Here is a 115,343-nt window from a genome sequence, read left to right as displayed (position 1 = left end):
CACAGCGCTTGCCTCTGACACCAATGTCAGGTTTTAGCGTAGCGCCGTGCCCGGCATCCGGGCCTGTGATGTACGCAGCGAGGAGCCCGACGTGACCACCTTGTTCAGCAGCTACCGACTCGGCGAACTGACCCTGCCCAACCGGATGGTGATGGCCCCGATGACCCGGGGCAGGGCCGCGGCCGGCGGCCTCGCCACCCCGTCCATGGCGACGTACTACGCGCAGCGCGCGACGGCCGGACTGATCGTGTCCGAGGGCGTGCAGCCCAGCGTCGTCGGGCAGTCCAACCCGGGCACGCCCGGACTGCACACCGGGGAGCAGGCCGCCTCCTGGCGCGCCGTGACCGACGCCGTGCACATCAACGGCGGACGGATCTTCGCCCAGCTCATGCACGGCGGCCGGGTCTCGCACCCCGACACGACCGGCCACCGGCCCGTCGGCCCGTCGGCGATCGCCGCGCAGGGCGACGTCTTCACCCCGACCGGCCCGCAGCCCGCGCCCGTGCCCCGCGCACTGGACACCGCCGAGGTGCCCGAGCACGCCCACGCCTACGCCGAGGCCGCCCGCCGCGCGCTCGACGCGGGCTTCGACGGAGTCGAACTCCACGGCGCCAACGGCTACTTGATCTCCCAGTTCCTCTCCTCCAACGCCAACCTGCGCACGGACCGCTACGGCGGCACGATCGAGGGCAGGATCCGGTTCGCCGTGGAGGCCGTGAGCGCGACGGTGGACGCGGTCGGGGCGGCCAGGACGGGCATCCGGCTCTCCCCGGGAGGCGGCTTCTGGGGTGTGGAGGAGACCGACGCGCTCGCCCTCAACACCGCGTTGCTGACCGAGCTGTCCCGTCTCGGACTCGCCTACGTCCATCTGGAGGCGACCGCGGACGACGAGGTGTTGCTCGGGCTGCGCCGCGCCTGGCCCGGGACCCTGGTCGTCAATCCGGTCCTCCCGATGGGCCCCAGGCAGACCGGCCGTGAGGAGGCCGACCACTGGCTGGGCCTGGGCGCCGACCTGATCAGCTTCGGCCGCGGCTTCCTGGCCAATCCCGACCTCGTCGAACGCCTCCGCACCGGCCTGCCGGTCGCCCCTGTCGACGAGTCCACGTACTACCAGGGCGGCGATGCCGGCTACCTCACCTACCCGGCCTACCCGTACACGGCCTGACGGCTTTTTTCCGCCTCGTGCCGGCCGGGGTGTATCAGGGCGTGCCCTCGTGGGTCTCCATGACAGAACCGGGGCAGCAACGGGGGATGCCACGGGGGAACGGGCCGGCCGGTCGCGGGTACGGGGGGCGACCGGCCGGCCCGGATCGGTCTCCTGCCGGGACCGGGTTCAGGCCCGCTTCAGCCGCAGGGTGAGGATCTGGAAGGGCCGCAGCGTGAGCGGGACGGTGCCGTCCGTGTCGCGCCGCGCCGCGTCCAGCGGACGTTCCAGCAGGTCGGTGATCTGGGCGCCGGCCGTGGGGAAGCCGGGGCGCAGCACGCCCTGGGCCCGGCCGCCCCGGGACTCGTACAGCCGTACCACCACGTCCCCGGAGCCGTCGTCGGCCAGCTTGACCGCCTCCACCGTCACGCCCTCGCCCGTCACGGAGACGACCGGCTCGGGCTCGCCCGCCGAATCCGCCACCCGCAGCGGGAGGTTGAGGGCATAGCCCTCGGCCACGGCGTCCTCGATGCGCGCGCCGGGCAGCAGGGCGTAGGTGAGGCGGTGCCGGCCCTGGTCGGCCTCGGGGTCGGGGACGCGCGGGGCGCGGACCAGGCTGAGCCGGACCGTGGTGGTCGTCCCCCCGTCGTCGCGGACGGTGCGGGTGACGTCGTGGCCGTAGCTGGAGTCGTTGATGACGGCGACGCCGTAGCCGGGTTCGGCGATATGCACCCAGCGGTGCCCGGAGACCTCGAAGCGGGCCGCCTCCCAGCTGGTGTTGGTGTGGGTGGGCCGCTGGACATGGCCGAACTGGATCTCCGCCGAGGAGTGCGGGGCGCGCAGATCGACCGGGAAGCCCGCCTTGAGGATCTTCTCCGTCTCGTGCCAGTCGAGGTCCGTCTCGAAGTCGATCCGGGCACTGCCGGCCCGTACGGTGATCGTCTGGGTGATCCGGGACCGCCGGCCGAAGGACCGGATCACCCGGATCGCGCCCACGAGCGGGCCCTCCTCCACCACGGTGACCGCGTCGGGTTCCAGCAGGTCGGTGTAGCGGTTGCGGTAGTGCTTGTCGATGTCCCAGGCGTCCCAGCAGTTGGGCAGATCCGTGTGGAGGCGGAGCAGATTGCCCTGGCCGGCGAGGACGTCGCGGCCGGCCCGCAGATCGCGGACGGACGACAGCGTGCCGTCGGCCGCCACCGTCACCCGGACGATCCCGTTGTCCAGGGTGTGCCCGTCGACCGTGACCGGGTGCGGGGGGTCGGCCGGGGCGAGGGGCGCGGAGCCGTTCGCGGGCACCGTCACATACACCGGTGCGCCCTCGGGGGTGCGGACCACCTCGGCGCGTTCCCGCGGGCTGGTGTTGAACACGCGGGGCCCGCCGGTGCCCAGCGCGGCGATCGCCTCGTGTGTGAGATCCCGCAGCTCCCCGGCCACCCGGGCGTACTCGGCCTCGGCCTCGCGGTGCACCCAGGCGATGGAGGAGCCGGGCAGGATGTCGTGGAACTGGTGCAGCAGGACCGTCTTCCACAGGCGGTCCAGCCTCTCGTACGGGTAGCTGTAGCCCGGTGCGTGCAGGGCGGCCGTGGTGGCCCACAGCTCGGCCTCGCGCAGCAGGTGTTCGGAGCGCCGGTTGCCCTGCTTGGTGCGGGCCTGGGTGGTGTAGGTGGCCCGGTGCAGCTCCAGGTACAGCTCGCCCACCCAGACCGGGGCGTCCGGGTACTCCGCGCGGGCCTTGGCGAAGAACGCGTCGGGGTGCTCGATCTCGACCTTCGCCGAGCCCTCCAGGTCCCGCAGCCGGCGGGCCCGCTCCATGATCTCGCGGGTGGGGCCGCCTCCGCCGTCGCCCCAGCCGAAGGGGGCGAGGGAGCGGGTGGCGCCGCCCTTCTCGGCGTAGTTGCGGACCGCCCGCGCCATCTCCGTGCCGCTGAAGCGGGCGTTGTAGGTGTCGATGGGCGGGAAGTGGGTGAAGACCCGGGTGCCGTCGATGCCCTCCCACCAGAAGGTGTGGTGGGGGAAGGTGTTGGTCTGGTTCCAGGAGATCTTCTGGGTGAGGAACCACTCGTTGCCGGCGAGCTTCGCCAGCTGCGGGTAGGCCGCGGTGTAGCCGAAGGAGTCCGGCACCCAGACGCCCTTGGTCTCGATGCCGAAGTGCTCCATGAAGAACCGCTTGCCGTGCACCAGTTGACGGGCGAGGGCCTCCCCGCCGGGCAGATTGCCGTCGGCCTCCACCCACATGCCGCCGACCGGCGCCCACTGCCCCTTCGCCACCGACTTCTTGATCCGCTCCCACACATGGGGGTGGTTGTCGCGGACCCACTCGTACTGCTGCGCCTGGGAGCAGGCGAAGACGAACTCCTCGTACTCGTCGGCGAGCGCGGTGGCGTTGGAGAAGGTCCGGGACGCCTTGCGCTTGGTCTCGCGGACCGGCCAGAGCCATGCGGTGTCGATGTGCGCGTGGCCGACGCCGGAGAGGATGTGCGCGCTGGCGTGGGCGGGCTTGGCGAGCACCGGGCGCAGGGCGTCGCGCACGGCGGGCGCCGAGCCGGGGACGTCGTCCAGGTCGAGCAGGTCCATGGCCCGGTCGAGGGCGTGCGCGATCTCGTGCCGGCGCGGCTCGTGCTCGCCGAGCTCCAGCATCAGTTCGCGCAGCACCTGCAGATCGAGGTCGAGATGCCAGACCTGCTCGTCGAGGACGGCGAGATCGGCCCGGCGGAAGGTGTACAGCGGGCGGTCGCCCGCGGTCCGCGGATCGCCGAGCGGGGTCGGTGCGGCGAAGCCGTTCGCGAGGATGTCCGGGTTGGAGGCGGCCTCGACCAGGTACTCGACCGCTTCGCCGCCGGCCGCCGGGTGGGCGACCGGCACATACTGGTTGAGCGGGTTGACCGCCTTGAGCGGGGTGCCGTCGGTGCGGTGCACGAGCGCCTCGGCCTGGTTGCCGGGCCAGTCGCCGACGAAGCCGAGGTCGATGACCGACTCCACCCGCCGGCCGGCCCACTCGGCGGGCACCCGGCCCCGCATCCGGAACCAGGTCGTGCCCCAGGGCGGCCCCCACGGGGTGTCCATGGCGAAGGGCGTGTAGGGGGCGGCCGCGGCCTGCGCGAACGGCACCGGCTCCCCCGGAGCCTGCCAGGCCGTCACCTCCAGGGGGACGGCGGCCGCGTAGGTCGCGGGTGTGATCCGCTGGGTGTGGAGGCGCGCGACGCGCTCCTCGATCCGTCGGCGTTCGTCGTGCATGGCGGTCTCCAGGAGGGAGAGGCGAGCAAGGGCGGAAAGCGCTTACCGAATGTGGCTCACTCAAGGTACGCCAGGCCAGGATGGACCTCGGTGTAGCCCTCCACCAGCCTGTGGGCCACGCTGACCGAATCCACCAGCGGATGCAGCGCGAAAGCCTTGACGGCCGTGCGCCGGGAGCCGGACTCGGCGGCGGCGAGCACCTCCCGTTCGACGGCCTTGACCGAGCAGACCAGCCCGGTGGCATGGCCGGGCAGCGGGGAGACGGCCAGCGGATGCGCGCCGCCCGCGTCGACCAGGCAGGGGACCTCGATCACCGCGTCGGCGTCGAGCGCGGAGAGCGTGCCGCCGCCCCGCACATTGAGGATGAGCGTGGTCCGCTCGTCGCGGGCGATGGCCCGCATCAGGGCGAGCGCGACCTTCTCGTAGCCGCCGGAGAGGTCGTCGGCCTCGCGCTCGCCCGCGCCGGCGCTCTCCCGGTTCTCGGCCATGTACGTGGCCTCGCGTTCGGCCCGGGTGCGGTCCCACGCCGTGAGCGCGGAGCGGTCGGTCCGCAGGGCCTCGGCGTAGAACCCGGCCTGCTGGTCGCGCAGAAAGGCGCCGCGGGTCCGCTCGGCCCGCCGGTAGGCGTCCACGGTTTCCCGGTTGAAGTAGTAGTAGTGCAGATACTCGTTGGGGATCGCGCCGAGCGACTGGAGCCAGTCGACGCCGAACAGCCTGCCCTCCTCGAAAGAGCCCAGCAGGGCGGGGTCGGCGAGCAGGCGCGGGAGTTCGTCGCGTCCGTCGACGTGCAGGCCGCGCACCCAGCCGAGGTGGTTGAGGCCGACGTAGTCGACGAAGGCCCGCGCCGGATCCGCGCCGAGGACGCGGGCGATACGGCGGCCGAGGCCGACGGGTGAGTCGCAGATGCCGATGACGCGGTCGCCGAGGTGCCGGGACATGGCCTCGGTGACCAGGCCGGCCGGGTTGGTGAAGTTGATGACCCAGGCGTCGGGGGCGAGGCGGGCCACGCGCCGGGCGATGTCGACGGCGACCGGGACGGTGCGCAGCCCGTAGGCGATGCCGCCCGCGCCGACGGTCTCCTGGCCGAGCACGCCCTCGGCGAGCGCGACCCGCTCGTCCTCCGCCCGGCCCGCGAGGCCGCCGACGCGGATCGCCGAGAAGACGAAGTCGGCGCCGGTGAGGGCCTGGTCGAGGTCGGTGGTGGTGCTCACGCGGGGCGCGTCGGGGATGCCGGCGGCCTGCTCGGCCAGGACCCGGCCCACCGCGTACAGCCGTCGGTCGTCCAGGTCGTGCAGGACGACCTCGGTGACCCGCCCTTCGGCGTGGTCCGTCAGCAGTGCGCCGTACACGAGCGGCACGCGGAATCCGCCGCCGCCCAGAATCGTCAGCTTCACGTCTGCACCCTTCCCGGAACTCCCGCCACGACCGCCTCGATACCGGCTCTCGTGCGGTTCTCTCGACTGCCGCCGATCTTCATGGTGCCGGAGCCGTCGACTGCCGTCCCGCCCGCCGCTCGGACCACTGGGCGGCCATCGACTGCACCCCGGACCTTCAGGGCGGCTTCATCCGGGAGTTCTGGGACCACGGAATCCTGCAGCGCGTGAGCGACGGGAGACGGGCCGGGCGCGTGGGTGCCGGGCGATACGACAACGGTGTCATCGCGTCCGGCTGCCGCCGGGGGTACGGCGGCGACGTCCGCGCTGCGGTGTACGACGGCCCGTTCACCACGGACGCGGCCCTCGTCCCGGACCGCACGCCGAGCCCGGACGGACATCGGCCGGACCGCCATGAGCAGGACGAGGCCCGGCGGAGCGGCCCGCAGGACGAGGGCCGGCGGAGCCATGAGCAGGACGAGGCCCGGCGGAGCTATGAGCAGGGTGAGCGCCGGGGGCGGGACGGGCATGGCGAGCGAGGAGAGTGTCCCGGGTACGGCGGGCGCGGGGAGTGTCCCGGGCATGGCGGGCGCGGGGAGTGCCCCGGGTACGGCGAGGTCGGGCAGGGCGGCGAGCAGGACGGGTGCCGCGGGTGCGACGGGCGCGGCGAGGTCCGGCAGAGCGGCGAACACGACAGGGGCCGGGACCGCGACCAGCGCGACGAGGCCCAGCAGAACGGCGACGAGCAGGACGGGTGCCCGGAGCGCGACGGACACAGCGAGACCCTGCAGAACGGCGAACACTACAGGGGCCGGGACCGCGACCAGCGCGACGAGGCCCAGCAGAACGGCGACGAGCAGGACGGGTGCCCGGAGCGCGACGGACACAGCGAGACCCTGCAGAACGGCGAACACGACAGGTGCGCGGAGCGCCAGGAGCACGGCGAGGTCAGGCAGAGCGGCCCGCAGGACGAGGGCCGGCGGAGCCATGAGTACGAAGAGGCCCGGTACAGCGACGCGCGGGGCGAGGTCCGGCAGAGCGAGGCGCAGAACGCGGAGTGGGCGAACAACGCCCAGGATGAGGGGCGGTCGAGCGTGGCGGCGGTCGGGATCCGGTGCTATCGGCACGAGGGCATCGTCCTCACCAATCAGCAGTGGTCCCGGGGGCTCGGCCGGCTCGCGGCGACCTGGGAGTTGACGTCGGCCGACGGCCGCACCCTGACCGCCCCGGCCGAACTGCCCCGGCTACGGCCGGGCGAGACGGCGGCCGTCCCGCTGCCGTTCGCGCTGCCGGCCGGCAGCGGTGAGATGTGGCTGACCCTGCGGGTGGTGACGGCCGTGGCGGAACCGCGGACGCCGCGCGGCACGCAGGTGTGCGCGGCACGGGTCCGGCTGCTCAGGACCGTCCCGGACCGGGGCGTCCCGCACCCGAGTGTCCCGGACCCCGCCGTGCCGGACCCCGCCGTGCCGGACCCGGCCGTGCCTCCGGTGGAGGTGGACGACGACATCGACGCGGGGCGTCGAGGGCCGGACACGGAAGCGGCCGATCCTCGCGCCCTCCCCGAGTACCGCGTCCCACCGGACGCCCGCCCCCGAAGCCGACCCCTGCGCTCCCTACAGCCTTCATAGCCCCGACAGTTCCCGCAGACCCCGCAGGCCTGGCAGACCTCCCAGGCCCGGCAGGTCCCCGTCCCCGCAGACCAAGCAGACCTCGCAGGTCCAGCCCCCCCCACATCCCCGCCCCCGCAGGCCCGGCAGGCTCAGCAGTCCTCATGGCCCGACACCCCCACAGTCCCCACAGCCCCAGTCCCCGTAGACCTGCCTCCCCGCAAGTCCAGCACCCCCCGCCCTCCCCGTCCCCGCAAACCCTGTAGTCCCGCAGTCCCCGCAACCCTCAGGGGTCCAGCAGCACTCGCGATCCCCGAAGCCCTGGTGATCCCCCCAGCCCTGGTGATCCCCGAAGCCCTCGTGACTCCCCAAGCCCTCACGGTCCCCCAGCCCTAGTGATCCCATCAGCCCTCCTGCCCCCAGCCCTCGCGGTCCCCGCAGCCCCCATGGCTCCGTAGGCCCTCCCCGCTCGATCGACGCCCCTCCCGTTCCCGTCAACGTCACCTTCACGGAGCACACGTGTGTACCTCGCATGACCACAGCCCCACCGAGGCCCCGCAGGCCGGTGCCGGGCGGCGCAGTTTTCTGAGGGCCACGGCGCTGTTGGGCGCCGCCGCCACGGCCGGTGTCGCGCTGCCGTCCGTCGCCGAGGCCGCCGAGCGGGGCGGCCGGCGGCCGGACACGGACAGCCGCCGGTTCACGCTCGCGGTGATGCCCGACACCCAGTACCTCTTCGACGGCCCCAGCATCTACCCGGCGCCGCTGGAGGCCTCGCTGCGCTATCTCCTGGAGCACGGCGAGGACGACAACATCGTCTTCCTGACCCACCTCGGCGATCTCACCCAGAACGGCGCCGCGGAGGAATGCGCGGCGATCGGCGAGGCGTTCGGGATCCTCGACCGGCGGGGTGTCGGCTACAGCGTGCTGGCCGGCAACCACGACATCGCGTCCTCGACGGACGACCAGCGCGGCTCCACGCCGTATCTGGACACCTTCGGCCCGCAGCGCTTCCGGGACAAGCGCACCTTCGGCGGCGCCTCGGCGGACGGCTACAACACCTACCACCTGTTCCGGGCCGGCGGCCGTACGTGGATGGTGCTCGCGCTGGACTGGCGGCTGTCGGCGCAGGGGTACGCCTGGGCGAAGGACGTCCTGGCCCGGCACCCGAGGACACCGGTCATCCTGACCACCCACGAACTGGTCGTCGACGACGACACGTTGTCGGACTACGGACAGCAGCTGTGGGACCGGCTGATCGCGGACCACGACCAGATCTTCCTGACGCTGAACGGCCACTACTGGCCGGCTCGCCGCGCGATACGCAAGAACGCGGCGGGCAACGACGTCCATCTGCATCTGACGAACTACCAGAACCGCTACTTCGGCGGCGCGGCCATGATCCGCCTCTACCACTTCGACCTGGACCGTGACGTCATCGACGTGGAGACGGTCTCGCCCTGGATCCTCGGCCGGGCCGAGAAGGGGCTCAACGCGCTGGAGCGGCAGGAGATGGAGCTGAGCGGCGACGAGGACCGCTTCTCCGTCGACATCGACTTCACCGCCCGTTTCTCGGGCTTCGCCCCGGTGCCGGCCCGACCGGCGCGACCCGTGTCGAAGATGCTGATTCCCGGCACGGCCGCCTACTGGCGCTTCGAGGCACCCGTCTCCGGCACGGTCCGTGACCTGTCCGGCCGGGGCAACGACCTCACCGTGGTCTCGGTGGGCGGCGGCTCGCTCGGCTGGTCGGCCGATCACCACCCCGACCAGCCCGGCCACGGCAGCCTGGAGTTCCAGGGCTACAAGTCGCCGCTGAAGGGCGCCTATCTGCGCACGATCGACAGCGCACCGCTCAACTCGGCCACTTTCAGGGATGGTTACACCATCGAGGCGTTCTACTGGCTGCCCGCCGACTGGGACGCCGCGCATCACGCCTGGTCCGGTCTGGTCGGCCGGACGGGCCGCAACGGCTCGGTCGGCACGGTCACCGACGACCCCGACGAGCCGCTCGCCACCCTGTCCCTCTCCGACGGTCCGGGCCCGCAGTGGGCGGTCCACCCGCTCAACCAGCGGCAGCTGGCCACCAACTGGGGCGACGAGACCGCCCGCGAGACCTGGTGGCACCTGGCCGTGGTCAACGACGGGCGGCACACGACGATGTATGTGCAGGGCTGCCCCGTGGCCCGCAATCCGCACGCCCCCGCGATCGGCATCGCCTCCTCCGGACGGCCCTGGCTGCTCGGCGGCTACGAGTACGCGGACAAGATCGACCAGATCCTGCACGGCCGTCTCGGCGATGTCCGGATCGTCGCCCGGGCGCTGCCCGTCTCCTCCTTCATGACCCACTGACGCTTCATGACCCGCTGACGCCCGCCCCGAGGACATACGAAAGACCATGACCCAGCAGCAGCTGCCCACCTGGGCCGACCCTTCCGTCTCCCCCGCCGCCCTCGACGCCCAGGGCGTGTCGAGACGCCGACTCCTGTGTCGCGCGGGCCTGTTCGGTGCCGCCTTCGCCCTCGGACCGGCGGCGGCCCCCGCGCTCGCCGCCCCGCGGCGCACCCTCGGCGGTGAGGATCCGCGGCTCGCCTACCTGGTCGGCGACCACCACGTCCACTCCGTCTACAGCCACGACGCCAAGTACACCTTCTCCCAGCAGGCCAGGGCCGCCGCCACGTACGGCCTGGACTGGATGGTCTTCAACGAGCACGCCAACTTCGGGCACGCCCGCCACGGCGCCGCGCTGGAGCACCAGGAGATCGTCAGGGCCCGCGCCGAGAATCCGCGCCAGCTGATCTTCCAGGGCCTGGAGTGGTACATCCCGGCCGCCGAGCACGCCACGGTGTTCGCCGCGCCCGGCCCGAACGAGGTCGACCTGCTCACCCGGTTCGAGCTGGCCTACGACGGCAAACTCCTCGGTTACGACAAGGGCGGCGCCGCCGACGCGGACACCGTACGCAACGAGGCCCACGCCGTGAAGGCCGTCCGGTGGCTGGCCGACCAGCGCCGCACCGGCTACGTCGACGACGTCCTCGTCCTCGCCAACCACCCCCTGCGCCTCGGTATCGACTCCCCGCACGAGATACGCGCCTGGCGGGACGCGGCCCCCGAGGTCGTGATCGGCATGGAGGGCGCGCCCGGCGCCCAGGGCGCGGCGATCCCCGGCTGGCGCGGCGCGACATCGATCCGCGGCGAGTACGAGAACAAGCCGTCGGCACAGTCCTTCGCGGGCTATCCGGCGGACGCGTATCTGACGTACGGCGGATTCGACTGGGCGACCGCGACCGTCGGCGGGCTGTGGGACGCGATGCTGGCCGAGGGCAGGCTGTTCACGATCACCTCCAACTCCGACAACCACCGCACGGTCTTCGACACCTGGAAGAACGGCGACTGGCCGGCCGGGCAGAACTTCGACAACACCGGCAAGCTGCCCGACCCGGTGAACACGGACACCCCGCAGCCCGGCAGCGACTTCTGGCCCGGCGCCTTCAGCCGCACCCACGTCGGCGTGACCCGATACGGCTACCGCGCCGTGATGGCGGGTCTGCGCGCGGGCCGCGTCTGGGTGGACCACGGGCATCTGATCGACGGGCTCGACGTGCGGCTGAAGCGGGACTGCGACCACGGGCGCGGTGTCACCCTGGGCGGCCGGCTGTGCGTCCGCAAGGGCGAGCGCATCACCCTGTACGTCACCGTGACGACCGCCTCCCGCGCCAACCCGCGGGGAATCGTCCCGCGGTTGGCGCAGGTGGACGTGATCCGGGGCGCGGTGCGCGGGCCGGTCGCCGACCGGGACGCGTGGCAGGCGCCCGACACCCGGGTGGCGCGCACACTGGACGTGTCCGGCCGCACGGGGACGTACACCCTGCGCATCCCGCTCACCGCCGGGGACGAGTCCTTCTACGTCCGGCTGCGCGGCAGCGACGGCGAGCGGCACGGCACGGGTTACCTGGGCGCGGCCGTCGACCCGAACGGCCCGGTCCCCCACGAGCCCGGCGACGGCGACCCATGGGCCGACACCTGGTTCTACTCCAACCCCGTCTTCGTCGACGTGACCGACGGCCGCTGAACCAAGAACGCCGCCTTGTCGATGCAACGACGGCTCGACGCTCGCGGGCACCTGTCGTGGGCGGACTGGAAGGCGGGCAGCGCGGTCGCTTTCACGGCGTGAACTCCCTTGAGAGCCAAGGAGATTCTTTGTTTTAACTCTTGACGGCCGCAGGCACGGAGAGCACATTGGGCGCACTTTGAGAGCGCTCTCAGACTGGTGTGGCGCTCTCGGAGGCGCACCCGCGCACCCCACCCCGTACCCGAGAGGCACCCCCATGAGCGAAACCTCCGGCATACCCCCCGTGGTTCACAGACGGCGGCGCTCCGTCCGCCGTGCCCTTGTCGCCGCACTCGCCACCATCGGCCTGGCGGCCGCGGTCGCGACGACCGCCACGCTCCCCGCCAGCGCCTCCGCGCCCGGCGTGCCCTCCGGCTGGACCCAGCTCTTCCTCGATGACTTCGACGGCGCGGCCGGCTCCGGTGTCAACACCTCCAACTGGCAGTACGACACCGGGACTTCCTATCCCGGCGGCGCCGCGAACTGGGGCACCGGCGAGGTCGAGACGATGACGTCGAGCACGAACAACGTCGCCCTCGACGGCAACGGCAACCTGCTCATCACCCCGCGCCGCGACGCCTCCGGCAACTGGACCTCCGGCCGGATCGAGACCACCCGCACCGACTTCCGTCCCCCGGCCGGCGGCAGGCTGCGCGTGGCGGCCAGGATCCAGATGCCGAATGTGACCGGCGACGCGGCCGCCGGCTACTGGCCCGCGTTCTGGATGCTGGGCGCGTCCTACCGCGGCAACTACCAGAACTGGCCGGGCGTCGGCGAGCTGGACGTCATGGAGAACGTCAACGGCCTGAACAAGACCTGGGCCACGATGCACTGCGGCACCGACCCCGGCGGCCCCTGCAACGAGACCACGGGTCTCGGCAATTCCACCGCCTGCCCCGACACCACCTGCCAGTCGGGCTTCCACACCTACACGATGGAGTGGGACCGCTCGGTGAGTCCCGAGGCGATCCGCTTCGCCGTCGACGGCGTCACCTACCAGACGGTCACCGCGAACCAGGTGGACGCGACGACCTGGGCCAACGCCACGAACCACGGCTTCTTCGTGATCCTGAACGTGGCGATGGGCGGTGGCTTCCCCGCGGCATTCGGTGGCGGCCCGACCGGCGCCACGGACCCCGGTCACCCGATGGCCGTCGACTACGTCCAGGTGCTGCAGTCCCCGGGCAGTGGCGGCACCACTCCCCCGCCGTCCGGCGGCCGCGACGCCTACAGCCCGGTCCAGGCCGAGTCCTACGACAGCCAGTCCGGCGTGAGCACCGAGACCACCGCGGACACCGGCGGCGGCCAGGACATGGGCTGGATCGCGAACGGCGACTGGGCGCTGTACAAGGGCGTGGACTTCGGCTCCACGGCGGCCACCCAGTTCCACGCCCGAGTGGCGAGCGGCGCGGCCGACGGCGTCAGCGGACTGGTCGAGGTGCGGCTGGACAGCCGTGGCAACGCGCCCATCGGCAGCTTCGCGGTCGGCAACACCGGCGGCTGGCAGTCCTGGCGTACGATCCCGGCCAACATCGGCTCGGTCACCGGCACGCACGACGTCTATCTGACCTTCAGCAGCGGCCAGCCGTCCGACTTCGTGAACGTGAACTGGTTCGACTTCGGTCACTGACGCCCCGGCGCCGGTGCGTCAGCGCAGCTCCGCCCGGAAGGCCACCGGGGTCTGTCCGGTGTGCAGATGGAAGAACTTGGTGAAGTTCGCCGCGTCGGGGAAGCCCACGGCCACCCCGACGCGGCCGATCGGCATGTCCGTGTGGGCGAGGAGGCGTTTGGCCTCCAGGACGACACGTTTGTCGATGAATCCCTTCGGGGTCTCACCGGTGGCGGCCCGGACGGCACGGACGAGGGTGCGGCGGGAGTAGCCGAGGGTGTCGGCGTAGGCGCTGACGCTGTGGTTGGTGGCGAAGCCGTGCTCGACGGCTTCCCGGTAGCGGGTGAAGGTGCTGTCCGCCTGCTGCCGGGTGGCCTCCACGGAGCTGGCCGCGAGATGGGCGAGGCGCAGCAGGAACGCCGTGAGGGTGTGCCGCAGGACCGCGGTGTGCAGGCTCAGCGGGAGCGTCGTGGTGTCCTCGTACTCGCGCCGCAGCTGGTCGAGGGAGGCCTGGAGGGCGGTGAGCCGGTCCGGGTCGGGGTGCAGCAGGGGCGGCAGGTCGTACCGGTACAGGCCGGTGGCCTCGACGGTGGCGCGGGGCAGAAAACCGGGCTGCATGGTCAGGACGGTGCCGCGGTACACGGTGTCGCGGGAGAAGCGGTGGACCTGTCCGGGGCGGATCCACAGCAGGTCGCCGGCGCCGGCCTCGTACTCGGCGAAGTCGATCATGTGGCGTACGGGACCGCCGGTGAAGAGCATGACGACATGGAAGTCGATGCGGTGGACACGGTGCAGCGGGGCGTCGGCGTGCCAGGTGCGGTCGGTGCCCATGGAGCCGATCTGCATGCCGACGCCGCCGACGGACAGTTCCGTCGGGAAGGGGAAGGTCCTGATCCCCTCCCCGCCCGCACCCGATCCCTCAGCTTGGGGCGTTGTGTCAGCCATGTCCTTTTCGTGCCGTCCCTGTCGCGCGATCACTGTCCCAGATTCACCACAGGCTGACACACCCCGACCTTCCCTCGAAAAAGTCAGACTTTTAAGTTTGAACGTGTCAGGTCAGCAATCGCACACCCAACGAGGACTTCTTGAAGATGACCACGCAGACATCCGATGGCTTCGAGTGGACCGACCTCGACCGGTGTGCCGTGGACACCGCCCGTCTGCTGGCGGCCGACGCGGTCCAGAAGGTGGGCAACGGCCACCCGGGCACGGCGATGAGCCTGGCGCCCGCCGCGTACACGATCTTTCAGAAAGTGATGCGTCATGACCCGGCCGACCCGGAGTGGACCGGCCGCGACCGCTTCGTCCTCTCCCCCGGGCACACCTCGCTGACCCTGTACACCCAGCTGTTCCTGGCGGGCTACGAGCTGGAGCTGGACGATCTGAAGGCGTTCCGCACCCAGGGTTCGAAGACCCCCGGCCACCCCGAGTACGGGCACACCGCCGGTGTCGAGACCACCACGGGCCCGCTGGGCCAGGGTGTCGCCAACGCGGTGGGCATGGCGATGGCGGCCCGCTACGAGCGCGGCCTGTTCGACCCGGACGCCCCCGAGGGCACCTCCCCCTTCGACCACACCATCTGGGCGATCGTCTCCGACGGCGACCTGGAGGAGGGCGTCTCCGCCGAGGCCTCCTCGCTGGCCGGCCACCAAAGGCTCGGCAACCTGGTCTTCCTCTACGACGACAACCACATCTCCATCGAGGGCGACACCGCGACCGCGTTCTCCGAGGACGTGCTGAAGCGGTACGAGGCCTACGGCTGGCACACCCAGCGCATCGCGCCCACCGCCGACGGCGATGTCGACACCGAGGCCCTGTACACGGCGCTGAAGGCCGCGCAGGCGGAGACCGGGCGGCCCTCGATCATCGCGATGCGCACGGTCATCGCCTGGCCGGCCCCGAACGCGCGCGACACCGAGGCCTCCCACGGCTCCGCGCTGGGCGAGGACGAGATCGCGGCCACCAAGCGGCTGCTCGGCTTCGACCCCGAGCGGACCTTCCAGGTCGAGGACGAGGTCCTCGCGCACTCCCGGCGGGCCCTGGACCGGGGCGCCGAGGCGCACGCGGCCTGGGACAAGCGGATCGCCGAGTGGCGCACCGCGCAGCCGGCGCGGGCCGAGCTGTTCGAGCGCGTCAGCAAGGGCGAGCTGCCGGCGGGCTGGCAGGACGCGCTGCCGGTGTTCGAGGTGGGCAAGCCGGTCGCGACCCGTGCCGCCTCCGGCAAGGTGCTGCAGGCCCTCGGCCCGGTGCTGCCCGAGCTGTGGGGCGGCTCCGCCGACCTCGCCGGCTCGAACAACACCACCATCGACAAGGCCAGCTCCTTCCTGCCGAAGGGCAACCCGCTGGCCGAGGCCGACCCCTACGGCCGTACCGTGCACTTCGGCATCCGCGAGTTCTCCATGGCCGCGGAGATGAACGGCATCGCCCTGCACGGCAACACCCGGATCTACGGCGGCACCTTCCTCGTCTTCTCCGACTACATGCGCAACGCCGTGCGGATGTCGGCACTGATGCAGCTGCCGGTGACGTACGTGTGGACGCACGACTCCGTCGGCCTCGGCGAGGACGGCCCCACCCACCAGCCGGTCGAGCACCTGGCCTCGCTGCGCGCGATCCCGGGCCTGAACGTCGTCCGCCCGGCGGACGCCAACGAGACCACGATCGCCTGGGCCGAGATCCTGAAGAGGCACGCCACGAACCCCGCCCCGCACGGGCTCGCGCTCACCCGCCAGGGCGTGCCGGTGTACGCGCCGAACGAGGACGCGGCCAAGGGCGGCTATGTGCTGCGCGAGTCCCACACCGAGGTCCCGGAGGTGATCATCATCGCGACGGGTTCCGAGGTGCAGCTGGCCGTGGCCGCGCGGGAGGCGCTCCAGGCGGAGGGGATCGGCACGCGCGTGGTGTCGATGCCGTCCGTGGAGTGGTTCGAGGAGCAGGACCAGGCGTACCAGGACGCGGTGCTGCCGCCGGCCGTGCGGGCCCGGGTCGCCGTGGAGGCCGGGATCGGGCTGACCTGGTACCGCTACGTCGGTGACGCCGGCCGGATCGTCTCCCTGGAGCACTTCGGCGCCTCCGCCGACGCCGGGACCCTCTTCGCCGAGTTCGGCTTCACCCCCGAGAACGTCGCCGCCGCGGCCCGCGAGTCGCTCGCCGCCTCGCGCGCCTGACCCGAACGCGACAACAATCCGCGATATACGTCCGCGAGAAGACAACGCGACGAGAAGACAAGAAAGATGAATGACGTGACCGAAGCACTCGCCACCGCCGGAGCCCTCAAGCGCCTCGCCGACGAAGGAGTCTCCATCTGGCTGGACGACCTGTCGCGGGGGCGGATCGCCTCGGGCAACCTGGCGGAACTGATCGAGAACAAGAACGTCGTCGGTGTCACCACCAACCCGTCGATCTTCCAGGCCGCCATCGGCTCCGGCGCGGGGTACGAGGAGCAGCTCACCGACCTCGCCGTACGGGGTGTCACCGTGGACGAGGCCGTGCGGATGATGACGACCGCCGATGTGCGCGCCGCCGCCGACATCCTGCGCCCCGTGTACGACACCACCGGCGGTCAGGACGGCCGGGTCTCCATCGAGGTCGACCCCCGGCTCGCCCACGACACGGCGGCCACCGTCGCCGAGGCCAAGCAGCTGGCCTGGCTGGTCGACCGCCCCAACGTGATGATCAAGATCCCGGCGACCGAGGCGGGCCTGCCGGCGATCACCGAGGTCATCGGCCTCGGCATCAGCGTCAACGTCACGCTGATCTTCTCCCTGGAGCGCTACCGCGAGGTCATGGCCGCCTACCTGGCCGGCCTGGAGAAGGCCAGGGAGCGCGGCATCGACCTCTCCACGATCCACTCGGTGGCGTCCTTCTTCGTCTCCCGCGTGGACAGCGAGATCGACAAGCGGCTCACCGCGATCGGCACCGACGAGGCCCTCGGCCTCAAGGGCCGCGCCGCCCTCGCCAACGCCCGTCTCGCCTACGAGGCGTACGAGGAGGTCTTCGCGTCCGGGCGCTGGCAGGCCCTCTCCGGCGAGCAGCCCAACAGGCAGCGTCCGCTGTGGGCGTCGACCGGTGTGAAGGACCCCGCGTACAAGGACACCCTGTACGTCGACGAGCTGGTCGCGCCGGGCACGGTCAACACCATGCCCGAGGCCACGCTGAACGCCGTCGCGGACCACGGCGAGATCACCGGCGACACGGTGAGCGGCGGCTACGCGCAGGCCCGTGCCGACCTGGCCGCCGTGGAGCGGCTCGGCATCTCCTACGACGAGGTCGTCCAGCAGCTGGAGGACGAGGGCGTCGCGAAGTTCGAGGCGGCCTGGCAGGAACTGCTGGACGCCGTAGCGAAGTCCCTGACGAGCAAGGGAGTTGACGCCCGATGACCGACAACGCACCCGCCGCCCCGGCACCCGATCCGGAGCCCGCGAAGGCGCCCGCGAAGGCACCGGCGAAGGTGACCGTGCCGGTGGCCCCGGCCGCCGACTGGGTGAACCCGCTGCGGGACACCCGCGACCGCCGGCTCCCCCGGATCGCGGGCCCGTCCGGGCTGGTCATCTTCGGTGTGACCGGTGATCTGTCCCGCAAGAAGCTGATGCCGGCGGTGTACGACCTCGCCAACCGCGGTCTGCTGCCGCCGGGCTTCTCCCTCGTCGGCTTCGCCCGCCGGGAGTGGGCGGACCAGGACTTCGCGCAGGTCGTGCACGACTCGGTGCGCGAGCACTCCCGCACCCCGTTCCGCGAGGAGGTGTGGCAGCAGCTCGCCGAGGGCATGCGGTTCATCCCCGGTGACTTCGACGACGACACCGCGTTCAAGCAGCTCAAGGACGCCGTCGAGGAGCTGGACGCCTCCCGCGGCACCGGCGGCAACTTCGCCTTCTACCTCTCCGTCCCGCCGAAGTTCTTCCCCAAGGTCGTGCAGCAGCTCAAGAAGCACGGCCTGGCCTCCCCGCCCGAGGGTTCCTGGCGGCGCGCGGTCATCGAGAAGCCGTTCGGCCATGACCTCGCCAGCGCCATCGAGCTGAACGGCATCGTGCACGATGTGTTCGAGCCGGACCAGGTGTTCCGCATCGACCACTACCTGGGCAAGGAGACCGTCCAGAACATCCTGGCGCTGCGCTTCGCCAACCAGATGTACGAGCCGATCTGGAACCGTTCGTACGTCGACCATGTGCAGATCACCATGGCCGAGGACATCGGTATCGGCGGCCGGGCCGGCTACTACGACGGCATCGGCGCCGCCCGTGACGTCATCCAGAACCACCTGCTGCAGCTCATGGCCCTCACGGCCATGGAGGAGCCGATCGCCTTCGACGCGGACGCGCTGCTCACCGAGAAGCTGAAGGTGCTGAAGTCGGTGCGGCTGCCGGAGGACCTGGGCAAGCACACCGTGCGCGGCCAGTACGCCCAGGACTGGCAGGGCGGCGAGAAGGTCGTCGGCTATCTGGAGGAGGACGGCATCGACCCCACGTCGAAGACCGACACCTTCGCCGCCGTCAAGCTGGGCATCGACAACCGTCGCTGGGCGGGCGTCCCCTTCTATCTGCGCACCGGCAAGCGGCTGGGCCGCCGGGTCACCGAGATCGCGGTGGTCTTCAAGCGGGCCCCGCACTCCCCGTTCGACTCCACCGCCACCGAGGAACTGGGCCAGAACGCGATCGTCGTCCGCGTCCAGCCCGACGAGGGCATGACCGTGCGGTTCGGCTCCAAGGTGCCGGGCACGTCGATGGAGATCCGGGACGTGTCGATGGACTTCGCCTACGGCGAGTCGTTCACGGAGTCGAGCCCCGAGGCGTATGAGCGGCTCATCCTGGACGTGCTGCTCGGCGACGCGAATTTGTTCCCCCGTCACCAGGAAGTGGAAGAGTCCTGGAAGATCCTCGACCCGATCGAGGAGTACTGGGCGGCGCACGGCAGGCCGGCGCAGTACGCGTCGGGCAGCTGGGGACCGAGGGAAGCGGACGAGATGCTCGCACGAGACGGACGGAGCTGGCGCAGGCCATGAAGATCGACCTGATCGACACCACGGCAAGCAAGATCAACAAGGCGTTGGTGCAGGGCCGCCGCGCCATCGGCACCCCGGCCGTGGGCATGGTCCTGACGATGGTCATCGTCACGGACGAGGAGAACGCCTACGACTCGATCAAGGCCGCCGAGGAGGCCTCGCACGAGCACCCCTCGCGGACCCTGGTCGTCATCAAGCGGCACGCCCGCACCCTGCGCGACCGCACCCACTCCCGGCTGGATGCCGAGGTCCGGGTCGGCTCCGAGGCCGGCACCGGCGAGACGGTCGTGCTGCGCACCTACGGCGAGGTGTCCGACCACGCCGACTCGGTCGTGCTGCCGCTGCTGCTGCCGGACGCGCCCGTCGTCGTGTGGTGGCCGGTGGACGCCCCCGACACCCCCTCGAAGGACCCGCTCGGCGCGCTGGCCCAGCGGCGGATCACCGACCTGTACGCGGTCGAGCGGCCGATGGAGGTCCTGGAGACCCGGGCCCGCAACTATGCCCCGGGCGACACCGACCTCGCCTGGACCCGGCTCACGCTGTGGCGTTCCATGCTGGCCGCCGCCCTGGACCAGGCCCGCACCGAGGTGACCTCGGCGGCCGTCGAGGCCGAGGCCGACAACCCCAGCGCCGAACTGCTCTCGCGCTGGCTGGAGGCCCGCCTCGGCGTCACGGTGGACCGCGTGATCACCGCGGGCCCGGTCGTGACGGCCGTACGCCTCGGCACCGCGAACGGCGAGATCGTCATCGACCGCCCCGAGGGCCCCCTCGCGACCCTGACCCTGCCGGGCCAGCCGCCGCGCACCCTGGCCCTGAAGGTCCGCTCCACCTCCGAACTCATCGCCGAGGAACTGCGCCGCCTCGACGCCGACGAGATGTACGCCATCGCCCTCAGGGGCGAGGCCGCCAAGGAGAACGCCTGAGATGGCAGAGTCCGAGTTTCCGAAGCTCGTCAACCGGCCGGAGTGGGCGGCGCTCGCCGACCACCGCGCCGAGGGGCGCCCGCATCTGCGCGAGCTGTTCGCCGCGGACCCCGGCCGCGCCGAGCGGTATGCCGTACGGGTCGGCGACCTGTACATCGACTACAGCAAGCACCTGATCACCGACGAGACCCTGGCCCTGCTCCAGGAACTCGCCGGCGCCACCGGCGTGTTCGCGCTGCGCGACGCCATGTTCCGCGGCGAGCGGATCAACGTCACCGAGAACCGCGCGGTCCTGCACACCGCGCTGCGCGCCGCGCGCGACGCGGTGATCGAGGTCGACGGCGAGAACGTCGTCCCGAACGTGCACGCGGTGCTGGACAAGATGGCCCGCTTCGCCGGCCGGATCCGCTCCGGTGAGTGGACCGGCCACACCGGCAAGCGCATCAAGAACGTCGTCAACATCGGTATCGGCGGCTCCGACCTCGGCCCGGCGATGGCCTACGAGGTGCTGCGCCCGTACACCGCACGGGAGTTGACGTTCCGCTTCGTGTCGAACGTGGACGGCGCCGACCTGCACGAGGCGACCCGTGACCTGGATCCGGCGGAGACCCTGTTCATCGTCGCGTCCAAGACGTTCACCACGATCGAGACGATCACCAACGCCACCTCGGCGCGCTCCTGGCTGCTGAAGGCCTTCGACGGCGAGGAGAAGGCGGTGGCCAAGCACTTCGTGGCGCTGTCGACGAACGCCGAGAAGGTCACCGAGTTCGGTATCGACCCGGACAACATGTTCGAGTTCTGGGACTGGGTCGGCGGCCGGTACTCGTACGACTCCGCGATCGGCCTGTCCCTGATGATCGCGATCGGACCCGACCGGTTCCGCGAGATGCTCGACGGCTTCCGGCTGATGGACGAGCACTTCCGCACCGCTCCCGCCGAGGCCAACGCGCCGTTGCTGCTCGGCCTGCTGGGCATCTGGTACGGCAATTTCTTCGACGCCCAGTCGCACGCGGTGCTGCCGTACAGCCACTATCTGTCGAAGTTCACCGCCTATCTCCAGCAGCTGGACATGGAGTCCAACGGCAAGTCGGTGCAGCGCGACGGCGAGCCGGTTCAGTGGCAGACCGGGCCGGTGGTGTGGGGCACGCCCGGCACCAATGGGCAGCACGCCTACTACCAGTTGATCCACCAGGGCACCAAGCTGATCCCGGCGGACTTCATCGGCTTCGCCCGGCCCGTCGACGAGCTGAGTGGTGAACTCAAGGCCCAGCACGATCTGTTGATGGCCAACTTCTTCGCCCAGACCCAGGCGCTGGCCTTCGGCAAGACCGCCGAGGAGGTCCGTGCGGAGAGTGTGGCCGAGGAGCAGGTGCCCCACCGCACCTTCCTCGGCGACCACCCCACCACCACGATCCTCGCCGGCGAGCTGACCCCGTCGGTGCTCGGCCAGCTGATCGCCCTCTATGAGCACAAGGTGTTCGTGCAGGGCGCGGTGTGGAACATCGACTCCTTCGACCAGTGGGGCGTGGAGCTGGGCAAGGTCCTCGCCAAGCGGGTCGAGCCCGCCCTCACCGAAGGTGCTGACGTCCCCGGTCTCGACCCCTCGTCCCAGGCCCTCGTCGGCGTCTACCGCACCCTCAAGAACGCATCGGAGAACTGATCATGCAACTGGGTCTCATCGGTCTCGGCAAGATGGGCGGCAACATGCGCGAGCGGATCCGCCGCGCCGGCCACACCGTCATCGGCTACGACCGCAACCCCGAGGTCTCCGACGTCAAGTCCTTGGCCGAACTGGTCGAGAAGCTCGACGCGCCCCGCAACATCTGGGTCATGGTCCCGGCGGGCACCGCCACCCAGACCGTCGTCGACGAGCTCGGCGATCTGCTGCAGCCCGGCGACACGGTGATCGACGGCGGCAACTCCCGCTGGACGGACGACGAGAAGCACGCCGCCGCCCTCGCCATCAAGGGCATCGGCTTCGTCGACGCCGGTGTCTCCGGCGGTGTGTGGGGTCTGCAGAACGGCTACGCGCTCATGGTCGGCGGCGACAAGGAGCATGTGGAGCGGCTGCACCCGATCTTCGAGGCGCTCAAGCCGGAGGGCCCGTACGGCTATGTCCACGCCGGCCGGGTCGGCGCCGGGCACTTCTCGAAGATGGTCCACAACGGCATCGAGTACGCCATGATGCAGGCGTACGCCGAGGGCTGGGAGCTGCTGGAGAAGGTCCACTCGGTGGAGAACGTCCGTGAGGTGTTCCGCTCCTGGCAGGAGGGCACCGTCATCCGCTCCTGGCTGCTCGACCTCGCGGTCAACGCCCTGGACGAGGACGAGCACCTGGAGAAGCTGCGCGGCTACGCGGAGGACTCCGGCGAAGGCCGCTGGACGGTGGAGGCGGCCATCGACAACGCCGTGCCGCTCCCGGCGATCACCGCGTCCCTGTTCGCCCGGTTCGCCTCCCGGCAGGACGACTCCCCGCAGATGAAGATGATCGCGGCGCTGCGCAACCAGTTCGGCGGCCACGCGGTCGAGACGAAGGACTGATCCGCCGTGGGGGACCTCCTGCTGGTCCGCCACGGTGAGACGGAGTGGAGCCGGTCGGGCCAGCACACCAGCTGGACCGACCTGCCCCTGACCCGGCACGGCGAGGAACAGGCCAAGTCCCTCGCCCCGCTGCTCACCGACCGGACCTACGCCCTCGCGCTGGCCAGCCCGCTGGGCCGCGCGATACGCACCGCCGAACTGGCGGGCCTGAGCGGGGTCGTGCCCGACCCCGATCTGCACGAGTGGGACTACGGCGGCTACGAAGGTGTCACCACGGTCGACATCCACCGGGCGCGCCCCGGCTGGGACCTGTGGACCGACGGCGTACCGCCCGGCCCCGAGGGGCATCCCGGCGAGTCACCGGAGCAGATCGGCGCCCGCGCCGACCGGGTGCTGGCCCGCCTGGAGCCGGCCCTGGCCGAGGGGGACGTGATCCTCGTGGCCCACGCCCACTTCCTGCGGGTGCTCACCGCCCGCAGGCTGGGCCTGCCGCCCGCCGAGGGCCGGCTGTTCCAGCTGGCCACGGCCACGGTCAGCCGGCTGTCCACCGAACACGACCGCCCCGTGATCGCGGAGTGGAACGGACGGCCCTGACGTCGCGTTCACGCGGCCCGGTTCACCTCTGGTGGGCCGGGCCGCAGTCGTACAGCAGCCGGCTGCGGTCGCGGGGGTCGTAGGCGTCGCGCGGGACGAGCGTGCAGTGGGCGGCGGTCCAGCGGACCAGTGCCCCGGCCGGGGTGTGCACCCGGAAGGCGGGCTCCGTCAGGACGACATAGCGCAACCGCCCGGTGTCGAGCAGGTGGTGGAAGGCGGCCGGTGCCGGATAGGGGACGTGGCCGGTGAAGCCGCCCATCGGCAGGACGGGAGCGTCGGCGGTGATGATGTACGGCGCGGCGTCCGACCAGTCGGGAAGGGCCGCCAGATAGCGGGCCCCGTCGCGGTGCGCGGTCAGATAGGCGAGCAGCCGCCGGTGCTGGGGCCCGAGGGGGGACGGCGGGAAGCCGGCGCGGGTGCTGGTGGGGCCGACCCGGCCGAAGGCGCCGGGCTGGTTGTAGCGCGGGGACAGTGCGCAGGACGTCCAGACGGCCGGTATCAGCAGGACCGAGGCGAGGGCTGCGGCGAGCGCGGCGGGCGGCCGGCGCAGCCCGGCGAGCAGCGCGGCGAACAGGCCGAGGGCGACCGCGCAGGGCGCCGCCCAGGGCTGGAAGCGCGGGTACCACAACGTCAGGGCCACGCACCAGGCGACGTCGACGGCGAGGACGGCGGCGAGCACCCGGGGGCGGCGGGCCCGGGCGACGCCGGCCCCGGCGAGCGCGGCGACGGCCACCGCGACGACACCCATGTAGTAGGTGTGGCCGGTGACGCTGCCGAAGCTGAAGATGGTGAAGAAGGTCGCGAGCCATCCGCCCCACAGCACATAGCCGGCGAGCAGCCGGTCGGTGCGCGGCGCCCGGCGCCGCCGCAGTGCCAGCAGCCCGCCGACGAGGCCGAGCGCGGCCAGCGGGTACAGCCAGCCGGTCTGGGTGGCCAGGCCCGGGCTGAACATCTTCCCCACGCCGTCGCCCATGCCCGGTCCCAGATGTGAGCCGGCGCGGGCCGCCCGGCTCGCCACGATGCTGCCGGTGCCCGCCGCGTCGATGCCGACGGACTGGAAACGGGTCAGGAAGTTGTAGCCGACGACGAGCGCGAACGGGGAGTCGTCGGTGGTGCCGTCGAGGTACGGGCGGGCGCCCGCCGGAGTGAGGGACACGGCCAGCATCCACGACAGCGACACCGCCACAGTCACGGCTCCCGCGAGAGCCACATGCGCGATACGGCGGCGCGGTGCGGCGGGCGCGGCGACGAGGTAGGTCACGGCCAGCGCGGGCAGCACCGCCCATGCCTCCAGCATCTTGCACTGGAAGGCGAGGCCCACCCACAGACCCGCGAGCAGCAGGGTGCGCGGGCGGGCCCGCTCACTGGCCCGCCAGGTGGCCTCGGCGGCCAGCAGCAGAAGCAGCACGAACGGGGCGTCCTCGGTGACCGAGCGGCCGAGGCCCACCGTGACCGGGGTGAAGGTGAAGAACGCGGCGGCCAGCAGCCCCGCGGGCACTCCGGCCCAGCGGCGCACCAGCAGATGCAGCAGCAGGACGCAGCCGACCATCTCCAGGGCCTGGGGCAGCACCAGCGCCCAGGGGTGGAAGCCGAAGACCAGCGCGGAGAGAGCCTGCGGCCACAGGAATCCGGGCAGCTTGTCCAGGGTGATGGAGCCCGCCGGATCGAAGGAGCCGTAGAAGAAGTCGGCCGGGCTGTCGGTCATGCTGCGTACCGCGCTCGCGTAGAACGCGTGGTAGGTGCTGTGGTCCAGGCCCCACAGGCACAGGACGGCGGCGAGCAGGGCGAGCAGGCCCAGCGCCGGCCGCTCGTAGCGGTCGGCGCGGGCGGATATTCGCGGGGCGGGTGCGGTCGGCGGCAGGTCGGCGCGCAGCAACGGCCCGCCGGCGGTGATCGGCATGGGACTTCCAGGGACCCGGACCAGGGGCTCTCGGGTCCGGGACACCGGGTACGCCCCGCACCGTGCGAGTATCGGCCGCCGGACCGGGGCGTGGCGCGCCCTGGGGTCGGGTCTCACCGAGGTCTCACCGCCGGCTCACCGGCTCCTTCACCGCCTCTTTCGCCCGGCACCGGGTCTTCCGTACGACCCGAGCTGACCCCGGCAGCCCTGGCGCCCTGCTTCTACAATCACCGGCACGCGCACGAGCGCGCCGACCGAGCGCGCCGACCCGGCGTCCTCCCGGCCCGAAGGAAACCGATGACCAGCGTCGCAGAACCGGTACGCCCTGAAGGACGGGGGCGCGACGCCGCCCGCACCAGGGCCGAGATCCTCGACGTGGCCACGCAGGAGTTCGCACGGGCCGGCTACGACGGCGCGCGGGTGGACGAGATAGCGGCCCGCACCCGCACCACCAAGCGGATGATCTATTACTACTTCGGCGGCAAGGAGCAGCTGTTCACGGCCGTTCTGGAGCGGGCGTACGGGGTGATCCGCGAGGCCGAGCAGCACCTGGACGTCGAGCATCTGGACCCGGTCGCCGCGATCCGCCGGCTGGCCGAGCTGACCTTCGACCACCACGAGCGGCACCCGGACTTCATCCGCCTGGTCAGCATCGAGAACATCCACGACGCCGAGCACATCGCGGCCTCCGGGAAACTCGGCAGGATCGGCTCCCCGGCCCTGGAGGTGATCCGCCGGATCCTCGCCACGGGGCAGGAGTCGGGGCTGTTCACGGCCGATGTGGACGCCGTCGACCTGCACGCGATGATCAGCTCGTTCTGCTTCTTCCGGGTCGCCAACCGGCACACCTTCGGCGCGCTGTTCGGCCGGGACCTGGTGGATCCCGCCCGGCGGGAGCACTACCGGACCATGCTCGGCGACATGGTGATCGCCTACCTGACGGCGGAGCGGACGGCCGGCTGACGCCCATGGCACCGCGGGCGCGCAGGCAGCGCGCCCATCCTCGGTCTATCAGGTTGGCCTGGTGGCAGCGGCGACCGCAGCGGGCGCGAGGCTCGTCGCGCCCGACCTCCTGACAGGGCGGCCGCTCACCTCTTCGTCGAGTCTCCGCCCTTCATTTACGGGGGCGTTGGGCCAGGGGCCCCGGCTCGGACCCAGGCGTACAGGACGTCGCCAGGGCACAAGGTTGGGTAGCCGTCGCGGTGACCCTTGATCTCAGTGCCCGCCGGGCCGTCGGCGCGGCAGTAGTCGATCGCATCCCGGAGCCCGCGTAACTGGACGTCGGTCGGATGGGTCGAGCCCGAGGCCCCCAGCAGGGCAGCGACGGCGTAGTGGGCTTCGTTGAGTGACACGTTGCCGTTGGCGCTGTTGCGGCGGACCAGACCGCGGCCCTCGAAGACGTAGCCGTGCTCACAGACCACGAACGAGTAGCCGATGTCCGACCATCCCTCGACGTCCATGTGGGATGCCTGCAGCTTCCGCACATAGACGGGACATGAGTTGTGCGGCCCGAACGTGTAGGCAGTTCCCAGGTAGTGGAGCTTCGTTCCCTTCCGTGGCCCGGCGTAGGGGATGGAGCCATTGGGCTCCCGCCATGGCCGGGCACCCCACTGGGCGCGAGAGACGAGTTTCACCGAACCTCCTCCATCGAGACGGTGGCGATCGGACGCCGGCTTCGGCGAACCGGCGAACGGCAGGGCCCACGTGCGCAGTTCTGCCCAGCTGAGTCCTGGTAAAGGCCGGTGGTGGCGATGCCCCGCCAGTAGTCGCTGTTGCAGTACATACCCACTGGGTTGTGCGGCAACGACTTCTCGTGCCGCGGCCCGGGCACTACGGCGCGCTGCGAGTACGGGACGATCTCGGGTACAGCACCTCGAAGCTGTCGGCCTTCGTCGTCATCGATCTCGCGTAAGCACCTTTGCTGCCGTATGGGCACTGGCGTACGCCATCGGTGACGCGGTCGGGATGTCGCGTTGTGGGCGGTCTCCGCCCATTCGCGGCCACTGACCCTGATCCTCGGGATCCGTGGCCTTCGGGGTCGTCCACAGCGCCGCGAACGGGGTGTGGCCGGCCTTCTACGGCGAGATGTTCGCGACCCGGGTCCGGCTGTCCGGCATGGCGATCGGCACGCAGACCGGCTTCGCGGTGGCCGGGTTCGCGGTCACCTTCGCCGCCCAGATCGCCGGTCGCGGCCGGAACCGGCGGAGCGGATCACGGCGTGAGACCGGCTCGGGTCCGCCGAAGAGGCCCTAGGGTTTCGGGTGGCGTGGCTCGTACAGGGCGAGTTCGCCGCCGCCGGGCAGCCGCAGGGCGGTCACCCGGCCCCAGCGGGCCTCCTCCACCGGCCGGGTGAACTCCACTCCCTGCTCGGCGAGTTGCCGCCGCGTCGCGTCGAGGTCATCGCACATCAGCATCAGTTCGTGCGTCGGCTCGCCGTCCGTCGGGTGGCAGGCCACCTCGGCGGGCGGCGCCTGGAAGATGAGCCAGCCATGGCCCGCGTCGACATGTGCCCACCCGAGGGTGTCACGCAGAAAGGCCCGGTCGGCCTCCGCGTCCTGGCTGTGGAGCACCACATGCGCACCGTTGATCACGCGCGGAGGCTAGTGCGGCGGGCCGCCCCGGACAAGCACCGCCGCGTCGAGCAGCGGGCCGAGTTCCTGTACGGCCGTGGTCAGGGGGCGTACGTCCTGTGCGGCGCGGGACATCAGGATCGCGCCCTCCAGGGTGCTGATCATCAGCGTGGCCAGCGAGTCGGCGCGGGCCATGGGGACGCCCAGGCCGGCCAGGGCCTCGGCGAGCGGGGTCCGCCAGGTCGTGAACGCGGCGGCCACGGCCTGCCGGGTCGAGCCGCCGGCGGCGGCGCACTCGACGGTGGCGGCGGCGAGGGGGCAGCCCGCCCCGAAGCCGTCCGCCGTGTACTCGTCGGTCCACTGCGCGGCCATCGCCGCGAACAGCCCGCTCGGGGTCGGCTCCGCCAGGCCCGCGAGAAAGCGGGCGATCCGCCGGCCGGCGTACCGGCCCGCCCAGCCGACCGCCTCGTCGACCAGCTGTTCCTTTCCGCCCGGGAAGTAGTGCTGGAGCGAGCCGCGCGGTGCGCCGGCGTGCGCGGCGACCTCGCGCATACCGGTCGCGGCGACGCCGCCCTGCCGGATGAGCTGGGCCGCGCTGAAGACCATCCGCTCCCGGGGACCCCGACGCTCCTCGCCCATCGCCGGCCTCCGCTCCTCGCCTTCGCGCTCCATGCCCCACACTCTATGACCGGCGTCATAACGGCGGCGGCCACCGGGGCGGCGCAGCGGGAGTCCGTCGCGGGTCAGCGCTTCGGGACGCCGTACGCCCGGTCGACGCGCAGGCGCACCACGAGCCGACGGTCGCGGACCATCGCCGCCCGGTAGTCGTCCCAGTCCGGGTGTTCGCCGACGGCGTCCCGGTAGAGGCGGATCAGCTCCTCGACGGTGTCGTCGTGCGGGTCCCGGGCGACCGGCGTCAGCTCGGCCGTTCCCTCGGCGACGGTGTACGCCCAGCGGTCGTCGCTGGTGACGTGGTACGAGGCGCGGGGGTCGCGGCGCAGATTGCGGGTCTTGGCGCGGTCGTCGGTGACGGAGATCCGGATGATCCGCTCGCCCGGGTCGTAGGCGTGGGAGACGTTGGACAGCTGGGGACGGCCGTCCTGCTTGAGGGTCACCAGGACGCCCGCGTGGCCCGCCGCGAGCAGTTCGAGCAGTGCGTCCTGCGCGGTGTCGTGAGTCATACCAGCGTCAACTCGCCGGAAAGGGCATCGCATTCCCCGCACCGGCCACGCGGTCATGCGGTCATGCGGTCATGCGGTCATGCGGTCAGCGGCCATGCTGTAGACACTGTCTACCTCGCCCTGGTAGACAGTGTCTATGCCTGAATCCGACATGGGGTTGCGTGAGCGTCTGGTCGACGTGGGTGTGGAGCTGCTGGCCGCCGAGGGGCTGCGGGCGCTGACCCTGCGGGAGATCGCCCGGCGCGCCGGCGTCTCGCACGGCGCGCCGCGCCGCCACTTCCCCACCCATCTGGAACTGCTGTCGGCCATCGCCCGCCAGGGCTTCGCCGACCTGGGCGTGCGCGCGCGGACGACGCTCGCGCACGCCCCGGCGGACCCCCGGGCACGGGTGGCGGCGCTGGCCCGGACGTATCTGGGGTTCGCGTCGGACAACCCCGGCATGTACGAGCTGATGTTCCGTCATGATCTGTTGGAGAGCGGACAGTTGGGGTTGCGGGAGACGAGCCTTCCGCTGTTCGGGGTGCTCACGGGACTGGTCGGTGCGGCCCGTCCGGAGGCAGACGCCCGCCGGGTGGCGGGCGCGTTGTGGGCGAATCTGCACGGCCTCGCCCAGCTGTGGCGCTGGCGCAGCCTCCAACTCGCCGTCGAGGACGATGACTTGGGTCCGCTGCTCGATGCGGTACTGGTGGCGCATCTGGGTGCGGAGGGCGGCCGGTGAACCCGCGCTGGACCATGGCGAGCAGCGTGGCGGGCGCGGTGGTCGTCGCACTGGACGGTACGGTCCTCACCGTCGCCCAGCCGCGCCTGCAGCAGGAACTGGGTGCCTCGCTCGCCGAGGTGCAGTGGACCAGTACGGCCTATCTCGTCGCGGTGGCGAGCCTGCTGGTGTTCGCGGGGCGGCTCGGCGACCGGTACGGACAGCATCGGGTGTTCGCGCTCGGCATGCTGGGGTTCGGGGCGGCGTCGGCGGGGATCGGGGTCGCGCCCGGGGTGGGGTGGGTGATCGGACTGCGGGCGCTCCAGGGGGTGTTCGGTGCGCTGTTGCAGCCGGCCACGCTGGGCATGCTGCGGGCCGCGTTCCCGGCGGACCGGCTGACCAGGCCGCTGGCCGTGCGGACCGCGGCGATCGGGCTGGCGGCGGCCGCGGGTCCGCTGGTGGGCGGGGCACTGGTGACGGCACTGGGCTGGCGGGCGGTGTTCTTCGTCAACGTCCTGCCCTCGCTCGTCTTCGGCCTGCCCGCCCTGCTGCGGAAGGGCCGGCCGCCCGCGGGCTCCCGGACACCTCTGGACGTGCCGGGTGCCGTGCTGGTCGCGGTGACCCTGGCCTGCCTGGTGCACTCCCTGACCACGCGGCCGTTCTCCGGGTCGGGGCTCGCCGTCGCCGCGGTCACCACCGCCGTCCTCGTGCGGCACGAACGCCGTACGGCCGGTCCGCTGCTGCCGCCCTCGGTCATCGGCTCCCGGGCGATCGCAGCGGCGCTCGGCGTCCTGCTCACCGTGTCCGCGGCCCTGTTCGGCGCCCTCTTCGTCGCCACCTATGTACTGCAACGGCGGCTCGGCCTCGACCCGTTGCACAGCGCGCTGCGCGGTCTGCCGCTGGCCGTGCTGATGGTGGCGTCCGCCGCGCTGTGCCCGGCGCTGCTGCGCCGCCTCGGGGTGCGCGCCGCGATCACGGCGGCGACGGCCCTGCTCGTCCTCGGTGTGCTCGTGCTGTCCGAGGCCGGCTCCGCGCCGGTGTTCGGCTGTGCGTTCGCGCTGCTGGGCGCGGGGTTCGGGACGGTGATGGTGGCGGCGACCCAGGTGATCGTACGCCGGGCGGAGGTGGCCGTGGCCGGAGTGGCGGGCGGACTGCAGCAGACGGCGTTGAACATCGGCCCGGCCGTGGGCGTGGCCACGGCGAGCGCGCTGATGGGCACCGGGACCGGGCCCGCGCTGCTCACCCTCGCGGCCGTCGCGGCCGTCGGCCTGCTCCTGGCGCGGGCACTGCCCGGGACCGACGCGCAGGAGGCGCCGTCCGGAGCCGGCGGCGTCGTGTCGATCACACCCACCGCTGATGAGCGGGTCCATGGGGGTGCTGCTGCGCGACGATGACGCACGGGTGCCTCCGTGACGGTCGGTCGGGGAGGCACCGCGGCCAGGCGACCGGAGGAGAGCGATGGCACCACTGCGGCAGGAAGTCGACCCGGACGAGGCGGGGCTGGACGTCAAGGCGCTGGACCGGCTGGACCGGCGGCTCGCCGGCCATGTCGACCAGGGGCGGCTGCCGGGCTTTCTCCTGGCCCTGTCCCGCGGCGGCCGGGTCGCCCGGCTCACCACCCACGGCCGGCGTGATGTGGCGGCCGGGCTGCCGGTCACGGCGGACACCCTGTGGCGGATCTACTCGATGACCAAGCCGGTCACCGCGGTCGCCGTGCTGATGCTGGTGGAGCAGGGCCGGCTGGCGCTGGACGACCCGCTCGGCCGCCATCTGCCGGCGTTCGCCGAGCCCAGGGTGTACGAAGGCGGTTCGGGACCGGACCTGCGCACCCGGCCCGCCGCCGGCCCGATCCTCATCCGGCATCTGCTCACCCACACCGCGGGCCTGACGTTCGGCTACTACCACCGGCACCCGGTCGACGCCCGCTACCGCGCCTCGGGGCTGGCGAACTCGTCCCCGCCCGGCGCCGATCTGGCCGAGGCGGCCGCGGTGTACGCGCGGATGCCGTTGCAGTTCGAACCCGGCACCCAGTGGAACTACTCGGTCGCCTCCAACGTGTTGGGCCGGGTGATCGAGGTCGTGTCCGGGCAGCCGCTGGACGCTTTCTTCGCCGAGCGGATCCTGCGTCCGCTCGGCATGACCGACACCGGCTTCCACCTCGGGCCCGGACAGGCGGGCCGGCTGGCCGAGTTGTACGGCGAGACCGACGACGGCGGGATCGAGCCGGTGCCGGGACTGCCGCTGCGCGGCCGGCCGCGCTTCCTCTCCGGCAGCGGCGGACTGGTCTCCTGCGCGTACGACTTCCACCGGTTCATGGAGATGCTGCGCCGGGGCGGCGAGCTGGACGGGGTCCGGCTGCTGACCACGGACACGGTCGCGTCGATGACCCGCAACCAGCTGCCGGGCGACGTGGACCTGCGCTCCTTCGGCGCCCCGGTCCACCGGGAGCCCGGCAACGACGGACTCGGCTTCGGCTTCAACGTGTCCGTGGTGACCGACCCGTCCCGCACGCTGTCCCCCTCCGTACTCGGCACCTACGGCTGGACCGGTGCGGCCATGACCGCGTTCTGGGTCGATCCGGCGCACGAGTTGACGGTGCAGTTCATGACGCAGGTCCGCCCGAAGACGCTCAAGCTCTTCCCCGAGCTGCGGCGGCTGGTGCACGCGACGCTGGTGGACTGACCGGTCGGTCGCCCGCCGCCCGTGGGGGGAGGCGGCGGGCGTCTGACCGGCCGTCCGGCTTCAGGAGCCGTGGGCGACGACGGCGTCCAGATGGGGCAGGATGTGGTCCATCCGCTCCCGCTTGGTGCGCAGATAGGTGATGTTGCTCTCGCACGGCTCGATCAGGAGCGGCACCCGCTCGGCGACCTGGATGCCGTGCCGTACCAGCGCCTCCCGCTTGCGCGGGTTGTTGGACATCAGGCGTACCGAGCGCACCCCGAGGTCGCGCAGGATCTCGGCCGCGATGCCGTAGTCGCGGGCGTCGACGGGCAGCCCGAGCGCGAGGTTCGCCTCCACCGTGTCCAGGCCCTCGGCCTGCAGGGCCATCGCACGCAGCTTGGCCAGCAGTCCGATGCCGCGGCCCTCGTGGCCCCTCAAGTAGACGACGATGCCACTGCCTTCGGCGACGACGGCGCGCAGCGCCGAGGCCAGCTGGTCACCGCACTCGCAGTGCCGGGAGCCGAACGCGTCCCCGGTCAGGCACTCCGAATGCAGCCGGGTCAGCACATTCTCGGTGCCGATCTCGCCGTACACCAGGGCCACTTGCTCGTCCCCGCGATCGTGGTCCAGGTAGCCGATCGCCTGGAATTTCCCGTACACGGTGGGCAGCGGTGCATTCACCACGCGTTCCGCGCACGACCGCCGCGGGGACTTCTTGCCGAGTACGCCGAGGTTGACGCCGGTGTTGTCTGTCATGATCTGATTCCTAAGCAGAGACGAAAGGCCGTGAAATGATGAGTGGTTCGGGCGCGCGGACGGCGGCGGACGGAGTGTCGTACGGCGTGTTGCCGGCGGACACCACCCAGGACGTGGCGGCGCGGGGGGCGGGCGTTTCAGCACAGGTCGCCGTCCTTCCCGTCGGCAGTTTCGAACAGCACGGTCCGTTCCTTCCGCTGGTGACCGACACGCTCGTCGCCTGCGCCGTGGCGCGGGAGATCGCCGCCGCGTACCCGGTGCACCTCCTTCCACCGGTGACGGTCTCCTGCTCGCACGAGCACGCCACCTGGCCGGGAACCGTCAGCATCTCCGCCGTGACCCTGCACGCGGTGGTCACGGACATCGCGGCGTCGCTGCGCCGCTCGGGCGTCGACGCACTCGTCGTGGTCAACGGCCACGGCGGCAACTACGTCCTGGGCAACGTCGTGCAGGAGGCCTTCGCGCGGGGGGAGCGGGCGGCGCTGTTCCCGGCCGCCGAGGACTGGGAGACGGCGCGGGAGCGGGCGGGGGTGCACACCTCGCTGCTCACCGACATGCACGCCGGGGAAATCGAGACCTCGATTCTGTTGCACGCTCACCCCGAATTCGTCCGCCCTGGTCACGAGTCCGCCGATTTCACCGCTGACGACCGTCGTCATCTGCTCACCGTGGGAATGTCCGCCTATACCGAATCGGGCGTCATCGGCCGTCCTTCCCTGGGTTCGGCGGAAAAGGGGAAGGCACTGCTGGCGAGCCTGGCGGAATCCTTCGAGCCGTATTTCGCGTTGCTCACCTCCGAGCGGGAGCGCTGACGGTCCCCCGCGGGCGAGGGGCGCGGCCCGTCCGGCGCCCCGCGCAGCCCGGCGTACCAGCGCACGGCGAGGACGGCGGCGCCGGGCAGGCTCGCCACGAAGCTGAGGACGCCGTACACGACGGCGACGGCGACACCCGTGCTCGCGCCGAGTCCGGCGGCGGCGAACGCCCAGGCGGTCACGCCCTCGCGCGGACCGAAACCGCCCACGTTCAGCGGCAGTCCCATGGCGACGAGGGCGAGGACGGCGAGCGGGACCAGCGCCGTGACCGGGGCGGTGCAGCCGGCGACCCGGGCGGCCAGGACGAACGTCGCCAGATGCCCGGCCAGGACGACGGCGGAGGACAGCGCGATCCCGGGTCCGCCTCGGCGGGACAGCAGACCCGCGCGGGCCTCGCCGAGCGCGGTGCCGAGCGCCCCGGCCCGGCGGGAGGGCGCGCGGTTCATGCGGACGGCGAGGCCCATGGCGAGCGCGCCGGTCACGGCGAGCGCCACCGGCGCGGCGAGGTCCCGGGCGTCGGCGCGGACCGGGGACGGCAGGGTCGGCAGCACCGCCAGCGCGAACACGGCGAGCGCGATCTGTCCCGCGACGCGTTCCAGCACCACCGCTTTGACCCCGCGCCGCAGGTCACCGGTGCTCTGCCCGTGCCGGACCGCGCGGTGCACATCGCCCAGGATCCCGCCGGGCAGCGCCGCGTTGAGGAACAGCGCCCGATAGTAGTCGGCGACGGCGGGGCCGAGCGGCAGCCGGATGCGCAGGCCGCGGGCCACCAACTGCCAGCGCCAGGCGCTCAGCACGGTGGTGACCCCGCCGATGGCCAGCGCGGCCAGCACCGTCGCGGTGTCGATCCGCCGCAGCCCGTCCAGGAGCACTCCGGTGCCGAGCCGCCACAGCAGGGCAGCGAGGATGACGGTGCCGGCGAAGGTGCCGATGTGTGTGCGCAGCGCCCGCGACCCGGGACGCCGGCGGGCGGGGGCCCGTTCGGCTGCGGGGGCGGACTCGGCGGCCGACGCTTTAGGGACCGACGCTTCCGGGACCGAGGCTGCCGGGGCCGGGGCTGCCGTTTCCCCGACCGCGATACCGCCCGAGTGCATCGCACGCCCGGTGCCCGTGTTCTGCACGCGCGCGCGGGCCGTGCCGGCGCCGTACACGCACACGCCCGCCGGTCCGCCGTCGGGGACGCGCGCGTGCAGCGTGCCCTTGAGCGTCACGCGCGCGTGGCCGCCCGTGCCGGTGGCCCGGTGCTCCTGGTCCGTCGCGGCCGACCGCGCCGTCATGACACCCCGCCCGTCGGCTGGGGCAGAGCCAGCAGGTCGCTGTGGTTGACGACGACCCGCAGTTCACCGGCCGCGCAGGCGGCGAGCCGGTCCTTCAGATAGCGCTCGGCACGGTCGCGCAGTTCGGGCCGCTGTTCCACGGCCGCGCCCACCCAGCCGCGCAGCCACTGCTCGGTCAGCGCCGCTTCCGCGGGACCGAGCCGCCATGGGCTCGGGTGCACCCGTACGGCGGCGCCGCGCGCGGCGAACGCCTCGCCGGCCACGGTGACCGCGTCCGGGCCGAGCAGCCCGGACCGCCGCTGATGGGCGTTGAACGCCTCGGCGATCTCCCCGTCGAGCGGGTCGCCCGGGGTGAGTTCGACACGTCCTGCGACGGACAGCGTGAGCAGCGCGGGGCAGCCCGCCCCGGCGCAGGCGTCGGCGAGGGCGACGACCTCCTCGCGGGTGAGGACGTCGAGCAGTGCGGAGGCGGTGACCAGTGCGGCGCCGGCCAGCGCCTCCGCGGTCAGCCGGGCCAGGTCGCCGCGCCGGGTCTCGACGGTGACGGCGCTGCCGTCGGCGGCGGCGCGCGGGGAGCCGACGGCGGCGAAGTGCAGCAGGTAGGGATCCCGGTCGTGCAGGACCCAGTGCTGGGTGCCGGCCAGCCGGGGCGCGAGCCAGCGGCCCATCGAGCCGGTGCCGCAGCCCAGGTCGTGCACGGCCAGTGGGCCGGTGCGGCCCGGCAGACCGGCCAGCCGGTCGCGCAAGGGATCCAGCAGATCCTGCGCGCGGGCCGCCGCGTCCGCCGTTTCCCGCAGACGCAGCCATTCGGGTGCGTAGCGGGGCGGTTCCTCGGGCTCTCCGTCGCGCAGCCGCAGGGTGGCCCGCTCGCCGGAGCGCCCGACGGGCCCAGCCCCGGCGACGACCGGGGAGTGCCCGCCGCGCACCGCGTCGTCGGCCGCGCCGCCGCCGTCCCCTGCGCCGTCCGGCCCGGCCGCGGCCTCGGCGCCGCGCTCCCGCGCGCCGGGCGCCTCCTCGCGCACCGTGGCGAGCTCCTCGTCCCGCACCGCAGCGGCCGGCGGACGTGCCTCACCGCGACCGGCCTCAGCCACCCGCTCCACCTCGCTCTCGGTCCGTCGTACCGACTGTCCTTCACCCTCGGCCCTGCGCGCCGGCTCCGCACCTCCCGGTCCGGACTGGACCGGGATCGACGCGATGCCGTTCGTCGTGCTCTTCGGCGTACTCATGCTGCCCTCCTCGGGGCTTCGGGGAGCCGGGCGAGGACGGCGGCCAGGCTGCGGGCGGTGGCGGCCCAGCCGTCGAGCCCGGCGCGGCGGCCACGGGCCGCGGCCTTGAGCCGGCGGCGTACATCGGGTTCACCGAACCAGCCGCGCAGTTCGGCGGCGAGCGCGGCGGGGTCCTCCGGCGGGACGAGGATGCCGGGCACCCCGCCGTCGGGCGCGCGGCCGACCGCCTCGGGGACTCCGCCCACGTCGGTGGCGAGGACCGGGATGCCGCGGGCCAGGGCTTCGGTGACCGCCATGCCGTAGGTCTCGGCGTAGGAGGTGAGGACCATCAGGTCGGCGGCGGCGTAGGCGGCGTCGAGGTCGGCCCCGCAGCGCGGTCCGCTCAGGTGCAGCCGGTCGGCGAGGCCGAGACGGTCGATGAGGGTGCGCAGCCCGCGGACATAGCCGGGGTCGTGGCCGAGGCCGCCGACCAGCTCGCAGGTCCACGGCAGGTCCCGGACGGCCGCGAGCGCCTCCACGAGGCGGTGCTGGCCCTTGCGCGGAGTGACCGCCGCCACGCACAGCAGCCGGGAGACCCCGTCCGTGCCGGGCGCGAGCGGCGCGATGTCGGCGCCGGGCGCGGCGACATGCACCCGTTCGGGGGCGAGCCCATGGTGGGAGACCAGCCGGCGCACCGCCCAGTCGCTGGTCGCGACGACGGCCGGCACGGCGCGCAGGACGGCGCGTTCACCGGCGTCGAGGCCGGCCGCGACGGCCGGGGGAAGGCCGGTCTCGTCGCCGAGCGGCAGATGGACGAGTACGGCCGGGCGCAGCCGGTCGGTGTGCGGGACGACCAGCTCCGGGACACCGCAGGCGACGATCCCGTCCAGCAGGACGACCGCGTCGTCCGGCAGGTCGACCAGGGTGCGGGCGAGCTGGTCGCGGGCGGCCTGGTCGGGCCGCGGCCAGGTGCCGGGCACGATGTGCCGGGTGACCTCCCAGCCGAAACCGGGCAGGTCCAGGCAGATCCGGCGGTCGTAGGCGTTTCCGCCGCTGGGCGTGGCCGGGTCGTCGACGCCGCCCGGGAGGACGAAGTGCACGGTGTGCAGGGACATGGGGGTGATCCCGGCCTTCTCGGCGGCGACGGCCTTCTTGGCGACAGTGGCCTTCTTGACGACGGTGGCCTTCTCAGCGGCAGCGGCCTTCTCGGCGGCGGGCGGCTGCTGGGCGGCGGCGGGCTGCTCCGGCACATAGGCCAGGCGCGCCCGGTGCGCGGTCGCCCCGGTCACAGGCCACGCTCGTAACTCGCCCAGGCGATGTGCGACTCGTGCAGGGTCACCGTGATGCCCGTGAGGCCCCGGGCGCCCTCGCCGAGGGCGCCCTTGTGGATGCGTTCGGCCAGCCGGTCGGCGATGACCTTGGCGAGGAACTCGGTGGAGGTGTTGATGCCGGCGAAGTCGGGCTCGTCGTCGAGGTTGCGGTAGTTCAGCTCGGCGGTGACGACCCGTAGTTCCTGCGTGGCCAGGCCCATGTCGACCACGATGTTGTCCTCGTCCAGCGCCTCGCGGCGGAAGGTGGCGTCCACGAGGAACGTGGCGCCGTGCGGGCGCTGGGCGGGCCCGAACACGTCGCCGTGGAAGCTGTGGGCGATCATGATGTGATCGCGGACGGTGATGCTGAGCAACGGACGACCCTCCAGGTACGACGCGTCTGGTCCCCCTGTTCCTTACCCGGCGGGGGATGCCGTGTAGTACGGCTCACCGCATTCCCGCGTTCAGCCCTGTCTCACTCTTTTCTCAGGTCAGGCCCGTCTCGGCGTACCGGATCCGGTGACACAGGGCGGGAATGTCACCCGAGGCGAGCTTCGGCATGAGGTCCGGGAGTTCCTCGAAAGCGCTCTCGCCGGTGATGAGGGCGTCCAGGGCCGGGTCGGCGAGCAGGTCGAGGGCGAGCGCCATCCGGTCGGCGTAGCCGCGGCCGGCGCGGGCGGCCGGGGAGACGGTGCCGACCTGGCTGCTGCGCAGGGTGAGCCGGCGGGAGTGGAAGGCCTCGCCGAGCGGCAGGGCGACGCGCCGGTCGCCGTACCAGCTCAGTTCCACCACGGTGCCCTCGGGGGCGAGGAGCCGCAGGGCGTGGGTGAGGCCGGCTTCGCTGGCGCTGGCGTGCACGACCAGGTCGCAGTCGCCGAGGGCGTCGTCGGGCGCCGCGAAGTCGACGCCGAGCGCCTCGGCGGTCTTGGCGCGGGCCGGGTCGGCGTCGACGAGCTGCAGCCGTACCCCGGGGAAGCGGGCGAGCAGGGCGGCCACCGAGCAACCGACCATGCCGCCGCCGACCACCGCGATCCGGTCGCCGATCAGCGGCGCCGCGTCCCACAGGGCGTTCACGGCGGTCTCCACGGTCCCGGCGAGCACGGCCCGCGCGGCGGGCACCCGCTCGGGTACGACGGTCACGGCGCTCACCGGAACGACGTAACGGCTCTGATGCGGATACAGACAGAAGACCGTACGCCCGATCAGCCCAGCCGGGCCTTCCTCCACCGTGCCGACGCTGAGGTAGCCGTACTTCACCGGGCCCGGGAAGTCGCCCTCCTGGAACGGCGCGCGCATCACGGCGTGTTGGCTGTCCGGCACCCCGCCGCGGAAGACGAGGGTCTCCGTGCCGCGGCTCACGCCGGAGTACCGGGCGCGCACCAGGACCTCGTCCTCGGCGGGCGCCGCCAGGGTGACTTCACGCAGCTCGCCATGGCCGGGTGAGCGCAGCCAGAACGCGCGGGCCGAGCGGTTCATCGGCATCCTCCTGAACAGTAGGCAAGTTGTTCACGTACCGAGAAGTGCACAGGCCGCGCACAGTACGCGGCGTGATCGACTCTGTCACTCGGCCGGAGGGTGTGCGGTGGCCCTGAACAACACATATGACGCGAGGCCCCAGCAGGAGACCGCGGTGGGAGCGGGCGTACAGATCCTGCTGCTCGCGTTGCTCGGCACGGCGATAGGCATGGGGCCGGCCGGCTGGCTGACGGGGCTTGCGTTCGCGTTCGCCACCTGGGCGGTGCTGGCGCGCGCCCTGCACCGCTCCTGCCTGCGCTCCTTCGGTCCCGCGAACCGGGTCACGCTCGGCCGGGCCACCCTGGTGGGCGGGGTGACCTCGCTGGTCGCGGACTCCTTCGAGAGCGCGCCGCCGGTGACCCTGCTGGTCGCGCTGACCGCGGTCGCCCTGCTCCTGGACGGTGTCGACGGCAAGGTGGCCCGCCGCACCGGTACGTCGAGCGCGCTCGGCGCCCGCTTCGACATGGAGGTCGACGCGTTTCTGATCCTGGTACTGAGCGTGTACGTGGCCACACAGCTCGGTCCATGGGTGCTGCTGATCGGCGCGATGCGCTACGCCTTCCTCGCCGCGGCCCGCCTCGCCCCCTGGCTGAACGCCCCGCTGCCGCCGTCCTTCGCCCGCAAGACCGTCGCCGCGGTCCAGGGCATCGCCCTGCTCGTCGCGGGCGCCGAACTCCTCCCCCACCTGGCCGATCTGGCGATCGTGGGGCTGGCCCTGGGGTCGCTGCTGTGGTCCTTCGGCCGGGACGTGCACTGGCTGTGGCGCACCTCGCGCGTGCCGGCCCGGGCGCCGGCCGGCGCGGAGCTGCTGGAACTGGCGGCGCGCTGAGTCCGCCCCGGCGTGCGCGAGGGCCCGGACCGGGGTGCCGGTCCGGGCCCTCGCGCCATGACGTCACGACCGTGCGGCCCAGCTCCTCACGATCGCGAACGCGGCGGCCGCGAGGCCGAGGACGCCGACGACCAGGCCGGCGATGCCGAGGCCCCGGGCGGTGGAGTCGCTGGAGTCGGCCGCCGCGGTGGAGGCGGCGGTGGCAGCGGCCTTGGCGGGCGCCGGTGCGGCACCGGCGTCACCGGCGGCGCCGGCCGTCAGCTTCAGCACGGGGGCCGGGTTCTCCGGCTCGCCGCCGCCGGCCGCCGGCTCCTCGATCCAGCGCGCGACCTTGCCGTCGGAGTAGGTCTGCAGGGTCTTGAACACCAACTGGCCGGTGTCGCCGGGGAGTTGACCGAAGGCGACGTCGAAGTCCTCGTACTGCCCGGCGCCGATCTTCCCGCCGCTGAAGGTGATCTCGGAGGCCGCCTCGGTGATGGTGCCGTCGTCGGTCTTGACCGGCGTCTTCAGCTTGGTCGTGGTGACCCTGGCGGTCCAGCCGTCCTGCGGGTGGACCAGGACGCCGAGGACGGGGTGGTCGGTGGGCAGGAAGACCTGCACCTTGGTGGTGGAGGCGGTGTCCTCCTCGTTGGGGACCCGGAAGGTGAGCACACCGTCGGTGGCTCCCTTGGCGTAGCTGTCGGGGTGGACGGTGACGTGCGCGGAGGCGGCACCGGCGGCGAGCACGACGGCGGCGGTGGCGAGCGCGGCGACGGTTCCGGCGCGGCGTGCGGTGAGACGTGATGCGGACATGGGTGAGTCGATCTCCGTACGAGTGACGAGTGACGTGGGGTCGGTCAGTGCGGGTACGGGATCGGGGCCGGGGGTCCGCGCCGGCTGACCGCGTGCCGCAGCCGGGTCAGCCGGGGCGGGGCCGGGGCGGCCGGGACGCGCGGGCCGGGATCGGCGGGCAGGGGCAGCGGGGTGTCGCGCCACCAGGCGGTGAGGCCGGGCACGAGCGTGGCGGCCCGGCGCAGCAGCGACCACAGCGCGGCCTCGCCGCGCCGCAGCCACCAGGCCGCGACCAGCGCGGCGAGGAGGTGGGCGGCGGCGGCGTGCGCGGTGCTGTGCGGATGGGCCGTCGCATGGGCGTGCATCGCGGCCATGGAGCGGGCCATGGAGGAGCCCGGCATGGCTGCCGTGCGCGTGGCGCGGTGCGCGGCGTCGAAGCCGGCGTGCAGCGCGGCCTGGGTGAGCAGCATGGCGGTGCCGATGCCGGCCAGCGACCGCTCCCGCTTCCCGAGGATCCAGCCGAGCGCCGACACGCCGAGGAACCCTGCCGTGTCGGCCCACAGCGGCGGCATGTCCCCCATGGCGAGGCCGTGCCCGGCGGCGGCGAGCAGCACGCACACCGCGGCGAACACCGCGGCCCGCAGACCTCTCACCCCCGGGCACGCACTCATGCTGAGGGATCCTGCCACGTCCGGTTGATACGTGTGCCGGGTACGTCGCGTTCAGCCTCCCGAGCACGACCGGGGCGGGGGCGGGGCGGGGCGGGAATGTGACGACAGGCCTGGCTAGTGCCCCGGCAGGCAACGTTTGCCCGTGAAGGAGCGGCGTCCGGTGCGTGCTCTGGGGGTCCCCCCGGCCGGAGGCTGGGGGGAGTGCCGGCCGGAAGTCCTCGTACTGGGCGTACGTGGGCTTTCGGCCGGTGCGGCGAGAGGGCGTGCCGGGCGTCGCGACGGGGCGAACGTTGCCTGTTGGGGCACTAGGTCGTGTCCGTGGCGTCGGTCTGTTCGTGGTGCGGCGTCGGGGCGGGGGACGGCGGTTCCGCGAGAGTGCGGACCTGGCGTCGGAGGTGGCTTGCGGGGCCCAGGCCGTCCAGTGCCTGGCCGACCTGCCTTCGGCCCCACCCGTCGGCTGTGGTGTCCAGCACCGTGATCGTGGCGGCGTCGGTGTCCTGTGGGCGCAGGCTGTGCAGTGCCGGGACATCCCGGACCGCCACCTCCGTCCGGGCGGCCAGCGTGGTCGCGGCCCTGGTGACGGGGCCCGCGTCCGGTCCCGCGATCAGCAGCAGTTCGGACTGGGCCAGGGCCGATCCGACGGCCGTGCGCAGATCGTCCAGGGTGGAGCACCACTCGCTCGGATGCTGGCCCCGGATTCTCGGATGGCGGCGGCGCAGCACCGTGAGGATGTGCACCGCTTCGGGTACGAGCGCACCGGGTGCGACGACGAACGCGAGGCGGTCGGGGTCCGCGGCGTCGAGGCTTTCGGCCTGCCGCGCGGTCTCCACCGCCCGGATACTCTTGCCGTACGTCTCATCCGGCCAGGTGCCGGAGCCGGAGGCCGGCGCTCCTACGACGACGACCTCGTCGCCCCGGTCCAGGAACCGGCGCAGGGAGCGTTCCGCGTCCCCCGCCGCGGGACATGCGACGCCGGCGGGGCATCCGCAGGTCCGCCAGGGGGTGCGCGAGCCGCCGGGAGTCTGGGCCGGGACCGGTGCGTTCGGGGACGGCCGGGGTGTGTCGTGCGCGACCACGTACAGCACGCGTCGCGTGCGGAGCACCGCCCGCCAGGACTCGCTCTGCCGGTGCGCGAGGCGGACCGCGGCGGTGTCGTCGCTGCGGGCCGCGAGGGCGAAGCCGCGGTATCCGCCCCCGGGCCGCTGGTAGGTGACGCAGAAGACCGTCGTCGGCGCCGACACGAGCCCGCTGCCCAGGCCCTCCTCCGGAAACGGGCGGGGGACGGCGGCAAAGCCGGACCGCCCGATGTGGGCGGCGAGCAGGTGATGCGCCGGACAGTCGACCGTGCCGCGCGTGGGGTGCCTGAAGGCTGTGGCCACCGCCAGTGTGCCGGGGGTGACATGGAAGGAGGCGGAGTGGAGTACTTCTGAGCGGGCGGTTCGATTCATCTTCCTGGCACGGGCTGGGTGGGCGGAGGGCGAGCGAGGGAGAGCATCGTCATCCAACAGGTTCCGCCGAACCCGCTGCCTCCCGCGGTCCGGTATCTCACCCCAATGGGCCATCATGTGGCCGGTGTTCGGGGCGGCCGGCTCCGTCTCGTGTCCCGCACGCCCGCCTCAGCAGCGCCGCGGCGGCGAAGGTCGAGGCATGGGGCCGCAGTGCGGCGGTCAGGGCGCGCAGGCGGTCGTCGGCACGGGCGCTGTGGAGGTGCGGATGGTCGTCGAGGAATGCGTGCCACGTCCGGCATGCCTGCTCCAGGTGGCCTGCCGTGAGCTGGGTCTCCGCCAGTTCGGCCAGGACGAGGGCGCGGGAGCGGCGTTCGTCGACGGGTCGGTGGCTCAGCGAGTGGGCCAGGGCCCGCGCGGCCGCGCGGTTGTCGCCCAGGCTCTTGGCCACGGCCGCGCGCTGGAGTGCGAGCGAGCCGGGGTGGAAGGCGCCGACGGGCGAGGTGTCGCTCGTCGACCTCTCCAGGAAACGCTCGGCGATGGTGAAGTGGCGGAGGTAGTGGCTGTCGCCCCGGGCGGCCTGGGTGACGCCCAGTTGTCCGTGCAGGAAGGCCCGTTGATGGGCCGGGGCATGGCGGGCGCCGGTCCGCACGGCGTGTTCGGCGAGGCGGTGGGCGTCGGTGAAGTGTCCCAGCGCGTGGGCCTGCACGCTCAGCGCACGCAGGCCGAGGGCGTGTCCGACGATGTCGCCCGCCTCACCGGCGAGTTCGATGCTCGTGACGTAGAGGCGCTGCGCCGCGGCCTGGTGGTTCATGTCGAAGTGGGTGAAGGCGCTGAGATAGGTCAGCTGGGCGGCCACCGTGAACAGTTCACGGCGGACGGAGGGCTTCATGTCGCGCCTGAGCCAGGGGATCACGGTGGTGGACAGGTACTGGCGCAGCGGCTCCAGTACCGCACCGGCTCCGAAGACCGTGTCACCGCGGGAGAACACGGTGAGCATTTCCCGGGCGGCGGCCACGTGCACCAAGCCGACGGACGACGGCCGGCCGGACGTCTCGAACCGGGTCTCTTCGGTGACCGACAGACTGGGCGGTATCACGAGCGTCGCCAGTGAATAGGCACCGAGGAGGGCGAGGCGACGGCGGTCGGTGTCGTGGAGCATCCGGTCGAGGCGTTCCACAGCGCTCCCCTCCGGCAGTGCCCTGGCACCGCGGTCCGGCGTCCTGGTGTCGAGCAGCCCAGTGTCCTGTATCGGGACTGTTCTGCCGAGACGCCGGGAGAGGGCCTCCGCGACGAGAGCGGGGACGGGCGGGCGCGGGCGGCTGCCGGCCAGCCAGTGGGAGATCGTGGTGCGGTCGTAGTGCAGCATGGTTCCCTGTGCCGCGCCCAGCGCGTTGACCGCACGCGCGAGTTGGGCGCCCTTCCAGTCGGCCTCGGCCAGCAGGACACGTAGAGCCTGGTTCGGAGTACGGGGCGACCTCACGCTCCTCTTCCTGTCCCGCTCGGGCATCCGCGAGTACGGACGCTCAACGTCTCCTTGAGTTCAACACGTCCGCCTCCCGCGTCGGCGGTGGAAGGGCTCTCCCCCGGGCACGCCAAGGGTGCGGCACTCCTCCGGGCCGCGCACAGTACGCACGGCAGGCGCACATGTGATGTCGCACCACCCCTTTGTGCGCCGCTGACCTGTCCGAACGGAAGAATGTGATGCATACGAACCCAGCGCGCGGGCCGGGCCGGCCGGCCCGCCGACGGCGTTCCGTCCACCTGTTCCCAGGGCAAGGGGACTTCTCGGTCAGCTCTCTGGTGCGCGCTCTGCGGCACAGCGGCGCCCTGCGCTCGGCCGCCCGGGAGGTCTTCGGGCAGATCGACGCCGTCGCGCTCGAACGCGGCCTGCCACCGCTGGGCCCCTGGCTGCTCGGCCCCCGGCCGCCCAGCGGCCGGGACCTGGCACACGCGGCCACGGGCGTCCAGCAACTCGCCCTGTTCGGCACCTCGATGACGGTACATCAGGCGTTGTGCGACTCCTGCGCGGCGCCCGTGGCCGTGGTCGCCGTGAGCTTCGGTGAGATCGCCGCGCTGACCGCCGCCGGATGCCTCACCGTCCGCGACGGGGCACGCGCGGCCCATGACCTCGCTCTGGTGCTGACCTCGTGCCCCGGCGGGCTGAGCGCGCTCTCCTGTACGGAGCGGTCCGCCCGTCGGCTGCTGGAACGCGCCGGGGCGGCGGAGGATGTGGTGGTGGCGGTGGTCGGCGACGACCGGTCCGTGGTGGTCGCCGGCCCCGTGACGGCCCTGGCCCGCGTCGAGAAGACGGCGGTGGACTCGGCCGTGACCGCCACCCGGCTGCGGCTGCCGTTCGCCGCCCACCATCCCGCGTTCGCCCGCCAGGCGGCGGAGTTCGCCGCGTCGGTGCGGGCCTACGCCCGTTCCGCGGCGCGCTGCCCCGTGTACTCCGCCGTGGCCGGACGTGCCTACCGCCCCGATGACGCCCTGGCGGACCGGCTGGCCGACTGCCTGGTGCTGCCGGCCGCGGTGCCGGACGTACTGCACCAGGCGGCGGCCCGGCACCGGCCGGACGTCCTCTTCGAAGCCGGCACCGGAGACGCCCTGGCCACCAGCGTCCGCAGAGTGCTCGCCACGGGCCTCGCGCCGCCCGTCCACGCCCCGCTCGCCGAACCCGACTTCCCCTGGTGACCCCCGCTCCCCTCCCGGAGAACCAACGATGCCCTCTGCGCCCCTGCCCACGGCCGCCCGTGACGAACTCGACCGGCTCGTCCACGGCCCCTGCGACACGTCCTTCCTCTCCGCGCTGCACAAGGCGCTCGCCGACGACACCCCGTCGGGCGGTCCGGGCCCCCAACTGCTCTGTCATTTACGCCTGTTGGGGGAGACACTGCCGTACGACCTCTTCGACGACCCGGCCCGGCTGGCCACCGCCCACGCCTGGGCCGCGGTGGCCGATCCCTCCCTCTGTCTGGCGGCGCTCGTCCATCATCTGCTGTGCCTGGGGTCCATGGCCCAGCTCGGCGACGGGTCCGGGCAGCTTGGACCGCGCGGGCAGGCACTGCGGTCCGGCCGCGCCAAGGGCGTTTATCTGATCACCGAGGCGGGACAGGCGAACAGCCACCTCGCCATCCGGACCCGCGCCGAGTTCGACCCGACAACGGGCGAGTTCGTCCTGCACACACCGGATCCCCGGGCCGCCAAGTTCGCCAGCGCCGGAACACTGGACGTCCCGCAGACCGCGGTGGTGCTCGCCCGACTCGTCGTCGGGGACACCTGTCGCGGTGTCTTCGCCTTCGTGGCCGGTCTGACCGACGGCACGAGGCCGCTGCCCGGCGTCGAGATCTCCTCGCCCCTGGCTCTGGGCGCGCTGTCCCTCGACTACGTCCTGGTGCGGTTCCACCGCGTCCGGCTGCCGCGGGCCCACTGGCTCGCCGACGGCGCGGGCATCGCACCCGACGGCACCTTCCACGACCCCGCCGGATCGAACGAGCGGCGCCTGCAGCGCACGCTGCGGGTGGGGCGGGGACTGTGGGCGACCTTGCCCGCCGTCGTGGCGGCCACCAGCCGGCAGGCCGCCGTACAGGCCGTCAACCACGCACGGCAGCGGCGCACTCAGGGGCGGCCGGCTCCCGGTGTCCCGCTGCTCGCGTACCGCACCCAGCAACGTGCCGTACTGGGAGCGCTGGCCGACGCGTTCGCCCTGACATGCGCCGCGCACGGGGCGCGCACGGTGTGGCAGGAGTCCCTCGCGACACCCGAGGACGGGGGCGGTACGGCGCTGGGGTTCACCCCGTGGGCCGCCGTCAGCCGGCCGCTGGCCGCGTACAAGGCCGCCACGGTCCGGCTCGCCGCCCACGTCACCGCGGACTGCCGGCGCCGCTGCGGCTTCTTGGGGTACCTGGACGTCAACCGGCTGTCCGCGTACCACGGTTTTCACCACGCCTTCGACACGGCCGGCGGGGACAGCCAGCTCATCTTCTACGACATCGGACGCGCCCTCGCCGAAGAAGCCGGGCGGGAGGCGGACCCCCCGCCGATGTCAGCCGGCCCTCCTCTCACCTCACCGCACTGGTGGCCCGCGGTCGTACGGCGGCATCAGCACGCCCTGGCCCAGGACCTCGCGCAGCGGTCGCGCACCACGGACGGCAGCGCCCCCTTCGACGTGTGGAACCCGCTGCTGGAGGACGCCGGTCTCCTCGGCGAGGTCTACGCGAACGCGCTCCTGGCCGAAGACGTCACGCGCGCCCTCGCTGCCCTGCAGGAACCCGAACTGGCCCGGACGCTGCGGCCGCTGGCGGCCCTGCACGGTGTCATGGCGGCCCGCCGCTGGTCCGGCTCCCTGCTCGCCCTGGGCACGTTGCGTCCGGCCGACGTGCGGGCGCTGTCCGGGGCCGCCGACCGGCTGTGCGACGAGATCCGGCCCCGGCTGCCACTGCTGACCGAGGCGTTCGCCCATCCCGACGGCGTCGCCGCGGCGGTGGACTGCGAGAGCGCGGTGCGCGCCACGCTCACCTGGACACGAGGAGGCACGGCATGACGCGCGGGCGCCGTATCGGAGTCCTGGGCATGGGCACCTATCTGCCGCCCGCCGTGCGCACCAACGCCGAGGTGGCGCGCGGTGCCGATGTGACGGCGGAGTGGATCAGCGAACGCACCGGCGTCCTCGAACGTCATGTGGCCGCTCCCGACGAGGCGGCCTCGGACCTGGCGGCGCACGCGGTCCGTGCGGCGGCCGACGCCGCCGGCATCGGCCTGTCCGAGATCGGACTGCTGGTCTGCGGCACCTCGACCCCCGACGAACTCGGCCCCTCGACCGCCTGCCGGATCCAGACCGCGGTGGGCGCCGCCGGTGCCGTCGCCCTCGACGTCAGCGCCGCCTGCTCCGGCTGGCTGTTCGCGGCCAAGGTGGCCCATGACTGGCTGCGCGGCAGCGAGGAGATCCGGTACGCGGCCGTCGTCGGCGTCGAGGCGTACTCGAAGTTCCTCGACCCGGCCGACCGGGGGACCGCGGTCCTGTTCGCCGACGGGGCCGCCGCCGCCGTTCTGGGGCCGGTGGCGGACGGCCAGGGGTTCACGCACTTCAGCCTCGGCTCCGACGGAACCCTCGCCGACCGCGTCCTGATCCCGGCCGGCGGCAGCCGCCGCCCGGCCAGCGCGGCCACCCTCGCCGACCACGGCCACTGCATCCGCATGGACGGCCGCACCATCGGCCGGTTCATCACCGAGGTCTTCCCCCGGCTGATCACGGACGCCCTCGACCGTGCCGGTCTGGACATCGGGGACATCGACTGCTTCATCGCCCACCAGCCCAACCCCGTCCTGCTGCGGCGCATCGGGGCCGACCTCGGCATCCCCGCCGGCCGCCTGGTGGTCGTCGGCGACGAGACCGGCAACATCGGCGCCGCCAGCGCACCGTTCGCACTCGCCCGCGCGGCGTCCGGGCAGGGTCTGCGAACCGGCGACCGCGTCCTGGTGGCCGTCTTCGGCGCCGGCATGACCTGGGGCAGCGCGCTCCTCACCTGGAGCGGGGCACCCGCCGTCACCTCCGTTCCCGTCCCGGCGACAACGCTTGCAGAAGGTCTCCTTCGATGAACGCCATGGATCTGTTCCGCCTGGACGGCGCACGCGTGCTGGTGACGGGCGCCTCCCGCGGCATCGGCGCGGCCGTCGCCAGAGGCCTCGCCGATGCGGGCTGCGACCTGGTGTTGACCGCCCGGACCCTGCCCGCCCTCGACGGCACCGTACGGGCGGTGGTGGACCGGGGCCGGCGGGCCGTGGCCCTCGACGGGGACCTCGCCGAGCCGGATGTCGCAGCCGACCTGGTGGACCGGGCCGCCACCGCGCTGGGCGGCCTCGACGTCGTCGTGCACAACGCGGGCATCGTGCCCACGGCCGAGGACGGAAGCCCTGTGCTGGCGCCGCTGCAGCACGCCCGCCAGCAGGACTGGGAGGCGGTCGTCACCGTCAACCTCAACGCCACGGCCGCCCTGTGCCGGGCCGCCCACCCGCGCCTGGCCCGCTCCGGCCGCGCGAGTCTCGTACTGATGTCGTCCGTCGCCGGACTCGTCGGAGCCCCCATGATGGAGGCGTACGCCGCCACCAAGGCCGCGCAGATCTCCCTCGTCCGCAGCCTCGGGGTCGGTTGGGCCCGGCAGGGAATCCGGGTCAACGCCCTGTGCCCCGGCTGGACTCGCACGGACATGACCGAGTTCGCCAGCGAGGCGGAGCCGGTGTCGGACTGGCTCACCAGCCATGTCCCGCTGGGGCGTTGGGCCACCGCGGACGAGGTCGTCGGTGCCGCGCTGTTCCTCGCCTCCCCCGCCTCCTCCTTCGTCACCGGACACGCCCTCGTCGTGGACGGCGGACTCGCCGTACCGGACAGCGGCCTGGCCGGCCACCCCAAGCCGGCCTCTCCCTTCACCGCGGCATGAACACCCCGCCGCTCCACAGCAGTTCCGGCCCCTGGCACTCCACCGCCGTCATCGCCGGGATCGGCGCCTGCCTCCCGCAGCGCGTCGTCGACAACGACACGGTCATCGGGCGGGGCGCCCTGCGCACCGATGACACCTGGATCCGCGAGCGCACCGGCATCGCCCGCCGTCGCCACGCCGAGCCCGGCACCAGCACCGGTGATCTGGCCGTGGGGGCCGGGCGGGCCGCGCTCGCGTCCGCCGGGGAGCACCGTCCCGACATGCTGCTGCTGGCCACCACCACCCCCGACCACCCCTGCCCCGCCACCGCACCCGCCGTCGCCCACCGGCTGGGCCTCGGCACCATCGCCGCCTTCGACCTCGCGGCCGTCTGCTCAGGCTTCCTGTACGCGCTGGTCACGGCCACGGCACTGGTCCGCGCCGACGTCTGCTCCACCGTCTTGGTGATCGGCGCCGACACCTACACGACCATCGTCGATCCCACCGACCGCGAGACCGCGCCGATCTTCGGTGACGGCGCCGGCGCGGTTGTGCTGCGCCCCGGCACCCGGGACGATCCCGGTGCCGTGATCGCCGCCGACCTCGGCGCCGACGGCAGCGGCAGCGAGCTGATCACCATCCCGCACGGCGGCTCCCGCCATCCACAGCACCTGCCGCCCGCCGTCCCCGACGCACACCACTTCCGGATGCAGGGCCGCGCGGTCTACGCGCACGCGGTACGCCGTATGACCCAGTCCGCCGACTCCGTGCTCCGGCAGGCCGGCTGGGCACCGGACACCGTCCGTGCCTTCGTCGGCCACCAGGCCAACCAGCGCATCCTGGACTCCGTCGCCGAGCGCCTGGGCATCGCGCCCGCCCGCCGCTTCGGCAACATCCGCGAACTCGGCAACACCGCGGCCGCGTCGATCCCGCTCGTCCTCGCCGACCCCACCGTGCACCGCAGGGTCGGGCCCGGCGCGCGCTCGCTGCTGACCGCCTTCGGCGGCGGGCTGACCTGGGCCTCCGTGGCCCTGAACTGGCCCGGCGCCGTCCCCCACAGGGCAACACCGGCCACCGGACATCTTTCAAGGAGCCAGCCGTGGACCGCGTCTACGACCACCTCGTGACCCTCCTCAGCGACAAGTTCGAAGTCGACCCCGCCCGCATCGGACCCGACGCCACCCTCGGCGACCTGGAGCTGGACTCCCTGGCCGTGGTCGAGCTCTACGTCACCCTCCAGGAGGAGTGGCAGGTCCCGCTCGACGACTCCGAAGCCTCCGCCGGCCTCACCGTCACCGACGTGGCCCGCTCGGTGACCGCGCTCCTCGGCGAACCGGCACCGGGACCCGAGGCCGCCCAGTGAACGACGAGGTCGCCGTCACCGGCATCGGCCTTGTGACACCCGGCGGCATCGGCACCCGGGCGACCTGGGAAGCGGTGTGCGCGGGTCGGCCGGCCGCGCGCACCGACCCCGCCCTGAGCGGCGGACCGGTCACCCTGTCCTGCCGCGTACCGCCGCTGCCGCCGGGGCCGGGCCGTCTGTGGCGCTTCGACCGCGGCACCCGTTTCCTGCTGACCGCGGCCCGGGAAGCCCTCGACTCGGCCCGGCTGGACCCGGCCGACTGGGATCCCACCCGTGTGGCCGTGGTCATCGGCACCGCGGCGGGCGGTATCGACACCCTGGAAACCCAGCACCGCAAACTCCTGACCACCGGTCACAGCGCCCTGTCCCCGCTCACCATGCCCGCCTTCCTGCCCAACATGACCGCCGGCCACCTCACCCTGGACCTCGGCGTCACCGGCCCCTCCCTCCAGACCTCCACCGCCTGCGCCTCCGGGGCCACGGCCCTGATCACCGCCTGCCTCCTCCTGACGGCCGGTGCCTGCGACATCGCCGTCGCGGGCGGCACCGACGCGATGGTCACCCCGCTGTGCGGCGCCGCCTTCGCCAAGATGGGCGCGCTCTCCCGGCGCGGCGACGAGCCCGCCCGCGCCTCACGCCCCTTCGACAAGGACCGCGACGGATTCGTCCTCGGCGAGGGGTGCGGCGTGCTCGTCCTGGAACGCAGGCACCACGCCGCCGCACGCGCCGCCCGGAGCCTGGCCCTCCTCGCCGGCCACGGCACCACCAGCGACGCCCACCACCCGACGGCCCCGCGCCCCGACGGCGAGGGGCTGCGCAGAGCGGCCCTGACGGCCCTGGCACAGGCAGGAGCCGACGTGGCCGACGTCGACCACGTCAACGCCCATGGCACCAGCACCCCGCTCAACGACACGGTGGAAGCCGCGGTGATCCGGAACCTCTATCCCCGGCTGCCGCCGTCCGTCACCTCGGCCAAAGGAGCCCTCGGCCACACCATGGGAGCCGCCGGCGCCATCGAGGCCGCGCTCACCGTGCTGACCATCGCGCACCGGACCCTGCCGCCCACGGCGAACTTCGCCGTGCCCGACGACACCACCGCCGGCATCGACGTCATCACCTCGGTCCCCCGCCACCAGCCCGTCCGACTCGCCCTCAGCCACTCCCTGGGGTTCGGCGGACACAACACCGTGCTGGCGTTCACCTCCGCCTGACGCCACGGCAGCCGGCCCGTCGGCAGGTCGGCCCGTCGGCGGACGGGTTCTAGGACAGGTCGTCGATCCTGCTGCGCACCTTGCTCACGATCGTGGCCGGGAGGGTCGCATAGCCCTCGAAGCTCAGATCCTGCTGGCCCGTCGTGCCGGCGATGTACGTCAGGAACGCCTTGGTGGCGGACCACGTCGCCGGCTTGTTGCCCTTGTCGCAGACGATCTCGTACGTGACCATGTCGATCGGGTAGGCGCCCGCGGCCTTCGTCGCGTAGTCCAGCTTCAGCACGAGGTCGCCGTCGCCCGTGACGGTGGAAGCGGCGATCGCCTTGGAAGCGGTGAGGACGTTGGCGTCGACGGGAGCGGTGGCCCCGCTGGCGATCGCGACCGTGGGCACGTCACGGGCGAGCGCGTACGTCAGCTCGACGTAGCCGATCGCCCCCTCGGTCTTCTTCACCTGGCCGACGATGCCCGAGGAGCCCTTGGCGGCCTGGCCGCCCTTGGCCTTCCAGACCTTGTCGTGCCCGTACGACCAGTCGCCCGGTGCGGCGGCGCTCAGGTAGGAGGTGAAGTTGTCGGTCGTACCGGAGGAGTCGGAGCGGTGCGCCGTCCGGATCGGTGTCGAGGGCAGCGTGGCACCGGGGTTGAGCTTCGCGATCGCCGGATCGTTCCACGTGGTGATCCGCGCGTCGAAGATCTTGGCCAGCGTGGGCGCGTCCAGGATCAGTCTGCTGACGCCCGGCAGGTTGAAGGCGAGGGCGATCGGGCCGCCGACCATCGGCAGATGGACGGCCCGGCCGCCGTCGGTGCAGACGCTCTTGGACTGGGTGATCTGGGCGGCGTTCAGTGCGGAGTCGGAACCCGCGAAGGACGTCCTGCCCTTCAGGAAGTCCTTCTGGCCGGCCCCGGAACCGTTGCCCTCGTAGCGGATCCGGACGCCGGGACAGGCCCGGGTGAAGTTCCTGATCCACACCTTCATCGCGAACTCCTGCGCGGTCGAACCGGAGGCCGCCACGCTGGCCGCCTTGCCGCAGGAGACAGCGGTGCCGGTGCCGGCGGGCGAGGCGGCCGGGGACGAGGGGCCGGCGGGCCGGGAGCTGCCGCCCGAGCCGCAGGCCGTCAGCAGGAGGGCGCCGGATACCAGCGCCGCACCGACCGCCGGGCCGCGCAGCCCGTTCTTCGGCTGAAGCATCACTCTTCGGCTCTCCTCACTGTCGGCCTCCCGGGACAGCCCCGCGGCTGCGCAGGGCAACCATAAGCAATCATTCGATCACATTCAGTGAAGACCTTGCCGTCGCGGTCGTCTTCGCCGCAGCGCCGCCGTCGTCACGGCGAGCGCGCCCAGCACCGCCAGTACGGCGGCGGGCGCGAGGACCGTCCACGGGGCGCGCTCGGCGTACGGCTGGTTCTCGGCGAGCAGGTGGCCCCATTCGGGGGACGGCGGCTGGGCGCCGAGGCCGAGGAAGCCGAGCGAGGCGAGGGCGAGGGCGGTGCCGGGCAGCCGCAGCAGGGCGTGCCGGGTGACGGCCGGGACGACGGCCGGCAGGAGTTCGCGGCGCAGCAGATACCAGCGGCCGGCGCCGAGGGCGCGGGTGGCGGTGAGGTGCAGGGCCGCGCGTTCCTGCCGGAGCAGCGCGGAGGTGTGGGTGGCCAGCGGCGCCCAGGCCACGGCCGCGACGGCGAGTGCGGGGGTGACCGGGCCGCCGCCCGCGACGGCGGTGACGATGAGCGCGGCGAGCACCGGTGGTACGGCGTTGACGGTGTCGGCGAGCGGCCCGGACAGCCGGGGCAGCAGGCCGAGCAGCAGCCCGGCGAGGAGCGTGGCGGCGCTGATGGCGAGGGCGAGCAGCAGGGTGTCGAGGGCGCCGTGGGCGACGCGGGCGAGCAGGTCGCGGCCGAGTGCGTCGGTGCCGAACGGATGGGTGAGGCCGGGGCGTCGGAGGCGGGCGCGGGTGTCCACGGCGAGCGGGTCGCGGGGCAGTCCGGCGCCGAGGACGGCCAGCAGGACGGCGGCGAGGACGAGGGGTGTCGTACGCCGTGCGGGCACGGCCGGCCGGTGCAGGGCGGGCAGGGCGCCGTCCCGCAGCGCGGGCCCGGTGAGCCGCCGTACACCGAGCCGGGCTGCGCCCGCGGCCAGGGCCGCGAGGAGCACCAGGGCGAGGGTGCCGGCCTGGAGGACGGGCAGGTCCTGGGCGAGGGCGGCCTGCAGGGTGGTGCGGCCGAGGCCGGGGATGTCGAAGATCTGCTCGACGGCGACGGCGCCGCCGGTCATGCCGACGACGAACAGCGCGGTGTTGGGCAGCAGTCCGGGCAGACAGCGCCGTACGGCCTGCCGGGCGATGGTCCGCGCGGGCAGTCCGCGGGCCGTGGCGGCCCGCACCCAGGGTTCGGCGAAGGCGCCGGGCAGCTGGTCGTCGAGGAGTCGGCCGAGGACGGCGCCGGCGGGCAGGCCGAGGGCGAGGGCGGGCAGCACGGTGTACTGCGGCCCGTACCAGCCGAGGGCGGGCAGCCAGCCGAGCTGGACGCCGATGACGGTGGCGAGGACGGAGGCGGTGAGGAACTCCGGGAGAGTCGCGAGCATCGCGGAGCCGGTGCCGCCGGGCCGGTCCCGGCCGCCGCGGCGCAGGGTGCGGCCGCACACCGCGGCGGCCGTGCAGCCCGCGAAGAACAGGGCGACCGCCATCAGCAGCAGGGAGGCGCCGAGCGCCTGGAGGACGACCGGCCCGACGTCGGCACCGGACATCCAGGACCGCCCGGCGTCCCCGCGGGCCAGCCCGCCGAGCCAGCGCCCGAGCAGCACCGATGGACCGTCGTCCAGGCCGAGTTGACTGCGGATGTCGGCGAGCACCTCGGGGTCCGGGTCGCGGTCCTGGGCGCGGGCCTTGAGGACGGTGAGCGCGGGATCGGTGTGCGCGAGCCAGGGCAGCAGTCCGATCCCGCACACCAGGGCACCGGCGAGCGAGCCTCGCCACAGCAGGGTGCGCATCGCTCAGCGCCGGGTGCCGGTGCCGATGAGGGTGCGCTCGTACGGGTCGAGGAGCACCCCCTTGACCGCGCTGCCGACGCCGGTGATGACGCGCTGGTGGACCAGCGGTACGACGGTGTCGGTGCCGAGGATCGCCGCTTCGGCGCGCAGTGCCGCGGTCCGCCGCTCGGCGGGGTCGGCGGTGCGCTCGGCGGCGGCCACGGCCCGGTCGACGCCGCGGTCGCACAGCAGGGCCAGGTTGTAGCCGCCCGCGCAGGTGTAGTCGCCGGCGAGGACGGCGACGGGATCGCCGGTGTCGACGAGGCTGTTGCGGGCGAGCACGAAGGCGTCGAACTTCCCGGCGAGGGCGTCGCTCTCCAGCCGCGAGTACTCGCGCACGACGAGCTTCACCCGGAAGCCGGCCTTCTCCAACTGCTGCTTCAACACCTGGGCGACTTCGGGGAGTTCGGGCCGGTTGTCGTACGTGGCGAGGGTGACGTCGGTCCCGTCGGCGCGCTTCGCCGCGGCCCTGCCCTCGGGCCGGCGGTGCCTGCCCTCGGCCCAGGTGACGGCGGGCCCGTAGATCCCGGCCCCGCGGTCCGCGTGCCCCTCGTAGACGCCCCGGGCGAGGCCGGAGGTGTCGACGGCGGCGCGGGCGGCGGAGCGCAGCCCGGCGTCGCGGAACGGCCCGGAGCGGGAGTTGAGCAGCAGACTGGTCGTGCGCGCGGTCGCGGTCTCGCGGCGCGTGCCCGCGTCCAGGGTGGCGGCCTGGGCGACCGGCACCGCCTCGGCGATGTCGGTGTCCCCGCCGCGCAGGGCGTTGGTGCGGGCGGTGCCGTCGGCGATGAAGCGGACGTCGATGCCGGCGGCCTCGGCGCGCCCGCCCCAGTAGGCGTCGTACCGGTCGAGGGTCGCGGACGAGGTCCCGTTCACCTGCTTCAGCACGAAGGGCCCGGTGCCGCTGCCGGCCGGGTCGGTGGCGCCCTGGCGGGCGTACGCCTTGGCGGAGAGCACGGCGAGGGCCGGGCTGGAGAGCCGGAGCGGCAGGATGGGGTCGGGCCGGCCGGTGGTGATCCGCACCCGGTGCCGGTCCACCGCCTTGGCGGTCAGCTCGACGCCGGACAGGGCGGCGGGGGCCGGCTTGGCCCGGGCGGCCCGCGCGAGCGAGGTGGCGACGGCCTGCGCGGTGACGTCGGTCCCGTCGTGGAAGCCGGCCTCGCGCAGCGTGAACAGCCAGCTGCGGGCGCCCTCCTTGCGCCAGGAGGAGGCGAGGGCGGGCGCCGCGGCGCCGTTGCCGTCGAGGGCCGTCAGCGACTCGGTGACGCCGAGCCGGCTGAGGATGGTGCCGTCGGCGCCGTACGGGGAGAGCCGCTCGGCGGGCGGGAAGGCGAGCGCGACCCGCAGCCGGGCGGCTCCGCCGGCGCCGGCTCCACGGTCGCGGTCCGCGCCGGAGGCGAAGCAGCCCGCCAGCACGGGGGTGAGCAGAAGGGCGGCGAGCAGCCGGGGGTGGCGCAGGGGGCGCGGGAGAGACATGGTCCTCGGTTCAGGTCGGGCCGACGAAGTCAGCCAAACATTACATGACAATCATTTTCATCTTCATCGACCGCCCCACCCCGCCCCCATGGGCAGCTCGAAGTGCACGATCCCCTGACCGGCACCCCGCCCCTCACGCTCATCGAGCACGACCTTCCCGAGCGACCGCCAGAACGCCTCGGCGCCGGGCACCGCCGGATCGGTGTGCAGATAGACGGCCCGGTACCCGCCGTCGGCGACGGCGAACTCCACGAGCCGCTCGACCAGTTCCCGCGCGATCCCCTGCCGTCGGCACTCGGGCCGCACATACACCCGGCGCACCTGCGCCGTCTCCCCCGACGGGTACCGCTCGGCCAGCTCGCGCGGATTCGGCGGCCACCGCGGCCCCCGCGCGTCGAGCGCCCCGGTCCCGACAACCTCCCCGGCCCCGTCGACGGCCACGAGCAACGTGTGCCGGGCGGGGTCGAGATAGGCCCGGCGCGGATCCACGATGTCCGCGTGCCAGCGGGGCACATATCCGATACCGAAGTCCCGGTAGACGATGTCGAGCATCACGGACCGAGCACCATCGAGGTCGGCAAGGGCCGCTGGCCTGATGCAGTGATTACGCACTTGCACATCATATGCATCAAGCGGAAAGAATGATCACCGCGCCCACTCACCGCACGCACGACAGAGCCGGGCGGCTTCTCGCCGCACACAGGTGGCGTAGAAACCCACGAAGCCCCACATCGCGCCGGTGACCGGGAAGTTGGCGAACAGGGCCGGGATGAAGAAGAAGCCGTGGGCGGCGATCGCGGCCATGGTGGTGAACGAGGTCGTGGTCGTACGACTGCGGCTGCCCGGCGACCTTGGTCGTCGCTTCCTTTCCGCCGACCTTGGGCCCGCCCGGTGGCCTGCCGTTCGTCCCGGGCCCGGTCCAGGTCAGGCGGCCCGGCGGGCCCGGCTGTGGTGGGCACGCACGAGGTCGGCGTAGCGGTGTCCGCTGCCCTTGATCGCGCGCATCTGGGTGCGGTAGTCGACGTGGACCAGGCCGAAGCGCTTGTCGTAGCCGTACGCCCACTCGAAGTTGTCCAGCAGGGACCAGGCGAAGTAGCCGGCCAGCGGGGCTCCCCTGCGGGCGGCCGAGGCGCAGGCGGCCAGGTGCGTCTCCAGGTACTCCTGGCGCTCGGGGTCGTCGATGCTGCCGTCGGGGCGGACCACGTCGGGGAAGGCGGAGCCGTTCTCGGTGACGTAGATCTTCCGGGCGCCGTACTCCTCGGTGAGCCGCAGCAGCAGGGTCTCGATGCCGTCGGCGTCGATCTCCCAGTCCGTGCCGGTACGCAAGACGTCCTCGCGGCGCACCGCGCGGACGTACGGGGCCGGGCCGCCCGGGGCGTCGGCGACGTGGGCCGGGAAGTAGTAGTTCAGGCCGAGCCAGTCCAGCGGGGTGGCGATCGTCGTCAAGTCCCCTGTCCTGAGCGGAAGTTCGACGCCGTAGGTCTCGACCATGTCGGCGGGGAAGCCGCGGCCGTGGACCGGGTCGAGCCACCAGCGGTTGACATGGCCGTCGTGGCGGCGGGCGGCCGCGACGTCCTCGGGACGGTCGGTGGCCGCGTGCACGGTGGAGAGGTTGTTGACGATGCCGACCCGGGCGGCGGGGGCGGCGGCGCGGATCGCCTGGGTGGCGAGGCCGTGGCCGAGCAGCAGATGGCAGGAGGCGCGCACGGCGCCGGTCAGGTCCGTCCGGCCGGGGGCCATCTTGCCCTCCAGATGGCCGATCCAGGCCGAGCAGCTGGGCTCGTTGAGGGTGGCCCAGAGCCGCACGCGGTCGCCGAGCCGGGCGGCGACCGCCGCGGCGTACTCGGCGAGCGCGAAGGCGGTGTCCCGCTCGGGCCAGCCACCGCGGTCCTGCAGCACCTGCGGCAGGTCCCAGTGGTAGAGGGTGACGGACGGGGCGATGCCCGCCGCCGGCAGGGCGTCCACCAACTCGTCGTAGAAGGCCAGGCCCTTGGCGTTGACCGGACCGGTGCCGCCGGGCAGTACCCGCGGCCAGGCGAGGGACATCCGGTAGGCGTTGACACCGAGTTGCCGCATGAGGGCGATGTCCTCGCGCCAGCGGTGGTAGTGGTCGCAGGCGACGTCGCCGGTGTCGCCGTTCGCGGTCTTCCCCGGGGTGTGCGAGAAGGTGTCCCAGATCGAGGGCGTACGGCCGTCCTCGGCGACGGCTCCCTCGACCTGGTACGCCGCGGTGGCCGTGCCCCACAGGAAGTCGTGCGGGAGGGCGGCGAGGTCGATGCGTTCGGACACGGAAGTCCCTTCGGAATGGGGGGTGTCGGTCACTTGACGGCACCCGCCGTCAGACCGGCGACGAGATAGCGCTGCAGCAGCAGGAAGCCGGCCACCACGGGCACGCTGACGACCAGCGAGGCGGCCATGATCTGGTTCCAGTAGACGTCGTAGAGGGTGGAGTAGCCCTGGAGGCCGACGGCGAGGGTGCGGGTGGTGTCGTTGGTCATGACGGATGCGAAGAGCACCTCTCCCCACGCGGTCATGAAGGCGTAGACGGCGACGGCGACGATGCCGGGGATCGCGGCCGGTACGACGATCCGCAGCAGCGCGCCGAGCGGGCCGCAGCCGTCCACCAGCGCGGCCTCGTCCAGGTCGCGCGGCACCGAGGCGAAGTGGCCGATCAGCATCCAGACGGAGAACGGGAGGGAGAAGGTGAGGTACGTCAGGATCAGGCCGCCGCGGGAGCCGAACAGGGCGATTCCGGTGGCGTTGCCGATGTTGACGTAGATCAGGAACAGGGGCAGCAGGAAGAGGATGCCCGGGAACATCTGGGTCGACAACACGGTCACCGTGAAGACACGCCTGCCGCGGAAGTCGTAGCGGCTGACGGCGTACGCCGCGAACACGGCGATCACCACCGAGAGAACCGTTGCCGCGCCCGCCACGATCACCGAGTTCAGGAAGTAGCGGGCGAGCGGCACGGTCGACCAGATGTCGATGTACGGGCGGATCGTCAGCCCGCTGGGCAGCCAGCGGAACGTGCCGGTGACGTCCGCGAGCGGCTTCAGCGAGCTGGAGACCATCAGATACACCGGGATCAGCACGAACCCGGTGAGCAGGGTGAGGAAGATCCGCCGGGACCACAGGAACGAACGCGACGGGACTTTCGCAACACGCCCTAGACATCGGCGGCCCTCCGTCCGCGCGAGGTGAACAGCAGATAGGCGCCCGTCACGACGAGCAGGATGAGCAGCAGCAGGACGGACATCGCGGAGCCGGTGCCGAAGTTCCAGGTGACGAAGGACGCCTGGTAGATGTGGACCGAGATGAGGTCGGCGGCCTCGGGCGCGGACTTGCCGAACAGCACGTACGGCGTGTTGAAGTCGTTGAACGTCCACAGGAAGAGGACCAGGACCAGCACCTGGTTGACCGGGCGCAGGGACGGCAGCGTGATGCGGCGGATCTGCTGCCGCATCCCTGCGCCGTCCAGCGCGGCGGCCTCATACAGCTCCTTCGGGATGTTCTGCAGTCCGGCCGTCACGATGAGGAAGGCGAACGGCCAGCCCTTCCACACCGACACGATCAGCAGGGCGTAGAAGCTGTTGTCGCCGATGAGCCAGAAGGAGGGCTTGCGGGTGAGGTGCAGCTGGTCGTGCAGGACGTGGTTCACCAGGCCGTTGTCGTGCTGGAACATGAACACCCAGGTGATGACGGCCGCGTAGACGGGCAGGGCGTACGGCACCAGGAACAGGGCGCGCAGCAGTCCGCGGCCGCGGAAGGTGTCCTGCATGAAGATCGCGGCGGCGGTGCCGATCAGCCAGCACAGGGCGACCGACAGCAGGGTGAAGCCGACGGGGGCGAGGAAGGAGTGCAGCAGGGCCTTGCCGACGGGGGCGTCGAAGTCCACCGACATCTTGTAGTTGCCGAGGCCGGGCCAGGGGGCGGTGCCCCAGTCGCGGATGTAGAACTGGGTGAGTTCCTTGAAGCTCATCACGATGCCGATGGCCATCGGCACGAGATGGACGAGGAGTTCGAGCAGCAGGGCGGGCAGGAGCAGCAGATACGGCAGCGAGGCGCGGCGGAGCCGTCCGGCGCGGCGGCGGGGTTCGCGCGCCGGCGTACCGGGGGACGCCTCGCGCACCGGCTCCTTGAAGGCGGTGGTCGTCATGTGCTCGCTCACGCCGCCGGCATCTGCTGCTGGGCCTTCTGCAGCTCGGCCCTGACCGAGTCGGTGGTCACCGCGCGTCCGGCGGCGGCGTCGGCGAACAGGTTCTTGACGGCCGTACCGACCGTCGTCTCGAACTGCGACTCGGACGCGACCTGCGGCAGGGCGGCCGCGCTGGCGGCGAGGGTGTTCTTCAGCACCGCGGTGGCGGGGGTGCCGAACGCGGGGTCGCTCTGTGCGGATGTGACCGGCGGGATGGAGCTGTAGGCCTTGTTGAGGATCTTCTGCTCGGCGTCGGAGGTCATGAACTTCACGAACTGCGTGGCGCCGTCGAGGTTGTGGGTGTTCTTGAAGACGGCCATGTTGATGCCCATGACCGCCGAGTCGACCTGGGTGCCGGGGCCGGGCTTTCCGGAGATCACCGGTACCGGTGCGATGCCGTAGGCGTCCGCGCTCATGCCCTGGGACGTGAGGTTGGCGCCGGCGGACTGCCACAGCAGCATCGCCTGCTTGCCCTTGACGAAGTCGCTGACGGACTGGTTCTGCGCGTACTCGGCGTCGCCGGCCGGGATGGTCTTGTCCTTCGCCATCAGGTCGACATAACTCCTGACCGCCTCGACCACCTTGGGGCCCGTGAAGTCGGGCTTGCCGTCGGTGGTGAAGAAGCCGGCGCCGTGCTGCTCGGCGAAGACGAAGACGTGGTGGATGTTCTCCGCGAGGTTCGAACCCTCGGCGCCGAGCGGGGACTTGCCCCCGGCCTCGATCTTCTTGCCGTCGGCGACCAGTTCGTCCCAGGTGGCCGGGGGCTTGGAGATGCCCGCGTCGGCGAAGACCTTCTTGTTGTAGTAGAGGGCGTACGCCATCGAGTACAGCGGGATCGCGGCCGTGTCCTTGCCCGCCGCGCCGGTTTCGGGCTGGAGGACCTGCTTGTCGACGGCGGCACTGGCGCCCTGGTTGGAGGCCCAGTACGTCAGCGTCTTCGGCGAGTCGTCGGACCCGCCGCCGCCGGACGAGCCGCCTCCGCAGGCCGTGGCGGCGAGGACGAGAGAGAGGGTGACGGCACCTGTGGCCGCGGCTCGGATGCTGCGCATGGCTCCTGGTGTCCCTTTCCGGGAGGCGAGAACCCTGAGGCTGCTCACGGGGGTTCACACCCGTTCGCCCCCAGAAGCCCCTCACCGCTTAATTTAGGGCGTGAGTTAAACCCCAAGAGAAACGCTCGTCAAGGGACCCGGCAGCGGCAAACGCTCCGGTTCTGCAACGGTTGTATGTCGACGGGTGTGTGTCGACGGATATATATCGACGGGCCGATGAGCCGGTACGCGCCGGGGCCGGCAGGTGTGTGGGCCCGCGCCGCACGCCGGGTCGGCGCGTGGTGCGGGCCCACGTCCTCGCTACCGGACCGGCGCCGGGCGCGGTGCCGGGGCGTAGCCCGCGGGCCGGGTCGTGAAGGAGCCCCGTCCCTGGGTGCGGCTGCGCAACCGGGTGGCGTAGCCGAACAGTTCGGCCAGCGGCACCGTCGCGGTCAGCACGGCCGCGCCGCCCCGGGTCCGGGAGCCGACGACCCGGCCGCGCCGGGCGGCCAGGTCACCGAGGACCGCGCCGACGGCCACCTCCGGCACGGTGACCGTGACCTCGGCGACCGGTTCCAGCAGGGCCGTCGCGCAGGCGCGCAGGGCCGCGCGGAGCCCGAGCCGGCCGGCGGTGCGGAAGGCCGTGTCGGAGGAGTCCTTCACATGGGTGGAGCCGTCGGTGAGCGTGACCCTCAGTCCGGTCACCGGGTGTCCGGCCAACGGACCCTCGGCGAGCGCGTCCCGGCACCCGGCCTCCACCGCACGCACATACTCCTGCGGCACCCGGCCGCCCACCACGGCGGAGCGGAACTCGAAGCCGGTGACGCCGAGTTCGGGCCCCAGTGGTGCCACGTCGAGCACGACATGGGCGAACTGGCCCGCCCCGCCGTCCTGTTTGACGTGCCGGAACACAAACCCGCTCACGCCCTCGACGACCGTCTCCCGGTGGGCGACCCGTGGCCGGCCCACGCCGACCTCAGGACCCCCGTCGCGGCGGATCTTCTCCACCGCGACCTCCAGATGGAGTTCGCCCATCCCGGACAGCACGGTCTGTCCCGTCTCGGGGTCGGTGCGTACCACCAGCGAGGGGTCCTCCTCGGCCAGCCGCGCCAGCGCCGTCGCCAGCCGGCCCGTATCCGTGGCGCGCCGGGCCTCGACGGCCACGGACACCACGGGCTCGGCGGCCCGCGGCGGCTCCAGGAGCAGTGGGGCGCCGGGGTCGCACAGCGTGGAGCCGGCCCGCGCCGACTTCACACCGGCGAGGGCGACGATGTCCCCGGCGACCGCCCGGTCGAGCTGGACATGCCGGTCCGCCATGACGCGCAGGATGCGCGCGACACGCTCGGTGCGCCCGGTGCCCGGGTCCCACACGGTGTCTCCCTTCTCTATGGTGCCGGCGTACACGCGCACATGGGCCAGCCGCCCGGTGGTGGTCGCGTGCACCTTGAACACCAGCCCCGCGAACGGCGCTTCGGGGTCGGCGGCCCGCTGCTGTCCGGAGCCGTCGTGGACGCCGCGCACGGCGGGCACGTCCAGCGGCGAGGGCAGATAGGCGACGACCGCGTCCAGCAGGGGCTCGATGCCGCGGTTGCGGTAGGCGGAGCCGGCGAGGACGACCACGCCGTCCCCGGTGCGGGTGAGGTCGCGCAGGGTGGCGGCGAGGGTGTCCGCGCAGAGCGTCTCGCGCTCGCAGAACTCCTCCAGGGCGGCCGGATGCAGCTCGGCCACCGTCTCCTCCAGCGCCCGGCGCCGCCGTACCGCCTCCTCCCGCAACTCCTCGGGTACCGGCCCCGCTACGGCCGTGTCCGCGCCGTCGGCCCAGACCAGCGCGCGCATCCGCACCAGGTCGACCACGCCGGTGAACGCGTCCTCGGCGCCGATCGGCAGCTGGACGACGAGCGGCGCCGGGTGCAGCCGCCGGCGGATGGAGTCGACGGCCCGGTCGAGGTCGGCGCCCGCGCGGTCCATCTTGTTGACGAACGCGATCCGCGGCACGCCGTGCCGGTCGGCCTGCCGCCACACCGACTCGCTCTGCGGCTCGACCCCGGCGACGGCGTCGAACACGGCGACCGCCCCGTCGAGGACGCGCAGCGAACGCTCGACCTCGTCGGCGAAGTCGACATGGCCGGGGGTGTCGATGAGGTTGATGCGGTGCTCGTCCCAGGAGCAGCTGACGGCGGCGGCGAAGATGGTGATGCCGCGGTCGCGTTCCTGCGGGTCGAAGTCGGTGACGGTGGTGCCGTCGTGCACCTCGCCCCGCTTGTGGGTGGTGCCCGTCGCATACAGGATCCGCTCGGTGAGGGTGGTCTTGCCCGCGTCGACGTGGGCGAGGATGCCGAGGTTGCGGACGGCGGCGAGGGTGGTGATGTGCGTGCGCACGGCCCAGGGCCTTTCTGGGGATCGGTCTGATGACCGGGGAAAGGGGCGGCGCGATGTCCCGTGCGTCCGTACAGAATGCCGCTCCCCTGCCTGTCGGCGCGGGCCGGTGCGGCAGGGGAGGTCAGCGGGTCGTCACGGGCGTCCGGTGCCGGCCGCGCAGCGGGCACCGGCGGCACCGGGACACGAGGATCACCTCGTACCGGGAACGGGGAGCGATGACAGCGGTGCGTGCGCGCACGGCCGGGCTCCCCTCTGTGATCGGACGACAGGCGCCGCCGTACGGTCGTGGCGGCGCTCGGTACGGCACGACGGTACGGGAGCGGCACGGCGCAGGGCACGTGGTTTTCCGCTGCGTCGGCGCGCGGGACGTGATGTGCGGGTACGTCGGCGAACGGTATGCGCCCACGGATCCCCTCCGGACAGAAGCGGTCACACAGCGCTACCGACCCCGTGAGTCTGCGCACACTCCGGATGTCCGTCACGTAAACGGCGATTAGGGTGACGGGAGTATCGAATGGGGACACAAGCGGCGGAGGCATGGCGGTGTCGGACGACAGGCGGCTCGTCGCCGGGCGCTACCGCCTCACCGAGCGGATCGGCCGTGGCGGCATGGGCACCGTGTGGCGCGCCGAGGACGAGGTGCTCGCCCGCGAGGTCGCTCTGAAGCAGCTGCACGCACAGCCCCACCTGTCCGACGACCAGCTGGCCACCCTCTATGAGCGCACCCGCCGCGAGGCGCGCAGCGCCGCCCGCGTCGTGCACCCCAACGTGGTGGTCGTCCACGACGTGGTGGACGACGCCGGCCGGCCCTGCATCGTCATGGAGTACGTCCCCGCACCCACCCTCGCCGACCTCTTGAAGGACGGCCGGATCCTTCCGCCCGAGGAGGCGGCCCGGATCGGCCTGGGCATGATCGCCGCCCTGCGCGCCGCGCATGCCGCAGGTGTCCTGCATCGCGACATCAAGCCCGGCAACGTGCTGCTGGGCACCGGGGGCAGGGTCGTCCTCACCGACTTCGGCATCGCCCTGACCGCCGGCACGTCGACGCTGACGCAGACGGGGGAGATGATCGGCTCCATCGACTACATGGCCCCCGAACGGGTCCGCGGGCGCACACCCGGACCCGCGTCGGACCTGTGGTCCCTGGGCGCGACGCTGTACCAGGCGGTGACGGGCCGCACACCGTTCCGCCGGGCCACCGCGATGGAGACCGCCTACGCCATCGCCGTCGACCCGCTGGAGTCGGCGCGGCAGGCCGGCCCGCTGTCCTCGCTGGTCGAGGCACTGCTGGCCAAGGAGCCGGAGGCGCGCCCCTCGGCGGAGGAGACGGAGTCGGCGCTGCGGACGGTGGCGGCGGGGGCGTCGACGGCGGCGGTGCCGCGCGCCGCCACAGGGACGAACAGCGACGTCGCACCGGCCGGCAGCGACACGGAGACATCCGCCCAGCCCACGCCCGGACGGCACAGAAACCGCAACCGCCGCCGCAAGTGGCCCGCCCTCGTGTCCGCCGGGGCCATCGCCGCTGCCGCCGCCACGGCCGGGGCGCTGTACACGGCGCAGCGGCACGGCGAGCCTCCCTCCGCCGCCCCGACCTCACCGGCCACTCCCGCGCCCTCGGCCGTCCCCGACGGCTACCACCTGGTCCACGACCAGCGGCTCGGCGTCTCGTTCCCGGTCCCGGACGACTGGAAGGCCGGCCGGCGCACCGGCGACGAGCTGACCTACACCGACCGGTCCGGACTGGCCGGCATCACCATCGGCACGGTGGCCCCGGCCGGGCCGAACCCCCTGGCCCACTTCCGGGACATCGAGGCGAACACCAAGGTCAACTACTCCACGTACCGAAAGCTCCGCATGCAGCAGACCACGTTCCGTGGGCAGCCGGCGGCCGTGTGGGAGTTCACCTTCAAGGGACGCGCCCGCGCCTTCCGGTCGATCGACCTCGGCTACGGCAAGGAGGGCGGCCGGGAGTACGACATCTACCTCTCCGCGCCGGAAGCCCAGTGGGACACCTACCGGCCCGTCTTCGACGCCGTCAGGGACGGATTCACCACCTCCGGCTGACCGCCGGGCCGATGACCGCCAGAACGATGGCCGCCGGACCGGTGACCGCCGGACCGGCGGTTCAGGCGGTCGCGTCGTCGTGTGTCACGGTGACGACGATCTTGCCGACCTGCCCGTTGGCCGCCATGTACCGGTGGGCCTCGACGATGTCGCCGAGGTCGAAGGTGCGGTCGACGACCGGGGTGAAGGAGCCCGAGGCCAGGCCCGCGCCCACGAACGCGACCGCGCGGCGCAGCCGCTCCGGGTCCTTGGTGATCTCGAAGAGCGTGTACGTCCTGCTGGTCAGCGCGGGGTAGGACCGCGCGTTGGGCAGCGGGGTGGGGCGCGGGTCGAGCGCGCCGTAGACGACCAGGGTGCCACCGGGGGCGATGCCGCGGGCGATGGTGTCGACACCGGGGCCGGCGATCGCGTCGAAGGCCAGTCGCACCCCCTCACCGCCGGTGATCTCCTGGACGCGGGCCGGAAGGTCCTCCTCGTCGGTGACGATGACATGGGCCGCGCCGGCGTCCAGCAGAGGCTGCTTCTTGCCGGGGCCGCGCGTGGTGGCGATCGGGATCGCGCCGATGTGGCGGGCCAGCTGGATGGCGGCCAGTCCGACGCTGCTGGAGGCCGCGGTGATCAGGACATGGTCGCCGGGACGCAACCCGCCCGGCTCGACGAGGGCGCCGTAAGCGGTGATGTAGGCCATCCAGACGGCGGCGGCCCGCACCGGGTCGACACCGGCCGGGCGCGGCACGACGGCGGCGGCCGGCACGATGACATGGTCGCCGTAGGTGCCGTACCGGCTCTGCAGGAACGCGGGCACGACCGCGACCGGGTCGCCCTCGGCGAGGCCGTCCACTCCCTCGCCGACGGCCTCGACCACGCCCGCGGCCTCGTAGCCGAGCGTGGAGGGGAAGACCGGCTGTTCGAAGTAGGCACCCTCGCGGTACATGATCTCGGCCCGGTTGAGGCCGATCGCGTCGACGCGGATCCGTACCTCCCCCGCTCCCGGGGCGCCCACCTCCACCTCGCGGAGGGTCAGGACCTCGGGTCCGCCGAGCCGGTCGAACTGTACAAGCCTTGCCATGAGTGGATCCGTCCTAGGAGCAGGGTCAGCCGAAACGCACCGCGTCAGCTCGGCACGCACCTCCACCCTGCCCCAAAGTTCGACACTCGTCAAACTTTGATGACCCTCGAACTATGCGTTCCCCTCCACCGCGGAAGCCGCCACCACGGACGACAACAGTCCGGGGAACCGCCCCTCCATCTCTTCCGCGCGCAGGGCGTTCATCTTGGTCGTCCCGACGTAGTACTGCCGGATCACTCCCGCTTCCCGCAGTACGTTGAAGTGGTGTGTCAAGGTCGATGTGGAGACCGGCGCGTCAAAGGTGCCGCAGCTCTTGTCCTCGTCCGCTCCGGCCAACTGGGTCACCACCATCCGCCGCACCGGATCGACCAGCGCCTCCAGCACCTGCTGCAGCGACACCTCCGACACATCGGGGTGTTCCACGGTCCGGGCAGCGGCACGAGCACGGGCCACGGCGACTCCTTGAGACGATCCGACACGGTCAGCCCATCGTACGACCGCCATCGAATCCCCCCGTCAGCTGCTCATCGGCGATCACCTGCACCACCGACGGCGCCATGAGCGCGACACTGGCCAGGGGCTCGGCCCAGCCCGTCATGCCGAGCACCCTCGCCAGCAGACGTCTCGTGTGCCGCTCCTCCACATGTTTCGCCAACTCCACGAAGGCGCGCACCCGGTGCTGGGGGTCCGGGATCCTCTGGGCCGTCTCTTCCGCACGATCAGGGAGCCCCAGCAGCGTGAGGATCCTCGCCAGCTCGGTCAGGACGCGGGTCTGCTGCTCCTGGAGACGCAGGACGCCGGACAGGTGGTCGATGTCCGCGATCACTTCGAGACAGCGGTCCTGCGCGCCGGCCTCGGCCCAGGAACGGGCGACTCGAAGGAGGGCACCGGCCCGCTGGTACGGTTCGTCGAGTTGCCGCGCGAGCGTGCCGGCCCAGTCGAGATCGCCGACCGCGATGGCCAAACCGAGCAACTCCACCTGGATCTGCGCCCGTTGGGACGCCCGCCCGATCCCGTCCGCCAGCGTCTCGACCTGGCGCCCCAGGCCCTTGGCCCGCTCGGTGTCCCCCATCGCCCTCATGGCGCGAGCGAGGTTGAGCAGAGCACGGCTCTGGTGGCAGACATTGCTGGTGCGGTCCCGCAGACGCGCTTCCGCCATCTCGGCCATGTGCCGGGCGCGATCGACCTGTCCCAGCAGGGCGTCGAGCTGTGCCGTGCCCACCATGGCTTCGATCTGCTCCTGCGGGTCGGCCAGCGTCCGGCTGATGTCGTCCGCCCGTGCCCTGAGTGTGTAGGCGCGGTCGTGTACGCCGTCCACGGCGTGCTTCCGGGCCAGTTCGAGGAGCATATGGAGCCGCCGGACGGGCGTACGGATCTTCCCGGCGACGGCCTCCGCAAGCTCGGGCTCGCCCATGTCCTCCGCCGCGACCCGCACGAGGGAGACGAGTTCCCCTTCCTTGACAGAGGAGTCCCCCACCCGGGACAACTCCTCGACACATTCCGGAACACTCATGACTCCACATCGGACGAGCCGCACCAGCGCCCACATACGCCGGTCCGGGACGGAAATGCCCTGCGCCAGGAGTCTGGCGAGTCCGTGATCCCCCGCAGCCGCCACCGCCGCGACGACCGAGGCCAGAGCCGACGCCCGTTCGGCGGAAGTCGCCAGCCCCTGCGCCAGTCTCGCGGCGCTCTGCGCCAGGTCCTTGGCGTGCTCCCGCTGCCCGGCGCGCGCCGCCGTACGCGCCAGGGCCGCCAACACCTTGGCGCGGGAGGCCGGTTGAGGCAGGACATGGGCGATGGCCTCGGCTTCGGCCAACAGCGCCGCTCCTTGAGCGCGATCTTCTTCGACTGTGGCAGCCAGTGCCAGATTGCTCAGCGTCCGTGCTCTCTGGAACGGGTCAGGGATCATGCGCACGAGGTTGAGGGCGCGGTCGTACTCGCCCAGGTACGCGAGGGATCCGGCCACGCTTCCGATCGCGGCCGCCCTGTGCATCGGTTTGGTGACCTTCAGTGCTCCCCGCTCGGCCCGCTCGACGAGCCGTCGGGCACGCGCCGGTTCGCCTGCGGCCACCGCTGCCCGCACCACATCCGACAGCGCGCTGACCTGCTGCCGCGGATCCTCCACAAGCAGGGCGACGTCCTCGGCCCCGGCCACGTCACCGGCCGCACACATCGCTTTGGCCACATCGGCCAGGGCACGGGCCCGTACGCCCGCTTGACCTGCCGTCTCCGCGAGGGCGCGGGCCCGGCCCAGGTCTCCGGCGACGAGGAGCGTCTCCAACAGCGCCAGGAGGGACCGGTTGTACCGGTCCGGCACGACGATGCCGTTCAGCACGGCTTCCGCCCGTTCCGGTGCGCCCAGGGCCGCCCACAGACCCGGCAGAGCGATCGGAATGTTGTCGTTCCTCGCCGTCAGCTCGTCGCGGTGCACGGCCAGCCGGGCCATGGCGAGCAGATCCGGGTCCTCCCGTCCGAGGATCAGCTCCTGCGCGGCCTTGACCTCGATGAAGGCGGCGCCGTCGCCGCCCGTCACCTGGAGCATCCGGTCGTGGCGCGTGGCGTCCGTGGCATTGGCGATCACCCGCGGCAGATCGTCCGCGACCCGCAGGGCACGGAAGTAACCGTGCAGCAGATACTCCGGAGTACCGGCCGGCCAGCCTTCGTCCCGGTAGCCCTGCGCCCACTGGTGGAGCCGCTCGCGATGGCCGGCCACGCCCTTGCCGCCCAGCATGTGCAGGGCCTTGCTGCGCAGTTCGTGGTGGCCGAGGACGTACACCTCTTCCTTGGTCCACGGGCTCAGCAGTGAGGCGAAGGTCCGGCCGGAGACCGTACGGATGTGACGCCCGACGGTGTAGGCGGACGCACCCGTGAGTTCGGCCAGGTCCCGTTCGCTCAGGCCGCCGTCCGCGGCGGCGATGAGGCCGAGAATCTCCCGTTCCAGACCGGGCGCGTCCGCCAGCCGCTGAAGTTCCCGTTCCGCGTCGGCCCTGACCGCCTCGGCATGGGGTGACACCGAGAGATCCCGTACGACACACGGATCGCGCAGCGGGTGGTCGTCCGGCACGTCGGTGGGAATCGGCGGGTGGGGCCGGCTGGCGACGATGACGCGGAGCCCTGCCTGGGGGTGTGCGGGGAGCAGGGCCGCGATGCTGTAGGACTCCGGTCCGGCGGTGACTCCCTGGTCCTCGTCCAGTCCGTCGACGACCAGCACGAGGCGCGCGGCGTTCTCCCGGCACACGTGAGCCGCCTCGTCGATCAGGCTGAGCAGATGTCCCTCGCGTGTGGCGTCGGTGACCTGGGTGGGCATGGGCTGGCCGAGGAAGGCCGCCAGCTGCTCCATCACCACGTCGCAGAAGCCGATGCGGTCATTCTGGCCGGCGAACCGGCCGGTGATGAAGAAGGGGACGAGATGCACGCCCTCCGGCGGGTGCAGGGCGAACCACGACAGCAGTGCCGACTTGCCCGCCCACACCGGTCCCCGGAGCCACAGATAGGGGCTCCCGTCCGGCTCGGTGCAGAAGGCGGCCAGCGCGGCCAGCTCCTCGGTTCGCTCCCGCAGGTGCGGCGGTGCGATACGCCGGATCTGTTCCCGGTACCCGGTCCGGGCCACGGCGGCGGGGGCGGTCACATGGACGCCGCCCTCCACCATCAGGGCGCCGGAGACCGCCACGCCACCGACGGCCCGGGCGTGCCCCGTCCCGGTCGCCCCCACATCCGTGCGCCGCCCCCACGTGGATCCCTTGCCGGCCAACAGCACCATCCTCGGCTTCACTTGCAGGACTCGGCCACCGACCGCCGCACCGCGGTGACCCTTTCATGAACGCTGGTGTTCAGAGTCGGCGGATGCCGCTGGTGGCTTCGCCGTCATCGCGGGCTTCGGCGGTACCGGAGCGTGACACCTCGATCGTCTCGGTGCCGTTCGCGACCGAGACGGCCGCTCCGGACACGGCCGACCCGGACCCCGCCGCCGTCGCCGCCCCCGTGCCGCTCACCCGGATGCTCCGCCTTCCGGACATCGCCGGCACGGCTGCCGCCCCGACTGCGACGCCGAGTCCCACGACGGCGACCAGAGCCGAGACCAGAGTCGCGATGTGGTCCGCTCGCCGCGAACCCACGACGGCGAAGGCGATCGCGAGGATGCCCGTCGCCGCACCGGTGACCAGGAGAACAGCACGCCGTGCGCTCATCGGAACAGTATCGAGCAGCCCCCCGCCCGCCCGGGGCCGAATCGGCGAATCGGGAAGGCCGGAAGACTCCCCTGCCTGGGGGATGCCGTACCGCCGATCGGCGGGGGCGCACCGGACACCAGCCGGATGGGCGAGCGAACACGGGCCGCCGATTCTGGAGACCTGACATGCTGCACTCGGCGCGGGATTTTCCGGTGAACCGGTACTGAAAGAAAGCTCAACGAATTTGCTGCCCACCATTCTTGCCGCCGCGGTGATGGCCCTCGTCCGTTCGCTTGCCGCGCTCCGGCTCCAGCGCTGGCACCTCGGCGCCCCTGCGGCCATGGTGCTGGCCGGAATCCTGGTCGGACTCGGTGTGGAGAATTCGGTCGTTGCCGTGCTGAACACGGAAGTGGCCCAGCACGCCGCCGAGATCATCCTCGCTTTCCTGTTGTTCGTCGATGCCACGGAGGTGCGCGGCGGCAGGCTGTGGGGCAATTCGCCCCGGCTCGTCACACGGATGCTGCTCGTCGCTCTCCCCTTGAGCCTCGGCACGGCGATGCTCGTGGGCAAGCTGGCCTTCCCGGGGCTGTCCTGGGCCATGATGCTGGTCCTCGCGTGCGTCGTCGTGCCGATCGACTTCGCACCCAGCGAGCAGGTCGTACGCGATCGCCGTCTGCCGGCCCGGGTGAGAAGCGTGCTGAACGTCGAGAGCGGCTACAACGACGGCATCGTCTCGCCCCTCTTCCTGTTCGCGCTTCTGCTGGCCGGCGGCAGTTCCACCGTCCATACGCCGCTGGACGCCCTTGCGACAGCCGCCGCCCAGGCCTCGAAGGCCGTACTCGCGGGGCTGGTGATCGGCAGCCTCGTCGGCTGGCTGCTGCACCAGGCCGGCAGAGCCGGATGGACGACCGAGCAGTCCCGCCGGATCTCGGTGGTGCTGACGCCCTTGATCGCCTACACGGCGGGGGTGGAGATCGGCGGCAACGGCTTCGTGACGTCCTTCGTGTGCGGAATCGCCTTCCGCTACGTCCACCGCGTCCTTGTCGCTCGCAGGATCCGCGGCGCGAACGCACCGCGGCCGGCCGGCGGTTCGAGCACGGTGTCCCGGGACTTCGGTCTGCTGGAGGACGCCACCGCCCTGATGACCATGTGGTTCGTGGTCGGCATCGCGGCCGTGGTGACCTTCTCGACCGGGGTGAGCCGACAGGCCGTGCTGTTCTGCCTCGCGGCCCTCACGGTCATCCGGATCGTTCCGGTTCTGGTGTCGCTCGTCGGTTCGCCGCTCGCCCGCCGGGACCGGCTGCTGCTCGGCCTGCTCGGCCCGCGGGGCACGACGACCATCGTGTTCGGCCTGATCGCCTTCAACGGCCTGCCGGACGGCGTTCCCGCCGACACGGTCCTGCTGGCCACCGTGCTCTGCGTACTGGGAAGTGTGCTGTTCCATGGCATGGGTTCGGATCTCATGATCAGGCGGCTCCTGCCCCCGCCGGTCGGCGGGGGTGAACCAGCCGACCAGGGGATGGACAAGGCGCAAGAGAATGCAAAATGATCCTTCAGGAAAATTGTCGACTCACCCACGTAACCGGTGTGCGCCCCCGGGAGTCGAATTTCGTCATTTTCGCGGACCCTGTGAACCGGCGAACCAGCAGGCCAGGGGCCTTGTTTAAATGTTCCGCACCCTACGGAAGCGGCAATTTATCGCCAACGGGTGAGCATCGTCACACCCCGCCGATAAACCGGCGCCGTATCCCCCTCGTCAGGCAGGTCAAGAACTTCTGATCATTGCTTCGCACACCGTCGGCGAAGCTCGGAAAGGATTCTTCTTGACCACCACTCAAGCCCCGATATCCAAGCGGCGCCCGGCTCGGCGTCGGGCGGACATGGCTGTGTTGGGAGGTGTGCGGCCGCCACTGACGGCCCTGCCGGTCCTGTTGGCGCTCGTCGCGGGCCTGACGCTGTTCGCCGTCGGGAGCGATGCCGAACGGGGCGTTCCCGAGGCCGTCCTCGGCTCCCAGCAGCACATCGCCGAGGACGGGGCGGTCGCGCTGCAGGCCGCCGTCGACGAGAGCGTCTCCGATCTGCGGGGCGCGGCCGCGGACTTCGCCGGCTCCACGTCCGTACCGGCGGACAGGATGCTGACCCTCCTCGACCGGTCCTACCGCAAGTGGCGCGGTACCGCCGTCGTCGACCTGTCCACCGGGCGACTGCTCGCCGCGCGGGGCGAGGACGTACCGCTCGGGCAGGTGGACCTTCGTGGACTGCCGGCGAACCCGCCGCCGAGGCTGGTGCGGGACGGCTCGGGCGTCACCCGGCTGCTGGTCTTCTCGACGCTGTCGCAAGGCGGCAGACAGGAGCTGCTCGTCGCTTCCCAGAGCCTGAAGGTGCCGGGCATCACCGTCGGTGGGAATCACACGCTCACCGTCGTGGACCGGGACGGGTCGACCCTCATCGCGGCTGGGCCGCGCTCCGGCACTGATCAAACAAGGGCGCTGGCCGGCGACGCCGTCCGCGAGGCGCAGGGCAAGGGACCGTCGGACACCGCCGCCGGCGGCTTCGACGGTCCGAGCGGCAGCCTCGTCGGGGCAGCGCAGGGCAACACCCGTACCGCCGTCGGGTACGCCGCGGTGGCCCGGGGGCTCGCCACGAAGGAGAGTCCGAGCAGCGCACTGGGCCTGACGGTCGTCACGACGGTGCTGACCGAGCGTCATGCGGCCGGGACCGGTGACCTTCGCCTCGCCCTCCTCGCCGCGGCCGTGCTGCTGGCCCTCGCGGCCGGGGTCACGCTCGTCCTCCATATGGTGGTGCAGCGGCCTCTGCTGCGGTTGCGTCGCGAAACGCAAAGGCTCGGCCGGGGCGACCTCACGGCGCCCGTCCGCGTGGCCCGCTTCGGGGAACCCGCTCGGGCCGGTGCCGCGCTGGAGGCACTGCGCCGCCAACTCCTGGGGAGTGGTGGGCAGTCGAAGGAAACGGTCGAGCAGCCACCGGCCGGGAGCCGCGGTCTGCCCGGGACCCGTAAGAGCCGGCGCCGGCTCGGACTGCGCACCGTCCTGGTGGTCTGCGCGTTCGCCCTGCTGGCCTGGCCCGTGTCGATGCTGCTGGCGCTCGGCAGCACCTGGCCGCACACCGCCACGGTCGTACCGCGACTGATCTCCGACGACCAGCGCCGGCGCACCGAGACGACGGCGGACCGCGTGCGCAGGGGGATCAACGACGGATACGCGGATCTCACCCATCTCGCCACCGTGCTCGACGCTTCCCGGCCGAAGGAGACACGCAAGGCTCTGAGCAGTTCCCTTGAGCAGCACGGCCGCTATCGGTCCCTGTACGTCGTCGACGGCGCCGGCGAGGTCCTCGTCGGCGCCGGGGACGAGCCCCGTACCCCGAAGAAGGTCCGTATCAAGCCGGGGGTCATGCAGACGAACACCTCCGGCAAGGAACCGGTGATCGCCGCCGTGGCCGCTCAGCCGGCCAGGGGCGCGCCGGCGAGGTCCGGACGCCGCTATGTCGTGGGCGAGCTGAAGGTGCAGTACCTGGTCGGCATCCTCACCCGGCCCGGTCTCGGCTCGGTGTGGCTGGTGGACTCCGCGCAGCGGGTCATCGCGTCCAACAAGGGGTTCGTCGCCTTCGGGCGGGTCCCGGACGGCCGGCTGCGGGCACACATGGAGGCCGCGCGCACGGCCAAGGGCTCCGCCGAGCTGCTGCTCGGCTGGCGGAATCCGGCGGTCGCCGCCGTGGCGCCGTTCAACGAGAACCTGGGTGTCGCGAGCGCACTCGGCTGGCGGGTCGCCTCGATCAGACCGGTGTTCTGGATCGGGCTGCCCGAGTACGAGGCACAGCGGCGGATCATGCTCGTGGGTCTGCTGGGGCTGACGACGGGCGCCCTCTGCCTCGGCTGGCTGCACCTGGTCGTCGTACGTCCGCTGCGTGACGTCACCCAGCGCGCCGAGGAGTTGGCGGCCGGGGACCGCAGAACGGTGCTCTACCCGCGCTACCACGACGAGGTGGGATCCGTCGCCCGCGGCCTCGAACTGATCAGACAGCGGCTCCCCCGCGCCGCCGCACCGCCCGCGCCCGGTTCCCCGGACCGGCCGCCCGCCTCCTCCACACCCCCCTCCGGCCCCGGTCCCAGGAGCTGACCCGCCGTGCTCTTCCTGTACTGCGTCCTTGTGACGTGCTGCGCCGGCCTGCTCGTCGCAGGCGTCGTCGAACAGCGCCGCCATGACGCGAATCTCGCCGACATACCCACCCGGGTGCTGGTCAACGGCATTCGTGGCAAGTCCTCCATCACCCGGCTGTGCGCGGGCGCGCTGCGCGGCAGCGGCCTGGTCACCGTCGCCAAGACCACGGGCACCGCGGCCCGGTTCATCCACCCCGATGCCACCGAGGAGCCCGTCTACCGCAAGTTCGGCATCGCCAACGTCGTCGAGCAGATCGGCATCGTCCGGCGGGCCGCCGCCTACCGGCCCGATGTCCTGGTCATGGAGTGCATGGCCGTCATGCCCGCGCTCCAGGAGATCAACCAGTCCAAACTGATCCGCTCCACCATCGGCGTGCTCTGCAACGTCCGCGAGGACCATCTCGCCGAAATGGGGCCGACGTTGGACGATGTGGCACGCTCGCTGTGCCGGTCCCTGCCGGAGGGCGGCGTCTGTGTCACCGCGGAGAAGGAGCGTTTCCCCATCCTCCAGGAGGAGGCCGCGGCCCGGAACTGCGAGCTGGTCTACGCCGATCCTGAGACCGTCACCGACGAGGAGCTGCGCGGCTTCAGCTGGTTCACCTTCAAGGAGAACGTCGCCATCGCGCTCGCGGTCGCCGAACTGCTCGGCATCGACCGCGAGACCGCGCTGAAGGGGATGTACGAGGCGCCACCGGACCCGGGTGTGCTCTCCGTCGAGCGGTACCGCACCCCTGACGGCAAGCGGCTGCGGTTCGCGAACGTCTTCGCCGCCAATGACCCCGAGTCGACGCTGATGAACATCAGGCAGCTGCTCGAACTGGGCGCCGTCCACCGTCCGTTGCACGTCGTCATCAACTGCCGTCCGGACCGTGTGGAGCGCAACGGGCAGATGGGCGCGCTCATCCCCGAGCTCGACCCGGAGACGGTGTTCCTCATCGGCCATCCCACCAGGTCGGCCGCCGACGCCATACCCGCCCACTGGACCGGGAACGTCGTCGATCTGGGCGGCGACCGCCGCGACCCCGACCGGCTCACCGCGGATCTGCTGGCCCACCTGGGGCCGGACTCCTCGCTCGTCGCCGTCGGCAACATCCATGGGCAGGGCGAACTCTTCCTGGAGCGGCTCACCGCACTCGCGCCCGAACACCCCGACGACACCGACGGCACCGACGGCACCGAAGACACCGAAGACACCGACGCCCCCCACGTCCCGAGCGACGCCCCCACAGCGTCCGGCGCCCACCACAACTCCCCCCACGGAGAATCCCGTTGATCCCCGCAGTCGTCACCCCCCAGATCGCCGCCATCGGCATCGCACTCGGTCTGGTGTTCTCCCTCATGTGCTACCTGACCACGAACCTCTCGCCGGGCGGCATGATCACCCCCGGCTGGCTCGCCCTCACCCTCGTCGACGATCTGCGGCGCGCCGCCATGGTCGCGGGCATGGCAGGCCTGACCTACCTGCTGACCAAGCTGCTGCAGCGCTTCATCATCCTCTACGGCAAGCGGCTGTTCGCCGCCGTCGTGCTCACCGGTGTCCTGCTCCAGGCCGGGCTCTCCCTGCTGCTCCAGCGGGAGTTCCCCCTGCTGTTCGCCCATCAGGCCCTCGGGTTCATCGTCCCCGGGCTCATCGCCTACCAGCTGGAGCGACAGCCCAAGACGGCGACGGTCCTCTCCACCGGCACGGTCACCTTCGCGACGTACGTGATCCTGGTGTCGGGGCTGCTGCTGGGCGCCCTGCCCACGACATGAGCCGCACCCTTCCCCGCACCCCTCCCCGGCCTGCGGACGCACATCTCCCTTTTCCTCCACCGGAGTTGACCCGTGAAACGCCTCCTGCCCGGAATCCGGCAGTTCTCCCTGACCAGGAACGCGGCCCTGTTCCTGGTGACCGCCGTCCTGTTCACGGCGAGTTGCGTGCTGACCCTGCAGTACAGGCACCGCACCGGCCATCCGCCCGCATCACCGGGTGCCGAGCTCCGGGCCAGGAGCGGCACGGCGGCCTTCGAGCGGATCGGCAACCCCGCCCGCACCGTCGCCCGCGACCGGCACGGCGCCGTCATCGCCACGTTCACCGACGGCGCCCGTACGGCCGTGCTGACCGGGCCCAGCAGGACCTTCGCGGAGCCGCGCACGACGGATGCCAAGGTCGTCAGCACCAGCTGGGTGCGGCTGCTGCCCCAGCCATGGGCTCCTGGAGCGGAGCGGAGCGACTGGTTCAAGGCCTGGCTGAAGACCCGGCTCGGCAGCCGTGACCCCGACATCCTCGCCACGGCCTTCGCCTACACCGCCGGTGCCGCCCGCTACGGACCCAGCAGCACCAGCGACTCGGACCGTGCCCGGCAAGGGAAGCGACGCATGGGTTCGGACTTCTACGACTACCTGGGCGCCCCCTGGACCTTCCCCGACGGAGTCACCCGCCGCCCCGAGAAGGACCGCCGGCGCTCCGTCGACTGCTCGGGCTATGTCCGGCTGGTGTACGGATACCGCTCGGGACTCTCGCTGAACAGTCGGGACAGCCCGGCGGGCGGCGGGCTGCAGCGGACCGCCGACGCGATCGCCCACGGGCCGCTCGGCGTACCGGTGATCCCCCTCGCCGACCGCAGCCCCGACGTCATCCAGGGGCTCCAGCCCGGCGACCTGGTCTTCTTCAGGACACGGGAGCTGCCCGGCGGACGGATCGGCCACATCGGTATCTACCTCGGCCTCGACACCGCCGACCACCCCCGCTTCATCTCCAGCCGGAAGGAGGCCGACGGCCCCACCATGGGTGACAAGGGCGGCGCCTCACGGCTCGACGGTGACGGCTACTACGCGCAAGGGCTCCGCGGGGCCCGACGCCTGTGACGACGCTCCGGCCGGGCCGACGCGTGAGCCGGCCCATGGCTGCGTCGGTCAGTGCTCCGGGGCCGCCGCAAGAGGGTGAGCGGGGCCCTGGGCCCGGAGGAGGACCTGGCTGCCGACCGCCGGCGGTGGGGCGTCCGTGTAGATGACGAGGCGCCCTGGCAGGTCCAGGCCGGCGTCCGGGGCGAACTCGACGCGATGGTCGTGGCCCCGGAAGAGACAGGCGGTGACCCGGGCCCGGACCGTGTGCGGACTGGGTTCGGAGGTCATCCGGAGCTGGTGGGGGCGGAGCATGACGACGCTGTCCGGCACGGCCTCGGTGGTGAGCGGCAGGGGTCCGAAGGCGGTGCCGGCGTACCCGTCGGCGGCTTTGGCGGGCAGCAGGTTGGCCTCGCCGAGGGCTCTGGCTATGCCCTCGTCGGCCGGTCGGTGGTAGAGGGCGTGGGGGGTGTCGGTCTGCACGATGCGTCCGTCACGCATCAGGGCGATGGTGTCGGCGAAGGCGAGTGCCTCGTCCACGTCGTGGGTGACCAGGATCGCGGTGGCGCCGGCGCGCCGCAGGGTGGCGGCGACCTCCGTGCGCAGTTCGGTGCGCAGCGCGGCGTCCAGGGCGGCGAACGGCTCGTCGAGCAGGAGCAGTTGAGGCCTGGGGGCCAGGGCCCGGGCGAGGGCGACGCGTTGCTGCTGACCGCCGGAGAGCTGGTGCGGGTGGCGGTCGGCGAGGCCGTCGAGTCCGACGAGGTCGAGCATCTCCGCCACCCGTTCGCGGCGGGCGGCGCGGGCGAGCCCGAAGCCGATGTTGGCGGCGACGGTCAGGTGCGGGAAGAGCGCCCCGTCCTGCGGTACGTACCCGATGTGCCGGCGCTCGGCGGGGATCCTGGTGCGGCCGTCGTCGAGGATGCGGCCGTGCAGGGTGACGCTTCCCCGGGTGGCGGAGTGGAAGCCGGCGACGATGCGGAGCAGGGTGCTCTTGCCGCAGCCGGAGGGGCCCAGGACACAGGCGAGCGCCCCGTCCTCGACGGTGAGATCGAGTCCGGTGAGCACCGGGCTGCGGCCGTGCGCCGCCTCCAGTCGGTTGATCAGCAGGCCCGGTCGACCGGTCATCTCAGTTCTCCCTTGGGGCGGTTGCGCGGGTGCCGAGGGTGCGGCGGGTGAGGATGAGGACGGCGGGCACGGACAGGGCGACCATCACGGCGGCGTACGGTGCCGCCGCTCCGTAGGAGAGTCCGGTGGTGTAGACCCAGAACTGGGTGGCGAGGGTCTCGGTGCCGGTCGGGCGCAGCAGCAGCGTGGCGGTGAGTTCGGTGCTGGCGGTGAGGGTGACCATCGCGAAGGCCGCGCCGAGTCCCGGCAGGATCAGCGGCAGGGTGACCCGGCCCAGGACCATGGTCCTGCGCACGCCCAGCGAGCGCGCCACCTCCTCGACGCCATGCGGCACCTGGGCGAGGGAGGCCCGTACGGAGGTCAGGGCCAGCGGGAAGAACAGCACCACGTACCCGGCCACCAGCAACGACGGCTGCTGGTAGAGGGGCTGGGCGTAGCGGATCGCGAAGAACACCACCGACAGGGCGACGGCGATACCGGGCAGTGCCCTGGTCAGGTAGGCGGCGCGTTCCACGGTCCGGGCCAACGGGGTGGGGCGGCGCCAGGAGTAGAGGGCCACCGGCACCGCGGCGGCGGTGGCGACGGCCGCCGCGGTGAGCGCGTACCCCAGGGTTGTCGCCGTCTCGGCGAGGATGGAGGCGGACGGCAGGGTGGTGGAGCTGCCGCGCACCAGCCAGTGGACGAGTGCGTAGACAGGTACCCCGAGCGTCACCCCCACCACCGCCGCCAGAACGCCGGCGGCGACCGGCTTCCAGTGGCCCAGGGCCACCGGTGCGCCGCCCCGCCCGGTGGCGCCCTCGCGCACGACCCGGCCGCGCCGGGCGGCACGCGCGTCGAGGGTCACGAGGAGGAGGGCGAGGCCGACCAGGACGAGCGTGAGCAGGCTGGCGGAGGCCATGTCGAAGCTGGTCTGGTACGCGTTGAAGATCGCGATGGCGAACGTGGTGTAGCGCAGCATCGCGAACGCCCCGTATTCGCCGAGGAGATAGAGCGAGACGAGCAGCGCGCCGCCGGCCAGGGCGGGACGGGTGAGCGGCAGGGTGACCCGCCACAGCGTCCTGAGCCGGCCGTGGCCCAGGCTGCGTGCGACCTCCTCGGCCGAGGTGTCGGCGTGCCGCAGCGTGGCGGCCACCGGCAGGAACACCAGAGGGTAGAGCGAGGACGTCATCACCAGCACCGCGCCCCAGTAGCCCTGGACCTCGGGGAAGAGCGAGACCCAGGAGTAGCCGTGGACGAACTCCGGTACCGCGAGCGGCATCGCCAGTGCCACGGTCCACGCCCGGCGAGCGGGCAGGTCGGTGCGTTCCACCAGGTAGGCGGCGGTGAAGCCGAGCGCGAGCGTACCGGCGGTGACGACCGTGGTGAGGGCGACGGTGTGCCACAGCAGGGTTGCGACCACGGGCCGGGCCAGCAGGCGGTGCGCGGTGTCCCCGCCCGCCTGCGCGGCCTGCAGCCCGACGAACACCAGCGGCGAGGCCACCAGCAGCGCGACCAGGCCCGCCACCAGCGGCAGCGGGCCCGGCGCCGTACGAAGGGACCTCACAGCAGGCCGACGGACTGCAGGAGTTGCAGGGCGTCCTTGCCGTCGCCGAGGTCGGCGGCCCGGGTGACCGGCCCGGAGGCCGTCAGCGCCCGGCTGACCTTGGTGTTCTTCACCCCGGCGGCGAGCGGGTACTCGTAGCTCTCGGAGTCGGCGATGATCTGCTGGGCGGGCTTGCCGGTCAGATAGGCGAGGAACGCCTGGGCGGCGGCCTGGTGCTTGCCATGGGAGAGGACTGCGGCGCCGGAGACGTCGACCAGCGCGCCGGGGTCGCCCTGCTTGAAGTAGCCGAGCGCACTGTGGATATGGGCGGCGCCCTGTTCGTCGCGCAGCCGGTACCAGTAGTAGTGGTCGATGACGCCGCCCTCGACCTCGCCCCGGTTCACCGCGGCGACCAGGTCCTCGTTGCTGCCGTAGACCTTGCTGTTGGCTTTCAGCCCCTCCAGCCAGCTCTTGGCGCCGGCCTGCCCCACCGTCTTGATCATCCTGGTGACGATCGGCGTGAAGTCCGTCTCGCTCGGCGCGATACCCAGCTTCCCCTGCCACGCCGCACCGGCCAGGTCCTTGATGCCGGCGGGCACCTGGGCCGCCTTGAGCTTGCCGGTGTTGTAGACGAACGCGGCCTCGCGGGCGGAGACGCCCGTCCAGTCGCCCCGGGGCGAACTGTCGGCCGACGGGACGGCCGCCAGAGTGGCGGCGTCCACCTTCGCCAACAGGCCCTTCTCCGCAAGGGTGGTGAGTGCGGGCGGGTTCTCCGCGAAGAACACATCCGCCGGGGAAGCCGTGCCCTCGGTGAGGATCTGGTTGGCCAACTCCGCCTCGTCACCGGAGCGGACGCCCACCTTGATGCCGGTCCGCGCCTCGAAATCCTTCACCAGCGCGCTGACGGTCTGTTGGTGCTGCCCGCTGTAGACGGTGATCGTCTGCCCCTTCAGCGAGCCACCGGACGCCTTGTCCGACGACGCGCCGCCGGCGTCGTTCGAACCGCCGCACCCCGCCAGCGCCAGGGCCGACAGCGACACCGCCGTCGCCAGCACGGCGGATCGGCGCGCGGACCGCAGGACGACAGGAGACATGGGACCTCCACAGTGAGACACACACGGGCCGCCGGCGCCGCCCCCACGGCGCACACCCGAGACCAATAGAGCAGGCAAACCTTATTTAGGTGAGCCTTACCTGAAAACACCACCACGGAACCCTGGAAGGTCACCATCCAGCCAGCCATCAGCCCGAAAAGTTACTGTCTGTACGACTTTGACGGCGCCTTCTTGGCCATCTCATGGCGTGCTCATAGCGCCCTCATGGCGGACTCATCACCACTGGCCGCACCAACGGTTACCGAAGCGTGACAGCCCGTTCGGCGAGTACGCCGGGGCCCGTATCCGACCCCGCTCCGTCCACCACACGTCCATCCGCCCGGGAAAAGGGCCGTGTTGCGATGCAACCTGCCTCCGAGCCCGTGCGTATGAGAGGCGATACCGCACCTCACCCGGGGGATTACATGTACGTGGACCGTTCGGCCAGGCGGACCGCCGGCCGCCTCAGCGCTGTTGTCGTGGCCTGCGCGGCTCTGTTCTCGGCCGCCGGCTGTTCAGCGGACGCGGGTTCCGGCATCAGGGTGGCCACTGACGCGCCGGATGCCGGGGCCTCCACCGCGGCGGCCGACAAGGGCGCGGGCGGGCAAGGCGGCGGCGCGGGCAAGGCGTCCGACGCACGCCCGGCTCCGTCGATGCCGGAGCCCGCCCAGCTCGCACAGGCGCAGGTGAACATATCCGACGGCGAGACGGTCGGTGTGGGCATGCCGATATCCGTCACCTTTCCCCAGCCGGTCCCCGCGGCCGAACGCAAGGGCGTGGAGAGCTGGCTGCGGGTACAGACCTCGTCCGGCACGCGGGGCGCGTGGAGTTGGGTGAAGGGCCACAGCCTCCTGGACGGGCAGCGCGTCGACTTCCGCCCCAGCACCACCTACTGGCAGTCCGGCACCAAGGTCGCCCTCCGTATCGGCTCGCACGGCGCCCGGCGCTTCACCATCGGCCCGTCGCTGGTCGCCACGGTCGACGCGAGGACACACATGATGACCGTCCGCACCGACGGTACGGCACAGCGCATCCCGGTCACCACGGGGGCGCCGGGGACGGACACCTGGAACGGGACGATGGTCGTCATGGACAAACAGCCCAAGGTGTTCATGGACTCCCGCACCGTGGGCCTCGGCAACACGTACCACGGCTACTACTACTGGGCCGTACACCTGACGACGTCGGGCACATATGTGCACCAGAACCCGCGGGCCGACACCGAGGCCGGACACCGCAATGTCACCCACGGCTGTGTCGGCCTCGCCTCCAACGGCACCGCCCAGCGCTTCTATGACCGGATACGGGTCGGCGACGTCGTCACGGTCACCGGGGCGGACAAGGACACCGTCGCCGCCGGCAACGGCTACGGCGACTGGAACCTGACCTGGAAGCAGTGGCTCGCGCACAGCGCGGCCGGCGCCACCACGACCGCATGACCACCGTCGCACCGGCCCCGCGCCGCACGCGCCCCGCGCCGTGAGAAGAGAGCACGACAAGGTGACAGAGGACGAGTTCGACCTCTTCTACATGGCTGCCTGCCCACGTCTGGTGGGCCAGCTGTACGCAATGACCGGCGACTACGCCGAAGCCCAGGACGTGGTGCAGGAGGCGTTCGCACGCGCCTGGGAGCGGCGTTCGTCCGTGCTGAACGGCGACCGGGATCCGGAGGCGTGGATCCGCACGGTGGCACACCGTCTCGCGATGAGCCACTGGCGGCGGTCGCGCCGCTGGTGGGAGCTGGTGCGGGGCCAGTCCGCGCCGCGACAGGCGCCCGAACCGAGCCCGGACCATGTGGCGTTGGTCGCCGCTCTGCGGCGCCTGCCGGAGGTCCAGCGGACCGCGATCGTGCTGCATCACCTGTGCGATCTGAGCGTGGAGCAGATAGCCGCCGAGACCGGTGCGGCCGTCGGCACCGTCAAGGCACGTCTGTCACGCGGTCGTACGGCGCTCGCCGCTCACCTGGTGAGCGAGGAAACCCATTCCCCGGAGGAAGCCTGTGTCTGACCAGCCACCACCGCGTCCGCTGACCGAGGCGGAGCTGTCGGCCCGGCTCCGTGGCCTGGCCGCGCACGGCGTGGCACCGGCCACCGGGGCACAGGCGAGGAGACGGGCGCAACGCCGCCGCACCGGCCAGCGCGTCATGCTCTCCACCACCGCGCTGGCGGCAGCCGCCCTCACCGCCGTCGTCTCCGGCGCCCTCGGCTCCGCCACCGAGGCGACCGCGCCCCCCACGGCGTCCGTGTCCCACACCCCCGCACCCGTCCCGTCCCCGGGGCCCGTTCAGCGGGTGACGATCGATCTGGACGCCCACACACTGACCATCAAGGGCAGGAGGTTCCCGATCAGCGGGGTGCAGGACAACTGCCCGATCGGCGAGCGGGCTGTCACGGTCACCGCCAAGTACCCGAGCCTGACACTGCCCCCCAACAAGTACACCAAGCTGAGCAGGTATGTGGATGTCCGGCGGTGGACCGTCACCTTCACCGACCGGCATCACAACGAGCGGCTGCTGATGTGGGCACTGGACCCCGCCGCCGGTCTCAACAGCATCGGCGACAACGCCGGCACCGGTGCCATCGCTCTCTCGCCCCAGGACGGGAAGTGGGTGTACGAGGCCATCAAGCCCGGCGCGCGCGTGGAGATCAAGGGCCGGCAGGCCGCGAGCGCGGACCCGGACTCCGTGTGCTTCGAGCGCCGGCCGATCACCGGCGGCCACTGATGCAGCACATGTGGCTTTCCTTTCCCCAAGGCCCCCACTCCTGAAAGCTTCGCACCCCGATGACCGAAACTTCTGCCAGAGCGCCCGGAGACACCTTCCTTCCGGGCGGCCGGCGCCGGCACCGCAAGCCCGCACAGCACGGCACGGGAACCGGCCTGCGCCGGGCCCTCGTCCTCGCCATGGCCGTGCCCGTGGCGTCCGCCGCCCTGGCGGGTCCGTCCGCCTTCGCCGCCCGAAAAGGCGCCGGCGCGACGGCCGACACCCACGGCCTGGACACCGACGACCAGCAGATGGCCAAGAACCTGAAGACCCGGGTACTCGATCAACGACTGGGCTCGAACGTGAGCGGCGTGGTCCTCGACGCGGACTCGGCCACCACCGTCTGGGGCCAGCACGCCTCCACCGCGCTGATGCCGGCGTCCAACGCCAAGCTCGCCACGTCGACCGCCGCCCTGACCGTGCTCGGCCCGCAGCACCGGTTCACCACGAAGGTCGTCTACGGCAACGGCACCCTGACCCTCGTCGGCGGCGGGGACCGCACCCTGACCACCGCCGACCTCGCAGAGTTGGCGAAGACCGCGAGCGCCGGACTCAAGTCCGCGGGCCGGACCGCCGTGAAGGTCACCGTCGACGACAGCCTGTTCCCCGCGCCGACCCTCGCCGAGGGCTGGAACGACGGCTACTACCCCGGCACCGTCGCCCCGGTCCGCGCGCTGGTCGTCGACGGACACGGCGTCCAGGACACCTCCGTCGACGCCGGGCAGGTCTTCGCCAGGCAACTCGCCGCGCACGGCGTCACGGTCACCGGCGACGTCACCCGCGCCACCGCACGCCCGACGGACGTCCCGGTCGCCCGGCACACATCGGCACCACTGTCGGACATCGTCCACGCGATGCTCAAACACAGCGACAACGACGTCGCCGAGACCCTGCTGCGGATGACCGCCCTGGGCGCCGGCCGCCCGGCCACCTTCGAGGGCGGCACCGAGGTCGTACGCCGGGTGCTGAGCCGGGTGTACGGCGTTTCCCTCGACAACTTCGAGCTCCACGACGGCAGCGGCCTGTCCCGGGCCGACCGCATCCCGGCCGCCACCCTCGCGCAGATCCTCGAACTGCTGACGCGGCCCCGCCATACCCACACCCTCGGCTCCGTCCGCGACGGCCTGCCCGTCTCCGGCGAGGCCGGCAGCACACTCGGCCCGGAGTACGGCCGCTTCGACGACGCCCATTCCACGTGCGCCGTGGGCAAGGTGCACGCGAAGACCGGCACCCTCACCGGCGCCAACGCACTGAGCGGTCTGACCCGGGGCAAGGACGGCAGGTGGAAGGTGTTCTCCTTCGTCGAGAACGGCGCCACGGCCACCCCGAACGCCACCAAGAACGCCATGGACGACCTCGCGGCAACCGTCAACGGCTGCTCCGCGTAACGCAACAAGGGCCGCGACCATCAGGTCGGGGCCCTTGTTGCCTAACAATACCGCGAGTGTCCGAGGGGGGACTTGAACCCCCACGCCCGATAAAGGGCACTAGCACCTCAAGCTAGCGCGTCTGCCATTCCGCCACCCGGACCAGGTGTCTGTCGCCTTGCCGGGAGTGTTCCCCGCGGCGACATGGACAACAATACCAAGGTTTCGGAGTGCGTTTCACCTGCGTATCTACCCCTGGGCGGCGGCCCGGGGGAAGCCGGGCCGCCGGGATCGGGGGTGCTCCACGGAATGTGAGCGTTTGCGTGCGCATCGTGAGAATTCAGGGCATGAGCTGGTACTCCGGGAAGTTACCGGGCAGTCGTTCCGCCGCCGGCCCCTGGGTCACGGAGCGCACCAGAAGGTCGCCGCCGACGAAGGCACCACGCCAGGACGCGCCGAATCCGCCGAACAGCTCGTCGCGGTCGCCGCGGGAGCGGGGGACGCCGTGCCCGGTCTTGAAGGCGCGGATCTGCGGGGCGAGCCGGTCATAGGTGGCCCGGTCGTCCGTGGCGAGCGTGGCGACCAGCGCGCCGTTGGACGCGTTCATGGCGGCCAGCAGCTCGGCCTCGGTGTCGACCAGGACGATCGTGTCGACCGGGCCGAAGGGTTCCGCGTGGTGCAGGGGGGAGGAGGGCGGTGGATTGAGGAGCGTGACCGGGTGGACGTAGGCGGAGGCGTCCTGGCCCGGCAGGAAACGTGTGTCGTCGCGGCGGCCGCGGTACAGCGGTACGGCGCCCCGTTCGACGGCCTCGGTCACCTGGTCGGTGAGTTCCTTGGCCTTGGCCGCGTTGATCAGGGGCCCGAAGTCCAGCTCGGGGAGCGGGTCGGCGGGGTCCGCGACCGCGAGCGGGTGGCCGACGCGTACGGAGCCGACCGCCGGCAGGTAGGCGTCGAGGAACGCGTCGAACAGGGACCGTTGGACGACGAAGCGCGGGTAGGCGGTGCAACGCTGTTTGCCGTAGTCGAAGAGCTTGGGGATCACCGCGGTGAGCCGGTCCCAGGCGGAGAAGTCCCAGATGCCCCAGGTGTTGAGCCCCTCCTGTTCCAGGATGTGCCGTTTGCCGAGGCCGGCCACGGCGGTGGCGACGTCGGCACCGGTGGCGCGGCCGCCGACGAAGGACACACAGCCGATCTCCGGCGCCCGCACCAGCGGCTGGTTCAGTTCCCGGCCACTGCCGCCGACCAGGGTGACGGGCACTCTCTCGCGCGCGGCCAGCGCCATGGCCAGGGTCAGGCAGGCCACACCGCCGTCGGTCGGGGTCTTGGCGATCACCGCGTCGCCCGCCAGGGCCTGCACGAGGGCGGCGTGCACCAGCACGCTCATCGGGTAGTTCCAGCTGGCGATGTTGGAGACGGGGCCGTCCAGCGGGGTCCGGCCGGCGAGCATGGGCTCGATGCCGTCGACGTACCAGCGCACACCGTCGATCGCCCGGTCCACGTCGGCCAGGGCGAGCCGCCAGGGCTTGCCTATCTCCCAGACCAGCAGCAGGGCGAGCAGTTCGCGGTGCGCGGTGAGCGCGTCCAGGGTGGCGGAGATCCGCGCCCGCCGCTCGGGCAGCGGGACGTGCCGCCAGGCGCGGTGCTGGTCGAGCGCGGCGTGTACGGCCTGTTGGGCGGTGGCGCCGTCCAGGCGTGGGGCGCCGGCGATCGGGGTGCCGTCGACCGGGGTGGTCGCGGGGAGGGTACGTCCGTCGGAGTGCCAGGCGGCACCCCACAGGTTGAGGACACGCTCGTCCCGGAAAGCCTCGGGCGCGGCGTCGAGACAGCGCCGCCAGGCGTCGGCGTAGGCCGTCCCCGGTTTGAGGAGCGCGGGAGTCTCGGGGTGCGCGGGCGGCGGGTTCGGGGTGCGGGTGGGTCGCATACGTCAGCTCCGCTCTCGGTGCACGGTCGGGGCGGGGTGCGGTGGGCTGCAGTGGGGCGGGGGGAGTGCGGTGGGGCGGGGTGGGGGGTTGGGTGAAGGAAGGGAATTCAGGCGGGGGGGAAGTGGGTCGTGGGCTTGGCGGCGGAGCCGTCAGGGCTGGCCGGGTCAGCCCGGTCGCAGCGTCTCCTCGACCAGGCGGGCCGTCTCCGTCGGGGTGCGGCCGACTCGGACTCCGGACGTCTCCAGTGCCTCCTGTTTGGCTCGGGCGGTGCCGGCCGAGCCGGAGACGATCGCGCCGGCGTGGCCCATGGTGCGGCCCTCGGGTGCGGTGAACCCGGCGATGTAGCCGACGACCGGCTTGGTGACGTGGTCGTGGATGTAGGCGGCGGCTCGTTCCTCCGCGTCGCCGCCGATCTCTCCGATGAGGACGATGAGTTCGGTGTCGGGGTCGTCCTGGAAGGCGGCCAGACAGTCGATGTGACTGGTGCCGACCACCGGGTCGCCGCCGATGCCGACGCATGTGGAGAAACCTATGTCCCGCAGCTCGTACATGAGTTGATACGTCAGCGTGCCCGACTTGGAGACCAGGCCGATGGGGCCGGGCCTGGTGATGTCGGCGGGGATGATGCCCGCGTTGGACTGGCCCGGGGTGATCAGGCCGGGGCAGTTGGGGCCGATGACCCGGGAGCCGGTGCGCCGGGCGTGCGCGGTGAAGGCGACCGTGTCGTGGACCGGGATGCCCTCGGTGATGACGACGGCGAGCGGGATGCCGGCGTCGGCGGCCTCGACGACGGCGCCCTTGGCGAAGGCGGGCGGGACGAAGACGACGGTGGCGTCGGCTCCGGTCGCGCGCATGCCGTCGGCGACCGATCCGAAGACGGGTACGTCCTGCCCGGTGAAGTCGACGCTCTGCCCGGCCTTGCGCGGGTTGACCCCGCCGACGATGTTCGTGCCGGCCGCGAGCATGCGCCGGGTGTGCCGCAGGCCCTGGTCCCCGGTCATGCCCTGGACGAGGACCTTGCTCTCCTTGGTGAGGTGGATGGCCATGTCCCGGCTCCTCAGGCGGTGTGGGCGAGTTCGGCGGCGCGGCAGGCGGCACCGTCCATGGTGGTGGCCTGTTCGACGAGCGGATGGGCGCGTTCGCCGAGGATCGCGCGGCCGCGCTCGGCGTTGTTGCCGTCGAGGCGGACGACGAGCGGTTTGGTGAGCCGGACGGTGTCCACGGCCGCCACGATTCCCTCGGCGACCGCGTCGCAGGCGGTGATGCCGCCGAAGACGTTGACGAAGACGGATCGCACGGCCGGGTCGGAGAGGATCACCGTCAGTCCGTCGGCCATGACCTGGGCGGAGGCGCCGCCGCCGATGTCGAGGAAGTTCGCGGGCCGGGCACCGCAGCCGGCGACGACGTCCAGGGTCGACATGACCAGTCCCGCGCCGTTGCGGATGATCCCGACCTCGCCGTCGAGCCGGACGTGGGTGAGGCCGCGTTCGGCGGCGGCCGCCTCCAGCGGATCCTGGTACGGTTCGTCCCGTTCGCCCCAACGGGCCTGCCGGAAACGGGCGTTGTCATCCAGGGTCACCTTGCCGTCCAGGGCGAGGATCCGTCCCTGTGCGGTGCGCACCAGCGGATTGCCCTCGACCAGCAGGGCGTCCTCGCGGACCATGACCTGCCAGAGTCGCAGCAGGACGTCGACGCTCTGCGGCGGCAGGCCGGCCGCGCTCGCGATCTCCCCGGCCTTGGCGGAGGAGACGCCTTCGGCGCGGTCGACGGGGATCCTCGCCACCGCCTCCGGCCGGGTCGCGGCCACCTCCTCGATCTCCATGTCGCCCTGTGCGGAGGCGATGACGAGGAAGCCGCCCGCTCCGCGGTCGAGGACGTAGGAGACGTAGAACTCCTCGGCCACGTCGACCGGTTCGGCGAGCATCACGCTACCCACCTGGTGGCCCTTGATGTCCATGCCCAGGATCTGCCGTGCCGTCAGTTCGGCGGCGGCCGGGTCGGCGGCGAGCCTGACACCGCCCGCCTTGCCGCGCCCGCCCGTCTTCACCTGGGCCTTGACCATGGCCCGGCCGCCGAGCCGGCGGGCGATGTCGCGGGCCTCCTTGGCCGAGTCGGTGACCTCGGCCCGCGGCACGGGGATGCCGTGCTCCTCGAACAGCTGTCGTGCCTGGTGTTCGTACAGGTCCATGTGCGGCTCCTGTCTGCCGGATCGCCTCGATGGCGCGACGCCTGCGCAGGTGGCGGTGGGTTCACCGCAGAGTCAGCCCCAGTGACGGAGAGCGGCCGGAATTCGATGACCGAAAAGCATGTACGCCCCCTGGACACCAGCCACCGGGATGCGGGACAACAGGCTTCATACAGTATTCGTCGACTGTATGCAATCTGCGGCACACGGCGTACCGTAGGTCACATACAGGACAAAAGCGAGCCGCCCAAACTCCTACGAAGGGGACAGGACTTCGCCATGCCCGACGACACCCAGGACGTGATCTCCGGTGGTCATCTCGTTGCCAAGGCACTGAAGGCCGAGGGGGTCGACCGCATCTACACGTTGTGCGGTGGCCACATCATCGACATCTACGACGGTTGCGTCGACGAGGGCATAGAAGTCGTCGACGTCCGCCACGAGCAGGTGGCCGCCCACGCCGCCGACGGCTACGCGCGCATCACCGGCAAGCCGGGCTGCGCGGTCGTCACCGCGGGTCCGGGCACGACCGACGCCGTCACCGGGGTCGCCAACGCCTTCCGCGCGGAGTCCCCGATGCTGCTGATCGGCGGCCAAGGGGCGCTCGCCCAGCACAAGATGGGGTCCCTGCAGGACCTGCCGCACGTCGACATGATGACGCCGATCACCAAGTTCGCGGCGACGGTGCCGGACACCGCCCGGACGGCGGACATGGTGTCGATGGCGTTCCGCGAGTGCTACCACGGCGCGCCCGGCCCCTCCTTCCTGGAGATCCCCCGGGACGTCCTGGACGCCAAGGTCCCGGCGGAGCAGGCGCGAGTACCCAGGCCCGGCGCCTACCGGGCCTCGACCCGCTCGGCCGGCGACCCCGAGGCGATCGAGAAGCTCGCCGATCTGCTGGTCCACGCCGAGAAGCCGGCGATCCTGCTGGGCAGCCAGGTGTGGACGACCCGGGGCACCGAGGCCGCCGTCGAACTGGTCCGCGCCCTCGACGTCCCGGCCTATATGAACGGCGCGGGACGCGGCACCCTCCCGCCCGGCGACCCGCATCACTTCCAGCTCTCCCGCCGCTACGCCTTCTCGAACGCCGACGTGATCGTGATCGTCGGCACACCGTTCGACTTCCGCATGGGCTACGGCAAGCGGCTGTCCCCGAACGCGACGGTCGTCCAGATCGACCTGGACTACCGCACCGTGGGCAAGAACCGGGACATCGACCTCGGCATCGTCGGGGACGCCGGCCTCGTGCTGAAGTCCGTCACCGAGGCGGCCTCGGGACGGGTCGACGGCGGGGCGTCCCGGCGCAAGGAGTGGCTGGACGAACTGCGCGCCGCCGAACAGACCGCGATCGAGAAGCGCCTGCCGAGCCTGAGGTCCGACGCCTCGCCCATCCATCCTTACCGGCTGGTCAGCGAGATCAACGACTTCCTCACCGAGGACTCGGTCTACATCGGCGACGGCGGCGACATCGTCACCTTCTCCGGGCAGGTCGTCCAGCCCAAGTCGCCCGGCCACTGGATGGATCCCGGCCCGCTCGGCACCCTCGGCGTCGGCGTCCCCTTCGTGCTGGCGGCCAAGCAGGCCCGCCCGGACAAGGAGGTCGTCGCCCTCTTCGGCGACGGCGCGTTCTCCCTGACCGGCTGGGACTTCGAGACCCTCGTCCGCTACGACCTGCCCTTCGTCGGGATCGTCGGCAACAACTCCTCGATGAACCAGATCCGTTACGGCCAGGCAGTCAAGTACGGCAAGGACCGCGAGCGGGTCGGCAACACCCTCGGAAACGTCCACTACGACAAGTTCGCCCAGATGCTGGGCGGTCACGGCGAGGAGGTCCGCGATCCCGCGGACATCGGCCCCGCGCTGCGCCGGGCCCGCGAGTCGGGCAAGCCCTCGCTGATCAACGTCTGGGTCGACCCGGACGCGTACGCCCCCGGAACCATGAACCAGACCATGTACAAGTGAGGAGCGCCAGTCATGACCAAGGCTCTTGACGGCATCCGCGTCCTGGACATGACGCACGTCCAGTCCGGGCCCTCCGCCACCCAGCTGCTGGCCTGGCTCGGCGCCGACGTCGTCAAACTCGAGGCACCGACCGGCGACATCACCCGCAGGCAGCTGCGCGACCTCCCGGACGTGGACTCGTTGTATTTCACGATGCTGAACTGCAACAAGCGCAGCATCACCCTGAACACCAAGACCGAGCGCGGCAAGGAGATCCTGGCCGAGCTGATCCGGCGCTCGGACGTCATGGTCGAGAACTTCGGGCCGGGCGCGGTGGACCGGATGGGGTTCACCTGGGAGCGCATCGAGGAGATCAACCCCCGGATCGTCTACGCCTCCATCAAGGGCTTCGGCGAGGGCCCGTACACCGCCTTCAAGGCGTACGAGGTCGTCGCGCAGGCCATGGGCGGCTCGATGGCCACCACCGGCTTCGAGGGCGGTCCCCCGCTGGCCACCGGCGCGCAGATCGGCGACTCCGGCACCGGGGTGCACGTCGTGGCGGGGATTCTGGCGGCGCTCTTCCAGCGCGAGCGCACCGGGCGCGGCCAGCGCGTCAATGTGGCCATGCAGCACGCGGTGCTCAACCTGTGCCGGGTCAAGCTGCGCGACCAGCAGCGCCTCGCGCACGGGCCGCTCGCCGAGTACCCCAACGAGGACTTCGGCGACGAGGTGCCCCGCTCCGGCAACGCCTCCGGCGGCGGCCAGCCCGGCTGGGCGGTCAAGTGCGCGCCGGGCGGCCCCAACGACTATGTCTACGTGATCGTCCAGCCGGTCGGCTGGCAGCCGCTCACCGAGCTGATCGGCCGGCCCGAGCTGGCCGACGATCCCGAGTGGGCCACCCCCGAGGCCCGGCTGCCGAAGCTGAGCAAGATGTTCCAGCTGATCGAGGAGTGGTCCGCCACCCTCCCGAAGTGGGAGGTGCTGGAGAAGCTGAACGCCCACAACATCCCGTGCGGGCCGATCCTGTCCACCAAGGAGATCATCGAGGACGAGTCGCTGGCCGCCAACGAGATGGTGGTGCGCGTCCCGCACCCCGAGCGCGGCGAGTTCGTCACCGTCGGCAGCCCGCTCAAGCTGTCCGACTCCCCCGTCGAGGTGAGCGGTTCACCGCTGCTCGGCGAGCACAACGAAGAGGTCTACGTCGGCGAACTGGGCCTCGGTGACGAGGAGTTGCGCCTGCTGAAGTCGAACGGAGTGATCTGACGTGATGGCCGAAGACCGGGCGCCGAAGGTACGCGCCCTGCTCGACGCGGTGCGCGCCGAGGGCCGTACCGCGCTGACCGCGCCCGAGGGAAAGGTGATCGCCGACGCGTACGGGATCGCCGTACCGGGCGAGGAACTGGCGACGGACGTGGACGAGGCGGTGGCCGCCGCGGCACGTTTCGGCAAGCCGGTCGTCATGAAGATCGTCTCCCCCGACATCCTGCACAAGACCGACGCCGGCGGGGTCGTGGTGGGCGTCGAGGGCGCGGCGGACGTACGGGCCGCGTTCTGCCGGATCATCGAGAACGCCCGCGCCTACGACGCGGCGGCCCGGATCGAGGGCGTGCAGGTGCAGGAGCTGCTGCCCCAGGGGCAGGAGGTCATCGTCGGCGCGGTCACCGACCCGACGTTCGGGAAGGTGGTGGCGTTCGGCCTCGGCGGTGTGCTGGTCGAGGTGCTGAAGGAGGTGACGTTCCGGCTGGCGCCGGTCACCGGCGGCGAGGCGATGTCGATGCTGGACTCCATCCGCTCGGCGGAGATCCTGCGCGGGGTGCGCGGGCAGGCCGGTGTGCACCGGTGGGCGGTCGCCGAGCAGATCCGGCGGGTCTCCCAACTGGTCGCGGACTTCCCGGAGATCGCCGAGGTGGACCTCAACCCGGTGATCGCGACGCCCACGGGGGCGACGGCCGCCGACATCCGGGTGATCCTCGCCGAGCGGCAGGCGGTGCCCCGGAGGACGTACACCCGCGACGCGATCCTGTCGACGATGCGCCGGCTGATGCAGCCGTCCTCCGTCGCGGTCATCGGCGCGTCCAACGAACCGGGCAAGATCGGCAATTCGGTGATGCGCAACCTCATCGACGGCGGCTTCTCCGGAGAGATCCATCCGGTGAACCCCAGGGCCGATGACATTCTGGGCCGCAAGGCGTACAAGAGTGTGACGGACGTTCCCGGTGAGGTGGATGTGGCGGTCTTCGCCATCCCCGCCGCGTTCGTGGCCGCGGCCCTGGAGGAAGTGGGACGCAAGAACATCCCCAACGCCGTCCTGATCCCGTCGGGCTTCGCCGAGACCGGCGAGCACGAACTGCAGGCGCGGATCGTGGAGATCGCCGAGCGGCACCACATCCGCCTGCTCGGCCCGAACATCTACGGCTACTACTCCACCTGGCAGGACCTGTGCGCCACGTTCTGCACACCGTACGACGTCAAGGGCGGGGTGGCGCTGACCTCGCAGTCCGGCGGCATCGGCATGGCCATCCTCGGCTTCGCCCGCGCCACGAAGACGGGCGTGTCGGCGATCGTCGGCCTCGGCAACAAGGCGGACCTGGACGAGGACGACCTGTTGACCTGGTTCGGCGAGGACCCGCACACCGAGTGCATCGCCATGCATCTCGAAGACCTCAAGGACGGCCGGGCGTTCGTCGAGGCGGCCCGTGCGACCGTGCCGAAGAAGCCGGTCGTGGTGCTGAAGGCGGGCCGTACGGCGGCGGGCGCGAAGGCGGCCGGTTCGCACACCGGGGCGCTGGCGGGCGACGACGCCGTGTACGACGACATCCTGCGGCAGGCGGGGGTGATCCGGGCGCCGGGTCTGAACGACATGCTGGAGTACGCCCGTGCCCTGCCCGTCCTGCCCGCTCCCCAGGGCGACAACGTCGTGATCATCACGGGCGCGGGCGGCAGCGGTGTGCTGCTCTCGGACGCCGTGACCGACAACGGGCTGTCCCTGATGGAGATCCCGCCCGACCTGGACGAGGCGTTCCGCCGGTTCATCCCGCCGTTCGGGGTGGCCGGCAACCCGGTCGACATCACCGGGGGCGAGCCGCCCTCGACGTACGAGGCGACGATCCGGCTCGGCCTGGAGGACCCGCGGATCCACGCGCTCGTCCTCGGCTACTGGCACACCATCGTCACCCCGCCGATGGTGTTCGCCGAGCTGACGGCGCGCGTGGTCGCGGAGTTCCGTGAGCGGGGCATCGAGAAGCCGGTCGTGGCCTCGCTCGCGGGGGACGTCGAGGTCGAGGAGGCCTGTCAGTACCTGTTCGAGCTGGGGGTCGTGGCGTACCCGTACACGACGGAGAAGCCGGTGGCCGCGCTGGGCGCGAAGTACCGCTGGGCGCGGGCGGCCGGACTGCTGGGAGGCGGCTCATGAGGTGAGCGAGGCGGGGGCCGGCAGGCGGTGCGCGTCGGCCGGCCCCGGGACCCGGGCGCGCACGAAAGGCATGGGACAGGGGGCGCTGGCCAGAACTTTCGACGCAAGGGGTGCAAGTCGCGAGATGGAAACGATCGATCCTCCCGCCTCCGTGCTGTGCAGGGAGGTGAGGGACCGCAGGGGCCGCGTGTACCGGGTCGGCGAGAGCGATGTCGATCTGCTGGGGCGTGGCCGGATCTGGATGGTCGTCCTGCCCTGGGTGGGTATGGCGGGCATCAGTGGTGCCGCGTACGCGTTCGTCGCCGCGCAGGCCGGTCTCCGTGACGCTCACAGGTGGGGCGGGGACCTGTACTGGCCGGCGGGCCTGTGGGCATTGTCCCAGGCGGCCGTCGCCCTCCCGGCCGGGCGGCTGCGGGAGAGCGGCCGGCTCTCCGCCCGCGCGGCCCTGACCGGCGGAGCGCTCGGCACCCTCGCCGGGTGTCTGGCGCTCGCCGCCGCGCCCGGCCTCACCGCCGCCCGGCTCGCGTGCGCGGTGTGCGCCGGGGCCGGCGCGGGACTGGTGCACACGACCTGTCTGACGCTGCCCGGCCGTTGGTGGCCGGAGCGCCGGGGCGGCCCCACGGGGCTCGTGGCGAGCGGGCTCGCCGTGGGGGCCGTGCCGTTCCTGCCGGCTCCGGTGCGCGGCGCCGATCCGCGACTCCTGCTCGCGGTCGCGGGGGCCGGGGCTGCCCTGGCGGTGGCGGGGACGGGCCTGCCGCTGCGGGACCCGCCGCGGAACTGGTGGCCGCCGGGTCCCGATCCCCGGTCCGTGCCGGCGGATCCCGGCGCTCGGCGCGCCCGGGAGAAGAACCCGCCCGCCGTGCGCCACCACACCCTGCGCGAGGCGGCACGCAGTCCCGTGCTGTGGCTGATGTGGCTGTGTCTGCTGGGCGCGGCCGGTGTCACGGTGCTGGGTGTCTGGCTGCTCCCGGCGTACGGCCGGCAGTTCGGGCTCGGCGGGCGGACGGTGTGGTCAATGACGGTCGTGGGCGGCGGCGCGGCGGCCGTGGCCGGTGTGCTGTCGGACCGCTCGGGACGGCGCACCGCCCTGGTCACGGCCTGTCTGGTGCTGGCGGGGGCGCAGTTCGGGGTGCCGGTCGCGGCCCGGACGGGCAGCGGCCCGCTCCTCCTCGGCTGTGCCGCGGCCACGGCGGCCGCCGGCGCGGCGGCGCTGGTGCTGGTCACCGCGCTGGCCGCGGACCACTTCGGTGAGAACCACCACGCGAGCGTCCAGGGACTGCTCACCGGTGCCTGGCTGCTGCCGGTCGCCGTCGCCACCGGCGCCCGGGCCGCCGGGTACACCGCCCGCGCCCCCCACTCCACGTTCCTCCTGGCGGGCTGCACCGGGCTGGTCTGCGCCGCGGTGGCGCTGTTTCTCAGAGCGCCGGGCAGGCTCAGCGTCCGGCGCATCGTCCCCAATCCCCACCCTCTCGGCGAGGAGATGGCCTGATATGACGGCTGATCCCGAAACACGGAAGACGCCGGCCGACCCCGGTTCGGCGAACCGCTCGCACCGCGAGGTCACCGACTCCCGGGGCCGGGTCTACCGCGTCGGCGAGACGGACCGTGACATCCTCGGCCACTCCCGCAAGCTGATGGTGTACCTGCCGTGGGTGGCGATGATGGCCATCAGCGTCTCGGAGTACGCCTACGGCTCCGCCGAGGACACCCTGTCCGACGCGCACGGCTGGACCCGGAGCAACACCTTCTGGATCCTCAGCGTCTGGGTGTTCTTCCAGGCCGGCATCGCCTTCCCCGCGGGCTGGCTGCGCGAGAAGGGCGTTCTCACCGCGCGCCGTGCGATGTACATAGGCGCCGTGATGTGTCTGTTCGGCTTTCTGGCCCTGTCCCACCTCGACCATGTGATGCCGGCCATCGTCGGCTTCGGCGTCGTGGGCGGGGTGGGCTCCGGGCTGATCTACGCGACCTGCATCAACATGGTCGGCAAGTGGTTCCCGGAGCGGCGCGGCGCGAAGACCGGCTTCGTCAACGGCGGCTTCGCCTATGGCTCGCTGCCCTTCATCTTCATCTTCAACTACGCCTTCGACACCGGCGATTACGACGAGGTGCTGGACCTGATCGGTGTGTATGTGCTGATCGTGGTCGCCGTCTGCGCCTGGTTCTTCAAGGACCCGCCGAAGAACTGGTGGCCGGCCGACGTCGACCCGCTGTCGCACTCCGGCTCCGGCAGGAACGCGGCGAGCCTGGCCAGGAACCCGCCCGCGGTACGGCAGTACACCCCGAAGGAGGCCATCAGGACGGGCATGCTGCCGCTGATGTGGATCAGCATCGTCATGACCGCCGGTGTGTCGATCTTCGGGATCTCCTTCCAGGTCGACTACGCCAAGGAGATCGGCTTCGGCCCGCTGGTCGCGGCGTCGTCGATGGGGGTCATGGCGGTCGTCAACGGCGTCGGGCGGGCGGTCGTGGGCCGGCTGTCGGACCTGTGGGGCCGTAAGACGTCGCTGGTGTTCGTCATCGTGGTGCTGGGGCTCGCCCAGTTCGGCGTCATCTGGGCCGGTGACATCAAGAGCGAGTGGCTGTTCCTGTTCTTCGCCTTCCTCTCCGGCTTCGGCGGCGGCGCGTTCTACCCGATGTTCGCCACGCTGACCCCGGACTACTTCGGCGAGAACTACAACGCCACCAACTACGGCCTCGTCTACAGCGGCAAGCTGGTCAGCGGCCTGTTCGGCGGCGGTCTCGGCTCGATGGTGGTGGACGCCTGGGGCTACGACGGCGCCTACGCGCTGGCCGGCGGGGTGTCGATGGCCGCGGCGGCGATCGCGCTGCTGCTGCGCCAGCCGGGCCGGGACGGCCGGCAGCCGGCCGTCCCGGTTCCCCGGACCCAGCCGGCCTCCTGAGCACATCCCCGCTGTTCCCCCTCTGCGATCCGCTCGCCGCAGGAGGAACACGCACATGCGCGGTGAAGCGGCCCCTGGGTGAGTCCGTGGGTGAGCCCGTGGGTGAGCCCGTGGGGTCAGGTGCCGTTGCGCTCGTGGTAGGAGCGGCGGGTGTGTTCGGTGTGGGCGCGCATCAGATGGGCGGCCCGCTGTTCGTCGCGGCCGGCGATCGCGGTGATCAGTTCCCGGTGCTCGATCCACGACTGGCGCCCGCGCTGCCGGGCCACCGGGGTGTAGTACCAGCGGACCCGGCGGTCGACCTGGGCGGCGAGTTCGGCGAGGACCGCGTTGCCCGCCAGTTCCATGACCTTGGCGTGGAAGGCCGCGTTGAGGGCGACGGCCCGGTCCACCTGGTCGGCGGCGACGGCCTTCTCGCCCTCGGCGCACAGCTCCTCAAGGGCCTGGACCCCGGGGGAGCCGGCGTGGACGGCGGCGAGCCGGGCGGCCTCCGCCTCCAGCAGGGTGCGCACCGTGAGCAGCTGGTCGGCCTCCTCCTCGGTCGGCTCGTGCACGAACGCGCCCTGCGCGGGGCGCAGATCGACCCAGCCCTCGGTGTTGAGCCGCTGCAGCGCCTCCCGCACCGGCTGCCGGGAGACACCGAGGTGCCCGGCCAGCTCGCTCTCGACCAGGTGCTGGCCGGGCTGCAGGGCGCGGGTGGTGATGAGTTCGAGCAGTGCCTCGTAGACACGCTCGCGCAGCGGGCCGGGACGTTCGAGCTTGGGCACCGCCCCTTGCGGCAGTCCGGTCGACAACATCGCGGTCCCCTCCTGGACAGATCTGACGCGTGGACGCTGGACGCTCAGTATCGGCTCAGTATCAATTGTCTTTTGTCTACAGTCTACGGTGCACAAAAGCCAGGCCGGTCGGCCCCCGGTTCGTCCACACCTGCGGCCGTCCGTTCACGGGCAGCGTACGACCTGGCCCGCGTACGACAGATTGCCGCCGAAGCCGAACAGCAGCACGGGGTCGCCGGAGCCGAGCGCACCCTGCTCGACCAGCTTGGAGAAGGCCAGCGGGACACTGGCCGCCGAGGTGTTGCCGGATTCGGTGACGTCGCGGGCGACCACGGCGTTGACCGCGCCGAGCTTCTCGGCCAGCGGCTCGATGATGCGCAGATTGGCCTGATGCAGGACGACCCCGGCGAGGTCCTCGGGTGTCACCCCGGCCCGTTCGCAGGCGGCGCGGGCGATGGCCGGCAGCCGGGTGGTGGCCCAGCGGTAGACGGACTGTCCCTCCTGCGCGAACCGCGGCGGGGTGCCCTCGATCCGCACGGCGTGCCCCATCTCGGGCACCGAGCCCCACAGCACCGGCCCGATCCCCGGCTCCTCCCCCGGCGGACATGCCTCGACGACGGCGGCCCCGGCTCCGTCGCCGACGAGGACACAGGTGCTGCGGTCGCTCCAGTCCGTGACGTCGGACATCTTGTCGGCGCCGATGACCAGCGCCCGGGTGGCGGCGCCGGCCCGGACGGTGTGGTCGGCGGTGGCCAGCGCGTGGGTGAAACCGGCGCACACCACGTTGACGTCCATCGCGGCGGGCTGCGGGATGCCGAGCCGGGCCGCGACGCGGGCGGCGGTGTTCGGGGAACGGTCGATCGCCGTGGACGTGGCGACCAGGACCAGGTCGATGTCGCCGGGGCTCAGGCCGGCGCCGGCGAGGGCCTTGGCGGCGGCGTGCGCGGCCAGTTCGTCGACCGGCTCGTCGGGGCCGGCGATGTGCCGGGTCCGGATGCCGACCCTGCTGCTGATCCACTCGTCGCTCGTGTCGACCAGGGCGGCCAGGTCCTTGTTGGTGAGCACCCGGGCGGGCTGGTAGTGGCCGATGGCCGTGATGCGCGAGCCGTTCATGGCGGGGTCCCCCTCGTTGCCGTGGGTAGCGGGATCCACCAGTCTGTTCAGTGACTCACGGGTACGACGGCACGTGAGGCGACAGGAAACGGGCGTCCGAGTTGTCGGCTTCTTGCAGACCTTCGGACGCCCGGCCTTTCTCAGGTGTCACCCGTGGAACAGTCGGCTCGCCTTCTGTACCAGTTCGTACACGCCGTAGGCGAAGGGCGCGCCCACCCAGAGCCAGGCGAGCACGATCAGTGATCGGCGATCACGCGGACTGCTGTCGTTCGACATCGGCGGCCTCCCTGGGGGCGGGGACATGGAAGCGGGTGTGCACGGGCCGGACCAGCTCATTGGCGACGAAGCCGATGACGAGCAGCCCGATCATGATGCCGAAGGAGAGGGTGTACAGGGCCGGTCCGTGCTTGCCGGCGTCCTTCTGGTGGTCGGCGATCCAGTTGACGATCAGCGGCCCGAGCACCCCGGCCAGTGACCAGGCCGTGAGCAGCCGGCCATGGATCGCGCCGACCTCGTAGGTCCCGAAGAGGTCCTTCAGATACGCCGGGACGGTGGCGAAACCGCCGCCGTAGAAGGAGAGGATCACCAGGGCGCAGAGGATGAACAGCGGTTTCGAGGAGTCGCCGAGGACGGCGATGAGCAGGTACATCAGCGCGCCGACACCGAGGTAGACGCGGTAGATGTTCTTGCGTCCGATGAGGTCGGAGGTGGACGACCAGCCGATGCGGCCCGCCATGTTGGCGGCGGACAGCAGGGCGACGAACCCGGCGGCCGCGGACGCCGACACCGGGGTGGAGCTGTCGGCGAAGAAGTCCGTGATCATCGGGGCGGCCTTCTCCAGGATGCCGATGCCCGCGGTCACGTTCATGCAGAGCACGATCCACAGACACCAGAACTGCGGGGTGCGCACCGCGTTGCGCGCGGAGACCTGCACGCCCTCGTAGGCGCCGGGCGCACTCGCCGTCTTCTCGCGGTCCTCCGGGCGCGGAACGCGTACCAGCAGCACGCCGAGGGTCATGAAGACGGCGTACGACAGTCCGTGCACCAGGAAGGCGAGGGCGATGCCATCGTTGTCACCGCCGAAGGACGAGAGCATCTGCGCGGACCAGGGCGAGGCGATCAGCGCGCCGCCGCCGAAGCCCATGATGGCGATGCCGGTCGCCATGCCGGGCCGGTCCGGGAACCACTTGATCAGGGTGGAGACGGGCGAGATGTAGCCGATGCCGAGGCCGATGCCGCCGACGAAGCCGTAGCCGAGGACGATCAGCCAGTACTGCTCGGTCTCGGCGCCGAGCGCGGAGATCAGGAAGCCGGAGGAGAAGCAGACCAGGGCCACGGTCATGGCCCAGCGTGGTCCGTTGCGTTCGACGAGGGTGCCGCCGAACGCGGCCGACAGCCCGAGCATGACGATCGCGAGCTGGAAGGGCAGCGCGCTCTGGGTGCCGTCGAGGTGCAGCGCGGATTCGAGGGGTGGCTTGAAGACGCTCCAGGCGTAGGCCTGGCCGATGGCGAGGTGGACGGAGAGGGCGGCGGGCGGGACGAGCCAACGGCTCCAGCCCGTGGGTGCGACAGGGGGGCTGCTCATGAACCCCGAACGGTACGTCCGCACAAGGTAGTTGAGAACCCAACGGCTCGATCGTATGCGAAAGCGGCATCCAGAATGCGCCGAACGGTCGACGTCCGAACCCTTGTCCGCCTGAACTCCATACTGTAGACAATATTTCGTCGACAAGATCGCCCGACTTCCTCCCCCTCTCCGCGGTATCCCTCAAACCGAACGGAGTGCCTCGTGAAAGTGGCAGTTCTCGGCGCCGGCGCCATCGGCGCCTACGTCGGTGCCGCGCTCCACCGCGCCGGCGCCGATGTGCATCTCATCGCCCGCGGACCGCTTCCTCGTCGTGCAGGACATCTTCCGCACCAGGACGGCCGAGCTGGCGGACGTCGTGCTGCCGGCGACCGCCGGCTGGGCGGAGACCGAGGGCACGACCACCAACAGCGAGCGCCGGGTGCAGCGGGTGCGGCGGGCCGTCACCCCGCCCGGCGAGGCCCGCGAGGACATCGACATCATCTGCGAGCTGGCGGCCCGGCTCGGCCACGACTGGAAGTACGCCGACGCCGAGGCCGTCTGGAACGAGCTGCGCTCGGTGTCCCCGGACCACTACGGGATGACGTACGACCGGCTGGCCGAGCACCGCGGCATCCAGTGGCCCTGCCCGAGCACGGAGCGGCTCGAACCGAGCTGTCTGCACGGCCGGCTGTGGGAGTCCGACCCTGCTTTGCGGGGGGGGCCGGCGCCGTTCGGGCTGGTCCAGCACGATCCGCCGGTGGACCTCACCGACGAGGCGTATCCGGTCCGGCTGACCACCGGACGACGGCTGGACTCGTACAACACCGGTGTGCAGAGCGGCGGCTTCGCCTCTCCGCTGCGGCGCGGCGAGTACATCGAGCTGTGCCCGGAGGACGCCGAGCGGTACGGGGTCGTGGTCGGCGAGGAGGTCCGGGTGTCCTCGCGGCGCGGGTCGGTGGTGGCGCCGGTGTGGATCGACCCCGCGCTGCGGCCCGGTCTGGCCTTCATGACCATGCACTTTCCCGACGAGGTGGACACCAACCGGCTGACGATCGAGGCGAACTGCCCGATCGCGGGGACGGCGGAGTTCAAGGCGTCGGCGATCCGGATCGAGAAGCTCCCCGTCGCGACCATCGTGAGGTGATCTGGTGGATCCGCACTTCGGCGACAGCAAGCCGACGGATGAGGAACGGTCCGCCGTGGACGCCCTGTTGGGCCCGCCGGAGTCCTCCTGGGAGGGCGCCGACCGCAGTGCCACGGATCTGCGGTGGGCGCGCGGCGGCCGCGAGGCCCGGGACCGCCGCGACCTGCTGCTGCCGGGGCTGCACGCGATCAACGACCGGATCGGCTGGATCAGCGAGGGCGCCCTCGGCTATCTGTGCCGCCGGCTGACGGTGCCGCCGGCCGAGGCGTACGGCGTTGCGACGTTCTACGCGATGTTCTCGGTGCGGCCCCGCCCGGCGACCGTGCTGCACGTCTGCAACGACCTGGCGTGCGCGGCGGCCGGCGCGGAGCGAGTGTGCACAGGCATCGCGGAGCGCCTCGGCGACGAGGTGAGCGTCGAACGCAGCCCCTGCCTCGGCCTGTGCGAACGCGCCCCGGCCGCCCTCGCCGTCAGAGCGGGCGACCCGGTGCGTACGGCGGTGGCGGCGCCGGCGACCGTGGACGGCGCCGTGCGCGCGGCCGGCGCGCCCGACTCGGCGCCCGGGGAGCCGCCGGCGGCGATGGCGGTGCCCCAGGCCGGTCAGGGGGACCTCGTGCTGCTGCGGCGGGTGGGTGTCGTCGACCCGGCGTCGCTGGACGACTACCGCGCGCACGGCGGCTACACCGCGCTGCGCCGGGCCTTCGCGCTCGGGCCCGCCGGAGTCATCCGCGAGGTCACCGAATCCGGCCTGGTCGGGCGCGGCGGCGCCGCCTTCCCCACCGGCCGCCCCGGCAGACCGAGACGTCCACGGTGTGCGCGTACTGCGGAGTGGGCTGCACCCTCACGCTCCATGTGCAGGACAATGAGATCGTGAAGGTCACCTCTCCGCACGACAACCCGGTGACCCACGGCAATCTCTGCATCAAGGGCCGTTTCGGCTACCAGCACGTACAGAACCGGGGCTGATCAGGACATGGGACGAGTCACGGAACGACGCAAAGTGCTCCGCATCCGCGACGGGGCGCTCTCGACCCGGCCGGACACACTCGTCGCCGAGGAACCCCTGGAGATCCGGCTGAACGGCAAGCCGCTCGCGATCACCATGCGCACCCCGGGCGACGACTTCGCGCTGGCGGCGGGGTTCCTGGTGAGCGAGGGCGTACTGGCCGCCGCGGCCGATCTGCAGAACATCGTCTACTGCGCGGGCGCCACCGCGGACGGTTCCAACACGTACAACGTCGTGGACGTGCGGACCACACCGGACGTCGCCCTGCCGGACTTCACCCTGGAGCGCAACGTCTACACGTCCTCCTCGTGCGGTCTGTGCGGCAAGGCCAGCCTGGACGCCGTACGGACCACCGCGCGCTTCCCGATCGCCGACACTCCCCCGGTCCGGGTCACCCCCGAGCTGCTGGCGTGCCTCCCCGACCGGCTGCGGGCGGCCCAGCGGGTGTTCGACCGGACCGGGGGCCTGCATGCCGCGGCCCTGTTCACCGAGGACGGGGAGCTGCTGGACATACGGGAGGACGTCGGCCGGCACAACGCGGTCGACAAACTGGTCGGGCGGGCGCTGCAGAGCGGCGGTCTGCCGCTGTCGCGGACGATCCTGCTGGTCTCCGGGCGGGCCTCGTTCGAGCTGGCACAGAAGGCGGTGATGGCGGGCATCCCGGTGCTGGCGGCCGTCTCGGCACCGTCGTCGCTGGCCGTGGACCTGGCCGCGGAGACGGGTCTGACCCTGGTGGGTTTCCTGCGGGGCAGGTCGATGAACGTGTACGCGGGTGAGGACCGCATCGCCCTCGAAAAGGCGGCCGCCCAGGGCTGAGGCGCCTGCCCGCGGCACGGCGGCGGGGCCCGGCCGGCGGGGAGCGCCCCCTGCGCCGGCGGGCCCCGCCGTATGTTCAACCGAAGGTCACTGCGCTCGAACTCGTCACCGTACCCAGCCTCGGGAAGTCCAGCCGGACGGACGCCTCGTGCTCGGCTGCGGTGAAGGCGGCCATGGCGTCCTCGACGAAGACGAGGCCGTAGCCGAGGTCGGCGGCGGCGCGGGCGGTGGACTCCACGCCGAGATTGGTGGCGATGCCGCCGAACACCAGGGTGGTGACGCCGCGTTCACGCAGGCACTCGTCCAGGCCGGTGCCCTGGAAGGCGCCGATGGTGTGCTTGACCACCTCCAGGTCGCCGTCCGTGACGAGGCCGGGCACAAGCCCGCTGCCGGGCGGCTGTTCGGCGACCGAGGAGCGTTCCACCCGCACCAGCACGACGGGCGCTCCGGCGGCGCGGAAGGCGCCCGCCAACTCCTCGGCGACGGACAGTACTTCGGTGCCTTTGCGGGGTTCCAGGGGCAGCGCGACGACGCGTTCCATCAGATCGACGAGGATCAGGGCGGTGCGCTGCGGATCGAGCACGGGAGCTGCGGTCATGACGGAACGTTAGCCGTCGTCAGCCGTCCGTGCCGGAAATCCGGATCAACAGGCCCATGAACTGGTCGCGTTCGGCGGCCGACAGCGGGGCGAGCAGCGCCTCGTTGGCCTCGCCGGCCGCCTTCTCGCAGCGCGCGAGGAGGCGGGCGCCGTCGTCGGTGAGGGTCACGGCGTTCTTCCGCCGGTCCCTGGGGTCGGGGGTGCGCCGGACATGACCGGCGGACTCCAGGTCGTTGAGCACGCCGACCAGGTCCTTGGGATCGAGGCCCACGCCGCGGCCGAGGTCGGCCTGGGCGACGGGCTGGAGGTCGCGGACGGCGGAGAGGACGACGTGGTGCCACATCTTCTGGCCCTCGGCCGCGAGGGCGTCGGAGACCAGGGCGCGGCCCCGGGCGGCGGCACGACCGAGAAGCCAGCTGGGCAGGGAACGGATCGCGGGCAGCGGTGCTTCGGCCATGCGGGCAGCTTATCCGACAATCGTTGGACCTCCCAACGAATGTCGGCTAACGTTGGGACTCCCAACGAATTCGTGGGTGTTCCCAACGACCGATCTGCCGGGTCTGCCCGGCTCTGGAGGTGTGTGCGATGCGGCGCGTCCGCTATGAATCGACCGGCGGCCCCCTGTTCGTCGAACAGGCCCCGGTCCCCGAGCCCGGCCCCGGTGAGCTGCTGGTGCGCTGCGCGGCGATCGGCGTCACCCTGCCGGTGGTCCGCAAGGTCACCGAGGCCGCCGAGCCGATCGCACTCGGCGGGGAGATCGCCGGCGAGGTGGTGGCGACCGGCGAGGGCGTGACCCGCTTCCGCACGGGCGACCGGGTGACCGGGATGTGCTTCGGGCACGGGTACGCCGACTTCGCCCTGCTGCACGAGGCCATGACCTCCCCCATACCGGACGGCGCCGACGCCGTGGACGCGATCGCGCTGGTGCGCAGCGGCCTGGTGGCGTACGGCGTGCTGGAGGCGGCGCGCCCGGCGCCCGGCGAGGCGGTCCTCGTCACGGCGGCGGCGAGCGGCATCGGCCACCTCGCCGTACAGCTGGCGCGGGCGCGCGGCGCGGGGCGGGTGGTGGGAGCCGTCTCCGACCCGGGCAAGGCGGACTTCGTCCGCTCGCTCGGCGCGGACGACTGCGTCCGGTACGACGACGACAGCTGGGGGGATCCCTTCGACTGCGTCCTGGACGCCGTCGGCGGGGACCTGCTCACCCCCGCCGTCGCCGCACTCGCCCCGTACGGCCGCCTCGTCGCCTACAGCTCGGGCGGCGGCACCCTGAAGGCGTACGACCTGCTGGTGGGCGCCAAGTCGGTGATCGGTTTCCAGATGGCCCTGATCGCCCGCGGCCGGCCAGACCTGTACGAGCAGTGGCGCACGGAGCTGTGGCGGCTCTTCGCCGAGGGCGCCCTGAAGCCCGCCGTGCATGCCGAGTTCGCTCTGGAGGACGCGGCGAAGGCACACGCGGCGATCGAGACACGGACGAACCTCGGCAAGGTGGTCCTGCGCGCCTAGGCCGTTCACAGGTGTCGCGTGCTGCACGCTTCTTGTGAGGTGCCCTGGCCCCAACTACCTTCGATGGGGCGCACGTTGGACGTGGGATGTCCGCATGTCCAGATGTCCGGCCGACGAAGGGCAGGTCGCTCCATGCCGTCAGGTCTTCGCGCCCGTCTCAGATCCGTACTCGCCGCCGGCTGCGCGGTGGCCGCGCTGTTCGTGCTGCCGCTGGCCACCCCCCACCAGGCCCATGCCCAACCCGCCTCGTCCTCACCCGAGTTCGCGCAGCAGGTCCTGTTCAAGGCCGCCCAGGACCCCGGCTACGCCTGCTTCCGTATCCCGGCGATCGTGCGTACGGCCGACGGCACCCTGCTGGCGTTCGCCGAGGGCCGCGTCCTCAACTGCGGGGACGCCGCCGACATAGACATCGTCCTCAAGCGCTCCACCGACGGCGGCCGCACCTGGGGCCCGCTGGAGGTCGTCAACGACGGCGGCGGTGACACCCACGGCAACCCGGCGCCGATCGTGGACCGCGAGACGGGCCGGGTCTGGCTCGCGGAGACGTACAACACGGGCCGGACCGACAGCAACAGCTGCTCGATCCCCTGCGACCGCACCCCGCATCTGCAGTACAGCGACGACGACGGCCGGACCTGGTCCGCGCCTCGCGACCTGAGCCCGGAGATCCTGCCCGCCGACTGGAACTCCTGGTACGCGACCGGGCCCGTGCACGGCATCCGGCTCACCCGGGGCCGCTACGCGGGCCGGCTGGTCTTCGGGGTCAACACCGAGACCTGGGACGGCAGCCGGATAACCGCCAACCACGCGGCGCTGATCGTGAGCGACGACCACGGCGGCCACTGGCGGATCGGCGCCACCGACACCTGGCCCATAGCCGATGACGGCACCTTCCGGCAGAAACCGTCCGAGCTGGCCCTCGCCGAGCGCGAGGACGGCTCCGTCCTGGTCAGCGGCCGGGAGCAGGACGGCACCGACCTGGGCCATCGCACCCAGGCCGTCAGCCGCGACGGCGGCGGCAGCTTCACCGCGCCCTTCCACGGCCTGCCCGACCTGTACGCCCCGATGGTGGAGGGCTCGCTGCTGCGCCTCGGCGACCGGCTGCTGCTGGCCTGCCCCGCCGACCCCGACCACCGGCGGACGATGATGATCCGCTCCTCCTACGACGGCGGCCGCACCTGGGACAGCGTGGACCGCGGCACGGTCGTCACCACGGACTGGTCCGGCTACTCCGATCTGGCCCGCGTCGACCGTGACACGGTGGGTCTGGTCTACGAGGGCGGCGCGGTGGACGCCCGCGACGAGATCCGCTTCGCCCGCTTCACCGAGGACTGGCTGGCCCCGCGCCGCGGGCCCGACCCGGTCACCCCCGACTGGACCTGGTTCGCCCGCCCGGCCGCGGTGCTGGGCGGTCCGACGCGGACGGACGGGGTCCTCGGCGGCGCGCTGCAGTTCGACGGTGTCGACGACGCGGTACGCCTGCCGTACCGCGACAGCCTGCCGCTGGGCACCAAGGACTTCACGGCGTCCCTGTGGTTCCGCTACACGGCCACGAGCGGTGAGCAGCCACTGCTGTGGATGGGCGGGGCCGGCACCTCCCAGCCCCAGGTGTGGGTGCGCGGGGAGCCGGCGAACCACCGGATCCAGGGGCTGATCACGGTACGGGAGGGGGCGATCGCGCCGCAGAGCGCGTATGTGCGCACGGACACCGCGTACAACGACGGCCAGTGGCACCACCTCGTGCTGCGGCGCGGCGGGGGCAGGCTGTCGCTGTTCGTGGACGGCACGCAGTACTCCGTCGCCGACGTCCCGGGTTCGGTCAGCCGTAACTCACCCTTCGGCGTGCACATCGCCCAGCGCATGGACAGCAGGGCCTTCTTCGCCGGGGCGATCGACGAGGTCCATGTGTGGGACCGGGCGCTCACCGACGAGGAGGTGTCGGATCCGAGGGCGCTGCGGTCATCGAAGGACACGGTCCTGTGGCTGCCCCTGGACCAGGTGAGCGGGTGATCCGGTGGCGGTGTCCGGGACCTCCTCCGGGTCCCGGGCCCGCCGCTTCGCGATGACCGCGCACACCATCAGCTGCATCTGGTGGAACAGCATCAGCGGCAGCACGGCGAGGGAGGCATGGGCGCCGAACAGCACGCCGGCCATGGGCAGCCCGGAGGCGAGGGACTTCTTCGAGCCGGCGAACTGGATGGCGATCCGGTCGGCCCGGCCGAAGCCGAGCGCCCTGCCGCCGTACCAGGTCAGCAGCAGCATCGCGGCGAGCAGGGCGGCCTCGACGACGAGCAGGCCGCCGAGCCGCGCGGGGCTGACCTGGTGCCAGATGCCCCGGATCATGCCCTCGCTGAAGGCGGTGTAGACGACGAGCAGGATCGAGCCGCGGTCGACCAGCCCGAGGACCTTCTTGTGCCGGGCGATGAGGGGGCCGGCCCAGGGCCGCAGCAGCTGCCCGGCCAGGAACGGCACCAGCAGCTGGAGCACGATCTTCACCAGTGAGTCGGCGGAGAACCCGCCGCCGCTGTTGCCGAGCAGTCCCGCCGCCAGCAGCGGGGTGACGACGATGCCGACGAGGGAGGAGAAGGAGCCCGCGCAGATCGCCGCCGGGACGTTTCCGCGGGCGAGGGAGGTGAAGGCGATGGACGACTGGATCGTGGACGGCACCAGCGTCAGGAACAGCAGTCCCTGGTAGAGCGGCTGGGTCAGCAGCGCCGGCACCAGTGCGCGCGCCGCCAGGCCGAACACCGGGAAGAGGACGAAGGTGCAGGCCAGCACGGTGACATGGAGCCGCCAGTGGCGCAGTCCGTCCAGCGCCTCCCGGGTGGAGAGGCGGGCGCCGTAGAGGAAGAAGAGGAAGGCGATCGCGGCCGTCGACGCGCCCGAGGCCGCATCGGCCGCGCCGCCCCGGGCCGGCAGCAGCGCGGCGAGGCCCACGGTCCCGAGCAGCAGGACGATGTACGGGTCGATCGGCATCCAGCTCGGCCGGCGCAGGCGTCTCACAGTGCTCCGTTTGCAGTGCGCGCGTCTGTGCGCGTCCGTTGACATGTCGTCCCTCTGCGGGCCCACAGGCCCCCTCACCATCGTCCTCCTCAGCTCGCCGATCGGGAAACCCGCATACCACTCTGACTGTCATCGTGAATCCTGATAAGCAGGTAGGCTGCGGGCCGTGTACGACCCGACCCAGCTGCGCACCTTCCTCGCCGTGGCCCAGACGCTCAGCTTCACCCAGGCCGCGCACCGGCTGGGGCTGCGCCAGTCCACGGTCAGCCAGCATGTCCGCCGGCTGGAGGACGCCACCGGGCGACAGCTGTTCACCCGGGACACCCATACGGTGGAGCTCACCGAGGACGGCGAGGCGATGCTGGGCTTCGCCCGGCGGATCCTGCAGGTGCAGGAGCAGGCGACGGCGTTCTTCACGGGCACCCGGGTGCGCGGCCGACTGCGGTTCGGGGCGTCGGAGGACTTCGTGCTCACCCGGCTGCCGGAGATCCTGGAGGGCTTCCGCCATGACCATCCGGAGGTCGACCTGGAGCTGACGGTGGAGCTGTCCGGCACCCTGCACGAGCAGCTGGCGGCCGGGAAGCTGGATCTGGTGCTGGCCAAACGGCGCCCGGAGGACCCGCGTGGCGAGTTGGTCTGGCGCGACGATCTCGTGTGGATCGGCGCCGAGCGGCTGCGTCTGGACGCCGACCGGCCCGTCCCGCTGATCGTGTATCCCCCGCCCGGCATCACCCGGGCCCGTGCGCTTCGGGTGCTGGAGCGGGAGGGCCGCGACTGGCGGATCGTGTGCACCAGCGGCAGTCTCAACGGGCTGATCGCGGCGGCCCGCGCCGGGCTCGGGGTGATGGCCCACTCCCGGCGACTGATCCCGCCCGGTCTGTTCCGGCTGCCGGAGCGCGCCGCCCTGCCCGATCTGGGCAGGATCGACTTCGTGCTCGTCCACGGCCACCGCCGGGGCGCCGCCGAGGACGCCGCGAACGCGCTGGCGGCGGCGGTCCTGGCGGGCGGGGAGCGGCTGCGCCGCCAGGGCGGCTGAGGCGCGGGGGCCTGGTGCCGCCGCTCGCGCGGGCCTGTCCGCCTCGCTCCGGGTGGTGCCTCGGATGCGGAGAACAGGGCGGTATGCGCCGTAATCGGTGCGTACAGATTCGGTGGAGATTACGGCACCGAAACTTACTGACCCGTCAGTATTGTGTCCGGCCCTTCCCTATGTGGGGGCATTTTCCAGTCACCATCCAGGGGAATCGTGTGGTTTGCTCGGTTTCCGACCCCCTCCCGCCCGGTGACGGCGTGATGTAGCTTTCACCGCGCTGTGCCGAGCATCACGGGCGTGACCAAGCAGCGAGGATCGGGGAGCGAGGTTTGCGCGAGTTCACCAACCCGCCGGTCACGTCGGCACCGCCGGTGGGCGGTCTGGCCGACGTGGTCTTCGAGCATGCCCTGAGCGACCCGACGCACATCGCCCTCGGCCGCAAGGACGCGGCCGGGCAGTGGCGGGACGTCAGCGCCGCCGAGTTCCGCGACGAGGTACTGGCCCTCGCCAAGGGTCTCCTCGCGCGCGGCGTCCGCTTCGGCGACCGCGTCGCGATCATGTCCCGCACCCGCTACGAGTGGACCCTGTTCGACTTCGCGCTGTGGAGCATCGGCGCCCAGGTGGTGCCCGTCTACCCCACGTCCTCGGCCGAGCAGTGCTTCTGGATGCTCTACGACGCCGAGGTGTCGGCGGCGATCGTGGAGCACGAGGACCACGCGATGACCATCGCCACCGTCATCGACCGCCTCCCGCAGCTGCGCCAGCTCTGGCAGCTGGACTCGGGCTGTGTGCAGGAGCTGTACGACGCCGGGGCGCATCTGGACGACGAGCTGGTGCACCGGCACCGGCAGGCGGTCACCCCGGACTCGGTCGCCACCATCATCTACACCTCGGGCACCACCGGCCGCCCCAAGGGCTGTGTCCTCTCGCACGCGAACTTCATGTTCGAGGCGGACACGATGATCGGGCGGTGGCAGCCGGTGTTCCACACCAAGAAGGACGACGCGGCGTCCACGCTGCTGTTCCTGCCGCTCGCGCATGTCTTCGGGCGGATGGTGGAGGTCGCCGCGATCCGTGGCAAGGTCCGGTTCGGGCACCAGCCGCAACTGCACGCCGCCGCCCTGCTGCCCGATCTGGCCGCGTTCAAGCCGACGTTCATCCTCGCCGTGCCGTACATCTTCGAGAAGGTGTTCAACGCGGCGCGCCGGAAGGCGGAGAAGGAGGGCCGGTCGGGGCCGTTCGAGAAGGCGGTCGACATCGCGGTGAAGTACGCGGAGGCCGTGGAGGCCAGGGCCTGGGGCATCGGGCCCGGCCCGTCGGCGGGGCTGCGCATGCAGCACCAGCTCTTCGACAAGCTCGTCTACGCCAAGGTCCGCGCGGCGATGGGCGGCCGGATCCGCAACGCGATGTCCGGCGGCTCGGGGATGGACCGCAAGCTGGGGCTGTTCTTCGCGGGCGCCGGTGTGCAGATCTACGAGGGCTACGGCCTGACCGAGTCGACGGCCGCCGCGACCGCCAACCCGCCCGAGCGCACCCGCTACGGCACGGTCGGCCAGGCCATACCGGGCATGACCGTGCACATCGCCGACGACGGGGAGATCTGGCTGCACGGCGGCAATGTCTTCCAGGGCTATCTCAACAACCCGAAGGCCACCGACGAGACCCTGCACGAGGGCTGGCTGGCCACCGGCGACCTCGGCTCGCTCGACGAGGACGGCTATCTGACCATCACCGGCCGCAAGAAGGAGATCCTGGTGACCTCCGGCGGCAAGAGCGTCTCGCCCGGTGTGCTGGAGGAGCGGGTGCGCGACCATCCGCTGGTCAACCAGTGCATCGTGGTCGGCAACGACCGCCCCTACATCGCCGCCCTGGTCACCCTCGACCAGGAGGCCGTCGAGCACTGGCTGCAGATGCGCAACAAGCCGAGGCTGACCCCGGTGGAGCTGGTACGCGACCCGGACCTGGAGACGGAGGTGCGGCGGGCGGTGGTCGCCGCCAACACCCTCGTCTCCCAGGCCGAGTCGATCCGTACGTTCCGTATCCTCGCGCAGCCCTTCACCGAGGAACACGGCCTGCTCACACCGTCGTTGAAGCTGAAGCGGAAGGCGATCGAGAAGGTGTACGACGCCGAGGTCGAGGCCCTCTACCACACCTGACGTGATGTCAGCCACGGCCCGGCAGGCGGCTCAGCTGATGGTCACCCGGAAGATCTTGTCGGAACCGTCGGCCGCGCCGCCGTTGTTGTCGCAGTTGGTGGTGGACAGCCACAGCTGGTCGGCGCCGGGCACCTTGGTGACGGTGCGCAGCCGGCCGTAGGTGCCGACGTAGTACGCGGTCGGGGTGCCGACGCTCTCGCTGTCGCCGTTGATGGGGATGCGCCACAGGCGTTCGCCGCGCAGTGAGGCCATGTAGACGACGTTACGGACGATCGCGATGCCGCTCGGCGAGGCCTCGTTCACGTTCCAGGTGGCCTTGGGGTTGGTCATGCCGGCGACGTTGCAGTTGCCCTCGCAGGTGGGCCAGCCGTAGTTGGCCCCGGGCTTGATGAGGTTGAGTTCGTCCTTGGAGCTGTTGCCGAACTCCGCCTCCCACAAGCGGCCGCTGCGGTCGAAGGCGAGGCCCTGGGGGTTGCGGTGGCCCAGGGAGTAGACGTAGTTGCCGAACGGGTTGCCGGGGGCCGGCTTGCCGTCGGTGGTCATCCGCAGGATCTTGCCGTTGAGGGAGTTCTTGTCCTGGGCGAGATCGGGCGTCTGGGCCTCGCCGGTGGAGACATAGAGGTAGCCGTCGGGCCCGAAGGCGAGGCGGCCGCCGTTGTGGTAGCGGTTCTTCTTGATGCCCTGCAGCAGCACCTTGTAGTCGCTGAGCCGGGTGCCGTCGTAGGTCATGCGCACGACCCGGTTGCCCTCGGCGGCGGTGTGCATGAAGTAGACGTAGTGGTTCGTCTCCCACTTGGGGTCGACCGCGACGCCGAGCAGGCCTCCCTCCCCATTGGTGGTGACGGCGTTCGGGACGGTGCCGACCTGCGTCCTGGTGCCGTCCTTGGTGACCTTCCAGACCCGGAAGTCGTCCCGCTCGGTGACGAGGGCCGTCTTGCCGTCGGGCATCCAGTAGGTGCCCCACGGGATGGTCCACCCCGGGGAGAGGGTGGTGACGGAGGAGGGGACACCGCCGTCGGTGGCGCAGGCCTTGGTGGTGAACGACACCGTGTTGCTCGGCGGGGAGACATTGCCGGCGGCGTCGCGGGCGACGACGTTCAGGGTGTAAGGGCTGTTGCAGGCGAGCCCCGTGAGGGTGGTGGAGGTGCCCTGCACGGTCTTGTAGACGGTGCTGTCGCTGCGCACGTCGTAGGCGGTGACGGCGCGGTTGTCCGAGGCGGCGCCCCAGCTGAGGTCGACGGTGTTCGCGGTGACACCGGCCGCCTGAAAGGTGCCGGGGGCGGTCGGCGGAGTGGTGTCGGAGCCGGGCTTGGTGGTGCAGTCGACGACCGGGCTCGCGGGCGAGGTGTTGCCGGCCGCGTCACGGGCGATGACCGTGAGGTCGTAGGTGGTGTTCGGGGTGAGCCCCGTCAGGGTCTTGGAGGTGGTGTCGCCCGGTGCCTCGCCCAGCTTGTTGCCGTGCTCGTACAGGTCGTACGCCGTGACCTTCACGTCGTCCGTCGAGGCACCCCAGGACAGGGTCAGGCGGTCCTCGCCGATGTCCGAGCAGGAGGGCCGGCCGGGGCGGGTGGGGGCCTGGGTGTCGCTCGGCGTGCCGAGGGACACCCGGTCGAGGTTGGGGCCGCCCGCGGCCGTGGTGGCGGTCGCCCGGATCTTGTTGCTGCCTGCCTTCAGGGTCACGTTGACGGTCCTGGACGCCCAGGTGTTCCAGTCGGCCGTCGCCGGGAAGGAGACGGCGGACGCCACCACGGTGCCGTTGACGGAGAGGTCCATCGGCCGGTCGGTGCTGGTGCCGTTGGCGTAGCGCAGGGTGAGCGAGGCGGGTCCGGCGGCGGCCGCGTCGGCCGTGAACTCCACATAGGAGCCCTTGACGTTGGTGTAGTCGACGAAACCGGAGCCCGAGTAGCCGGTGTGGTTGGTGGCGACCGCGCCCTGGGAGATCAGGGCGTCCTCGGCCTGGTAGTCGGTGGCGGCGCTCGCGGTGCCTTGGCTCAGCGCGACGAGGGGCACGGCCAGGGCCAGGGAGAGTGCGCAGACGAGTGCTCTTTCGTGTTTCATGAGGTTCCCCCTCGGCTAGCTGTTGACCGGGTTCACACGGATCAGCCGGGTCTCGCCCGGCCGCAGCGTCGCGCCGTTCTGCCAGAAGTCGTCGAGATTGACCCGCACGAAACCGTGGTCCTTGAGACCGCTCGCCGCCAGGGCGTCGGCCTGTGCCTCGATCTTCGCCTCGGTCGGCTCGCGGCGTACGAAGCTCCAGCTGCTCCCGCCCTGGGCGGGGCGCAGGG

General features: G+C 72.0%; 91 protein-coding genes, 1 tRNA gene and 7 pseudogenes (1 of these 99 only partly in view). 51 read left to right on the top strand and 48 right to left on the bottom strand.

Translation table 11 applies throughout. The annotated features are described in order from the left end of the window. Nucleotides 1-91 precede the first annotated feature (91 nt). On the top strand, nucleotides 92-1,165 hold the full coding sequence (locus IE277_RS21245; protein WP_189954731.1) for an alkene reductase: 1,074 nt from the start codon (nucleotides 92-94) through the stop codon (nucleotides 1,163-1,165). Nucleotides 1,166-1,333: 168 nt separating this feature from the next. On the opposite strand, the gene IE277_RS21240 is transcribed toward IE277_RS21245, so the two are convergent. Together IE277_RS21240 and IE277_RS21235 are read right to left on the bottom strand one after the other, a co-directional pair. Next, entirely contained in the window at nucleotides 1,334-4,378 is a 3,045-nt protein-coding gene (locus IE277_RS21240) for an alpha-mannosidase (RefSeq protein WP_189954730.1), read from the bottom strand. Between the two features lie 56 nt (nucleotides 4,379-4,434). Then, complete coding sequence (locus tag IE277_RS21235; RefSeq protein ID WP_189954727.1) at nucleotides 4,435-5,772, bottom strand: 6-phospho-beta-glucosidase; 1,338 nt, start codon at nucleotides 5,770-5,772, stop codon at nucleotides 4,435-4,437. A gap of 119 nt (nucleotides 5,773-5,891) precedes the next feature. Between IE277_RS21235 and IE277_RS47345 the strand changes: the two are divergent. From IE277_RS47345 to IE277_RS21215, 5 genes and pseudogenes are all read left to right on the top strand, one after another. Beyond that, nucleotides 5,892-6,143 (top strand): annotated as a pseudogene (locus IE277_RS47345) (hypothetical protein); the annotation flags it as partial. A 702-nt stretch (nucleotides 6,144-6,845) separates the two neighbouring features. Continuing rightward, complete coding sequence (locus IE277_RS49570; protein ID WP_373310841.1) at nucleotides 6,846-7,379, top strand: DUF4981 domain-containing protein; 534 nt, start codon at nucleotides 6,846-6,848, stop codon at nucleotides 7,377-7,379. Between the two features lie 498 nt (nucleotides 7,380-7,877). Beyond that, a complete protein-coding gene (locus IE277_RS21225) occupies nucleotides 7,878-9,704 on the top strand; it encodes a LamG-like jellyroll fold domain-containing protein (protein WP_189954723.1) in 1,827 nt (608 codons plus the stop codon). Nucleotides 9,705-9,750: 46 nt separating this feature from the next. Continuing rightward, nucleotides 9,751-11,424, top strand: a complete 1,674-nt coding sequence (locus IE277_RS21220) for a PHP domain-containing protein (RefSeq protein WP_189954721.1) — start codon at nucleotides 9,751-9,753, stop codon at nucleotides 11,422-11,424. 256 nt (nucleotides 11,425-11,680) lie between these two features. Then, complete coding sequence (locus IE277_RS21215) at nucleotides 11,681-13,093, top strand: glycoside hydrolase family 16 protein (protein ID WP_189954719.1); 1,413 nt, start codon at nucleotides 11,681-11,683, stop codon at nucleotides 13,091-13,093. Between the two features lie 18 nt (nucleotides 13,094-13,111). Here the strand turns inward: IE277_RS21215 and IE277_RS21210 are convergent, their stop codons facing one another. Continuing rightward, nucleotides 13,112-14,017: a helix-turn-helix domain-containing protein gene (locus IE277_RS21210; protein ID WP_189954717.1), complete on the bottom strand. Its 906-nt coding sequence runs from the start codon at nucleotides 14,015-14,017 to the stop codon at nucleotides 13,112-13,114. 146 nt (nucleotides 14,018-14,163) lie between these two features. On the opposite strand from IE277_RS21210, the gene tkt reads away from it, so the two are divergent. The 7 genes from tkt to IE277_RS21175 all read left to right on the top strand — a co-directional run bounded on the left by tkt (nucleotide 14,164) and on the right by IE277_RS21175 (nucleotide 23,128). Continuing rightward, complete coding sequence (gene tkt / locus IE277_RS21205) at nucleotides 14,164-16,239, top strand: transketolase (protein WP_189954716.1); 2,076 nt, start codon at nucleotides 14,164-14,166, stop codon at nucleotides 16,237-16,239. 66 nt (nucleotides 16,240-16,305) lie between these two features. After that, nucleotides 16,306-17,451: a transaldolase gene (tal, locus tag IE277_RS21200; protein ID WP_189954713.1), complete on the top strand. Its 1,146-nt coding sequence runs from the start codon at nucleotides 16,306-16,308 to the stop codon at nucleotides 17,449-17,451. Then, nucleotides 17,448-19,070, top strand: coding sequence for a glucose-6-phosphate dehydrogenase (gene zwf, locus IE277_RS21195; protein WP_373310835.1), 1,623 nt, complete (start codon nucleotides 17,448-17,450; stop codon nucleotides 19,068-19,070). Before tal ends, zwf begins: the two co-directional genes overlap by 4 nt. Next, nucleotides 19,067-19,993, top strand: a complete 927-nt coding sequence (opcA, locus tag IE277_RS21190) for a glucose-6-phosphate dehydrogenase assembly protein OpcA (RefSeq protein ID WP_189954711.1) — start codon at nucleotides 19,067-19,069, stop codon at nucleotides 19,991-19,993. The genes zwf and opcA overlap by 4 nt, the downstream gene beginning before the upstream one ends. A 1-nt stretch (nucleotide 19,994) precedes the next feature. Next, nucleotides 19,995-21,653 (top strand): glucose-6-phosphate isomerase, encoded by a 1,659-nt coding sequence (gene pgi / locus IE277_RS21185; protein WP_189954709.1) that lies wholly within the window; start codon nucleotides 19,995-19,997, stop codon nucleotides 21,651-21,653. Between the two features lie 2 nt (nucleotides 21,654-21,655). Continuing rightward, the gene (gene gnd / locus IE277_RS21180) at nucleotides 21,656-22,534 is read left to right on the top strand and encodes a phosphogluconate dehydrogenase (NAD(+)-dependent, decarboxylating) (protein ID WP_189954707.1); all 879 of its coding nucleotides are present in this window, start codon (nucleotides 21,656-21,658) and stop codon (nucleotides 22,532-22,534) included. 6 nt (nucleotides 22,535-22,540) lie between these two features. Then, nucleotides 22,541-23,128: a histidine phosphatase family protein gene (locus tag IE277_RS21175; protein WP_189954705.1), complete on the top strand. Its 588-nt coding sequence runs from the start codon at nucleotides 22,541-22,543 to the stop codon at nucleotides 23,126-23,128. Nucleotides 23,129-23,150: 22 nt separating this feature from the next. Here the strand turns inward: IE277_RS21175 and IE277_RS21170 are convergent, their stop codons facing one another. Continuing rightward, on the bottom strand, nucleotides 23,151-25,028 hold the full coding sequence (locus IE277_RS21170; protein ID WP_189954703.1) for an ArnT family glycosyltransferase: 1,878 nt from the start codon (nucleotides 25,026-25,028) through the stop codon (nucleotides 23,151-23,153). A gap of 297 nt (nucleotides 25,029-25,325) precedes the next feature. On the opposite strand from IE277_RS21170, the gene IE277_RS21165 reads away from it, so the two are divergent. After that, nucleotides 25,326-25,991, top strand: a complete 666-nt coding sequence (locus IE277_RS21165) for a TetR/AcrR family transcriptional regulator (protein ID WP_189954701.1) — start codon at nucleotides 25,326-25,328, stop codon at nucleotides 25,989-25,991. A 155-nt stretch (nucleotides 25,992-26,146) separates the two neighbouring features. Here the strand turns inward: IE277_RS21165 and IE277_RS21160 are convergent, their stop codons facing one another. After that, on the bottom strand, nucleotides 26,147-26,662 hold the full coding sequence (locus IE277_RS21160; RefSeq protein ID WP_189954699.1) for a peptidoglycan recognition protein family protein: 516 nt from the start codon (nucleotides 26,660-26,662) through the stop codon (nucleotides 26,147-26,149). Between the two features lie 339 nt (nucleotides 26,663-27,001). Here IE277_RS21160 and IE277_RS47335 point away from each other — a divergent pair. Further along, nucleotides 27,002-27,215, top strand: a pseudogene (locus tag IE277_RS47335) (MFS transporter); the annotation flags it as partial. A 62-nt stretch (nucleotides 27,216-27,277) separates the two neighbouring features. On the opposite strand, the gene IE277_RS21150 reads toward IE277_RS47335, so the two are convergent. The 3 genes from IE277_RS21150 to IE277_RS21140 all read right to left on the bottom strand — a co-directional run bounded on the left by IE277_RS21150 (nucleotide 27,278) and on the right by IE277_RS21140 (nucleotide 28,779). Then, the gene (locus IE277_RS21150) at nucleotides 27,278-27,619 is read right to left on the bottom strand and encodes a VOC family protein (protein WP_189954697.1); all 342 of its coding nucleotides are present in this window, start codon (nucleotides 27,617-27,619) and stop codon (nucleotides 27,278-27,280) included. 9 nt (nucleotides 27,620-27,628) lie between these two features. Further along, a complete protein-coding gene (locus tag IE277_RS21145; RefSeq protein WP_189954938.1) occupies nucleotides 27,629-28,237 on the bottom strand; it encodes a TetR/AcrR family transcriptional regulator in 609 nt (202 codons plus the stop codon). 104 nt (nucleotides 28,238-28,341) lie between these two features. Continuing rightward, the gene (locus IE277_RS21140; protein ID WP_189954695.1) at nucleotides 28,342-28,779 is read right to left on the bottom strand and encodes a PPOX class F420-dependent oxidoreductase; all 438 of its coding nucleotides are present in this window, start codon (nucleotides 28,777-28,779) and stop codon (nucleotides 28,342-28,344) included. A 136-nt stretch (nucleotides 28,780-28,915) separates the two neighbouring features. On the opposite strand from IE277_RS21140, the gene IE277_RS21135 reads away from it, so the two are divergent. The 3 genes from IE277_RS21135 to IE277_RS21125 all read left to right on the top strand — a co-directional run bounded on the left by IE277_RS21135 (nucleotide 28,916) and on the right by IE277_RS21125 (nucleotide 32,158). Further along, nucleotides 28,916-29,497, top strand: coding sequence for a TetR/AcrR family transcriptional regulator (locus tag IE277_RS21135; RefSeq protein ID WP_189954694.1), 582 nt, complete (start codon nucleotides 28,916-28,918; stop codon nucleotides 29,495-29,497). Beyond that, on the top strand, nucleotides 29,494-30,870 hold the full coding sequence (locus tag IE277_RS21130; RefSeq protein WP_229881886.1) for an MFS transporter: 1,377 nt from the start codon (nucleotides 29,494-29,496) through the stop codon (nucleotides 30,868-30,870). Before IE277_RS21135 ends, IE277_RS21130 begins: the two co-directional genes overlap by 4 nt. A gap of 64 nt (nucleotides 30,871-30,934) precedes the next feature. Beyond that, nucleotides 30,935-32,158 (top strand): serine hydrolase domain-containing protein, encoded by a 1,224-nt coding sequence (locus IE277_RS21125; protein ID WP_189954692.1) that lies wholly within the window; start codon nucleotides 30,935-30,937, stop codon nucleotides 32,156-32,158. Nucleotides 32,159-32,218: 60 nt separating this feature from the next. On the opposite strand, the gene ribA is transcribed toward IE277_RS21125, so the two are convergent. Next, complete coding sequence (gene ribA / locus IE277_RS21120) at nucleotides 32,219-32,893, bottom strand: GTP cyclohydrolase II (RefSeq protein WP_189954690.1); 675 nt, start codon at nucleotides 32,891-32,893, stop codon at nucleotides 32,219-32,221. Between the two features lie 38 nt (nucleotides 32,894-32,931). On the opposite strand from ribA, the gene IE277_RS21115 reads away from it, so the two are divergent. Further along, nucleotides 32,932-33,705 (top strand): creatininase family protein, encoded by a 774-nt coding sequence (locus IE277_RS21115; RefSeq protein ID WP_189954935.1) that lies wholly within the window; start codon nucleotides 32,932-32,934, stop codon nucleotides 33,703-33,705. Nucleotides 33,706-33,845: 140 nt separating this feature from the next. Here IE277_RS21115 and IE277_RS47330 read toward each other — a convergent pair. From IE277_RS47330 to IE277_RS21095, 5 genes and pseudogenes are all read right to left on the bottom strand, one after another. Continuing rightward, a pseudogene (locus IE277_RS47330) lies at nucleotides 33,846-34,799 on the bottom strand (lysylphosphatidylglycerol synthase transmembrane domain-containing protein); the annotation flags it as partial. Between the two features lie 179 nt (nucleotides 34,800-34,978). Further along, a complete protein-coding gene (locus tag IE277_RS21110) occupies nucleotides 34,979-36,208 on the bottom strand; it encodes a class I SAM-dependent methyltransferase (protein ID WP_229881884.1) in 1,230 nt (409 codons plus the stop codon). Then, nucleotides 36,205-37,476 (bottom strand): glycosyltransferase family 4 protein, encoded by a 1,272-nt coding sequence (locus IE277_RS21105; RefSeq protein WP_229881883.1) that lies wholly within the window; start codon nucleotides 37,474-37,476, stop codon nucleotides 36,205-36,207. Before IE277_RS21105 ends, IE277_RS21110 begins: the two co-directional genes overlap by 4 nt. Continuing rightward, nucleotides 37,473-37,871 (bottom strand): 6-pyruvoyl trahydropterin synthase family protein, encoded by a 399-nt coding sequence (locus tag IE277_RS21100; RefSeq protein ID WP_189954688.1) that lies wholly within the window; start codon nucleotides 37,869-37,871, stop codon nucleotides 37,473-37,475. The genes IE277_RS21105 and IE277_RS21100 overlap by 4 nt, the downstream gene beginning before the upstream one ends. Nucleotides 37,872-37,983: 112 nt before the next feature. Then, nucleotides 37,984-38,973 carry a zinc-dependent alcohol dehydrogenase gene (locus IE277_RS21095; RefSeq protein ID WP_189954686.1) on the bottom strand — a complete coding sequence of 330 codons (990 nt, stop codon included), beginning with the start codon at nucleotides 38,971-38,973 and terminating at the stop codon, nucleotides 37,984-37,986. 106 nt (nucleotides 38,974-39,079) lie between these two features. Here IE277_RS21095 and IE277_RS21090 point away from each other — a divergent pair, with 106 nt between their 5' ends. Further along, nucleotides 39,080-39,841, top strand: a complete 762-nt coding sequence (locus IE277_RS21090; protein WP_189954684.1) for a CDP-alcohol phosphatidyltransferase family protein — start codon at nucleotides 39,080-39,082, stop codon at nucleotides 39,839-39,841. Nucleotides 39,842-39,904: 63 nt separating this feature from the next. Here the strand turns inward: IE277_RS21090 and IE277_RS21085 are convergent, their stop codons facing one another. From IE277_RS21085 to IE277_RS21070, 4 genes are all read right to left on the bottom strand, one after another. After that, the gene (locus IE277_RS21085) at nucleotides 39,905-40,633 is read right to left on the bottom strand and encodes a YcnI family protein (RefSeq protein WP_189954681.1); all 729 of its coding nucleotides are present in this window, start codon (nucleotides 40,631-40,633) and stop codon (nucleotides 39,905-39,907) included. Between the two features lie 44 nt (nucleotides 40,634-40,677). Continuing rightward, nucleotides 40,678-41,283, bottom strand: a complete 606-nt coding sequence (locus tag IE277_RS21080) for a hypothetical protein (protein ID WP_189954679.1) — start codon at nucleotides 41,281-41,283, stop codon at nucleotides 40,678-40,680. 305 nt (nucleotides 41,284-41,588) lie between these two features. Continuing rightward, nucleotides 41,589-42,731, bottom strand: a complete 1,143-nt coding sequence (locus tag IE277_RS21075) for a 4-hydroxy-3-methylbut-2-enyl diphosphate reductase (RefSeq protein WP_189954677.1) — start codon at nucleotides 42,729-42,731, stop codon at nucleotides 41,589-41,591. 97 nt (nucleotides 42,732-42,828) lie between these two features. Beyond that, complete coding sequence (locus tag IE277_RS21070; RefSeq protein ID WP_229881882.1) at nucleotides 42,829-44,211, bottom strand: tetratricopeptide repeat protein; 1,383 nt, start codon at nucleotides 44,209-44,211, stop codon at nucleotides 42,829-42,831. Between the two features lie 221 nt (nucleotides 44,212-44,432). On the opposite strand from IE277_RS21070, the gene IE277_RS21065 reads away from it, so the two are divergent. From IE277_RS21065 to IE277_RS21035, 7 genes are read left to right on the top strand one after another with little or no spacing between them, the layout of a single operon-like run. Next, nucleotides 44,433-45,422, top strand: a complete 990-nt coding sequence (locus tag IE277_RS21065; protein WP_189954675.1) for an acyltransferase domain-containing protein — start codon at nucleotides 44,433-44,435, stop codon at nucleotides 45,420-45,422. Nucleotides 45,423-45,450: 28 nt separating this feature from the next. Next, nucleotides 45,451-47,271: an acyl-CoA dehydrogenase family protein gene (locus IE277_RS21060; RefSeq protein ID WP_189954674.1), complete on the top strand. Its 1,821-nt coding sequence runs from the start codon at nucleotides 45,451-45,453 to the stop codon at nucleotides 47,269-47,271. Continuing rightward, nucleotides 47,268-48,326, top strand: coding sequence for a 3-oxoacyl-ACP synthase III family protein (locus IE277_RS21055; RefSeq protein WP_189954672.1), 1,059 nt, complete (start codon nucleotides 47,268-47,270; stop codon nucleotides 48,324-48,326). The genes IE277_RS21060 and IE277_RS21055 overlap by 4 nt, the downstream gene beginning before the upstream one ends. Further along, entirely contained in the window at nucleotides 48,323-49,165 is an 843-nt protein-coding gene (locus IE277_RS21050) for an SDR family NAD(P)-dependent oxidoreductase (protein WP_189954670.1), read from the top strand. Before IE277_RS21055 ends, IE277_RS21050 begins: the two co-directional genes overlap by 4 nt. Then, the gene (locus IE277_RS21045) at nucleotides 49,162-50,271 is read left to right on the top strand and encodes a beta-ketoacyl-ACP synthase III (RefSeq protein ID WP_189954668.1); all 1,110 of its coding nucleotides are present in this window, start codon (nucleotides 49,162-49,164) and stop codon (nucleotides 50,269-50,271) included. The genes IE277_RS21050 and IE277_RS21045 overlap by 4 nt, the downstream gene beginning before the upstream one ends. Further along, entirely contained in the window at nucleotides 50,244-50,507 is a 264-nt protein-coding gene (locus IE277_RS21040) for an acyl carrier protein (RefSeq protein WP_189954666.1), read from the top strand. The genes IE277_RS21045 and IE277_RS21040 overlap by 28 nt, the downstream gene beginning before the upstream one ends. After that, nucleotides 50,504-51,718 carry a beta-ketoacyl-[acyl-carrier-protein] synthase family protein gene (locus tag IE277_RS21035; RefSeq protein WP_189954663.1) on the top strand — a complete coding sequence of 405 codons (1,215 nt, stop codon included), beginning with the start codon at nucleotides 50,504-50,506 and terminating at the stop codon, nucleotides 51,716-51,718. Before IE277_RS21040 ends, IE277_RS21035 begins: the two co-directional genes overlap by 4 nt. Nucleotides 51,719-51,767: 49 nt before the next feature. Here the strand turns inward: IE277_RS21035 and pstS are convergent, their stop codons facing one another. From pstS to fusA, 10 genes are all read right to left on the bottom strand, one after another. Further along, a complete protein-coding gene (gene pstS, locus IE277_RS21030; RefSeq protein WP_189954661.1) occupies nucleotides 51,768-52,907 on the bottom strand; it encodes a phosphate ABC transporter substrate-binding protein PstS in 1,140 nt (379 codons plus the stop codon). 81 nt (nucleotides 52,908-52,988) lie between these two features. Further along, complete coding sequence (locus tag IE277_RS21025) at nucleotides 52,989-54,698, bottom strand: ABC transporter permease subunit (RefSeq protein WP_189954660.1); 1,710 nt, start codon at nucleotides 54,696-54,698, stop codon at nucleotides 52,989-52,991. A 3-nt stretch (nucleotides 54,699-54,701) separates the two neighbouring features. After that, nucleotides 54,702-56,210 carry an ABC transporter substrate-binding protein gene (locus IE277_RS21020; RefSeq protein WP_189954659.1) on the bottom strand — a complete coding sequence of 503 codons (1,509 nt, stop codon included), beginning with the start codon at nucleotides 56,208-56,210 and terminating at the stop codon, nucleotides 54,702-54,704. 63 nt (nucleotides 56,211-56,273) lie between these two features. Then, the gene (locus tag IE277_RS21015; protein WP_189954929.1) at nucleotides 56,274-56,762 is read right to left on the bottom strand and encodes a GNAT family N-acetyltransferase; all 489 of its coding nucleotides are present in this window, start codon (nucleotides 56,760-56,762) and stop codon (nucleotides 56,274-56,276) included. A 93-nt stretch (nucleotides 56,763-56,855) separates the two neighbouring features. Then, nucleotides 56,856-57,014 carry a hypothetical protein gene (locus IE277_RS21010; protein WP_189954658.1) on the bottom strand — a complete coding sequence of 53 codons (159 nt, stop codon included), beginning with the start codon at nucleotides 57,012-57,014 and terminating at the stop codon, nucleotides 56,856-56,858. A gap of 120 nt (nucleotides 57,015-57,134) precedes the next feature. Beyond that, on the bottom strand, nucleotides 57,135-58,499 hold the full coding sequence (locus tag IE277_RS21005) for a GH1 family beta-glucosidase (protein WP_189954657.1): 1,365 nt from the start codon (nucleotides 58,497-58,499) through the stop codon (nucleotides 57,135-57,137). Between the two features lie 29 nt (nucleotides 58,500-58,528). After that, on the bottom strand, nucleotides 58,529-59,347 hold the full coding sequence (locus tag IE277_RS21000) for a carbohydrate ABC transporter permease (RefSeq protein ID WP_189954927.1): 819 nt from the start codon (nucleotides 59,345-59,347) through the stop codon (nucleotides 58,529-58,531). Between the two features lie 32 nt (nucleotides 59,348-59,379). Next, nucleotides 59,380-60,369, bottom strand: a complete 990-nt coding sequence (locus IE277_RS20995) for a carbohydrate ABC transporter permease (RefSeq protein WP_189954925.1) — start codon at nucleotides 60,367-60,369, stop codon at nucleotides 59,380-59,382. Nucleotides 60,370-60,377: 8 nt separating this feature from the next. After that, entirely contained in the window at nucleotides 60,378-61,457 is a 1,080-nt protein-coding gene (locus tag IE277_RS20990) for an extracellular solute-binding protein (protein WP_189954656.1), read from the bottom strand. A 300-nt stretch (nucleotides 61,458-61,757) separates the two neighbouring features. Continuing rightward, entirely contained in the window at nucleotides 61,758-63,815 is a 2,058-nt protein-coding gene (fusA, locus tag IE277_RS20985) for an elongation factor G (protein WP_189954655.1), read from the bottom strand. A gap of 537 nt (nucleotides 63,816-64,352) precedes the next feature. Between fusA and IE277_RS20980 the strand changes: the two genes are divergently transcribed. After that, nucleotides 64,353-65,879: a serine/threonine-protein kinase gene (locus tag IE277_RS20980; RefSeq protein ID WP_189954654.1), complete on the top strand. Its 1,527-nt coding sequence runs from the start codon at nucleotides 64,353-64,355 to the stop codon at nucleotides 65,877-65,879. Nucleotides 65,880-65,940: 61 nt separating this feature from the next. Here IE277_RS20980 and IE277_RS20975 read toward each other — a convergent pair whose 3' ends face one another. From IE277_RS20975 to IE277_RS20960, 4 genes are all read right to left on the bottom strand, one after another. Further along, entirely contained in the window at nucleotides 65,941-66,948 is a 1,008-nt protein-coding gene (locus tag IE277_RS20975; protein WP_189954651.1) for a zinc-dependent alcohol dehydrogenase family protein, read from the bottom strand. Between the two features lie 111 nt (nucleotides 66,949-67,059). After that, on the bottom strand, nucleotides 67,060-67,401 hold the full coding sequence (locus IE277_RS20970; protein WP_229881880.1) for an ArsR/SmtB family transcription factor: 342 nt from the start codon (nucleotides 67,399-67,401) through the stop codon (nucleotides 67,060-67,062). Between the two features lie 28 nt (nucleotides 67,402-67,429). Then, nucleotides 67,430-70,711: a tetratricopeptide repeat protein gene (locus IE277_RS20965; RefSeq protein ID WP_189954647.1), complete on the bottom strand. Its 3,282-nt coding sequence runs from the start codon at nucleotides 70,709-70,711 to the stop codon at nucleotides 67,430-67,432. Between the two features lie 70 nt (nucleotides 70,712-70,781). After that, entirely contained in the window at nucleotides 70,782-71,138 is a 357-nt protein-coding gene (locus tag IE277_RS20960; protein ID WP_189954645.1) for a hypothetical protein, read from the bottom strand. 226 nt (nucleotides 71,139-71,364) lie between these two features. Here IE277_RS20960 and IE277_RS20955 point away from each other — a divergent pair, with 226 nt between their 5' ends. The 5 genes from IE277_RS20955 (at nucleotide 71,365) to IE277_RS20935 (ending at nucleotide 78,144) form a co-directional block, all read left to right on the top strand. Further along, the gene (locus tag IE277_RS20955; protein ID WP_189954643.1) at nucleotides 71,365-72,669 is read left to right on the top strand and encodes a cation:proton antiporter domain-containing protein; all 1,305 of its coding nucleotides are present in this window, start codon (nucleotides 71,365-71,367) and stop codon (nucleotides 72,667-72,669) included. Nucleotides 72,670-73,000: 331 nt separating this feature from the next. After that, nucleotides 73,001-75,256 carry a HAMP domain-containing protein gene (locus tag IE277_RS20950; protein WP_229881879.1) on the top strand — a complete coding sequence of 752 codons (2,256 nt, stop codon included), beginning with the start codon at nucleotides 73,001-73,003 and terminating at the stop codon, nucleotides 75,254-75,256. A 6-nt stretch (nucleotides 75,257-75,262) separates the two neighbouring features. After that, the gene (gene pgsB / locus IE277_RS20945) at nucleotides 75,263-76,570 is read left to right on the top strand and encodes a poly-gamma-glutamate synthase PgsB (RefSeq protein ID WP_189954642.1); all 1,308 of its coding nucleotides are present in this window, start codon (nucleotides 75,263-75,265) and stop codon (nucleotides 76,568-76,570) included. Continuing rightward, nucleotides 76,567-77,049 carry a poly-gamma-glutamate biosynthesis protein PgsC/CapC gene (locus IE277_RS20940; protein ID WP_189954640.1) on the top strand — a complete coding sequence of 161 codons (483 nt, stop codon included), beginning with the start codon at nucleotides 76,567-76,569 and terminating at the stop codon, nucleotides 77,047-77,049. Before pgsB ends, IE277_RS20940 begins: the two co-directional genes overlap by 4 nt. A 72-nt stretch (nucleotides 77,050-77,121) precedes the next feature. Next, nucleotides 77,122-78,144 carry a C40 family peptidase gene (locus IE277_RS20935; RefSeq protein ID WP_229881878.1) on the top strand — a complete coding sequence of 341 codons (1,023 nt, stop codon included), beginning with the start codon at nucleotides 77,122-77,124 and terminating at the stop codon, nucleotides 78,142-78,144. Nucleotides 78,145-78,192: 48 nt separating this feature from the next. Here the strand turns inward: IE277_RS20935 and IE277_RS20930 are convergent, their stop codons facing one another. The 3 genes from IE277_RS20930 to IE277_RS20920 are packed head-to-tail and all read right to left on the bottom strand — an operon-like array spanning nucleotide 78,193 to nucleotide 81,861. After that, a complete protein-coding gene (locus tag IE277_RS20930) occupies nucleotides 78,193-79,245 on the bottom strand; it encodes an ABC transporter ATP-binding protein (protein WP_189954638.1) in 1,053 nt (350 codons plus the stop codon). Nucleotide 79,246: 1 nt separating this feature from the next. Further along, nucleotides 79,247-80,788, bottom strand: coding sequence for an ABC transporter permease (locus tag IE277_RS20925; protein WP_189954636.1), 1,542 nt, complete (start codon nucleotides 80,786-80,788; stop codon nucleotides 79,247-79,249). Next, entirely contained in the window at nucleotides 80,785-81,861 is a 1,077-nt protein-coding gene (locus IE277_RS20920; RefSeq protein ID WP_189954634.1) for an extracellular solute-binding protein, read from the bottom strand. Before IE277_RS20920 ends, IE277_RS20925 begins: the two co-directional genes overlap by 4 nt. 425 nt (nucleotides 81,862-82,286) lie before the next feature. Here IE277_RS20920 and IE277_RS20915 point away from each other — a divergent pair, with 425 nt between their 5' ends. The 4 genes from IE277_RS20915 to dacB all read left to right on the top strand — a co-directional run bounded on the left by IE277_RS20915 (nucleotide 82,287) and on the right by dacB (nucleotide 86,010). Next, on the top strand, nucleotides 82,287-83,300 hold the full coding sequence (locus IE277_RS20915; protein WP_229881877.1) for a L,D-transpeptidase: 1,014 nt from the start codon (nucleotides 82,287-82,289) through the stop codon (nucleotides 83,298-83,300). Nucleotides 83,301-83,361: 61 nt separating this feature from the next. After that, nucleotides 83,362-83,868: a SigE family RNA polymerase sigma factor gene (locus IE277_RS20910; RefSeq protein WP_189954630.1), complete on the top strand. Its 507-nt coding sequence runs from the start codon at nucleotides 83,362-83,364 to the stop codon at nucleotides 83,866-83,868. Beyond that, complete coding sequence (locus tag IE277_RS20905) at nucleotides 83,861-84,583, top strand: L,D-transpeptidase family protein (RefSeq protein ID WP_189954628.1); 723 nt, start codon at nucleotides 83,861-83,863, stop codon at nucleotides 84,581-84,583. Before IE277_RS20910 ends, IE277_RS20905 begins: the two co-directional genes overlap by 8 nt. Nucleotides 84,584-84,642: 59 nt before the next feature. Then, nucleotides 84,643-86,010, top strand: coding sequence for a D-alanyl-D-alanine carboxypeptidase/D-alanyl-D-alanine endopeptidase (gene dacB / locus IE277_RS20900; protein WP_189954626.1), 1,368 nt, complete (start codon nucleotides 84,643-84,645; stop codon nucleotides 86,008-86,010). 57 nt (nucleotides 86,011-86,067) lie between these two features. Here the strand turns inward: dacB and IE277_RS20895 are convergent. The 4 genes from IE277_RS20895 to sucC all read right to left on the bottom strand — a co-directional run bounded on the left by IE277_RS20895 (nucleotide 86,068) and on the right by sucC (nucleotide 90,099). Continuing rightward, nucleotides 86,068-86,152, bottom strand: a tRNA-Leu gene (locus IE277_RS20895). A gap of 177 nt (nucleotides 86,153-86,329) precedes the next feature. After that, on the bottom strand, nucleotides 86,330-87,910 hold the full coding sequence (locus IE277_RS20890) for an aldehyde dehydrogenase family protein (RefSeq protein ID WP_189954624.1): 1,581 nt from the start codon (nucleotides 87,908-87,910) through the stop codon (nucleotides 86,330-86,332). Nucleotides 87,911-88,075: 165 nt separating this feature from the next. Then, the gene (gene sucD, locus IE277_RS20885) at nucleotides 88,076-88,957 is read right to left on the bottom strand and encodes a succinate--CoA ligase subunit alpha (protein WP_189954622.1); all 882 of its coding nucleotides are present in this window, start codon (nucleotides 88,955-88,957) and stop codon (nucleotides 88,076-88,078) included. Between the two features lie 11 nt (nucleotides 88,958-88,968). Further along, nucleotides 88,969-90,099, bottom strand: coding sequence for an ADP-forming succinate--CoA ligase subunit beta (gene sucC, locus IE277_RS20880; RefSeq protein ID WP_189954620.1), 1,131 nt, complete (start codon nucleotides 90,097-90,099; stop codon nucleotides 88,969-88,971). 276 nt (nucleotides 90,100-90,375) lie between these two features. Between sucC and IE277_RS20875 the strand changes: the two genes are divergently transcribed. The 5 genes from IE277_RS20875 to IE277_RS20855 all read left to right on the top strand — a co-directional run bounded on the left by IE277_RS20875 (nucleotide 90,376) and on the right by IE277_RS20855 (nucleotide 98,349). Beyond that, the gene (locus IE277_RS20875) at nucleotides 90,376-92,058 is read left to right on the top strand and encodes a thiamine pyrophosphate-binding protein (RefSeq protein WP_189954618.1); all 1,683 of its coding nucleotides are present in this window, start codon (nucleotides 90,376-90,378) and stop codon (nucleotides 92,056-92,058) included. Nucleotides 92,059-92,070: 12 nt separating this feature from the next. Continuing rightward, entirely contained in the window at nucleotides 92,071-93,300 is a 1,230-nt protein-coding gene (gene frc, locus IE277_RS20870) for a formyl-CoA transferase (protein ID WP_189954615.1), read from the top strand. 4 nt (nucleotides 93,301-93,304) lie between these two features. Continuing rightward, nucleotides 93,305-95,449, top strand: coding sequence for an acetate--CoA ligase family protein (locus tag IE277_RS20865; protein WP_189954919.1), 2,145 nt, complete (start codon nucleotides 93,305-93,307; stop codon nucleotides 95,447-95,449). A gap of 124 nt (nucleotides 95,450-95,573) precedes the next feature. Further along, nucleotides 95,574-96,938, top strand: coding sequence for an MFS transporter (locus tag IE277_RS20860; protein WP_189954613.1), 1,365 nt, complete (start codon nucleotides 95,574-95,576; stop codon nucleotides 96,936-96,938). Between the two features lies 1 nt (nucleotide 96,939). Beyond that, entirely contained in the window at nucleotides 96,940-98,349 is a 1,410-nt protein-coding gene (locus tag IE277_RS20855) for an OFA family MFS transporter (RefSeq protein ID WP_189954611.1), read from the top strand. 116 nt (nucleotides 98,350-98,465) lie between these two features. Here IE277_RS20855 and IE277_RS20850 read toward each other — a convergent pair whose 3' ends face one another. From IE277_RS20850 to IE277_RS20840, 4 genes are all read right to left on the bottom strand, one after another. Then, nucleotides 98,466-99,143, bottom strand: coding sequence for a GntR family transcriptional regulator (locus tag IE277_RS20850; RefSeq protein WP_189954609.1), 678 nt, complete (start codon nucleotides 99,141-99,143; stop codon nucleotides 98,466-98,468). Nucleotides 99,144-99,287: 144 nt separating this feature from the next. Next, complete coding sequence (locus IE277_RS20845) at nucleotides 99,288-100,235, bottom strand: beta-ketoacyl-ACP synthase III (RefSeq protein ID WP_189954607.1); 948 nt, start codon at nucleotides 100,233-100,235, stop codon at nucleotides 99,288-99,290. Between the two features lie 147 nt (nucleotides 100,236-100,382). Then, nucleotides 100,383-100,511, bottom strand: a complete 129-nt coding sequence (locus IE277_RS48850) for an MFS transporter small subunit (RefSeq protein WP_268252641.1) — start codon at nucleotides 100,509-100,511, stop codon at nucleotides 100,383-100,385. Continuing rightward, nucleotides 100,486-101,820, bottom strand: a complete 1,335-nt coding sequence (locus IE277_RS20840; protein WP_189954605.1) for an OFA family MFS transporter — start codon at nucleotides 101,818-101,820, stop codon at nucleotides 100,486-100,488. Before IE277_RS20840 ends, IE277_RS48850 begins: the two co-directional genes overlap by 26 nt. A gap of 204 nt (nucleotides 101,821-102,024) precedes the next feature. On the opposite strand from IE277_RS20840, the pseudogene IE277_RS20835 reads away from it, so the two are divergent. The 5 genes and pseudogenes from IE277_RS20835 to fdhD all read left to right on the top strand — a co-directional run. Then, nucleotides 102,025-102,123, top strand: a pseudogene (locus IE277_RS20835) (ketopantoate reductase family protein); the annotation flags it as partial. A 1-nt stretch (nucleotide 102,124) separates the two neighbouring features. After that, a pseudogene (locus IE277_RS20830) lies at nucleotides 102,125-102,946 on the top strand (molybdopterin oxidoreductase family protein); the annotation flags it as partial. A gap of 4 nt (nucleotides 102,947-102,950) precedes the next feature. Further along, a pseudogene (locus tag IE277_RS20825) lies at nucleotides 102,951-103,733 on the top strand (NADH-quinone oxidoreductase subunit NuoE family protein); the annotation flags it as partial. Nucleotides 103,734-103,738: 5 nt separating this feature from the next. Then, a pseudogene (locus IE277_RS20820) lies at nucleotides 103,739-103,912 on the top strand (2Fe-2S iron-sulfur cluster-binding protein); the annotation flags it as partial. Nucleotides 103,913-103,919: 7 nt separating this feature from the next. Further along, nucleotides 103,920-104,768: a formate dehydrogenase accessory sulfurtransferase FdhD gene (gene fdhD / locus IE277_RS20815; RefSeq protein WP_189954603.1), complete on the top strand. Its 849-nt coding sequence runs from the start codon at nucleotides 103,920-103,922 to the stop codon at nucleotides 104,766-104,768. A 76-nt stretch (nucleotides 104,769-104,844) separates the two neighbouring features. Here fdhD and IE277_RS20810 read toward each other — a convergent pair whose 3' ends face one another. Further along, nucleotides 104,845-105,366, bottom strand: coding sequence for an isochorismatase family protein (locus IE277_RS20810; RefSeq protein ID WP_189954601.1), 522 nt, complete (start codon nucleotides 105,364-105,366; stop codon nucleotides 104,845-104,847). Between the two features lie 19 nt (nucleotides 105,367-105,385). Then, nucleotides 105,386-105,823: a MarR family winged helix-turn-helix transcriptional regulator gene (locus IE277_RS20805; protein WP_189954599.1), complete on the bottom strand. Its 438-nt coding sequence runs from the start codon at nucleotides 105,821-105,823 to the stop codon at nucleotides 105,386-105,388. A gap of 128 nt (nucleotides 105,824-105,951) precedes the next feature. On the opposite strand from IE277_RS20805, the gene IE277_RS20800 reads away from it, so the two are divergent. Both IE277_RS20800 and IE277_RS20795 read left to right on the top strand, forming a co-directional pair. Further along, on the top strand, nucleotides 105,952-106,869 hold the full coding sequence (locus tag IE277_RS20800) for a quinone oxidoreductase family protein (RefSeq protein WP_189954597.1): 918 nt from the start codon (nucleotides 105,952-105,954) through the stop codon (nucleotides 106,867-106,869). 132 nt (nucleotides 106,870-107,001) lie between these two features. Then, complete coding sequence (locus tag IE277_RS20795) at nucleotides 107,002-108,879, top strand: sialidase family protein (protein WP_189954595.1); 1,878 nt, start codon at nucleotides 107,002-107,004, stop codon at nucleotides 108,877-108,879. Here IE277_RS20795 and IE277_RS20790 read toward each other — a convergent pair. Beyond that, the gene (locus IE277_RS20790; protein WP_189954917.1) at nucleotides 108,829-109,845 is read right to left on the bottom strand and encodes a bile acid:sodium symporter family protein; all 1,017 of its coding nucleotides are present in this window, start codon (nucleotides 109,843-109,845) and stop codon (nucleotides 108,829-108,831) included. The genes IE277_RS20795 and IE277_RS20790 overlap by 51 nt on opposite strands. Before the next feature lie 193 nt (nucleotides 109,846-110,038). Between IE277_RS20790 and IE277_RS20785 the strand changes: the two genes are divergently transcribed. Both IE277_RS20785 and IE277_RS20780 read left to right on the top strand, forming a co-directional pair. After that, complete coding sequence (locus IE277_RS20785; protein WP_189954593.1) at nucleotides 110,039-110,908, top strand: LysR substrate-binding domain-containing protein; 870 nt, start codon at nucleotides 110,039-110,041, stop codon at nucleotides 110,906-110,908. A 323-nt stretch (nucleotides 110,909-111,231) separates the two neighbouring features. Beyond that, nucleotides 111,232-113,058 (top strand): AMP-dependent synthetase/ligase, encoded by a 1,827-nt coding sequence (locus IE277_RS20780; RefSeq protein WP_189954591.1) that lies wholly within the window; start codon nucleotides 111,232-111,234, stop codon nucleotides 113,056-113,058. A gap of 30 nt (nucleotides 113,059-113,088) precedes the next feature. Here the strand turns inward: IE277_RS20780 and IE277_RS20775 are convergent, their stop codons facing one another. Further along, a complete protein-coding gene (locus IE277_RS20775) occupies nucleotides 113,089-115,116 on the bottom strand; it encodes a PQQ-dependent sugar dehydrogenase (protein WP_189954589.1) in 2,028 nt (675 codons plus the stop codon). 15 nt (nucleotides 115,117-115,131) lie between these two features. After that, nucleotides 115,132-115,343 carry the final stretch of a glycosyl hydrolase family 28 protein gene (locus tag IE277_RS20770; RefSeq protein ID WP_229881875.1) on the bottom strand. Its footprint extends 3,262 nt past the window's final position, so the window shows 212 of its 3,474 coding nt (coding positions 3,263-3,474); the start codon falls outside the window, past its right edge; its stop codon occupies nucleotides 115,132-115,134.

Source organism: Streptomyces alanosinicus (assembly GCF_014650595.1).
Classification (GTDB): Bacteria; Actinomycetota; Actinomycetes; order Streptomycetales; family Streptomycetaceae; genus Streptomyces; species Streptomyces alanosinicus.
Note: the sequence above shows the minus strand (reverse complement) of the source record. Positions and strands in the feature narration are given on the sequence as shown.

Bases quoted from the DNA above. Each gene is read 5' to 3' on its own strand.
- IE277_RS21240 (WP_189954730.1), bottom strand. From the start codon at position 4,378: ATGCACGACGAACGCCGACGGATCGAGGAGCGCGTCGCGCGCCTCCAC.
- IE277_RS21220 (WP_189954721.1), top strand. From the start codon at position 9,751: ATGACCCAGCAGCAGCTGCCCACCTGGGCCGACCCTTCCGTCTCCCCC.
- IE277_RS21215 (WP_189954719.1), top strand. From the start codon at position 11,681: ATGAGCGAAACCTCCGGCATACCCCCCGTGGTTCACAGACGGCGGCGC.
- IE277_RS21210 (WP_189954717.1), bottom strand. From the start codon at position 14,017: ATGGCTGACACAACGCCCCAAGCTGAGGGATCGGGTGCGGGCGGGGAG.
- tkt (WP_189954716.1), top strand. From the start codon at position 14,164: ATGACCACGCAGACATCCGATGGCTTCGAGTGGACCGACCTCGACCGG.
- tal (WP_189954713.1), top strand. From the start codon at position 16,306: ATGAATGACGTGACCGAAGCACTCGCCACCGCCGGAGCCCTCAAGCGC.
- zwf (WP_373310835.1), top strand. From the start codon at position 17,448: ATGACCGACAACGCACCCGCCGCCCCGGCACCCGATCCGGAGCCCGCG.
- opcA (WP_189954711.1), top strand. From the start codon at position 19,067: ATGAAGATCGACCTGATCGACACCACGGCAAGCAAGATCAACAAGGCG.
- pgi (WP_189954709.1), top strand. From the start codon at position 19,995: ATGGCAGAGTCCGAGTTTCCGAAGCTCGTCAACCGGCCGGAGTGGGCG.
- gnd (WP_189954707.1), top strand. From the start codon at position 21,656: ATGCAACTGGGTCTCATCGGTCTCGGCAAGATGGGCGGCAACATGCGC.
- IE277_RS21170 (WP_189954703.1), bottom strand. From the start codon at position 25,028: ATGCCGATCACCGCCGGCGGGCCGTTGCTGCGCGCCGACCTGCCGCCG.
- IE277_RS21165 (WP_189954701.1), top strand. From the start codon at position 25,326: ATGACCAGCGTCGCAGAACCGGTACGCCCTGAAGGACGGGGGCGCGAC.
- IE277_RS21145 (WP_189954938.1), bottom strand. From the start codon at position 28,237: ATGGGCGAGGAGCGTCGGGGTCCCCGGGAGCGGATGGTCTTCAGCGCG.
- IE277_RS21140 (WP_189954695.1), bottom strand. From the start codon at position 28,779: ATGACTCACGACACCGCGCAGGACGCACTGCTCGAACTGCTCGCGGCG.
- IE277_RS21135 (WP_189954694.1), top strand. From the start codon at position 28,916: ATGCCTGAATCCGACATGGGGTTGCGTGAGCGTCTGGTCGACGTGGGT.
- IE277_RS21125 (WP_189954692.1), top strand. From the start codon at position 30,935: ATGGCACCACTGCGGCAGGAAGTCGACCCGGACGAGGCGGGGCTGGAC.
- ribA (WP_189954690.1), bottom strand. From the start codon at position 32,893: ATGACAGACAACACCGGCGTCAACCTCGGCGTACTCGGCAAGAAGTCC.
- IE277_RS21115 (WP_189954935.1), top strand. From the start codon at position 32,932: ATGAGTGGTTCGGGCGCGCGGACGGCGGCGGACGGAGTGTCGTACGGC.
- IE277_RS21110 (WP_229881884.1), bottom strand. From the start codon at position 36,208: ATGAGTACGCCGAAGAGCACGACGAACGGCATCGCGTCGATCCCGGTC.
- IE277_RS21095 (WP_189954686.1), bottom strand. From the start codon at position 38,973: ATGAACCGCTCGGCCCGCGCGTTCTGGCTGCGCTCACCCGGCCATGGC.
- IE277_RS21085 (WP_189954681.1), bottom strand. From the start codon at position 40,633: ATGTCCGCATCACGTCTCACCGCACGCCGCGCCGGAACCGTCGCCGCG.
- IE277_RS21080 (WP_189954679.1), bottom strand. From the start codon at position 41,283: ATGAGTGCGTGCCCGGGGGTGAGAGGTCTGCGGGCCGCGGTGTTCGCC.
- IE277_RS21075 (WP_189954677.1), bottom strand. From the start codon at position 42,731: ATGAATCGAACCGCCCGCTCAGAAGTACTCCACTCCGCCTCCTTCCAT.
- IE277_RS21065 (WP_189954675.1), top strand. From the start codon at position 44,433: ATGCATACGAACCCAGCGCGCGGGCCGGGCCGGCCGGCCCGCCGACGG.
- IE277_RS21060 (WP_189954674.1), top strand. From the start codon at position 45,451: ATGCCCTCTGCGCCCCTGCCCACGGCCGCCCGTGACGAACTCGACCGG.
- IE277_RS21055 (WP_189954672.1), top strand. From the start codon at position 47,268: ATGACGCGCGGGCGCCGTATCGGAGTCCTGGGCATGGGCACCTATCTG.
- IE277_RS21050 (WP_189954670.1), top strand. From the start codon at position 48,323: ATGAACGCCATGGATCTGTTCCGCCTGGACGGCGCACGCGTGCTGGTG.
- IE277_RS21045 (WP_189954668.1), top strand. From the start codon at position 49,162: ATGAACACCCCGCCGCTCCACAGCAGTTCCGGCCCCTGGCACTCCACC.
- IE277_RS21025 (WP_189954660.1), bottom strand. From the start codon at position 54,698: ATGCGCACCCTGCTGTGGCGAGGCTCGCTCGCCGGTGCCCTGGTGTGC.
- IE277_RS21020 (WP_189954659.1), bottom strand. From the start codon at position 56,210: ATGTCTCTCCCGCGCCCCCTGCGCCACCCCCGGCTGCTCGCCGCCCTT.
- IE277_RS21015 (WP_189954929.1), bottom strand. From the start codon at position 56,762: ATGCTCGACATCGTCTACCGGGACTTCGGTATCGGATATGTGCCCCGC.
- IE277_RS21010 (WP_189954658.1), bottom strand. From the start codon at position 57,014: ATGGCCGCGATCGCCGCCCACGGCTTCTTCTTCATCCCGGCCCTGTTC.
- IE277_RS20995 (WP_189954925.1), bottom strand. From the start codon at position 60,369: ATGACGACCACCGCCTTCAAGGAGCCGGTGCGCGAGGCGTCCCCCGGT.
- IE277_RS20990 (WP_189954656.1), bottom strand. From the start codon at position 61,457: ATGCGCAGCATCCGAGCCGCGGCCACAGGTGCCGTCACCCTCTCTCTC.
- IE277_RS20980 (WP_189954654.1), top strand. From the start codon at position 64,353: ATGGCGGTGTCGGACGACAGGCGGCTCGTCGCCGGGCGCTACCGCCTC.
- IE277_RS20975 (WP_189954651.1), bottom strand. From the start codon at position 66,948: ATGGCAAGGCTTGTACAGTTCGACCGGCTCGGCGGACCCGAGGTCCTG.
- IE277_RS20965 (WP_189954647.1), bottom strand. From the start codon at position 70,711: ATGGTGCTGTTGGCCGGCAAGGGATCCACGTGGGGGCGGCGCACGGAT.
- IE277_RS20960 (WP_189954645.1), bottom strand. From the start codon at position 71,138: ATGAGCGCACGGCGTGCTGTTCTCCTGGTCACCGGTGCGGCGACGGGC.
- IE277_RS20950 (WP_229881879.1), top strand. From the start codon at position 73,001: ATGGCTGTGTTGGGAGGTGTGCGGCCGCCACTGACGGCCCTGCCGGTC.
- IE277_RS20930 (WP_189954638.1), bottom strand. From the start codon at position 79,245: ATGACCGGTCGACCGGGCCTGCTGATCAACCGACTGGAGGCGGCGCAC.
- IE277_RS20920 (WP_189954634.1), bottom strand. From the start codon at position 81,861: ATGTCTCCTGTCGTCCTGCGGTCCGCGCGCCGATCCGCCGTGCTGGCG.
- IE277_RS20915 (WP_229881877.1), top strand. From the start codon at position 82,287: ATGTACGTGGACCGTTCGGCCAGGCGGACCGCCGGCCGCCTCAGCGCT.
- dacB (WP_189954626.1), top strand. From the start codon at position 84,643: ATGACCGAAACTTCTGCCAGAGCGCCCGGAGACACCTTCCTTCCGGGC.
- IE277_RS20890 (WP_189954624.1), bottom strand. From the start codon at position 87,910: ATGCGACCCACCCGCACCCCGAACCCGCCGCCCGCGCACCCCGAGACT.
- sucD (WP_189954622.1), bottom strand. From the start codon at position 88,957: ATGGCCATCCACCTCACCAAGGAGAGCAAGGTCCTCGTCCAGGGCATG.
- sucC (WP_189954620.1), bottom strand. From the start codon at position 90,099: ATGGACCTGTACGAACACCAGGCACGACAGCTGTTCGAGGAGCACGGC.
- IE277_RS20875 (WP_189954618.1), top strand. From the start codon at position 90,376: ATGCCCGACGACACCCAGGACGTGATCTCCGGTGGTCATCTCGTTGCC.
- frc (WP_189954615.1), top strand. From the start codon at position 92,071: ATGACCAAGGCTCTTGACGGCATCCGCGTCCTGGACATGACGCACGTC.
- IE277_RS20865 (WP_189954919.1), top strand. From the start codon at position 93,305: ATGGCCGAAGACCGGGCGCCGAAGGTACGCGCCCTGCTCGACGCGGTG.
- IE277_RS20860 (WP_189954613.1), top strand. From the start codon at position 95,574: ATGGAAACGATCGATCCTCCCGCCTCCGTGCTGTGCAGGGAGGTGAGG.
- IE277_RS20855 (WP_189954611.1), top strand. From the start codon at position 96,940: ATGACGGCTGATCCCGAAACACGGAAGACGCCGGCCGACCCCGGTTCG.
- IE277_RS20850 (WP_189954609.1), bottom strand. From the start codon at position 99,143: ATGTTGTCGACCGGACTGCCGCAAGGGGCGGTGCCCAAGCTCGAACGT.
- IE277_RS20845 (WP_189954607.1), bottom strand. From the start codon at position 100,235: ATGAACGGCTCGCGCATCACGGCCATCGGCCACTACCAGCCCGCCCGG.
- IE277_RS48850 (WP_268252641.1), bottom strand. From the start codon at position 100,511: ATGTCGAACGACAGCAGTCCGCGTGATCGCCGATCACTGATCGTGCTC.
- IE277_RS20840 (WP_189954605.1), bottom strand. From the start codon at position 101,820: ATGAGCAGCCCCCCTGTCGCACCCACGGGCTGGAGCCGTTGGCTCGTC.
- fdhD (WP_189954603.1), top strand. From the start codon at position 103,920: ATGGGACGAGTCACGGAACGACGCAAAGTGCTCCGCATCCGCGACGGG.
- IE277_RS20810 (WP_189954601.1), bottom strand. From the start codon at position 105,366: ATGACCGCAGCTCCCGTGCTCGATCCGCAGCGCACCGCCCTGATCCTC.
- IE277_RS20805 (WP_189954599.1), bottom strand. From the start codon at position 105,823: ATGGCCGAAGCACCGCTGCCCGCGATCCGTTCCCTGCCCAGCTGGCTT.
- IE277_RS20800 (WP_189954597.1), top strand. From the start codon at position 105,952: ATGCGGCGCGTCCGCTATGAATCGACCGGCGGCCCCCTGTTCGTCGAA.
- IE277_RS20795 (WP_189954595.1), top strand. From the start codon at position 107,002: ATGCCGTCAGGTCTTCGCGCCCGTCTCAGATCCGTACTCGCCGCCGGC.
- IE277_RS20790 (WP_189954917.1), bottom strand. From the start codon at position 109,845: ATGCCGATCGACCCGTACATCGTCCTGCTGCTCGGGACCGTGGGCCTC.
- IE277_RS20775 (WP_189954589.1), bottom strand. From the start codon at position 115,116: ATGAAACACGAAAGAGCACTCGTCTGCGCACTCTCCCTGGCCCTGGCC.